This is a genomic window from Nocardia amikacinitolerans, from assembly GCF_900215415.1.
Classification (GTDB): domain Bacteria; phylum Actinomycetota; class Actinomycetes; order Mycobacteriales; family Mycobacteriaceae; genus Nocardia; species Nocardia amikacinitolerans.
Genome location: NZ_OBEG01000005.1, coordinates 403,088 through 514,254, shown reverse-complemented (window position 1 = coordinate 514,254; position 111,167 = coordinate 403,088). Strand labels below are relative to the sequence as shown.

Annotated in this window: 112 protein-coding genes, 2 pseudogenes and 1 riboswitch (2 of these 115 running past the window's edge); of the genes and pseudogenes, 52 read left to right on the top strand and 62 right to left on the bottom strand. The window is 69.0% G+C overall.

The window, feature by feature from the left end:
- Nucleotides 1-820 carry the 5' portion of a M20 family metallopeptidase gene (locus CRP45_RS23985; protein ID WP_245910372.1) on the bottom strand. Its footprint begins 383 nt before the window's first position, so the window shows 820 of its 1,203 coding nt (coding positions 1-820); its start codon is at nt 818-820; its stop codon lies off the left edge, out of view.
- Nucleotides 821-940: 120 nt separating this feature from the next.
- The gene (locus tag CRP45_RS23980; protein ID WP_067787789.1) at nt 941-1,645 is read right to left on the bottom strand and encodes an enoyl-CoA hydratase-related protein; all 705 of its coding nucleotides are present in this window, start codon (nt 1,643-1,645) and stop codon (nt 941-943) included.
- Between the two features lie 92 nt (nt 1,646-1,737).
- On the opposite strand from CRP45_RS23980, the gene CRP45_RS23975 reads away from it, so the two are divergent.
- Both CRP45_RS23975 and CRP45_RS23970 read left to right on the top strand, forming a co-directional pair.
- Entirely contained in the window at nt 1,738-2,517 is a 780-nt protein-coding gene (locus CRP45_RS23975; protein ID WP_067787790.1) for a purine-nucleoside phosphorylase, read from the top strand.
- Nucleotides 2,518-4,011: a phospho-sugar mutase gene (locus tag CRP45_RS23970; RefSeq protein ID WP_097247069.1), complete on the top strand. Its 1,494-nt coding sequence runs from the start codon at nt 2,518-2,520 to the stop codon at nt 4,009-4,011.
- Between the two features lie 8 nt (nt 4,012-4,019).
- On the opposite strand, the gene upp is transcribed toward CRP45_RS23970, so the two are convergent.
- On the bottom strand, nt 4,020-4,643 hold the full coding sequence (upp, locus tag CRP45_RS23965) for a uracil phosphoribosyltransferase (protein ID WP_067787794.1): 624 nt from the start codon (nt 4,641-4,643) through the stop codon (nt 4,020-4,022).
- A 146-nt stretch (nt 4,644-4,789) separates the two neighbouring features.
- Here upp and CRP45_RS23960 point away from each other — a divergent pair, with 146 nt between their 5' ends.
- From CRP45_RS23960 to CRP45_RS23940, 5 genes are read left to right on the top strand one after another with little or no spacing between them, the layout of a single operon-like run.
- The gene (locus CRP45_RS23960) at nt 4,790-5,107 is read left to right on the top strand and encodes a hypothetical protein (RefSeq protein WP_067787796.1); all 318 of its coding nucleotides are present in this window, start codon (nt 4,790-4,792) and stop codon (nt 5,105-5,107) included.
- A 4-nt stretch (nt 5,108-5,111) separates the two neighbouring features.
- A complete protein-coding gene (locus CRP45_RS23955) occupies nt 5,112-6,230 on the top strand; it encodes a C40 family peptidase (RefSeq protein ID WP_097247067.1) in 1,119 nt (372 codons plus the stop codon).
- Nucleotides 6,227-6,577, top strand: coding sequence for a hypothetical protein (locus tag CRP45_RS23950; RefSeq protein ID WP_067787800.1), 351 nt, complete (start codon nt 6,227-6,229; stop codon nt 6,575-6,577). The genes CRP45_RS23955 and CRP45_RS23950 overlap by 4 nt, the downstream gene beginning before the upstream one ends.
- Nucleotides 6,578-6,599: 22 nt before the next feature.
- Complete coding sequence (locus CRP45_RS23945; protein WP_067787802.1) at nt 6,600-6,947, top strand: YbaB/EbfC family nucleoid-associated protein; 348 nt, start codon at nt 6,600-6,602, stop codon at nt 6,945-6,947.
- A 26-nt stretch (nt 6,948-6,973) separates the two neighbouring features.
- Entirely contained in the window at nt 6,974-8,218 is a 1,245-nt protein-coding gene (locus CRP45_RS23940; RefSeq protein ID WP_097247065.1) for a primosomal protein, read from the top strand.
- Nucleotides 8,219-8,254: 36 nt separating this feature from the next.
- Here the strand turns inward: CRP45_RS23940 and CRP45_RS23935 are convergent, their stop codons facing one another.
- The 3 genes from CRP45_RS23935 to CRP45_RS23925 all read right to left on the bottom strand — a co-directional run bounded on the left by CRP45_RS23935 (nt 8,255) and on the right by CRP45_RS23925 (nt 11,579).
- A complete protein-coding gene (locus CRP45_RS23935; protein WP_097247063.1) occupies nt 8,255-8,911 on the bottom strand; it encodes a hypothetical protein in 657 nt (218 codons plus the stop codon).
- Nucleotides 8,912-8,969: 58 nt separating this feature from the next.
- Nucleotides 8,970-10,067 (bottom strand): adenosine deaminase, encoded by a 1,098-nt coding sequence (locus tag CRP45_RS23930; RefSeq protein WP_067787806.1) that lies wholly within the window; start codon nt 10,065-10,067, stop codon nt 8,970-8,972.
- A gap of 222 nt (nt 10,068-10,289) precedes the next feature.
- Complete coding sequence (locus tag CRP45_RS23925; RefSeq protein ID WP_067787904.1) at nt 10,290-11,579, bottom strand: thymidine phosphorylase; 1,290 nt, start codon at nt 11,577-11,579, stop codon at nt 10,290-10,292.
- Nucleotides 11,580-11,674: 95 nt separating this feature from the next.
- Here CRP45_RS23925 and CRP45_RS23920 point away from each other — a divergent pair, with 95 nt between their 5' ends.
- Nucleotides 11,675-11,923, top strand: a complete 249-nt coding sequence (locus CRP45_RS23920) for a hypothetical protein (protein WP_097247060.1) — start codon at nt 11,675-11,677, stop codon at nt 11,921-11,923.
- A 10-nt stretch (nt 11,924-11,933) separates the two neighbouring features.
- On the opposite strand, the gene CRP45_RS23915 is transcribed toward CRP45_RS23920, so the two are convergent.
- The gene (locus CRP45_RS23915; RefSeq protein ID WP_097247058.1) at nt 11,934-12,335 is read right to left on the bottom strand and encodes a cytidine deaminase; all 402 of its coding nucleotides are present in this window, start codon (nt 12,333-12,335) and stop codon (nt 11,934-11,936) included.
- A gap of 314 nt (nt 12,336-12,649) precedes the next feature.
- Here CRP45_RS23915 and sdhC point away from each other — a divergent pair, with 314 nt between their 5' ends.
- From sdhC to CRP45_RS23895, 4 genes are read left to right on the top strand one after another with little or no spacing between them, the layout of a single operon-like run.
- Nucleotides 12,650-13,048: a succinate dehydrogenase, cytochrome b556 subunit gene (gene sdhC, locus CRP45_RS23910; RefSeq protein ID WP_084483136.1), complete on the top strand. Its 399-nt coding sequence runs from the start codon at nt 12,650-12,652 to the stop codon at nt 13,046-13,048.
- 5 nt (nt 13,049-13,053) lie between these two features.
- Nucleotides 13,054-13,485: a succinate dehydrogenase hydrophobic membrane anchor subunit gene (locus tag CRP45_RS23905; protein ID WP_067787814.1), complete on the top strand. Its 432-nt coding sequence runs from the start codon at nt 13,054-13,056 to the stop codon at nt 13,483-13,485.
- A 31-nt stretch (nt 13,486-13,516) separates the two neighbouring features.
- Nucleotides 13,517-15,268, top strand: coding sequence for a succinate dehydrogenase flavoprotein subunit (gene sdhA / locus CRP45_RS23900; protein WP_179831001.1), 1,752 nt, complete (start codon nt 13,517-13,519; stop codon nt 15,266-15,268).
- Nucleotides 15,268-16,041, top strand: a complete 774-nt coding sequence (locus CRP45_RS23895) for a succinate dehydrogenase iron-sulfur subunit (RefSeq protein ID WP_067787816.1) — start codon at nt 15,268-15,270, stop codon at nt 16,039-16,041. The genes sdhA and CRP45_RS23895 overlap by 1 nt, the downstream gene beginning before the upstream one ends.
- A gap of 163 nt (nt 16,042-16,204) precedes the next feature.
- On the opposite strand, the gene CRP45_RS23890 is transcribed toward CRP45_RS23895, so the two are convergent.
- Nucleotides 16,205-17,449: an FAD-dependent oxidoreductase gene (locus CRP45_RS23890; protein ID WP_097247055.1), complete on the bottom strand. Its 1,245-nt coding sequence runs from the start codon at nt 17,447-17,449 to the stop codon at nt 16,205-16,207.
- Between the two features lie 61 nt (nt 17,450-17,510).
- Here CRP45_RS23890 and CRP45_RS23885 point away from each other — a divergent pair, with 61 nt between their 5' ends.
- Nucleotides 17,511-18,128 (top strand): TetR/AcrR family transcriptional regulator, encoded by a 618-nt coding sequence (locus CRP45_RS23885; RefSeq protein ID WP_179830988.1) that lies wholly within the window; start codon nt 17,511-17,513, stop codon nt 18,126-18,128.
- 6 nt (nt 18,129-18,134) lie between these two features.
- Here the strand turns inward: CRP45_RS23885 and CRP45_RS23880 are convergent, their stop codons facing one another.
- Entirely contained in the window at nt 18,135-18,818 is a 684-nt protein-coding gene (locus tag CRP45_RS23880; protein ID WP_097247051.1) for a JAB domain-containing protein, read from the bottom strand.
- A gap of 112 nt (nt 18,819-18,930) precedes the next feature.
- Between CRP45_RS23880 and CRP45_RS23875 the strand changes: the two genes are divergently transcribed.
- Together CRP45_RS23875 and CRP45_RS23870 are read left to right on the top strand one after the other, a co-directional pair.
- Complete coding sequence (locus tag CRP45_RS23875) at nt 18,931-20,475, top strand: alpha/beta hydrolase (RefSeq protein WP_097247050.1); 1,545 nt, start codon at nt 18,931-18,933, stop codon at nt 20,473-20,475.
- A gap of 103 nt (nt 20,476-20,578) precedes the next feature.
- Nucleotides 20,579-22,075, top strand: a complete 1,497-nt coding sequence (locus CRP45_RS23870; protein ID WP_245910370.1) for an alpha/beta hydrolase — start codon at nt 20,579-20,581, stop codon at nt 22,073-22,075.
- 54 nt (nt 22,076-22,129) lie between these two features.
- Here CRP45_RS23870 and CRP45_RS23865 read toward each other — a convergent pair whose 3' ends face one another.
- On the bottom strand, nt 22,130-22,333 hold the full coding sequence (locus CRP45_RS23865; RefSeq protein WP_097247047.1) for a type II toxin-antitoxin system VapB family antitoxin: 204 nt from the start codon (nt 22,331-22,333) through the stop codon (nt 22,130-22,132).
- 120 nt (nt 22,334-22,453) lie between these two features.
- Here CRP45_RS23865 and CRP45_RS34740 point away from each other — a divergent pair, with 120 nt between their 5' ends.
- Nucleotides 22,454-23,119, top strand: coding sequence for a DUF4396 domain-containing protein (locus CRP45_RS34740; protein ID WP_245910369.1), 666 nt, complete (start codon nt 22,454-22,456; stop codon nt 23,117-23,119).
- 127 nt (nt 23,120-23,246) lie between these two features.
- The gene (locus CRP45_RS23855) at nt 23,247-24,158 is read left to right on the top strand and encodes a phenylalanine 4-monooxygenase (RefSeq protein ID WP_097247045.1); all 912 of its coding nucleotides are present in this window, start codon (nt 23,247-23,249) and stop codon (nt 24,156-24,158) included.
- A gap of 5 nt (nt 24,159-24,163) precedes the next feature.
- Here CRP45_RS23855 and CRP45_RS23850 read toward each other — a convergent pair whose 3' ends face one another.
- On the bottom strand, nt 24,164-24,775 hold the full coding sequence (locus CRP45_RS23850) for a TetR family transcriptional regulator (RefSeq protein WP_097247043.1): 612 nt from the start codon (nt 24,773-24,775) through the stop codon (nt 24,164-24,166).
- Nucleotides 24,765-26,294, bottom strand: a complete 1,530-nt coding sequence (locus CRP45_RS23845; protein ID WP_097247042.1) for an MFS transporter — start codon at nt 26,292-26,294, stop codon at nt 24,765-24,767. The genes CRP45_RS23850 and CRP45_RS23845 overlap by 11 nt, the downstream gene beginning before the upstream one ends.
- Nucleotides 26,295-26,530: 236 nt before the next feature.
- Between CRP45_RS23845 and CRP45_RS23840 the strand changes: the two genes are divergently transcribed.
- Nucleotides 26,531-27,031 (top strand): guanyl-specific ribonuclease, encoded by a 501-nt coding sequence (locus CRP45_RS23840; RefSeq protein WP_097247040.1) that lies wholly within the window; start codon nt 26,531-26,533, stop codon nt 27,029-27,031.
- Nucleotides 27,031-27,522 (top strand): barstar family protein, encoded by a 492-nt coding sequence (locus CRP45_RS23835; protein ID WP_097247039.1) that lies wholly within the window; start codon nt 27,031-27,033, stop codon nt 27,520-27,522. Before CRP45_RS23840 ends, CRP45_RS23835 begins: the two co-directional genes overlap by 1 nt.
- A gap of 143 nt (nt 27,523-27,665) precedes the next feature.
- Here CRP45_RS23835 and CRP45_RS23830 read toward each other — a convergent pair whose 3' ends face one another.
- The gene (locus CRP45_RS23830) at nt 27,666-28,301 is read right to left on the bottom strand and encodes a TetR/AcrR family transcriptional regulator (protein ID WP_067787852.1); all 636 of its coding nucleotides are present in this window, start codon (nt 28,299-28,301) and stop codon (nt 27,666-27,668) included.
- 123 nt (nt 28,302-28,424) lie between these two features.
- Between CRP45_RS23830 and CRP45_RS23825 the strand changes: the two genes are divergently transcribed.
- From CRP45_RS23825 to yhjD, 3 genes are all read left to right on the top strand, one after another.
- The gene (locus tag CRP45_RS23825) at nt 28,425-29,429 is read left to right on the top strand and encodes an oxygenase MpaB family protein (protein WP_097247037.1); all 1,005 of its coding nucleotides are present in this window, start codon (nt 28,425-28,427) and stop codon (nt 29,427-29,429) included.
- Complete coding sequence (gene trpS, locus CRP45_RS23820; RefSeq protein WP_067787850.1) at nt 29,392-30,423, top strand: tryptophan--tRNA ligase; 1,032 nt, start codon at nt 29,392-29,394, stop codon at nt 30,421-30,423. Before CRP45_RS23825 ends, trpS begins: the two co-directional genes overlap by 38 nt.
- 103 nt (nt 30,424-30,526) lie before the next feature.
- Complete coding sequence (yhjD, locus tag CRP45_RS23815; protein ID WP_097247035.1) at nt 30,527-31,549, top strand: inner membrane protein YhjD; 1,023 nt, start codon at nt 30,527-30,529, stop codon at nt 31,547-31,549.
- 18 nt (nt 31,550-31,567) lie between these two features.
- Here the strand turns inward: yhjD and CRP45_RS23810 are convergent, their stop codons facing one another.
- From CRP45_RS23810 to CRP45_RS23795, 4 genes are all read right to left on the bottom strand, one after another.
- Entirely contained in the window at nt 31,568-32,863 is a 1,296-nt protein-coding gene (locus CRP45_RS23810) for a D-alanyl-D-alanine carboxypeptidase family protein (protein WP_097247206.1), read from the bottom strand.
- A gap of 183 nt (nt 32,864-33,046) precedes the next feature.
- A complete protein-coding gene (locus CRP45_RS23805; protein ID WP_097247034.1) occupies nt 33,047-33,895 on the bottom strand; it encodes a helix-turn-helix domain-containing protein in 849 nt (282 codons plus the stop codon).
- On the bottom strand, nt 33,892-34,413 hold the full coding sequence (locus CRP45_RS23800; protein WP_097247032.1) for a DUF6879 family protein: 522 nt from the start codon (nt 34,411-34,413) through the stop codon (nt 33,892-33,894). Before CRP45_RS23800 ends, CRP45_RS23805 begins: the two co-directional genes overlap by 4 nt.
- The gene (locus CRP45_RS23795) at nt 34,364-34,723 is read right to left on the bottom strand and encodes a hypothetical protein (RefSeq protein WP_097247031.1); all 360 of its coding nucleotides are present in this window, start codon (nt 34,721-34,723) and stop codon (nt 34,364-34,366) included. Before CRP45_RS23795 ends, CRP45_RS23800 begins: the two co-directional genes overlap by 50 nt.
- Before the next feature lie 771 nt (nt 34,724-35,494).
- On the opposite strand from CRP45_RS23795, the gene CRP45_RS33495 reads away from it, so the two are divergent.
- Together CRP45_RS33495 and CRP45_RS33985 are read left to right on the top strand one after the other, a co-directional pair.
- Nucleotides 35,495-35,965, top strand: a complete 471-nt coding sequence (locus CRP45_RS33495; RefSeq protein ID WP_143861530.1) for a hypothetical protein — start codon at nt 35,495-35,497, stop codon at nt 35,963-35,965.
- A gap of 142 nt (nt 35,966-36,107) precedes the next feature.
- Nucleotides 36,108-36,266: a hypothetical protein gene (locus CRP45_RS33985; protein ID WP_157107824.1), complete on the top strand. Its 159-nt coding sequence runs from the start codon at nt 36,108-36,110 to the stop codon at nt 36,264-36,266.
- A gap of 193 nt (nt 36,267-36,459) precedes the next feature.
- Here CRP45_RS33985 and CRP45_RS23790 read toward each other — a convergent pair whose 3' ends face one another.
- Nucleotides 36,460-36,657: a hypothetical protein gene (locus CRP45_RS23790; RefSeq protein ID WP_097247030.1), complete on the bottom strand. Its 198-nt coding sequence runs from the start codon at nt 36,655-36,657 to the stop codon at nt 36,460-36,462.
- Entirely contained in the window at nt 36,654-37,433 is a 780-nt protein-coding gene (locus CRP45_RS23785; protein WP_097247028.1) for an exodeoxyribonuclease III, read from the bottom strand. The genes CRP45_RS23790 and CRP45_RS23785 overlap by 4 nt, the downstream gene beginning before the upstream one ends.
- A 69-nt stretch (nt 37,434-37,502) precedes the next feature.
- Between CRP45_RS23785 and CRP45_RS23780 the strand changes: the two genes are divergently transcribed.
- Entirely contained in the window at nt 37,503-38,399 is an 897-nt protein-coding gene (locus tag CRP45_RS23780; RefSeq protein WP_067787918.1) for an alpha/beta fold hydrolase, read from the top strand.
- 94 nt (nt 38,400-38,493) lie between these two features.
- Nucleotides 38,494-38,625, top strand: a pseudogene (locus CRP45_RS35325) (helix-turn-helix transcriptional regulator); the annotation flags it as partial.
- A gap of 169 nt (nt 38,626-38,794) precedes the next feature.
- Here the strand turns inward: CRP45_RS35325 and CRP45_RS23770 are convergent.
- From CRP45_RS23770 to CRP45_RS23750, 5 genes are all read right to left on the bottom strand, one after another.
- Nucleotides 38,795-40,051: an acyl-CoA dehydrogenase family protein gene (locus tag CRP45_RS23770; RefSeq protein ID WP_097247026.1), complete on the bottom strand. Its 1,257-nt coding sequence runs from the start codon at nt 40,049-40,051 to the stop codon at nt 38,795-38,797.
- Between the two features lie 28 nt (nt 40,052-40,079).
- A complete protein-coding gene (locus CRP45_RS23765; protein ID WP_179830987.1) occupies nt 40,080-40,961 on the bottom strand; it encodes an SDR family oxidoreductase in 882 nt (293 codons plus the stop codon).
- A 98-nt stretch (nt 40,962-41,059) separates the two neighbouring features.
- Nucleotides 41,060-41,935: a MaoC/PaaZ C-terminal domain-containing protein gene (locus tag CRP45_RS23760; RefSeq protein ID WP_097247025.1), complete on the bottom strand. Its 876-nt coding sequence runs from the start codon at nt 41,933-41,935 to the stop codon at nt 41,060-41,062.
- Nucleotides 41,936-41,946: 11 nt separating this feature from the next.
- Nucleotides 41,947-42,381, bottom strand: a complete 435-nt coding sequence (locus CRP45_RS23755; RefSeq protein ID WP_067787868.1) for a type II toxin-antitoxin system Rv0910 family toxin — start codon at nt 42,379-42,381, stop codon at nt 41,947-41,949.
- Between the two features lie 66 nt (nt 42,382-42,447).
- Nucleotides 42,448-43,653: a lipid-transfer protein gene (locus tag CRP45_RS23750; protein ID WP_097247023.1), complete on the bottom strand. Its 1,206-nt coding sequence runs from the start codon at nt 43,651-43,653 to the stop codon at nt 42,448-42,450.
- Nucleotides 43,654-43,887: 234 nt separating this feature from the next.
- Here CRP45_RS23750 and CRP45_RS35320 point away from each other — a divergent pair.
- A pseudogene (locus CRP45_RS35320) lies at nt 43,888-44,109 on the top strand (HTH domain-containing protein); the annotation flags it as partial.
- 47 nt (nt 44,110-44,156) lie between these two features.
- On the opposite strand, the gene CRP45_RS35315 reads toward CRP45_RS35320, so the two are convergent.
- Nucleotides 44,157-44,381, bottom strand: a complete 225-nt coding sequence (locus CRP45_RS35315) for a hypothetical protein (RefSeq protein WP_372509802.1) — start codon at nt 44,379-44,381, stop codon at nt 44,157-44,159.
- A 24-nt stretch (nt 44,382-44,405) separates the two neighbouring features.
- On the opposite strand from CRP45_RS35315, the gene CRP45_RS34730 reads away from it, so the two are divergent.
- Nucleotides 44,406-44,759, top strand: coding sequence for a hypothetical protein (locus tag CRP45_RS34730; RefSeq protein WP_245910403.1), 354 nt, complete (start codon nt 44,406-44,408; stop codon nt 44,757-44,759).
- A gap of 35 nt (nt 44,760-44,794) precedes the next feature.
- Here CRP45_RS34730 and CRP45_RS23740 read toward each other — a convergent pair whose 3' ends face one another.
- From CRP45_RS23740 to CRP45_RS23730, 3 genes are all read right to left on the bottom strand, one after another.
- Entirely contained in the window at nt 44,795-45,433 is a 639-nt protein-coding gene (locus CRP45_RS23740; protein ID WP_067787925.1) for a TetR/AcrR family transcriptional regulator, read from the bottom strand.
- A gap of 131 nt (nt 45,434-45,564) precedes the next feature.
- Entirely contained in the window at nt 45,565-46,785 is a 1,221-nt protein-coding gene (locus CRP45_RS23735) for an MFS transporter (RefSeq protein ID WP_425436959.1), read from the bottom strand.
- Nucleotides 46,786-46,888: 103 nt separating this feature from the next.
- Nucleotides 46,889-47,887: a helix-turn-helix domain-containing protein gene (locus CRP45_RS23730; RefSeq protein ID WP_097247021.1), complete on the bottom strand. Its 999-nt coding sequence runs from the start codon at nt 47,885-47,887 to the stop codon at nt 46,889-46,891.
- A 40-nt stretch (nt 47,888-47,927) separates the two neighbouring features.
- Here CRP45_RS23730 and CRP45_RS23725 point away from each other — a divergent pair, with 40 nt between their 5' ends.
- Nucleotides 47,928-48,896, top strand: coding sequence for an NAD(P)-dependent oxidoreductase (locus tag CRP45_RS23725; RefSeq protein ID WP_143861529.1), 969 nt, complete (start codon nt 47,928-47,930; stop codon nt 48,894-48,896).
- Between the two features lie 164 nt (nt 48,897-49,060).
- Here CRP45_RS23725 and CRP45_RS23720 read toward each other — a convergent pair whose 3' ends face one another.
- Complete coding sequence (locus CRP45_RS23720) at nt 49,061-50,278, bottom strand: NADP-dependent isocitrate dehydrogenase (protein ID WP_097247018.1); 1,218 nt, start codon at nt 50,276-50,278, stop codon at nt 49,061-49,063.
- A gap of 351 nt (nt 50,279-50,629) precedes the next feature.
- Nucleotides 50,630-52,123, bottom strand: coding sequence for an MFS transporter (locus CRP45_RS23715; protein ID WP_097247017.1), 1,494 nt, complete (start codon nt 52,121-52,123; stop codon nt 50,630-50,632).
- Between the two features lie 137 nt (nt 52,124-52,260).
- Here CRP45_RS23715 and CRP45_RS23710 point away from each other — a divergent pair, with 137 nt between their 5' ends.
- The 3 genes from CRP45_RS23710 to metX all read left to right on the top strand — a co-directional run bounded on the left by CRP45_RS23710 (nt 52,261) and on the right by metX (nt 55,790).
- Nucleotides 52,261-53,070, top strand: a complete 810-nt coding sequence (locus tag CRP45_RS23710; protein ID WP_179830986.1) for a TetR/AcrR family transcriptional regulator — start codon at nt 52,261-52,263, stop codon at nt 53,068-53,070.
- Between the two features lie 52 nt (nt 53,071-53,122).
- A riboswitch (SAM riboswitch) is annotated at nt 53,123-53,233 on the top strand.
- Nucleotides 53,234-53,319: 86 nt separating this feature from the next.
- Nucleotides 53,320-54,648: a bifunctional o-acetylhomoserine/o-acetylserine sulfhydrylase gene (locus CRP45_RS23705; RefSeq protein WP_097247203.1), complete on the top strand. Its 1,329-nt coding sequence runs from the start codon at nt 53,320-53,322 to the stop codon at nt 54,646-54,648.
- On the top strand, nt 54,645-55,790 hold the full coding sequence (gene metX / locus CRP45_RS23700) for a homoserine O-acetyltransferase MetX (RefSeq protein ID WP_179830985.1): 1,146 nt from the start codon (nt 54,645-54,647) through the stop codon (nt 55,788-55,790). The genes CRP45_RS23705 and metX overlap by 4 nt, the downstream gene beginning before the upstream one ends.
- A 77-nt stretch (nt 55,791-55,867) precedes the next feature.
- Here metX and CRP45_RS23695 read toward each other — a convergent pair whose 3' ends face one another.
- Complete coding sequence (locus CRP45_RS23695) at nt 55,868-56,245, bottom strand: winged helix-turn-helix transcriptional regulator (RefSeq protein WP_097247013.1); 378 nt, start codon at nt 56,243-56,245, stop codon at nt 55,868-55,870.
- 69 nt (nt 56,246-56,314) lie between these two features.
- Between CRP45_RS23695 and CRP45_RS23690 the strand changes: the two genes are divergently transcribed.
- On the top strand, nt 56,315-56,956 hold the full coding sequence (locus CRP45_RS23690) for a nitroreductase family protein (protein WP_067787936.1): 642 nt from the start codon (nt 56,315-56,317) through the stop codon (nt 56,954-56,956).
- A 56-nt stretch (nt 56,957-57,012) separates the two neighbouring features.
- Here the strand turns inward: CRP45_RS23690 and CRP45_RS23685 are convergent, their stop codons facing one another.
- Complete coding sequence (locus CRP45_RS23685) at nt 57,013-57,258, bottom strand: DUF3017 domain-containing protein (protein ID WP_097247012.1); 246 nt, start codon at nt 57,256-57,258, stop codon at nt 57,013-57,015.
- Between the two features lie 238 nt (nt 57,259-57,496).
- Between CRP45_RS23685 and CRP45_RS23680 the strand changes: the two genes are divergently transcribed.
- Both CRP45_RS23680 and CRP45_RS34990 read left to right on the top strand, forming a co-directional pair.
- Nucleotides 57,497-57,961, top strand: coding sequence for a tRNA (cytidine(34)-2'-O)-methyltransferase (locus CRP45_RS23680; RefSeq protein WP_179830984.1), 465 nt, complete (start codon nt 57,497-57,499; stop codon nt 57,959-57,961).
- A 188-nt stretch (nt 57,962-58,149) separates the two neighbouring features.
- On the top strand, nt 58,150-58,281 hold the full coding sequence (locus tag CRP45_RS34990) for a hypothetical protein (RefSeq protein WP_281256213.1): 132 nt from the start codon (nt 58,150-58,152) through the stop codon (nt 58,279-58,281).
- 11 nt (nt 58,282-58,292) lie between these two features.
- Here the strand turns inward: CRP45_RS34990 and CRP45_RS23670 are convergent, their stop codons facing one another.
- The 6 genes from CRP45_RS23670 to CRP45_RS23645 all read right to left on the bottom strand — a co-directional run bounded on the left by CRP45_RS23670 (nt 58,293) and on the right by CRP45_RS23645 (nt 64,161).
- Nucleotides 58,293-58,526, bottom strand: coding sequence for a DUF167 domain-containing protein (locus tag CRP45_RS23670; RefSeq protein WP_067787942.1), 234 nt, complete (start codon nt 58,524-58,526; stop codon nt 58,293-58,295).
- Nucleotides 58,480-59,439, bottom strand: a complete 960-nt coding sequence (locus CRP45_RS23665) for a DUF4349 domain-containing protein (protein ID WP_097247010.1) — start codon at nt 59,437-59,439, stop codon at nt 58,480-58,482. The genes CRP45_RS23670 and CRP45_RS23665 overlap by 47 nt, the downstream gene beginning before the upstream one ends.
- Nucleotides 59,440-59,509: 70 nt before the next feature.
- Nucleotides 59,510-59,944 (bottom strand): type II toxin-antitoxin system VapC family toxin, encoded by a 435-nt coding sequence (locus CRP45_RS23660; protein WP_067787946.1) that lies wholly within the window; start codon nt 59,942-59,944, stop codon nt 59,510-59,512.
- On the bottom strand, nt 59,941-60,183 hold the full coding sequence (locus CRP45_RS23655) for a ribbon-helix-helix domain-containing protein (protein ID WP_067787948.1): 243 nt from the start codon (nt 60,181-60,183) through the stop codon (nt 59,941-59,943). The genes CRP45_RS23660 and CRP45_RS23655 overlap by 4 nt, the downstream gene beginning before the upstream one ends.
- A 37-nt stretch (nt 60,184-60,220) precedes the next feature.
- Nucleotides 60,221-63,577: an error-prone DNA polymerase gene (locus tag CRP45_RS23650; protein WP_097247009.1), complete on the bottom strand. Its 3,357-nt coding sequence runs from the start codon at nt 63,575-63,577 to the stop codon at nt 60,221-60,223.
- 128 nt (nt 63,578-63,705) lie between these two features.
- Entirely contained in the window at nt 63,706-64,161 is a 456-nt protein-coding gene (locus tag CRP45_RS23645; RefSeq protein ID WP_067787950.1) for a hypothetical protein, read from the bottom strand.
- 154 nt (nt 64,162-64,315) lie between these two features.
- Between CRP45_RS23645 and CRP45_RS23640 the strand changes: the two genes are divergently transcribed.
- Complete coding sequence (locus CRP45_RS23640) at nt 64,316-65,299, top strand: SDR family NAD(P)-dependent oxidoreductase (protein ID WP_097247007.1); 984 nt, start codon at nt 64,316-64,318, stop codon at nt 65,297-65,299.
- A gap of 270 nt (nt 65,300-65,569) precedes the next feature.
- Here the strand turns inward: CRP45_RS23640 and CRP45_RS23635 are convergent, their stop codons facing one another.
- From CRP45_RS23635 to CRP45_RS23625, 3 genes are all read right to left on the bottom strand, one after another.
- A complete protein-coding gene (locus CRP45_RS23635) occupies nt 65,570-66,478 on the bottom strand; it encodes a ferredoxin family protein (RefSeq protein ID WP_245910368.1) in 909 nt (302 codons plus the stop codon).
- A gap of 71 nt (nt 66,479-66,549) precedes the next feature.
- Nucleotides 66,550-67,281: an alpha/beta fold hydrolase gene (locus CRP45_RS23630; RefSeq protein WP_097247006.1), complete on the bottom strand. Its 732-nt coding sequence runs from the start codon at nt 67,279-67,281 to the stop codon at nt 66,550-66,552.
- 154 nt (nt 67,282-67,435) lie between these two features.
- Nucleotides 67,436-67,792: a winged helix-turn-helix transcriptional regulator gene (locus CRP45_RS23625; RefSeq protein ID WP_067787956.1), complete on the bottom strand. Its 357-nt coding sequence runs from the start codon at nt 67,790-67,792 to the stop codon at nt 67,436-67,438.
- Nucleotides 67,793-67,849: 57 nt separating this feature from the next.
- On the opposite strand from CRP45_RS23625, the gene CRP45_RS23620 reads away from it, so the two are divergent.
- On the top strand, nt 67,850-68,719 hold the full coding sequence (locus CRP45_RS23620) for an NmrA family NAD(P)-binding protein (RefSeq protein WP_097247004.1): 870 nt from the start codon (nt 67,850-67,852) through the stop codon (nt 68,717-68,719).
- A gap of 185 nt (nt 68,720-68,904) precedes the next feature.
- Here the strand turns inward: CRP45_RS23620 and CRP45_RS23615 are convergent, their stop codons facing one another.
- Both CRP45_RS23615 and CRP45_RS23610 read right to left on the bottom strand, forming a co-directional pair.
- Nucleotides 68,905-70,476, bottom strand: a complete 1,572-nt coding sequence (locus tag CRP45_RS23615; RefSeq protein WP_097247199.1) for a DNA polymerase Y family protein — start codon at nt 70,474-70,476, stop codon at nt 68,905-68,907.
- Nucleotides 70,477-70,492: 16 nt separating this feature from the next.
- Nucleotides 70,493-71,245 carry a hypothetical protein gene (locus CRP45_RS23610; RefSeq protein ID WP_179830983.1) on the bottom strand — a complete coding sequence of 251 codons (753 nt, stop codon included), beginning with the start codon at nt 71,243-71,245 and terminating at the stop codon, nt 70,493-70,495.
- A gap of 235 nt (nt 71,246-71,480) precedes the next feature.
- Here CRP45_RS23610 and CRP45_RS23605 point away from each other — a divergent pair, with 235 nt between their 5' ends.
- Nucleotides 71,481-72,605 carry a serine/threonine-protein kinase gene (locus CRP45_RS23605; RefSeq protein WP_067784875.1) on the top strand — a complete coding sequence of 375 codons (1,125 nt, stop codon included), beginning with the start codon at nt 71,481-71,483 and terminating at the stop codon, nt 72,603-72,605.
- An 81-nt stretch (nt 72,606-72,686) separates the two neighbouring features.
- On the opposite strand, the gene CRP45_RS23600 is transcribed toward CRP45_RS23605, so the two are convergent.
- A complete protein-coding gene (locus CRP45_RS23600; protein ID WP_067785130.1) occupies nt 72,687-73,322 on the bottom strand; it encodes a response regulator in 636 nt (211 codons plus the stop codon).
- Nucleotides 73,323-73,679: 357 nt separating this feature from the next.
- Nucleotides 73,680-74,948 (bottom strand): ATP-binding protein, encoded by a 1,269-nt coding sequence (locus CRP45_RS23595; RefSeq protein WP_245910392.1) that lies wholly within the window; start codon nt 74,946-74,948, stop codon nt 73,680-73,682.
- A gap of 645 nt (nt 74,949-75,593) precedes the next feature.
- Between CRP45_RS23595 and CRP45_RS23590 the strand changes: the two genes are divergently transcribed.
- From CRP45_RS23590 to CRP45_RS33980, 6 genes are all read left to right on the top strand, one after another.
- Nucleotides 75,594-76,250 (top strand): MspA family porin, encoded by a 657-nt coding sequence (locus CRP45_RS23590; protein WP_097246999.1) that lies wholly within the window; start codon nt 75,594-75,596, stop codon nt 76,248-76,250.
- Between the two features lie 251 nt (nt 76,251-76,501).
- On the top strand, nt 76,502-80,554 hold the full coding sequence (locus CRP45_RS23585) for an NACHT and WD repeat domain-containing protein (protein ID WP_097246998.1): 4,053 nt from the start codon (nt 76,502-76,504) through the stop codon (nt 80,552-80,554).
- Between the two features lie 129 nt (nt 80,555-80,683).
- Nucleotides 80,684-81,325, top strand: coding sequence for an MspA family porin (locus CRP45_RS23580; RefSeq protein WP_097246996.1), 642 nt, complete (start codon nt 80,684-80,686; stop codon nt 81,323-81,325).
- Nucleotides 81,326-81,443: 118 nt separating this feature from the next.
- A complete protein-coding gene (locus CRP45_RS23575) occupies nt 81,444-83,174 on the top strand; it encodes a PspC domain-containing protein (RefSeq protein ID WP_097247198.1) in 1,731 nt (576 codons plus the stop codon).
- Nucleotides 83,167-83,382 carry a hypothetical protein gene (locus tag CRP45_RS23570; RefSeq protein ID WP_067784895.1) on the top strand — a complete coding sequence of 72 codons (216 nt, stop codon included), beginning with the start codon at nt 83,167-83,169 and terminating at the stop codon, nt 83,380-83,382. Before CRP45_RS23575 ends, CRP45_RS23570 begins: the two co-directional genes overlap by 8 nt.
- A 25-nt stretch (nt 83,383-83,407) precedes the next feature.
- Nucleotides 83,408-83,578, top strand: a complete 171-nt coding sequence (locus CRP45_RS33980; RefSeq protein ID WP_179830982.1) for a hypothetical protein — start codon at nt 83,408-83,410, stop codon at nt 83,576-83,578.
- 58 nt (nt 83,579-83,636) lie between these two features.
- Here the strand turns inward: CRP45_RS33980 and guaA are convergent, their stop codons facing one another.
- Nucleotides 83,637-85,217 carry a glutamine-hydrolyzing GMP synthase gene (guaA, locus tag CRP45_RS23565; RefSeq protein WP_067784898.1) on the bottom strand — a complete coding sequence of 527 codons (1,581 nt, stop codon included), beginning with the start codon at nt 85,215-85,217 and terminating at the stop codon, nt 83,637-83,639.
- Nucleotides 85,218-85,375: 158 nt separating this feature from the next.
- Between guaA and CRP45_RS23560 the strand changes: the two genes are divergently transcribed.
- Complete coding sequence (locus CRP45_RS23560) at nt 85,376-86,176, top strand: alpha/beta fold hydrolase (protein WP_097246995.1); 801 nt, start codon at nt 85,376-85,378, stop codon at nt 86,174-86,176.
- Between the two features lie 63 nt (nt 86,177-86,239).
- Here the strand turns inward: CRP45_RS23560 and CRP45_RS23555 are convergent, their stop codons facing one another.
- Both CRP45_RS23555 and guaB read right to left on the bottom strand, forming a co-directional pair.
- Nucleotides 86,240-87,400 (bottom strand): GuaB3 family IMP dehydrogenase-related protein, encoded by a 1,161-nt coding sequence (locus CRP45_RS23555; RefSeq protein ID WP_067784903.1) that lies wholly within the window; start codon nt 87,398-87,400, stop codon nt 86,240-86,242.
- A gap of 406 nt (nt 87,401-87,806) precedes the next feature.
- Nucleotides 87,807-89,351 carry an IMP dehydrogenase gene (guaB, locus tag CRP45_RS23550; RefSeq protein ID WP_179830981.1) on the bottom strand — a complete coding sequence of 515 codons (1,545 nt, stop codon included), beginning with the start codon at nt 89,349-89,351 and terminating at the stop codon, nt 87,807-87,809.
- Between the two features lie 280 nt (nt 89,352-89,631).
- Between guaB and CRP45_RS23545 the strand changes: the two genes are divergently transcribed.
- Nucleotides 89,632-90,045, top strand: coding sequence for a DUF5319 domain-containing protein (locus tag CRP45_RS23545; RefSeq protein WP_011207424.1), 414 nt, complete (start codon nt 89,632-89,634; stop codon nt 90,043-90,045).
- Between the two features lie 209 nt (nt 90,046-90,254).
- Here CRP45_RS23545 and CRP45_RS23540 read toward each other — a convergent pair whose 3' ends face one another.
- The 3 genes from CRP45_RS23540 to CRP45_RS23530 form a co-directional block, all read right to left on the bottom strand.
- Nucleotides 90,255-91,256, bottom strand: coding sequence for an anti-sigma-D factor RsdA (locus CRP45_RS23540; protein ID WP_245910366.1), 1,002 nt, complete (start codon nt 91,254-91,256; stop codon nt 90,255-90,257).
- 91 nt (nt 91,257-91,347) lie between these two features.
- On the bottom strand, nt 91,348-91,926 hold the full coding sequence (locus CRP45_RS23535) for a sigma-70 family RNA polymerase sigma factor (protein WP_067784912.1): 579 nt from the start codon (nt 91,924-91,926) through the stop codon (nt 91,348-91,350).
- 145 nt (nt 91,927-92,071) lie between these two features.
- Nucleotides 92,072-92,884: a hypothetical protein gene (locus CRP45_RS23530; protein WP_097246992.1), complete on the bottom strand. Its 813-nt coding sequence runs from the start codon at nt 92,882-92,884 to the stop codon at nt 92,072-92,074.
- Between the two features lie 669 nt (nt 92,885-93,553).
- Here CRP45_RS23530 and CRP45_RS23525 point away from each other — a divergent pair.
- The 3 genes from CRP45_RS23525 to CRP45_RS23515 all read left to right on the top strand — a co-directional run bounded on the left by CRP45_RS23525 (nt 93,554) and on the right by CRP45_RS23515 (nt 95,139).
- Nucleotides 93,554-93,847 (top strand): WhiB family transcriptional regulator, encoded by a 294-nt coding sequence (locus tag CRP45_RS23525; protein ID WP_067784918.1) that lies wholly within the window; start codon nt 93,554-93,556, stop codon nt 93,845-93,847.
- Nucleotides 93,848-94,310: 463 nt separating this feature from the next.
- Nucleotides 94,311-94,886 (top strand): sigma-70 family RNA polymerase sigma factor, encoded by a 576-nt coding sequence (locus CRP45_RS23520; protein ID WP_067784921.1) that lies wholly within the window; start codon nt 94,311-94,313, stop codon nt 94,884-94,886.
- Between the two features lies 1 nt (nt 94,887).
- A complete protein-coding gene (locus CRP45_RS23515) occupies nt 94,888-95,139 on the top strand; it encodes an RskA family anti-sigma factor (protein WP_067784923.1) in 252 nt (83 codons plus the stop codon).
- A 216-nt stretch (nt 95,140-95,355) separates the two neighbouring features.
- On the opposite strand, the gene groL is transcribed toward CRP45_RS23515, so the two are convergent.
- Together groL and groES are read right to left on the bottom strand one after the other, a co-directional pair.
- Nucleotides 95,356-96,966, bottom strand: a complete 1,611-nt coding sequence (gene groL / locus CRP45_RS23510) for a chaperonin GroEL (protein ID WP_097246990.1) — start codon at nt 96,964-96,966, stop codon at nt 95,356-95,358.
- A 182-nt stretch (nt 96,967-97,148) separates the two neighbouring features.
- Entirely contained in the window at nt 97,149-97,451 is a 303-nt protein-coding gene (gene groES, locus CRP45_RS23505; protein WP_067784927.1) for a co-chaperone GroES, read from the bottom strand.
- A 713-nt stretch (nt 97,452-98,164) separates the two neighbouring features.
- On the opposite strand from groES, the gene CRP45_RS23500 reads away from it, so the two are divergent.
- The gene (locus CRP45_RS23500) at nt 98,165-99,826 is read left to right on the top strand and encodes a DUF7159 family protein (RefSeq protein WP_097246989.1); all 1,662 of its coding nucleotides are present in this window, start codon (nt 98,165-98,167) and stop codon (nt 99,824-99,826) included.
- A 404-nt stretch (nt 99,827-100,230) separates the two neighbouring features.
- Here the strand turns inward: CRP45_RS23500 and tsaD are convergent, their stop codons facing one another.
- The 7 genes from tsaD to CRP45_RS23460 form a co-directional block, all read right to left on the bottom strand.
- Complete coding sequence (gene tsaD / locus CRP45_RS23490) at nt 100,231-101,274, bottom strand: tRNA (adenosine(37)-N6)-threonylcarbamoyltransferase complex transferase subunit TsaD (protein WP_097246986.1); 1,044 nt, start codon at nt 101,272-101,274, stop codon at nt 100,231-100,233.
- Nucleotides 101,271-101,789, bottom strand: coding sequence for a ribosomal protein S18-alanine N-acetyltransferase (gene rimI, locus CRP45_RS23485; protein WP_097246984.1), 519 nt, complete (start codon nt 101,787-101,789; stop codon nt 101,271-101,273). The genes tsaD and rimI overlap by 4 nt, the downstream gene beginning before the upstream one ends.
- Nucleotides 101,789-102,490: a tRNA (adenosine(37)-N6)-threonylcarbamoyltransferase complex dimerization subunit type 1 TsaB gene (tsaB, locus tag CRP45_RS23480; RefSeq protein WP_097246982.1), complete on the bottom strand. Its 702-nt coding sequence runs from the start codon at nt 102,488-102,490 to the stop codon at nt 101,789-101,791. The genes rimI and tsaB overlap by 1 nt, the downstream gene beginning before the upstream one ends.
- Nucleotides 102,491-102,591: 101 nt before the next feature.
- Nucleotides 102,592-103,041, bottom strand: coding sequence for a tRNA (adenosine(37)-N6)-threonylcarbamoyltransferase complex ATPase subunit type 1 TsaE (gene tsaE, locus CRP45_RS23475; protein WP_067784936.1), 450 nt, complete (start codon nt 103,039-103,041; stop codon nt 102,592-102,594).
- Nucleotides 103,042-103,220: 179 nt separating this feature from the next.
- Complete coding sequence (locus CRP45_RS23470) at nt 103,221-104,330, bottom strand: alpha/beta fold hydrolase (protein WP_097246981.1); 1,110 nt, start codon at nt 104,328-104,330, stop codon at nt 103,221-103,223.
- Between the two features lie 54 nt (nt 104,331-104,384).
- Nucleotides 104,385-105,533 carry an alanine racemase gene (alr, locus tag CRP45_RS23465; RefSeq protein ID WP_097246979.1) on the bottom strand — a complete coding sequence of 383 codons (1,149 nt, stop codon included), beginning with the start codon at nt 105,531-105,533 and terminating at the stop codon, nt 104,385-104,387.
- Nucleotides 105,534-106,043: 510 nt separating this feature from the next.
- Nucleotides 106,044-107,483, bottom strand: a complete 1,440-nt coding sequence (locus CRP45_RS23460) for an NAD(P)H-hydrate dehydratase (RefSeq protein WP_097247197.1) — start codon at nt 107,481-107,483, stop codon at nt 106,044-106,046.
- 168 nt (nt 107,484-107,651) lie between these two features.
- Here CRP45_RS23460 and CRP45_RS23455 point away from each other — a divergent pair, with 168 nt between their 5' ends.
- Nucleotides 107,652-108,065, top strand: a complete 414-nt coding sequence (locus tag CRP45_RS23455) for a cupredoxin domain-containing protein (RefSeq protein WP_097246978.1) — start codon at nt 107,652-107,654, stop codon at nt 108,063-108,065.
- Between the two features lie 55 nt (nt 108,066-108,120).
- On the opposite strand, the gene glmS is transcribed toward CRP45_RS23455, so the two are convergent.
- Nucleotides 108,121-110,001 carry a glutamine--fructose-6-phosphate transaminase (isomerizing) gene (glmS, locus tag CRP45_RS23450; protein ID WP_097246976.1) on the bottom strand — a complete coding sequence of 627 codons (1,881 nt, stop codon included), beginning with the start codon at nt 109,999-110,001 and terminating at the stop codon, nt 108,121-108,123.
- 36 nt (nt 110,002-110,037) lie between these two features.
- Here glmS and CRP45_RS23445 point away from each other — a divergent pair, with 36 nt between their 5' ends.
- A complete protein-coding gene (locus CRP45_RS23445) occupies nt 110,038-110,895 on the top strand; it encodes an alpha/beta hydrolase (protein WP_097246974.1) in 858 nt (285 codons plus the stop codon).
- Between the two features lie 3 nt (nt 110,896-110,898).
- Here CRP45_RS23445 and CRP45_RS23440 read toward each other — a convergent pair whose 3' ends face one another.
- Nucleotides 110,899-111,167, bottom strand: partial view of a serine/threonine-protein kinase gene (locus CRP45_RS23440; protein ID WP_342747035.1) — the end only. 1,339 nt of this gene lie beyond the right edge of the window; the window shows 269 of its 1,608 coding nt (coding positions 1,340-1,608); the start codon falls outside the window, past its right edge; its stop codon occupies nt 110,899-110,901.

The window sequence follows — 111,167 nt, the reverse complement described above, 5'->3', positions numbered from 1 at the left end:
GGGTGCAGCCGGTCGCGAGGGCGCCCGCCTCGAAACAAGCCGACGCTCGTCGCATCAGATCATCGAGGGATGCGGAGTCGACTGCGCGTAGGTAGTACAGCAGTTCCGCACGTCCGGGCACGATGTTGGGGGCTACGCCACCGTCGCTGACTATACCGTGAAGTTGCTGACCGGGTAGAAGGTGCTGCCTCAGCAAACCGAGAGCAACCTGCGCGACGGTGACGGCGTCCCCCGCGTTGCGGCCGTACTCGGGGGCCGCGCTGGCGTGCGCCTCGCGCCCGCGGAAGAGCACGCCCAGGTCGGCGAGGGCGAGCGAACGGGCGCCGACGATGTCGTACGGGCCGGGATGCACCATCATCGCCATCGCGATGTCGTCGAAGACGCCGCGCTCCAGCATCAGCACCTTGCCGCCGCCGCTCTCCTCGGCGGGCGTCCCGAGCACCACGACGGTGATGCCGAGTTCATCGGCCACCTCGGCGAGGCCGAGCGCCGCGCCGACGGCCGACGCGGCGATGATGTTGTGCCCGCAGGCGTGGCCGATCTCGGGCAGCGCGTCGTATTCGGCGCAGATGCCGACCGTCAGCTCGCCGCTTCCGTAGCTCGCGCGAAAGGCCGTCGGCAGGTCGGCGACGCCTGCCTGGATCTCGAAACCGCGCTCGGCGAGCGGCGCGAGGACCTTGGCGACGCTGCGCGTCTCCTCGAAGGCCAGCTCCGGCTCGGCGTGGATGGCGTGCGACAGCTCGATCAGCCGGGTCGCCGCGGCGTCGATCGCGGCGTCGGAGGCCGCCGCGGCGCCGTCGGTGCGGACAGCGCGCGGCATGCTGCTCGTTTCCTCAGGCCCGCTGCGCGGTGATGGCATGGGACACAGTCTGGCACTGTGGCGCGAATCGGGCGCGTCCCGTGTCCGTCGACCTGCTCACATCCGGGCCCTCGCCAGGGGTTATCCGACGGCGAACGCCAGGTTCTCCGGGCTTGTGCGCACCGCGAGTCCGGCCAGTGCTTCGGCGTGCAGCGCCCGCTTGATGATCGGCAGATTCGGCTTGCGGTTGCCCGCCAGTGCCGCGGCCTGTGCGACGGCGGTCTCCAGCAACACGTCGGCTTCGGCGGCCTGGTCCACGATGCCCGCCGCGATGGCCTGATCGGCCGGGTAGCGGTGGCCGGTGGTCATGGCCTGCACGCAGACCTGGTTGCTCAGGCGGTTGGTGAGCAGGGCGTTCATGCCGACGGTGAATGGCATGCCGAGGTGCACCTCGGGCAGGCTCCAGAAGCCGCGATCGGCCCGCATGACGCGGAAGTCGTGCGAGGTGGCGAGCATGGCGCCCGCACCGAACGCGTGGCCGTTGATGGCGGCGACCGTCGGCATCGGGAAGGCCAGCAGGCGGGTGTAAAGCGAGTGCACCTTGTCCAGGTAGCCGTGCATTTCGCCGAGGTTGCCGAACAGCCAGTCGGTGTCCAGGCCGTTGCTGAAGAACTTGCCGGTCGCCGTGGTCACCAGCGCCGCCGGACCCTCCGAGGCCTCGACCTTGTCGAACAGCGCGTGCACCTGATCGATCCAGTCCGGATGGAAGCGGTTCTCGCTGTCGGTCTGTCCCTCGCTCCCGAGGTACAGCACGAACACATCTCCCTGACGCTCCAGATACGGCATGCGTGCAGCGTATCGCCCTGGGCGGACAACCCCTACTCGCGGGTAGCCCCGCGTTGTGGGCGTGGGACGGTAAAGCTCGATAGGGTTACGGCATGCTTGCCGAACAGGCCGCCGAGGCGATCGCGGAACGTACGGGAGTCGAGCGCCACCGGGTGGCCGTTGTGCTGGGGTCGGGGTGGCAGCAGGCGGCCGCGGAGGTCGGTGCGCCGTCGGCGTCGGTGTCGATGCCGGAACTGCCCGGCTTCGGCGAACCGACCGCGCAGGGCCATGTCGGCGTGGTGCATTCGGTGCCCGTCGGTGAGACGCCGGTGCTGCTGCTGATGGGCCGCCAGCATCTCTACGAGGGCTATCAGCCCGCGGACGTGGTGCACCCGGTGTCGGCCGCGGTGGCGGCGGGCGCGGAGATCGTGGTGCTGACCAACGCGGCGGGCGGCATCCGGCCCGGCTTGCAGGTCGGTGAGCCGGTCCTGATCAGCGATCACCTCAATCTCACTGCCCGGACCCCGCTGGCGGGCGCCACCTTCGTCGACCTGGTCGACGCGTGGGACCCCGAATTGCGCGCGCTGGCAAGGGAAGTCGACCCGAGCCTGACCGAGGGCGTGTACGCGGGCCTGACCGGACCGCAGTACGAGACGCCCGCCGAGATCCGCATGCTGCGCACCATCGGCGCCGACCTGGTCGGCATGTCGACGGTGCTGGAAGCCATCGCCGCCCGCGCGCTCGGCGCCCGGCTGCTCGGCATCTCGCTGGTGACCAACCTGGCCGCTGGCGTGACCGGGGAACACCTTTCGCACGCGGAGGTGCTCGCCGAGGGCAACGCGGCCGCACCGAGGCTCGGCAAACTGCTGCGCGGCGTGCTGGAGCGGCTCTAGATGCTGCGCTTCGGGACCGCCGGTCTGCGCGGGCCGCTGCGCGAGGGCCCCGACGGCATGAACGTGACGACCGTGAGCAGGGCGACGGCCGGCGTGGTGGACTGGCTGCGCGGCCGCTGCCTCGGCGGCGGTCACGTCGTGGTCGGCCGCGACGCCAGGCACGGTTCGCCCGAATTCGCCACCGCGGTCGCGGAAATCTTTGCGGCGGCGGGCTTTCCGGTCACGCTGCTGCCCGGAGCGGTGCCGACGCCGGTGGTGGCGTACGCGGTGCGCGAGCTCGGCGCGGTGGCGGGCGTGCAGATCACCGCGTCGCACAATCCGCCCGCCGACAACGGCTACAAGCTCTATCTCGACGGCGGCTCGCAGTTGATCGCGCCCGCCGACACCGAGATCGAGCGCTGCATCGAGACGGTCGGCGAACCGATCCCGCGCACGCCGGTCGCCGAATCCGACGACGCGCTCGTGCACCGCTATCTCGCGCGGGTCGCTCAGTTGCCGGACCTCGTCGGCGGGCCGGGTGCGCGCGACGACATCCGGATCGCGCTGACGCCGCTACACGGAGTCGGCGGCGATCTCGCCGTGCGGGCGCTCGCCGCGGCGGGTTTCACCGACGTGCACCTGGTGACCGAGCAGTTCGCGCCCGATCCGGACTTCCCCACCGTCGCCTTCCCGAATCCGGAGGAGCCCGGAGCCGCCGATCTGCTGCTCACGCTGGCCGAACGGGTGAACGCCGATGTGGCCATCGCGTTGGACCCCGACGCGGATCGGTGCGCGGTCGGCGTGCCGGGCCCAGACGGGTGGCGGATGCTGCGCGGCGACGAAACCGGTGTGCTGCTCGGTGCTTGCGTGCTGCGCACCGCGCCGCCGGACGCGCTGGTCGCCACCACGATCGTGTCGTCGCGGCTGCTGTCCAAGCTGGCTGCGGCGCGCGGCGCCCGTTACGCCGAGACGCTCACCGGCTTCAAATGGCTCGCCAGGGCGGGCGACGGGCTGGTGTACGCCTACGAGGAGGCCATCGGGCACTGCGTCGACCCGGCGGCCGTGCGCGACAAGGACGGCATCTCGGCGGCCGTCCTCACCGCCGACCTGGTAGCGCGGCTGAAGGCCGAAGGACGCACGCTGCTCGACGAACTCGACGGGTACGCGGTCGAATTCGGCCTGCACGCGGGCGATCAGGTCGCGTTGCGGCTGGCCGACGCCGAGGCCGCCGCCGCGGTGGTCGAGCGGCTTCGCACCGACCCGCCCGGCGAGATCGCGGGCGAACCGATGAAATACGCGGATCTGCTCCAGGCACGCGGACGGATGCGCACCGACGCGCTGATTTTCGAGGGCGCGGGCTCCCGTGTGGTGATTCGTCCGTCCGGCACCGAGCCGAAACTCAAGTGCTACCTGGAGGTCGTCGAGCCGGTGACCGACAGCGCCGGTCTCGCGCACGCGAGAAGCGTTGCGGCCGAGCGGCTCGCGGCGCTCGCCGAATTCTGTCGCGCGCTGTAGCCCCCGCGTCAGCGCGGTCCGAACTGGCGGTCGCCCGCGTCGCCGAGGCCGGGGACGATGTAGGCGTCGGAGTTCAGGCCCGAGTCGACGGTCGCGGTCACCAACCGCACCGGCAGGTCCGACTTCTCCAGTAGCGCAATGCCTTCCGGCGCCGCGACCACGCAGATCGCGGTGATGTCGGTCGCGCCGCGTGCGGCGAGCAGTTCGAGGGTGTGGCGCATGGAGCCGCCGGTCGCCACCATCGGGTCGAGCACGTACACCGGGATACCGGACAGGTCGGCGGGCAGCGATTCCATGTACGGCACCGGCTGGTGCGTGGTCTCGTCGCGGGCGATGCCGACGAAACCGACCTGGGCATTGGGGATCAGCTCGGCCGCCGCGTCGACCATGCCGAGCCCGGCGCGCAGCACCGGGACCAGCAGCGGCGGATGGGCAAGCCGCACGCCCTCGGCGAAGGCGACGGGGGTTTCGATTTCGTACCTGGTCACGGGCGCCTCGCGCAGCGCCTCGTAGACCAGGATGCCGGTGAGATCGCGCAGCGCGTTGCGGAAGACCGCGTTGGGTGTGCGCGCGTCGCGCATCGTCGTCAGCAGGGTGGCGGCGAGTGGGTGGTCCACGGTGTGCGTACGCATGAGGGAACGATAAGGTTCGAGGCGAGTTCGGCGTCGAACGTCCTCGTGAATTTTTTTCGCGAGGCGTGGAACCGAATGGCAAGGCGGCGCGTCGAACCAGTTGGATGACGTACTCTGCCTGGGAACGAACAGATGGGGGAAGCACTATGGCAAAGATGTCGGCGGACACCGAGGGCATCGCCGCCTACGGCGCCACCGCCGAGGTGATGGCCGGTGAAATGGCCGGTGTCGCAGCGGGGGCCGCGGGCGCCTCGCCCGCGTTGCTCGGGCCGATCATGGGCCTCATCGGCGGGGATTTCATGGCCGCGTACTCCGCGGCGCACGCCGGACACGTCGCGTCGATCGCGCAACTGTCAGCGGTCCTTTCCAGCATGGGCGGCGCGGCGGCCGGCGCGGCGACCGTGCTCACCGAGACCGACCTGAACAACGCGGCCGCGCTGAAGTCCGCCGACCTGGACGGATGAGCCGGTGATCGACGTCAACCTCCTGGTCAAGCCGCTGCTCGACCTGCTCGGCAGCTTCGGCACCGGCGTACTGCCCAGCGGCGGCCCGGCCGACTCGCTGGTCTCCACCTCGACGGCGCTGGATCAGCTGCATCAGTTGGGCCGCAACAGCATCAACCAGATGAACACCGCGTGGGACGGCGTCGCCGCCGACGCCGCGACCGCGAAGGCACTGCGCGTGCAGACCTCCGCCGCGAACATCTCCGACCGCGGCAACGAGATGGCGACGGTCGTCGACCAGGCCGCCACCGAGGTGGAGACCGGGCAGAAGGATCTCAACGGCATCGTCCAGTCCTTCGTGAACACCGCGACGGCGCTCGGCCCGACGATCGCGACGCCGCCGGGATTCGCGGCACTGGTCGGCACCGCCATCGATCACCTGAACCAGGGACTCGGCGTGGTCGGCCGGGTGCGCAACGAGCTGGACACGCACACCGCGACCATGACCCAGCTGACCCCGGCGCCCTCGAGCCCGTCGCTCGCGTCGCTGCCCGGCGCGATCACCAGCACCGCGGGCTCCGGCCTCCAAGGCCTGATGGGCGTGGTCGGCCAGGCCGGTTCGCTGATCACCAGCGTGGCGAGCACTTCGGCGCAGAACGTCGCCAAGACGAGTCCGGGCACGAACAACAACTCGAGCTCGAACTCCACGAAGCCCGGCGACACCACCGCCGCGCCGAGCAGCAAGGACGGCGTCAAGATCACCCTGCCCGACGGCAGTGTCGTCGAGGCGCCGAACGAGAAGGCCGCGACCGCCGTCCAGTCGGCGCTGAGCGCGGTCGGCACCCCGTACGTCTGGGGCGGCAACACCCCTGGGTCCGGCATCGATTGCAGCGGCCTCACCAAGTACGCCTACGGCGAGGCGGGCGTCGAGCTGCCGCGCCTTGCCCAGGAACAGCACATCGGACACCCCCAGGTGTCGCCCGGCGATCTGATGCCGGGTGACCTGGCCGTATGGGACGGCCATGTCGCCATGGTCGTCGGCAACGGACAGCTCGTCGAGGCCGGTGATCCGGTCTCGGTCAGTTCCATCCGAACGGAGAACATGGGTATGGAGTTCTACGGCTTCTACAGGCCGACAGCATGACCGAGCAGCAGGCCCAGCAGATCCCGAACGTCACCCTGGCCGTCAGCCAGAACCGGTCCGGCACCATCGCCGTGCGCGCGACCGACCAGGGCATGCCGGTCGAGATCAAGTTCGAGCGCAGCGAATACCGTTACGGCGCACAGGCTCTCGCCAACGAGATCCTGCGCCTGACCCAGCGCTCGGCCATCGCCGCGCGCGCCAAGCGCCGCGAGGTCCTCGCCGAGTCGGGCATGCCCGCCGACATCCTGGACCGGCTCGGACTGCCGACCAGGCAGCAGGCGGTCGACGAACTCGACCGCATCGACGACGCCGACACGGGACCGACGAGCTGGATGCGGCCGGTATGAGCGAGCGAAGCGAGGAATTGGCATGAGTGCCGAGATGGACGCGCTCGTCGCGAGCGCGACCCAGAAACTGGAAGCGCTCGAGGCCGCACTGTACGGCCTCAAGCAGGTGCGCGGCCAGTTCACCACCGAGGACGGCGCGGTCACCGTCGAGGTGAACAGCGAGGGCGCGCTGGTCGGTCTGACGCTGTCGGAGGCGGTCACGTCGATGGCGCCCGCCGACGTCTCCCAGCTGATCGTCTGGGCTTGCAGGCAGGCCTCCGAGGACGCGGGAGCGCAGCGGTCGAAGGTCGTTGCGACACTGAACGAGTCGTTCGCCCCGGCGCCCAACGGCGCGGCGGGCACAATTGGGGGCGGGCCGGATAGTGCCTGAGCCGGAAGGTCGATAGGCTTCCGCACATGGCTTCTGGAGACATCGTCCCGATCGAGCTCGGCCTGACCGACGGCGATCTCGTCACCCTGTGGGCACCGCGCTGGCGCGACGGTGACGACGAGTGGATGGCATTCCTCGGACATGAGGATTCCCTCTATGGTTTCGACACCGTCGCCGAACTGGCCGCGTTCATCCGGACCAGCTCCGACAACGATCTGGTCGACCATCCCGCGTGGAAGGTCGTCGCCGGACTCTCGGCGGTGGAACTGGAGCCGGAGGAGAATTTCACGTTCGACCTGGTCGCGGTGCCGGAGCTGGCCGCGGGCGATCCCGACGTGGACAGCATCGCCGAGCTGGAGGACACCCTCGGCATGGTCCGCAACATCGGCGAGGTGTGCGAGCTGGAGACGGTCACCAAGTTCTTCGGCTCGCACCCCGTGCTCGGCGCGCTGCCGGGCGGGGTGAGCGCGTTCGTCGGTCGGGACGGCGAGGAACTCTGGGACCAGATCGGCGCGGCCATCGCCAAGGACTGGGACTCGGTGCTCGACGCCATCGACTCGGTGGTCGCCACCCCGGACGTGGACGCCAAGGCCGTCGCGGTCGCCGAGGCCGAGTTGCTCGCGGCCGAGGAGAACGTGGTCGACGCCGACGACGCGGCCGACAGCGACGAGGACGAGGAATTCGAGGCCGTCGACCTGGACGACGAGGACGAGGAGGAAGACGACTCGTTCTGGCACGAGGTCGGCATCGACCCGGTCAAGATCGTCACCTCGGACGGCACCTACTTCACGCTGCGCTGCTACCTCGACGACGAACCGATCTTCCTCGGCAAGAACGGCTCGATCACGGTCTTCGGCTCCGAGCGCGCCCTCGCGCGCTACCTCGCCGACGAGCACGACCACGATCTGGCGCGAGTGAGCACCTACGGCGAGGTGCAGACCGCCGCCGTGGACGGCTCGCTCGAAGTCGAGGTGACCGACGAGAACGTCTATGTGCTGCCCGGCCTGGCCGACGACCTGGCCGAGGGGCCAGAGGCGGTCGACATCGAACAGCTCGACTTGGCCGTCGAATTGTTCACCGATGCCGCCGACTACGCCGAGGACGACGCCGTCGAGCAGGCGCTGGCCCAGTCCACTCCCCTGGGCTGGTACGTGTCGTACCTGCTGAACCCGGACCCGACCCGGATGGCGCCGAACCCGCCGTTCGCCGCCGAGGCGCAGAGCTGGCGCGAGCTCGAGCGTGGGTTCGAGGCTCGGCTCGCGCCGCAGTAGTCCACTGATTTGGGGCCGAATCCATTCGGCCCCAAATCATTTCAGCCTGATCCAGATGTGCTCGGCGCGACCGAGCAGCCGCTCGTCCGCGCCGTAGACCGCGGTGGCGGAATAGAGCTTGCGTCCCTGCACGCCATGGCTTTCCCCGACCACCACGCACGGCTCGCCCGCCTCGGGCAGGCCGAACACCGCGGCGGTCATCGAGCCGAGCAGGGCTGGCTGCTCCAGCATGCCGGGTACCGACCAACCGCCCGGGCAGTCCAGCGCCGCCCACAGCAGCGCTGCGTCGATCGGCAGCGTCTCGTCCGGCGTCCACGGGGCCGCGACCACGCCCTCGCGCACCGGACCCGGCTCGATGCGCAGGCCGTCCCCGCGCGCGTTTCCGCAGACGAAGCAGTGCGCGAACATGTCGTTGGTCTCGTACGAGCCAGCGGCGACTTCCGCCACCTCGCGCGGCACGGATCCCGGGACGTCACGCTCGAACGCGCCCGCCCGCGATTCCGCGATCAGGCGCTCACCGTCGAACAACTTGCCGTCGTCCAGCCGTAACGGCGTGTCCAGCGGAGCCGGGTTCCGCAGCATCACCGTCACCGCGCTCTCGTCGCGGTGTTCGGCGAGGCGTCCGGCGACATAGCCGCCGTTGCCGGAATTCGGTGGGCCGTTGAACCGACCGGGAATCTGCACAATCGTCACGAGATCCCACGATAACTGGGTCTATCGGAGGCTCTACGTGGGCGGGCGGTGCGAAACTTCAGCCGAGCAGCACCGCGTATCCGGGCTTGATGATGTCGTCGATGATGCGCAGGCGGTCCGGGAACGGGATGAAGGCCGACTTCATCGCGTTGATGGTGAACCGCTCCAGATCACTCCAGCCGTAGCCGAAGGTCTCCACCAGCTTCAGCATCTCCGCACTCATCGTCGTGTCGCTCATCAGGCGGTTGTCGGTGTTCACCGTGACGCGGAAGCGCAGCCGGGCGAGCAGATCGAACGGGTGCTTGTCCAAGGCGGGCACCGCGCCGGTCTGCACATTCGACGACGGACACAGCTCGAGCGGAATTCGCATGTCCCGCACGTAATTCGCGACCAGACCCAGTTCCGCGTCCGCCAGCGCGCCCGGCACGTGGATGTCGTCGGTGATGCGCACGCCGTGTCCGAGCCGGTCGGCGCCGCAGAACGCCAGCGCCTCGTGGATCGACGGCAGGCCGAACGCCTCGCCCGCGTGGATGGTGAAGTGCGCGCTGTTCGCCCGCATGTACTCGAACGCGTCGAGATGCCTGCTCGGCGGGAAACCCGCCTCCGCGCCCGCGATGTCGAAGCCGCCGACGCCACGGTCGCGCCAGCGCACCGTGAGCTCGGCGATCTCGCGCGAACGCGCCGCGTGCCGCATGGCCGTGAGCAGGCAGGTCACCACGATGGAATGGCCCGCCTCTGCGGCGGCCGCCTCGCCCTCGCGGAAGCCGGCCAAGGTGTGCTCGACCACCTCGTCCATGCTCAGTCCGCGCTCCAGGTGCTGCTCGGGCGCGAAGCGCACTTCCGCGTACACCACGCCGTCGGCGGCCAGGTCCTCGGCGCATTCGCGGGCCACTCGGCGCAGGCCCTCCGGTGTCTGCATCACCGCGACGGTGTGCGCGAACGTCTCCAGGTAGCGCTCCAGCGAACCGCTGTCGGCGGCGTCGCGGAACCAGGCCGCGAGGGTGGCCTCGTCGGTGGCGGGTAGATCTTCGTAACCGCAATCGGCGGCGAGCTCCAGTACCGTCGCGGGCCGCAGACCACCGTCGAGGTGATCGTGCAGCAGCGCCTTGGGAGCTTGGCGGATCGAGGCGAGGGTGAGCGGCATCGGTCCTGTCATGACCACACGTTAGCCGCGCCGCGCGGAATCGGCAGCGAAGTTCCGGCGTGGCAACCATCTCGTTGCCGGCGGGCCATGGAGTGGTCCACAGCGCGTTCGCGCGGCGTTGCCGATCACGGTCGTCCGCCGTGCCGGGCCGAGCACGGTGCGCGACTGCCGGTGCCGTCCCGGCATGCCCGCCTGCACGAGCGGCTGGACGGCTCGCGCACCGACGGCCGGCGCTCAGGAACCGATTCGGTCGAGGATGAGCGGGGCGCCCCCGGCCGGTGCGGCGGCGCCGATGGCCAGCGAATCCGCCAGTGCGGCAACGGCTCCCGGGAGCGCGTCCGGTGTGTCGGTATGCAAGGTGAGCAGCGGCTGTCCCGCGCGGACCGGATCGCCAGGCTTGGCGTGCATTTCGATACCCGCACCGAACTGCACCGGGTCGCCTTGGCGGGCGCGGCCCGCGCCGAGGCGCCACGCGGCGATGCCGACGCCCATGGCGTCCATGCGGGTCAGCACGCCGTCGCGCTCGGCGCGAATGGTCTCGGTGTGCCTGGCGCGCGGCAGCGGCGCGTCCGGGTCGCCGCCCTGGGCGCGCACCATGGCGCGCCAATGGTCCATCGCCCGTCCGTCGGCGAGCGCGTCGGCCGGATCGATGTCCAGGCCCGCCAGCGCCACCATCTCCCGCGCCAGCGCGAGGGTGAGCTCGACGACGTCGGCGGGCCCGCCGCCGGCGAGCACCTCGACCGACTCGGCCACCTCGAGCGCGTTGCCCGCGGTTCGCCCCAGCGGGGTGTCCATCGCGGTGAGCAATGCGACGGTGCGCACCCCGGCGTCCGTGCCGAGCTCGACCATCGTCGTGGCCAGTTCGCGGGCCGCGCCGTGGTCCTTCATGAACGCGCCCGACCCGACCTTCACGTCGAGCACCAGCGCGCCGGTGCCCTCGGCGATCTTCTTGCTCATGATCGAGCTGGCGATCAGCGGGATCGACTCGACCGTGCCCGTGACGTCGCGCAGGGCGTAGAGGCGCTTGTCGGCGGGCGCGAGGTCGGCCCCCGCCGCGCAGACGACCGCGCCGATCGCCGGATCGGCGAGGATCTCGCGCATCCGCGGCACGTCGACGTCGGCGCGCCAGCCGGGGATCGACTCGAGCTTGTCCAGGGTGCCGCCGGTGTGTCCCAGACCACGTCCGGACAGTTGCGGAACGGCCGCGCCGCACGCGGCGACCAGCGGCGCGAGCGGCAGCGTGATCTTGTCGCCGACCCCGCCCGTCGAGTGTTTGTCCACCGTGGGCCTCGGCAGATCCGTGAAGTCCATCCGCCGTCCCGAGGCGATCATCGCGGCCGTCCAGCGGGCCGTCTCCCTGCGCGTCATCCCGCGCCAGACGATGGCCATGGCCAGCGCCGACATCTGCTCGTCGGCCACCGCGCCGCGGGTGAAACCGTCGACCACCCAATCGATCTGCTCGTCCGACAGCTCCCCGCCATCCCGCTTGGTCGTGATGATCGAAACCGCGTCAACACCCGTCACCCGGCCAGTCTGGCACGACACCCCGCCGCGGCTGGTTCTTGTCGGAGGCCTCCGATAGCCTCGCCGCATCAATCGATCGACGAAGGGGGATTCAGATGACTTACGCCGAGCTGAACCGACGGGTTACCCGGATCGAGACGCGTGTCGCCGACCTCGAGGAGACGCTGCTGCGAGACGTTCGCGGGGTGAAGATCTTCGCGAACCGGCTCGCGGCTCAGTCGTCGACCATCGGTGAGGGTGTCGCGCTGATGATGCAACGAATGGGGCTCACTCCCATTCGCGTGCCGACTGTCGAGCCGCCTACCCAGGCCGAGATCGACGAGTCGTTCGAAGACGACTGCTGACGGACAGCGACTACTGCTGCCCGGCGTCCAGGTCGTCGGGGCCGAAGGCGTCGGGTAGCAGAGTGCTCAGCCGGACGGGGCCGGTGCGGTGGTCCACCAGGAGATCGCGGCCGCCGTGCTCGTAGAGGAGTTGGCGGCAGCGACCGCACGGCATCAGGATTTCGCCGCGGGAATCGCAGACCGAGACCGCCGCGAGACGCCCGCCGCCGCCCGCGAATAAGTTACCGACGAGTACGCATTCGGCGCAGAGGGCCAATCCATATGAGACATTTTCCACATTGCAACCGCTCACAATTCGACCGTCCGAAGTGAGAGCCGCGGCGCCGACCGGGAAACGGGAGTAGGGCGCATAGGCATTGCGCATAACTCGAATAGCATTGTCGCGCAAAACATTCCACTCGATTTCCGGCATCGCGAGCCTCCCGCCGAACCACCGCGAGGAGGGCGCACGAGAGCCCGCGCGCACCCCATTACGCATCAACAAAGGCAAACCTAACCCAGCGCAATGTAGCGCAACGCACGGCACGCCGAATTAGTTCCGCGAAACCGAGAGGATTAGAGTCCACAACAGATCGGTTCAGGTTCCCGGCGGGCCTCGCGCAAACGGAGCACCGTGCTCCAGCACACTCGGAGCACAGCGCAGCAACCTGGGCATTCGCCCCCTTCACGCGGCCGGCCCGGGACCTGAAACCGGGTCCATCAACGACGTTGGAGGCACCGCACTCTATGACCACGATCGAAGCTCCGGCCCAGCCGAAGCGGAAGACGCTGTACCGAGGCGACCCCGGAATGTGGTCCTGGGCGCTGCACCGGATCACCGGTGTCACCATCTTCTTCTTCCTCTTCGTGCACGTCTTGGATACCGCACTGGTCCGCGTCAGCCCGGAGACCTACGACGCGGCGATCGAGACCTACAAGACCCCGCTCGTCGCGCTGATGGAGATGGGCCTCGTGGTCTGCGTGCTGTTCCACGCGCTCAACGGCGTCCGCGTGATCCTCGTCGACTTCTGGTCCCAGGGCCCGCGCTACCAGCGCCAGATGCTCTGGATCGTGCTCGCCATCTGGATCCTGGTCTCGGCCGCCGGTATCGGCCGCCAGTTCTTCTACCTGTTCACGGAGCACTGATCGCCATGACTGCACCTGTTCTCGGTAAGTCTTACGACCGCCCGGCCAGCCTGGATCTGCCCCGCTCGCCGCGCGCCCGCTCCAGCAACAACTTCGAGAAGTACGCGTGGCTGTTCATGCGCTTCTCCGGCCTGCTGCTGATGGTCCTTGTGCTGGGCCACATGTTCATCATGCTGATGATCGACGGCGGCGTGCAGCGGCTGAACTTCGCCTTCGTCGCGGGCCGCTGGGCCTCCCCGTTCTGGCAGATCTGGGACCTCACCATGCTGTGGCTGGCCCAGCTGCACGGCGGCAACGGTCTGCGCACCGTGATCGACGACTACTCCCGCAAGGACTCGACCCGGTTCTGGCTCAAGACCCTGCTGGTGATCTCGATGATCCTGGTCACGGGCGTCGGCACCTACGTCATCTTCACCTTCGACCCCAACATCAGTTAGGAACAGGCCCTCGATGAGTGAATCGCGACCGATTCAGGAACACCGCTACGACGTCGTGATCGTCGGTGCCGGTGGCGCGGGCATGCGCGCGGCGATCGAGGCCGGTCCCCGGGTCCGCACCGCGGTGCTGACCAAGCTGTACCCGACCCGTAGCCACACCGGCGCGGCCCAGGGCGGTATGTGCGCCGCGCTGGCCAACGTCGAAGAGGACAACTGGGAATGGCACACCTTCGACACCGTCAAGGGTGGTGACTACCTGGTCGACCAGGACGCCGCGGAGATCATGGCCAAGGAGGCCATCGACGCGGTCATGGACCTCGAGAAGATGGGTCTGCCGTTCAACCGGACCCCCGAGGGCAAGATCGACCAGCGCCGTTTCGGTGGCCACACCCGCGATCACGGCAAGGCCCCGGTCCGCCGTGCGTGCTACGCCGCCGACCGCACCGGCCACATGATCCTGCAGACGCTGTACCAGAACTGCGTCAAGCACGACGTGGAGTTCTTCAACGAGTTCTACGTGCTCGACCTGGTGCTCACCGAGACCGACCGCGGTCCGGTCGCCACCGGTGTGGTCGCCTACGAGCTGGCCACCGGCGAGCTGCACGTCTTCCACGCCAAGTCGATCGTGTTCGCCACCGGCGGCTCGGGCCGGATGTACAAGACCACCTCGAACGCGCACACGCTGACCGGCGACGGCATGGCGATCGTGTTCCGCAAGGGTCTGCCGCTGGAGGACATGGAGTTCCACCAGTTCCACCCGACAGGTCTGGCCGGTCTCGGCATCCTGATCTCGGAAGCGGTTCGCGGTGAGGGCGGCATCCTGCGCAACGCCTCCGGCGAGCGGTTCATGGAGCGCTACGCCCCCACCATCAAGGACCTGGCACCGCGCGACATCGTCGCCCGGTCGATGGTGCTCGAGGTGCTCGAAGGCCGCGGCGCGGGTCCGAACAAGGACTACGTGCTGATCGACGTGACCCACCTCGGTGAGGACGTGCTCGAGGAGAAGCTGCCCGACATCACCGAGTTCTCCCGCACCTACCTGGGCGTCGACCCGGTGAAGGAGCCGGTGCCGGTCATGCCGACCTGCCACTACGTGATGGGCGGCATCCCGACCCGGATCCGCGGCGAGGTGCTGCGCAACAACACCGACATCGTCCCCGGCCTCTACGCGGCGGGCGAGTGCGCGTGCGTCTCGGTGCACGGCTCCAACCGCCTCGGCACCAACTCGCTGCTCGACATCAACGTGTTCGGCCGCCGCGCGGGCATCGCCGCCGCGGAGTACGCCCAGCGCACCGAGTTCGTCGACATGCCGGAGAAGCCGGCGCAGATGGTCACCGAGTGGCTGGAAATGCTGCTGTCGGAGCACGGCAACGAGCGGGTCGCCGACATCCGCACCGAGCTGCAGTACACGATGGACATGAACGCCGCCGTGTTCCGCACCGAGGACACCCTCAAGCAGGCCCTCACCGACATCCACGCGCTCAAGGAGCGGTACGCGCGGATCTCGGTGCAGGACAAGGGCAAGCGGTACAACAGCGACCTGCTGGAGGCCGTCGAGCTCGGCTTCCTGCTCGAGCTGGCCGAGGTCACCGTCGTCGGCGCGCTGAACAGGAAGGAATCGCGCGGCGGCCACGCACGCGAGGACTACCCGGACCGCGACGACGTTAACTTCATGCGGCACACGATGGCCTACAAGGAGAGCCCCGAGCTCATCGCCGACATCCGCCTCGACTTCAAGCCGGTGGTGCAGACCCGTTACGAGCCGATGGAGCGTAAGTACTGATGACTGCTGTTGCCGAAGCACCCTCTTCGCAGAAGCCCGCTCCGGTCCCCGACGGCTCGGTGATGATCACCGTCAAGGTGGCCAGGTTCAACCCGGAGGACGACAAGGGCGCGCACTGGGAGTCCTTCCAGGTGCCGGTCCTGCCGACCGACCGCTTCCTGAACGTGCTCATCTACATCAAGTCCTACCTGGACGGCACGCTCACCTTCCGTCGCTCGTGCGCGCACGGCGTGTGCGGTTCGGACGCGATGCGGATCAACGGCGTGAACCGGCTGGCCTGCAAGGTGCTGATGAAGGACATGCTGCCCAAGGGCGGCAAGTCGCTCACCGTCACCGTCGAGCCGATCCGCGGCCTGCCCGTGGAGAAGGACCTCGTCGTCGACATGGAGCCGTTCTTCGACGCGTTCCGCGCGGTGAAGCCCTACCTGATCACCACGGGTAACGAGCCAACCCGCGAGCGCATCCAGAGCCAGGCCGACCGCGCCCGGTTCGACGACACCACCAAGTGCATCCTGTGCGCCTGCTGCACCACCTCCTGCCCCGTGTACTGGAGCGACGGCAGCTACTTCGGCCCGGCCGCGATCGTGAACGCCCACCGCTTCATCTTCGACAGCCGCGACGAAGGCGCCCGCGAACGCCTCGACATCCTCAACGACGTCGAAGGCGTCTGGCGCTGCCGCACCACCTTCAACTGCACCGACGCCTGCCCCCGCGGCATCGAGGTCACCAAGGCCATCCAGGAAGTCAAGCGAGCCCTCCTCTTCACCCGCTGACCTCCGGACCACCGCCTCACAACGAAGGCCGCCACCATCCCTGAGACGGTGGCGGCCTTCGCTGAATTGCGGGGCTTCGACCACGCGCGGCGTCGCCTGCATCCGAACCGATTCACCGGCTGACACTGGGGCGCCCGCACGCGGGGATTCTGCGGCGCATAGATCAGGGGACCGGGGAACGCGTTGCGCGGCGCGCGAACGGCGGGGCGTGTTCCGGGCGGAGGCCGATACCGCCCAAGTAGGCGGTGACAGCGCGCAGCCAGGCCGACCGGCGCAGTAGCCGCAGCGGCGCGGGGAGCCTGCGCTCGTCGAGGGTGGCGTTCAGGGCGGGGCGGATGAGCATGTCGTGTTCGGCGCGCTGGGACCGCTGGACCATCGCCGCGGGGAAGGATCGGCGGCGTTGGACGCGGGCCAGATCGGTACCGCGAAGCTTGCCGCGTCGCAAGGGTTCGGCGAGGTATCGCGCGGTGGCGACGGCGTCTTGGATCGCGAGGTTGACGCCGACGCCGCCGACCGGCGACATGGTGTGCGCGGCGTCGCCGATGCACAGCACGCCGTCGGCGTACCAGCGGCGCAGCCGGTCCATCCCGGTCCGCAGCGCGGCGACATCGTCCCAGTCGCGGATGGCGGCCAGTTGCCGCTCCGAGAAACCACACAGCTCGCCGAGACGGGACCGCCACGCCGCGATGTCCTCGAGTCGCCGCTGCTCGTCGGTGCCTTTCGCGATGAGGTAGGCCACCTGCTGGTAGTCGCCGCGATCCATCGCCACCGCCACCTGACCCCCGCCGAACCAGCCGAACACCTCGCCATCGCCGATGTGGGACTTGGGTACTCGGACCTGCCACACATCCATCGGAATCTCGAACTCGCGCACCGGCAGTCCGGATTCACGGCGCACCACCGACCACCTGCCGTCGCAGCCAACCGTGAGATCCGCGGTGAGCGACCGCGCTCCGCCGTCCGCATCGGTGTAGTCGACACCGGTGACCCGGCCGTCGTCGTCGCGGCGTAATCCGGTGACGGTGCAGTCGCGACGGAGGGTGAACGTCGGCTCCTCGGAAGCGGCAGCGCACAGCAGATCGAGGAAATCGCCCTGGGGCACCATCGCGATGTGCTTGTGCCGACCGGGAATTCGGCTGAAATCCGCCATCACGACGACGGTGTCGCCGATTCGGATACGCATCTGCCGCAGGCGCCCGGCGGGAATTCTCGCGAACCGTTCGCCCAAGCCGAGTTCGTCGAGAAGGCGCAGTGTCGACGGGTGGACGGTATCGCCGCGGAAGTCCCTTCGGAAGTCGGCGTGCTTCTCGAGCACGGTCACCTCGACGCCCGCGCGAGCCAGCAACAGTCCGAGCGTCATCCCCGCTGGGCCGCCACCCACGACGACGCACCCCGTTCGTTCGATCATGCCGCCAGGCTAACAGAAATTAGACTCTGTCTAAATTTCGATGGCGTGTAAGAATCCAGGCATGGGACTGCGGGAACAGAAGAAGCGGAAGACCAAGCAGGCTCTCGTCGAGGCGGCCCTGCGATTGTTCGGCGAGAAGGGTTACGACAACACCACCGTCGCCGAGATCGCCGCCGCCGCACAGGTTTCCTATGCGACCTTCTTCAACTACTGCACCACCAAGGAAGACGTCGTCTTCGCCGACGACGACCTCTACGACGAACTTCTCGCCGAGATCTTCGCGACCCGCGTCCCATCCGAACGTCCCGCCGACCTACTCCTGCGCGCGATCGATCAGCTGAGCGCGGCGACGAGCTGGAGTTTCCCGCTCGATCACGAACTCACGCACATCCGAGCACGCCTCATCGCCGAAGTGCCCGCCCTGCGCGCTGCCGCTCTGCTGCGCAACGCCGGCCTGCGGCAGCGCCTGACCCGAGCCCTCCTCGGCGCCTACCCCGACGATCTCGACATACTGCACGCGGCAGCACTGACCGGCGCGATGGTCGGTGCGGTCGACGCCGTGCTCGACGACTCCGCCAGAGGACAGCTGACACCCACCACGATCACCGGCATCGTGCACCAAGCCGCTGAAATCGGCCTGCGCGGGCACCTGTCGGAGGGAGCACGGCATACGACCTGAGCCGACTCATTCCCGGCCGAGGGGAAGAGGAGTCGCGCAGGACCAGTGTTCGCCCGCGAGGACGACGTGGTCGAGGAAGCGGAGGCCCACGGTGCGGCAGGCTTCGATGAGGGCGGTGGTGGTGCGCCGGTCGTCGAGGCTGGGGGTGGCCGTGCCGGAGGGGTGATTGTGAACGAGGGCGAAGGCGCGACCGTCGTGGCGGAGGACGGTGTTGAGGATCTCGCGGATCGGGACGGTGACCTGATCGACCGCGCCTTCGGCGACGAACACCTTCTGCCGCAAGCGATTCTGGGTGTCGCAGACCAGCACGAGGATTCGTTCCACGCGGACGCCGTCGAACAGCGGGCGGGCGATGCGGACGACGTCGAAAGCGCTTTCCAGGTGCGGCGCGGCCTCGGGTTCGGCGCGTGCCCTGCTGCCGAGCTGGAAGGCGGCGATGATCGCGGCGGCCTTGGCCACCCCGACCCCCGCTCTGCGGAACAGTTCCTCGGGCCGGGCCGCGGCCAGACCCGGGATGCCGCCGTATTCGGCGAGGAGCTCCGCGGCCAATTCCAGCGCGCTCTCGCCCCTGCGACCCTGACCGAGCAGCAGGGCGAGCAATTCGCTGTCGCTGAGCGCGTGCGGGCCGAGCGCGAGCAGTCGCTCACGCGGGCGTTGGCCGAAGGGCAGGTTGGCGATCGGTACCGACATCTCAGACCCCCTCGAAGGCGATGGAGAATTCGGATTGTGCCAGCGGCCACCGACAGGTCGGGTGGGTGCGCGGTTCGGGCAGAATGAGGGGACGAACCGATTGGGGGGACGAATGTCTGGGTGGCGCAAGAACTCCAAGAACACGGGGGCCCACGGCCGCGACGGCGCGACGCGGACCGTCCGCGCACTGAGCGCGACCGCGCTGCTGACGCTCGCGGCCTGCGGAGGCTCCGGCACCGCGGCGAGCCCGGACCTCGACAGGTACTACGACCAGCGCGTCGCATGGGGTTCCTGCGCGGACTTCCCGCACGGCGCCGAGCTGACCGCCGGCGGCCTGGAGTGCGCGCGGGTGACCGTCCCGCTCGACTACGCCGAGCCCGACGGCGCCACGGCCTCGATCGCCATCTCCCGCCTGCCCGCTCGCGGCGAGCGGGTCGCCGCCCTGCTCACCAATCCAGGCGGCCCCGGATCGCCGGGACTCGCGATGCCGCTGATGTTCGCGAAAAGCGAGACGGCGCAACGCTTCGACGTGATCGGCGTCGACGTGCGCGGCCTCGGCGCGTCCACACCGAAGGTGGTGTGCCTGACGCCGGAGGAGTTCCAGGCGGAGCGCAACGAGCTCGACATCGACTATTCGGCGGAAGGCATCGCGCAGACCGAGCGCGAACACCGCGACTACGTCGACAAATGCGTGCGGCGCACCGGCGTCGACGTACTGGCCAACGTCGGAACCCGCGAGGTGGCACGGGATTTCGATGTGATCCGGGCGGCGCTCGGCGACGAGAAGCTGACCTACTACGGCGGCTCCTACGGCACCCGCCTCGGCTCCACCTTCGCCGAGATGTTCCCCGGTCGGGTGCGCGCCATGGTCCTCGACGGTGGCGTCGACCCGGCCACCGACATGGTCGACGCCGTGGTGTTCTCGCGCGGCTTCCAGCAGGCCTTCGACGCCTACGCCACCGACTGCGCGAAGGCGCCGGACTGCCCGCTCGGCACCGAACCGGCCCGCGCCACCGCGGCCTTCCACGCCCTCGTCCTCCCGCTGATCGACCGGCCCGCCGCCACGGCGGACCCGCGCGGCCTCGGCTACCGCGACGCGCTCAGCGCGGTAGCCAATTCGCTGTACAACCCGGCGGGCCGGCCCGGTATCACCACGGGCCTGAAAGAGCTGGCCGGTGGCCGAGGCGACGCTCTGCTGGCGTTCGCGGACATCATCGCGAGCCCGAGCATCGTCGAGCGGGATCTGCAGCAGGCGGTGTTCTGCCTCGAGGAGAAGCGCGTCACCGATCGCGCGGAGGCCGCCGAACTGGACCGCCACACCCGCTCCGCCGCACCGATTTTCGACGACGGGCGCGCAACGGGACAGGCTCCGCTCGGCGTCTGCGCCTTCTGGCCGGTGCCGACGAACTCCCAGCCGCACGTCCCCTCGATACCGAATCTGCCGAAGGTCGTTGTCGTCTCCGTCACCGGCGATCCGGCCACCCCGCACCAGGGCGGGATCAACCTGGCCCGTGCGCTCGGCGCTTCCCTGGTCACCTACGAGGGCGTGCAGCACGGCGTCTTCGGCCAGGGTGTGGCGTGCGTGGACGAGCCGGTGTTGCGCTATCTGATCGATCTCACTCCGCCGCCCGAAGGCCTGGTCTGCCGGTCGGTCTGAGCGGATCCCAGCGGGCCCGACAACCGCCGGTTCGGGCACACTGTTCGGCGAACCGGCATCCGGGGGAAGGCGAATAGTGCGAAGGCGCAGGACGATTCAGAGAGTGGCGCGGTCGTGGTTTCCACGCTCGGCGCTGGCGGCGCTGCTGCTCACCACTGCGGCGTGCGCGGACGACGAACCGCTCGTCGCACCGGCTCCGACCTTGGAACCGTTCCTCCGCCAGACCCTCACCTGGGAGTCGTGCGAGAACTATCCCGGCGGCGCAGGTCTTTCCGCAGAGGGCATCGAATGCGCGCGGGTGACGGTTCCACTGGACTACGCCGACCCCGGGGGCGAGACCGCCCGCATCGCCATCTCTCGGCTGCGGGCGCGCGGCGAGCGTGTCGCCGCGATCCTCACCAACCCGGGCGGCCCTGGCGGGCCCGGCCTCGGCATGCCGAGGATGCTGGCGAAATCGCCGCTGGCCGAACGCTTCGATGTGATCGGCATGGATGTGCGCGGCCTCGGCGCCTCGACACCGCTGGTGCGCTGCCCGTCCGCGGAGGAGACGCGGACGGAGCGGTTGCTCCTCGCGGTCGGCCATACGGTCGGCGAGGTCGACCAGCTGGAGGAGGAGGTGGAGGACTACGCGGTCTCGTGCGCCGCCGGTTCGGGAACAAAGCTGCTCTCGCACGTCGGAACCGTCGATGTGGCCAGGGATCTCGATGTGATCAGCACCGTGCTCGGCGAGCAGAAGCTGACGTACTTCGGTGGTTCCTACGGCACCCGCATCGGTTCCACTTTCGCCGAGATGTTCCCGGACCGGGTCAGGGCGATGGTGCTGGACGGTCCCCTCGATCCGGCGTCCAACATGAGTGATCCGGTGGTCGACGCCGCCGCGTTCCAACGGGCATTCGAGGCCTACGCGGCGGACTGCGCGACGGCACCCGACTGCCCGCTCGGCACCGATCCCAGGCAGGCCACCGAGGTCTACCGGAAGCTGACTCTGCCGCTGATCGAGCACCCCGCGCCCACCACGGATCAGCGCGGAGTGGACTTCGTCGATGCCGTCGAAGCGGTGATCGCCTCGATGTACAGCCCGAAACTCTGGCCGGACCTCACCGCGGCCCTCGCCGAGCTGAGCCGGGGCCGTGGCGACGCGCTCCAGGCGATCACCTCCGGCCATTCCGAGTCCGTCGGAATGGGCGTGCACCTGGCGGTGAACTGCCTCGAGGAGGTCAGGGTCACCGACCGGGCGCAAGTAACCCAGTGGGAGCGCCGAATTCGCGAGGTCGCTCCCATCTTCGACAGCGGACTTCCGGTCACCGAGTCGCCCTTGGACGTCTGCGCGTTCTGGCCGGTGCCGCCGAATTGGCAGCCGCATCCGCCGGTGATCACCGGCCTGCCGAAAGTGGTGGTCGTGGCGGCCACCGGCGATCCGGCGACGCCGTACGAGCGCGGCGTGCGGCTGGCCGAGGCCCTCGACGCGTCACTGATCACCTACGAGGCAACCCAGCACGGCGTCGCGTTCAAGGGCGTGCGCTGCGTGGACGAGCCGGTCATGAAGTACCTGATCGAACTCGTTCCACCGCCGGACACCCGCTGCGCACTACAGCGATAGACGGCGGGTCGGGCCTCCGCCTTCGCCACGCCTGGGACTGTCGACGGTAGCGCTCTAACCGTCGACGGTGACGACCTCCGGCGCGGGTACCGCGCACAGCACACCCGAGGCCAGCTTCTCGAGGTGATGGAGTTGCCGCTCGTGCACCACGATTCGGCGCAACGCCTCGTTGACGGTGGCGTTGCTGTTGGACGTGCCCATGATCGCGGCAGCGGCGGCCAACAGCTTCTGGTCGAGATCGATCCGCACGGTATGCATGCGTCCTCCTTCGTACTTTCGCCATCTTGCGCCATCAGCCCCGCTCATGTCCGGCAAATCGCGTACACGCGCCGGGATACCCTTCTTGACTTAATACCCTACGGGGGTATAGTGCGAGGTATGGAACGCCGCCACGGGGCACAGCACGGGCACTCCGGGCACGCAGGCCATTCCGCACCGGCCGCGAGTGAAACGCACGCAGCCGACCAGCACGCCGGGCACCGAACCGACAGTGCCGACACGCACCACGGCCACGGCGTCGACGCGCACCGAAGCCCGAGTGCCGCCGCACATCAAACCGTCAGCACCACCGATCACTCCGCACACACCGGGCATCACCCCGCCGCCACCTGGAAGATGGCGGCGACCGCCACCCTGCACTGTCTCACCGGCTGCGCCATCGGCGAGGTGCTCGGCCTGGTCATCGGTACCGCGCTGGGCTGGAGCACGCTGCCGACGATGGTCCTCGCCATCGTGCTGGCGTTCGGCTTCGGTTACGCGCTGACCATCCGCGGCGTGATGAAGGCGGGCGTCGCGTTCGGCGCCGCGCTGTCCGTCGCGTTCGCCGCCGATACGCTGTCGATCACGGTCATGGAGATCACCGACAACGCGGTGCTGCTCGCCGTGCCCGGCGCCATGCACGCCGGACTCACCGACGCTCTGTTCTGGGGTGCGCTCGCCTTCGCTTTCGCCGTCGCCTTCGTGGTCACCACACCGGTGAACAAGTGGCTGATCGGCCGCGGCAAGGGCCACGCCGTGGTGCACGCGTATCACGGCGGTCACTGAATCGCCGCTGTCACCGTTTCCATCCGCGAGACCGGCAATCGACGGAATCGACCCGGCCAGCTAGGCAGTGTGTACAGCTGGCCGGGCTTTCGTTGTCGGAACGGTCAGGCGGTGCTTGCATCGAGGTATGTTCACCGAGGCTCAGCTGTACTCGCCGGTCACCCGCAGCGGCGACGGCGACGTGACGGTGCATTTGAGCGATGAGCACCCCGGCGTGCACGACCCCGAGTACCGGGCGCGCCGCAACGCCATCGCCGCTCTCGCGCTGGCCTACAAGCCGGGCGAACCCGTACCCGAGATCGATTACACCGAGGAAGAACAGCAGGTCTGGCGGATCGTCTCCGCCGAACTGGCCCGCAAACACCGCACGTACGCGTGCGGGGAGGTACTGGCCGCCGCGTCCCGGCTCGGTCTACCCGGCGACCACATCCCGCAACTCGACGAGGTGACGGCGGCACTCGCCCCGCTGACCGGCTTTCGCTACGTCCCCGCCGCCGGGCTGGTGCCGTTGCGCGAGTTCTTCGGCTCCTTCGCGGACCGGGTGTTCCACTCGACGCAGTACATCCGGCATCACTCCGCCCCGCTCTACACGCCCGAGCCGGACGCCATCCACGAGATCATCGGCCACGCCAACCAGATCGCCAGCCCCCGCTTCGCCGCCATCTACGAAACCGTCGGCGCGGCGGTCGCCAGACTGACCACCCAGACGGCGCTGAAATTCCTCGCCGATGTGTTCTGGTTCTCGATGGAGTTCGGCGTCGTCCGCGAGCAAGGCGAAATCCGCTGCTACGGAGCCGGACTGCTGTCCTCCTACGGCGAGCTGGACGAGTTCCGGCGGGCCGAGCTGCGGCCGCTCGACGTGGTCGCCATGGGAACCGCCGCCTACGACATCACCCACTACCAGCCGATTCTGTACTGCGCCGAGTCGGTTTCCGAGATCGAGGACGTGATCGGCGGCTTCTTCGCCGAGATGGACGACGACACTCCCCTGCGCGCCCTACGCGACCAGAAGCGCACCTCGGTGGCCGAGGCGAGCTGAGGCGGTCAATCGACGGAAGGGTCGAGCGGCAGACCGGCGTCGAGGAAGTCCATCGCGCGCCCGAGATTGTCCGCGTTCACCGGCGCGCGCAGCGAGATGGCGAGGCCCGCTCCGGCGATAGCACCGGCCGCCACGCGGACCTCGAAATCGTCGGCGGGGCGGTCGAGGTATTCGGCGAGCAGCTCGGCGATCATCTCGATGCCGCGCTCCAGCTCGATGCCGATCGCCGCGCGCAGTTCCGGCACGTGGTAGAGCAGGGCTTGGCGCTCCTGCTCGAAGGCCAGTTCCTCGGGCGTCAGGGTGGCGAACGCCGTGTCCATCGCTTGGCGGAAGGCGAGAATCGGGGAAAGCCCACGCGGCTGGCGGCGGATCTCCTCGATCAGCACCGGATCCAGGTCGTCGGCGATGACCAGCTGCTCCTTGGTCGGAAAGTAGCGGAAGAAGGTGCTCGGGGAGACGTCGGCCGCCGCGGCGATCTGCTCGATCGTGGTCTCCCCGTAGCCCTGCTCGCGGAAGAGCCGGAACGCCTCGGTGCGAATCGTCCGGCGGGTCCGCTCCTTCTTCCGCTCTCGCAACCCCGGCACCGCGACACCCTCACCCGTTGACTCAACCGACATGCGTCGATTCTGACTCATCGCGCGCCGCCGCGGCGGCAGGTGCGTCGACCGGCTCCGGCGCGCGGCCCGGCAGCACCCACAGCGCCAGCGGCACCGACACCGCGCACAGGGCGGCGCAGACCCACAGCATCAGGCTCATCCCGCCGACGAAAGCCGACTGGACCTGGGCCAGCGCGTCCGCGCTTCCGCTCGCCTTCGCCGCGGCCGCCCCTGCGCTCACGCCGTCGTCGTAGGGAGCGACGTTCAGCGCACCGAGTTCGGCGCGATACCGGGTGACGAGCACGGTGCCGAGCAGCGCGACGCCGATGGTGCCCGCCGCCTGCCGCAGCGCCTGCATCAGCGCGGACCCGACGCCGCTGCGCGCGACGTCCAGATCGTCCATGGCGACCGACATCGCGACCGGCATGCCCATGCCCATACCGACGCCGACCAGCGTGATCCAGCACGCGGTGAACCAGTAGGCGCTGTCCACGTCCGTCAGCGCGCCCATGCGGAGGCCGATGCCGAGCAGTACGAAACCGGCCGTGATCGCCACGCGCGCACCGGCTTTCGGGAGCAGCCGGTCCCCCAGCCGCGCACCGACCACCACGCCGCCGATCATCGGAAGCAGCCGAAGTCCGCTGCCGAGCGCGTCGGCGCCGAGCACCTCCTGGTAGTACTGCGGCACGGTGAAGAACATGCCGAACATCGCGAAAGTGATCAGCACGGCGAACACCGATCCCCAGCGAAAACCCTTGGCGCGGAACAGCTCCAGGTCGATCAGCGGGTTCCGTGCGCGACGCTGCCATAGCAGGAACGCCGCAACGGCGAGCGCGCCGCAGGTGAACAGCATCCAGGCGACGGCGTCGCCCCAGCCTTCTTCGCCGAAGCGGATGAAACCGTAAGTGACACCGAGCATGCCGAGCATCGACAGCAGTACACCGGGCAGATCGATCGGATGCTGTCGCGGATTACGCGATTCCGGCACCAGCGCGGCCACCGCCGCCGCGGCGACCACCACCATCGGCACGTTGATCAGGAAGACCGAACCCCACCAGAAGTTGTCGACCAGCCAGCCGCCGAGCACCGGCCCCAGCGGCAGACCGAGCGAGGTCGCGGTGACCCAGATCGACATGGCGCGGGCCCGTTCCCGCTGCTCGGGAAACAGCACGGGAAGCACGGCCATGGACAGCGGCACCATGGCCGCCGCGGCGACGCCGAGCACCACCCGCGCCGCGATCAGCTGCCCCGAGGTATCCGCGAAGGCGCAGGCAAGCGAGGCCAGACCGAACAGGACCAGCGCCGCGAGCAGGAGCTTCTTGCGCCCGTAACGGTCGCCGAGCGCTCCCGCGGGCAGCATGAACGCCGCGAGCGCCAGCGTGTAGGCGGAGCTGAACCATTGCAGCGCACCGGTGTTCGCGTGCAGATCGACGGCGAGGGTGGGCAGCGCGACGGTCAGGACGGTCATATCGAGACCGATGGTCAGCATGGCGAGGGCCAGCGCGCCGAGCGCGAGCCACCGTCGGGTATCCGCGTTCATGATCTCTCCCCAGAAATGCGAGTTACTACTTTTTGATAGTAGCTCTCATTTCATGGTTACTGTCAATACCTGAACTCAGGCGTACCTGCGCCGTCACCGACGCCATGGCCTCCCTACGTCGTGCCGGGTGACGTAGATTCGTCAGCCATGACGGATAGTCGCGCCAGCAGGCCGTCGTGGAGCGGGCCGCCTACGCTCACCATTGGTCCGACCACACCGGTGACGGTGCAGTACCGATGAACAGCAAGGTGATTCGGGCGCTCGGAGCGCTCGGCGCCGCGGCGGTGGTGTTGCTGGTCGCGGTGCTCGCGCTGCGCGGCGGCTCCGACACCGACCGAACGGCGGGCTCGGCCACCACGACGGCGCGCGCCACCGCGACCGCCACCGACAGTCCCGCGCGCTCACCGGCCACCCCACCCGCTGCGGCGACCGAACCGGCGCCGAGCCGGGCGCAGGGCGTCCCGGAACGCGCCTACGTGACGCTGGCCGAGATCGACGCGGGCCGCTGGCCGGATTCGGCGAACGCGCCGGGCACCAAGGGCGGCGAGCGCTGGATGAATCGCGAGGGCACGCTGCCGCGCACCGACGCGGCGGGCAGGTCGATCACCTATCGGGAATGGGACGTCAACCCCAAGCAGCGCAATCGCTCCCGCGACGCCGAACGCATCGTGACCGGCAGCGACGGCACGGCCTGGTACACCGGCGACCACTACGAGACCTTCACGAGGATGCGCTGATGACCCGTCCGGTGCCGCTCTCGCGATTCCTCGCCCGCACCGCCGACGGCGCGCCCTCCGCCGTCGGCGGGTCGTCCGCGCCGGTGCTCGGCGCGCTGCCCGTCGACGCGCCGGAGCTGAGCGAGGTGCGCTATCGCGCGCCCGCGGGCTACCTGGTGCGCGAGCTGCGCGGGCCGAAGATGCGCGGCACCGCGGGCGTATTCGACGAGTGGGCCGCGGCGTTCCAGTTCCCGTACTACTTCGGCGCGAACAAGGACGCCTTCGACGAATGCCTGCGCGACCTGGACGATTTCGTCGGTAACGCGAGTGGCTACGTCGTGGTGGTGCGGGACGCGGCCGCGCTGCTCGCCGATCAACCCGACGAGCGGGACTGGTTCGAAGCGGCGATGCGCGACTGCGCCGACTACTGGGCACGGCGCGATGTCGCGTTCCGCGTGGTCTACCAGGGCCTGCCACCTTCGGGCGAGTTCGTCCCGCTGACCTTGGCTTGATCCGAGGTAGCCCTGGTCCTCGCGATCCGGCGCAGGTCCCCGGTCCCGACATGCGTCAGCCGAGGCGGTGCGCTCGGGCACGAAGTCTCGGGTTCGACCTCAGCCGAGGCGGAACGCTCGGGTGCCAAGTCTCGGGTCCGACCTCAGCCGAGGCGACGCGCCAGATCCTCACCGAGCAGGACGAACACATCCGTGGTGTGCTCGATGAGCTCCTCTTTGCTGAGCGGCAGATCGCCTTGCAACCAGGTGGTCAGCGTCTGCACCAGACCGCCGACCAGATAGGTCGCGCGGAAGAAGATGGCCGGATCCGGCTCCGGCTCGGTGATGCCGTAGAAGTCGATGCCCTCCGCCGCGACCATGCGCGCGAACACCCGGATCGTCTCGGTGGTTCGAGCCCGCAGCTCCGGCGTCGCCATGCCCGCGATCAGCGCGACCTTCGCCTTGCGCGGATCGTCGGTGAGCATGTGGATGCCCGCGGCGATGGCGGAATGCGCCTTGGCGCGCGGTTCGTCCGGCGCGTCGCGCAGGCCGTCCAGGATGGCGACGGCGAGTTCCTCGGCGATCCGGTCGGTCAGCGCGGTCAGTACGGCGTCGCGACTGTCGAAGTTCTCGTAGTAGTAGCGCTCGTTGAGCCCGGCCTGCGCGCACAGGCCGGAGACGGTCAGCTTGGCGAGGCCCTGGGTGCCGACGATCTCGAGCGCCGCGTCCAGCAGGGCGGTGCGGCGCTGTGCCCTGCGCTGGTCGGCGGAGATGCCGCCGTAGGTCCGCTGCGCTGTCACAGCACGATTCTGGCACGGCAACGATTCTGGTAGTGGCCCTTGCCACAATGTCGAATCTGGGGGATTCTATTGCCAGATGACGTGGGTCCGGCGGTAGCCGGGTCTTTCGATGAGGAGACAACGATGTCCGCACGCTCGTCCACGCCGGGATACTTCGCCGACCACTCGATGGCGCGGCGCGTCATGAGCAAGCGCGCGGTCGGTCTCACCTACGGTCAGCGTGCTCTCGTGATCGGGGCCGTGCACCCTCGGCTCTACGTCGGGACAGCCGAGAACACCGAGCACCGCGACACGCCCTACACCCGGCTGGCGCTCACCGGGAAGCTGTTCGAGGCCGTCTTCCTCGGCAGCAAGGAGGAGGCGGACCGGGCGCTGGCGTTCACCACGAAGAAGCACGCCAAGGTCGTCGGCGAGCTGCCCGAGGACGCCGGGCCACACCATGTGGCTGGCACGCCGTACTCGGCCCTCGATCCGCACCTGATGTTCATGACGATGGCGTTCACCTTCGATTCCGCCGAAGCGATGTACGACCTGCTGGTTCGCAAGCTGACCGACGGCGAGCGCGAGGGGCTGTACCAGGACTACGTGCGTTGGGGTGAGCTGTTCGGCATGCCGCGCTCGGCAGCGCCCGCCGACTACCCGGCCTTCCGCGCCTTCTTCGACGGCTACCTCGCCTCCGACGAGCTGTTCCTCACCGAGGAGGCCAGGTTGGTCGGGTCGTATCTGGCCGGTCAGCGCGTCCCCTATCCGCAGCGTGTGCCGTTGCACCAGGTCACCTCGGCGTTCTTCCTGCTGGTGCAGGGCAGTCTGCCGCCGCGCATCCGGGCGATGTACGGCATGCGCTGGGGAATGGCCGACGAACTCGCCTTCCGCGCGCTGGCCCGCGGCGTGCGCACCGCGCATATCGCGCCGCCGCTGGCCCCGAGGGTGCTGCGCGGCACGCTCGCCGGTCCGAGCGGCCCGGTCTACCGGCTGGTCTCCGAGCGGGAGCGCGCGCTGGCGCGGACCGGGCGGCCGAGCATGCCCGGCGTCGACCCACGCAACTGGGCGGCTAGAAATTCCGCTGGACCCGCATGGGAAGATCGGAGGCATGTCGAGTCCCGCATCAGCCCCGGCCGCCGAGCGTAAACAGCGTGTGCTGTCCGGGATCCAGCCGACCAGCTCCTCGTTCCACCTCGGCAACTACCTTGGGGCGCTGCAGTACTGGGTGACCTTGCAGGACGACTACGACGCGCTGTACTTCATCCCGGACATGCACGCCATCACCGTCGCGCACGACCCGAAGCAACTGCGGGCGCGGACCCGGGCCGCCGCCGCGCAGCTGCTGGCCATCGGTATCGACCCCAAGAAGTCGACGCTGTTCGTGCAGAGCCAGGTGCCCGAGCACGCCGAGCTGGCCTGGGTCCTCAGCTGCATCACCGGTTTCGGCGAGGCGAGCAGGATGACGCAGTTCAAGGACAAATCGGTCCGGCAGGGCGCGGAGAACGCGACCGTCGGCCTGTTCACCTATCCGGTGCTGATGGCCGCCGACATCCTGCTCTACCGCCCGCACCAGGTGCCGGTCGGCGAGGATCAGCGCCAGCACTTGGAGCTGACCCGAAACCTGGCGCAGCGCTTCAACACCCGCTACAAGAAGACCTTCGTGGTGCCGGAGGCGCACATCGTCAAGGGCACCGCGAAGATCTACGACCTGCAGGACCCGACCGCCAAGATGAGCAAGTCGGCCGCCACCGACGCGGGCCTGATCAACCTGCTCGACGATCCCAAGATCACCGCGAAGAAGGTCCGTTCGGCGGTCACCGACACCGAGCGCGAGATCCGCTACGACACGGACGCGAAGCCGGGCGTCAGCAATCTCCTGGTGATTCTGAGCTCGCTGACCGGAACGCCGATCGTCACGCTGGAGAAGGATTTCGAGGGCAAGGGCTACGGGGATCTGAAGTCCGACGTCGCCGACGCGCTGGTGGAATTTGTCACGCCCCTGCGTGCCAAAGTGGAAGAGTATCTGGCGGATCAAGGCGAACTCGACCGTATCCTCGCCGCGGGCGCGGAGCAGGCGCGGGAAATCGCCGGCAACACTCTCGCACAGGTCTACGACCGGGTGGGTTTCCTGGCCCGCTAGCCCGGGTACGACGCTTGCGAGGGCGTACCTCCGCCTTCGCTCCGGCCGCGCGGGGAGTCGGCGCCCGGCCGGGTTCGTCAGGAGGCGTCGAAGGGGCGAACTGGTGCAGGCGATCGACAACATCAAAGCCGCGGTCGAACGCCGCGTGCAGGCGCGGCCGTGGCTGGACCATCTGATCCGGGCCGGTGGCCGCTACCAGCGCCAGCGCGGCGACTACTTCGCCGCCGGCATCACGTATTTCACTGTGCTGTCGCTGTTTCCGTTGCTGATGGTGGCGTTCGCGGCCGCGGGCTTCGTGCTCGCGGGCAATCCGGAACTGTTCCAAGAGCTTCAGGACAAGGTCGTCGAGACCATCCCTGGCGAGCTGGGCACCCAGCTCAACGAACTCATCGACCAGGCGGTCCGATCCCGCGGCACGGTCGGCGTGCTCGGCCTGCTCGCCGGCCTCTACACCGGGCTCGGCTGGATGGCGAACCTGCGCGCGGCGCTCACCGAGCAGTGGGAACAGAAGCACGAGGACGACAACTGGATTCGCACCAAGATCTCCGATCTCGGCGCGCTGATCGGCCTCGGTCTGGCTTTCGTGGTTTCGCTCGGTCTTTCGGCGCTGGCGTCCAGCAATCTGGGCGCTCAGTTGCTGGAGCGCTACGGCCTCGCCGACCTGCCCGGCGCCCGAGTCCTGTTGACGCTGCTGTCGATCCTGTTCGCGCTGCTGGCGAGCTGGGCGGTGTTCGCGTGGATCATCGCAAGGCTGCCCCGCCAGCCCGTCACGGTGGCCAGTGCCGCGAAAGCCGCGCTGATCGCCGCGATCGCCTTCGAGATCTTCAAGTTCGTCGCCTCGATCTACCTGCAGATCGTGCTGCGCAGTCCGGCGGGGGCGGCCTTCGGTTCGATCATCGGTCTGATGGTGTTCAGCTACATCACCTATCGCATCATCCTGTTCGCGACCGCTTGGGCCGCGACCGCCTCGGAGAACGAGCCCGAAGCCGAGGTCGCCGCGCCCGCCCCGGCTGTCATCCAGCCGCGGGTGATCAACAACGCCGGGCCGTTCGGCAGCGGCGCGGCCTACTTCGGCGCGGGAGCGCTGGCCGCCCTCGGGCTGGCCACCCTGCGCAGGCGGCGTTGAACTCGGAACCGAATCGGCTCAGCGCCGTTGGCGGTTGACGCGCCGAGCTTTGAGCAGCAGGAACAGGATCAGCACGATGCCGCCGACCATCAGCAGCGTGCGGACGCCCGCGTTGTCGCGCTCGTGCGGCGGGCTGGCGAGCACGTCGCCGCCCTCCGGTCCGGGCGGAGCGGCAAGGGCGGCGGTGGATTTCGCGTCGGTCGAGTTGTGGTTCGGCAGCATGCCGACCTGGGTGCCCGCGGGCAGTGCGAAACCGTAGTCGAGCAACCGAGCCGCCTGTTCCCACGGTCGCAGCGGGCGAACCTCGGCTTGCAACAGGGTGACGGCCAGCCTGCGCCCGTCGCGCTGCGCGGCCGCGACGAAGGTCTGCCGCGCGTCGTCGGTGAAGCCGGTCTTGCCGCCGAGCGCGCCCTCGTAGTTGAACAGCAGTTGGTTGTCGTTGCCGACGGCGAAGCCAGGGTGATCGGTGTCGTCCGGGATCTTCTGATTCTTGGGATAGCCGGGGAAGTCGATCTGCTCGGTGCGGATGAACTCGGCGAACAGCGGGATGGTCATCGCCTCGCGGAACAGCAGCGACAGGTCGTAGGCCGAGGTGCTCATGCCGGGTCCGTCCAGCCCGGACGGCGTCGCCGCGCGAGTATCGAAGGCGTACAACGATTTCGCCAGCTCGTTCATCTTCGCCACGGCGGCATCGTCGCCACCTAGCTGCGCGGCGATCGCGTGCGCGGCGTCGTTGCCCGAGGCCATGATCAGCGCCTGCATGAGCTGCCGGTTGGTGTAGCGGCCGCCGGGACCGATGCCGACGCGGGTGCCGTCGACGTCCGCGTCCGCCTGAGTTCCGGTGACCACCGTGTCCAGCTGGAGAGTGCGCAGCGCGACGGTGGCGAGCAGCACCTTGATCGTGCTGGCGGGCCGGTAGCGGCCGTGCGGGTCCTTGGCCGCGAGCACCTCGCCGGTGTCCAGATCCGACACCATCCACGCGGTCGCGGAGATGTCCTTCGGCGGTGGCGGCGCACCCTTCGGCAGCACCACGCCGCACTCGCCCATCCTGGTCCCGCCCACCGGAGGCACGGGGACCGCCAACGGGCCCGGCGTCGGTTGCCCCGGCGCGGGCACCTCGGACGCGTCGATCGGCGCGGGCGGTTTCGTCTTTTGGGGGCAGTTGTCCGTGTTCGGGGTGGTGAACGGCGCGGTCGTGGTGGTCGTCGGCGCCGCGAAAGCCGGTGCGGCGAAAGCGCCGCCGAGCAGGGTCGCGGCGGCGAGCGCACCGGCGAGACAGCGCGCGGCGCGGTGGCGGGGGTGCGGGATTCTCATCGGGAGCGAGCCTAACGGGCGCAGCCGGACGGAGTCCGTCATTAGACCGCGCATGGCCGGAGCGAATGCGGAGGTACGCCTAACGGGCGAGGCCGGACTGAGTCCGTCAACAGACCGCACATCGCCGCAGCGAAGGCGCTTAGGCCAGCGTGCCGGAGCCCGAGGCTCTGTCGGTCAGCCAGGTCATTCCTGGGACTTGTCGCGCCATCGGTCCAGCGCTGCCCCGACCAGCGCGCGAGCGGCTTTGCCGGTCACGGACTGCGAGGCGAGCGTTTCGAACGCTCGGGCGTACAACGCAATCTCTCGGGGCTGGGTGATCTTCAGCTCAGCCGTGATCGCTTCAACCAACACCATGCGTTCATCGAACATGACGAAATTGGTTGCCGGGGTGAGCCATTCGGCATCCGCGGGTACGATGCCGAACAACATCCGTGGTAGCCCCATGACGGCTAGGAGCCGGTCCAACTGGCCGGTCATGACCTCGGCGTTCCCCACGGTCGTAGACAACGACTGTTCGGTGATGAGGATGTGGAACCGATGGTCTCCGTGGTAAAGGACCTTTTGCTGCTCGAGCCGTTTCGAGACACCTTCGTCCACGTCGTTGGGTATCCGGTAGAACTCCGTCACCCTGCGTAGCACCGCTTCGGCGTAGTCGGCCGTCTGGAGAATCCCAGGGATCAACACGGGTTCGTAGAACCTCATGAGCTTGGTCTGTTCGGCGAGCGTCACCGACTGCTGCTGTCGGCGCTTCGTGCCCGTGTGCAACAACCGCTTGTACTCGACATACGCCGACTCGATATTTCGCACGGTCGCTACAAGGTCGCCTAGCTGGTCCTTGGTGTCTGTGTGAGTGCAGTACGCCCGTAGGTCAGCCTCCGAGGGACTGCGGTCCCCGGTTTCGATCTTGGACACCTTGGACTCATGCCAGCCCGCGAGGGCGGCGAGCTGGCGTCCCGAGAGTCCGGCATCCTTCCTGATCTCGCGGAGGCGCTTTCCGAGCGCTTCTCGCTGCTCGTGAACCGAGTTGGTCACAGCGTCGCGTGTGCGAACTCGGCGTAGGGGGTGCCCAGCTGCCACAGTCGTTCTCTCACGCTGCGGCAGTAGGCGACTATGTGCGGGTCATCGGTCGCGGCGACACCGGCCCCTCGGCCAGCGGGATCAACGACGTTGAAAGCGACCAACGAATCGTCGTACAGCCACCAGTCATCCGAGGGCAGTTCCCCGGCGAGATGCCGGGGCACGTACCGGATGTCTTCCCCGGCACACTGATTCTCGGGAGTGATCGAGAGCAACCAACGGTGATAGTCCGGCAGTGGCACCGTCACGACTCGGACCCGTGAGACTTCTACGCCCCGGTTCGTGGCGTCCTTCATGAGGTCGAGCCACGGCTGAAACCATGCGTAATCGTCGTCTCGGTGACCTTCGAGGAACCGCGCGAGTTGCGGGTTCTCGTCGTCTACGTCGTAGGCGTCCCTGGTTTCGAGGTGGAACGCTGAGCGTTCAGCTTGCCGGAACAGGTCCCAGAACGCTTGCCCTTGCAGCAGTCGCACCGTAGAACTCCCTCTCTCGCTTCGGCACCTCGATAGCCGTCTCATCGTCGGCTAGGACGAGCTGAGTCAGCGTCTCAGCATCCGCTACCGGTCGGCCGGAGAGGATGAACGTACCCCGGCCGGTGTCCGTCATCGTCGCCCCGACGAACGTATCCGGCTCCGCGAACCCGAGTAGTAAGTGGGGGATTTCGACAGAGCCGGGTGAATCGGTTCGCCATCCCTGAACGAGGTACGACCCTTGGTCAGTGGCGTACAGCGTCGGGCACTGGCCTTGTCCTGAGCCGCCCTTGCCGAGGAACTGTAAGCGCATGATCTTGGCTCCTGTCTAGGAGTGTGACCGTGTGTGACACCCCCGTATGCCATGGTGCCCCATCCGGCCAGCACATATGGCCAGTAGAGCAAATTTTAGTCAAGTTCTGTCAAGTTGATAGCACCGCCGATTGGGTGCTCTCTAGCGTCGCTTCACAAGCACGCGGCACCGGGTGAGTTCCAGTCCCAGTTCATCGGTTCGGCGGTTTCCCGGTGCCGGGTGCTCACCAACCGCCAATCCAGGAGGGATCGTGCTCCCACAGAGGACGCCGAAAAATGAAACGACCGTCCGCGGCGCCAGCGGCCCGACCGGAGTTGCTCGAGCGCGTAGCCGATGCGCTGAGAAAGTGGGACCAGCCGAAGCGGGGTGCCGCATGAGCGAGGTAATCCGGCCGATGCTGGAAGCGTTGTCGGCACGCGCTGCGGCGCGCTGCCTGAGCATCCGCCGAGCCGCACGACCTCCGTACGGGTGGGAATTGTGCAACGGCGACAGAGTCGTGTTCTCCGGCTCTCTCGACCGCGTTGCCGAGTGGCTGGACGCTGCGGAGAACCGGCCGTGATCACGCTCGGCTGGGTCTTCGTGTTCGGGCTACCGACAGCGGTGTTCGTAGCCGCGCTGGTGTGGCCCGAGCGGATACCGAAGGACCGCACTGTGAAGGCAGATCCGCGGGCGGATCGAACACGAGGACGTCGCAACTATCGACTGAAGCCCTACGCGCCACGAAAGCACTGAGCGAGTGTAGTCGCTCAAATGTCAGGATGGGGAAAACCCGTGCAGTACAACGTTTCTCGACTTCTCGTCATTGTCGCCGCCTCGGGCGCAATGCTGCTGATCGACACAAGCAAGGTCGCAAGTGCCGGTCCGACCGAGGCCCGAAGACAGCTGTGTGACAACGGATTCATCTTCACCCGGCCCACAATCGTGCCGCCGGACCTTCATGCAGACGCATGGGCGAAATGCGACATGCCCCGCGAAGGCGACCCAGGTCTCACGCATGACTACTACCTGAGCTTGCAGAGGCTCAATAATTCGGGCCAGTGGGAATTCGTTGGTCAGCACGTACGAACCCGGCTGGTGCCATGGTCTCGTCAGACCCACACCGCGACTGCTCCGTGTGCGCCGGGAACCTGGCGTATGTACGCCCAGGTGGTCGGTACGATCCAGGGCAGGCCGTATGGCCCTATCGAGACCATTTCCGGTACGCGAGATGTTTCGGCCGAGGACTGCGAAGTAGGCGGATGACGTGAGATTGCCGAACGGACGGCGGTACGCCGACTACGACGGTCCGGTCATGATGCGCGATCGTCTTACCGGCTTGTGGAGGGCAGCGACACGGCCCCGACCCCGGCGTTGGCTGAACCCACAGCACACGGGTGCGGGTCACATGCTGAACCGGGAGCTGGGTTGGTGGACGGTGCGGCCGATGCTCGGATGGCGTTCGCGTCGTTGGGTCAGCAAACCGACCTACGCAACCCGTGCCATTCCCGGCGATGATCTCAGCGCCGCGAAGGACTGGATGCGGGCGGCACTGGAAATCGCATAGCTCCGCCGAGATGCCCGGGAATCCGGGGCATTTCTCTGCTCTGTGATCTGCCACCCGCAGGGCTGTAGCCGCACCGGGGGTCTACCCATGCGGAGGGTACCTAGCCGACGACACCCGGTGAACTGGGGTTCACCGCACGTTCGATGTGCTGGCCGGTCAGTCCGTGACCAATGAGGCAGCCCGCGCTGTTCCGTCAAGGCGCTGGGTTGGTGGCCGCCGGGGTGGCGGGCGAACCCGCGGGACCGTTCGTGGCGGTCGAGGTGGCGTGGGTCGCGGTGGCCGAAGCGGTGCGGTCTGTGTCGGAGCCGCCGCGCAGCGACAGCATCGCGACCAGCAACACCACCGCCACGGCGCCGAGCGCCCCGAGCGCCCGAATCACCTTGCTGTTCATCGGTACTGCACCGTCACCGGCGCGTGGTCGGACCAGCGCTGGTCGTAGGCGGCGGCCCGCTCGACGACGGCCTGCTTGGCGCGGCCGGGCAACTCGCCGCGGGCCAGCTGGTAATCGATGCGCCAGCCGGAGTCGTTGTCGAAGGCGCGGCCGCGGTAGGACCACCAGCTGTACGGGCCGTCGACGCCCGGATGCAGCTGACGCACCACGTCGACGTAGCCCGCGGCGATCAGCTCGTCGATCCAGGCGCGTTCCTCGGGAAGGAACCCGGCCGACTTCAGGTTGCCCTTCCAGTTCTTCAGGTCGCGTTCGGTGTGCGCGATGTTCCAGTCGCCGCTGACCACGAAGTCGCCGGTGCGGGCTTTCAGATAGGCGCCGAACTCGGCCATGAACCGGTATTTCTCGTCTTGGCGCGGGGTGCCCGCGTCGCCGGAGTGCACGTAGACGCTGGCGACGGTCAGCTCGTCGAAGTCGGCCTCGAGGTAGCGCCCGGAGGCGTCGAACTCGGCGCTGCCGAATCCGATGCGCACGGCCTTCGGCTCGCGCCTGGAGAGGATGCCGACACCGGCCCTTCCCTTGGCTCCCGGCTCGGCGTGCGCCAGCCACCATCCGTCGGCCAACGCGGGGGCGAGTGCGGCGCGGGTCTGCTCGTCGGTGGCGCGGGTCTCCTGTAGGCAGACGATGTCGGCCTCGGTGGCGGCGAGCCACTCGAGCATGCCCTTACCCGTGGCCGCTCGGACGCCGTTTACGTTGATCGTAGAGATGATGTAGGGCACCCGACGACCGTACAATGCTGGTCAGAGATATCGCCCCCGGACACCGCCGTCCAGGAAGGGGTGCTGACGATGACGTCCGACACCTCCAAGTCCCCGGCCACGCCGCGCTCCACCCGAGCGCGCACCGCACAGACGGCCGACAAACCCGGACCGATCAAGGCCTTGCACCTGGGTTCCGGCGATCCGCTGCTGCTGTTGCACGGTTTCATGCTCTCGCCGCACTGCTGGGAACGCACCGCGGAACGGTTGTCCTCGGCGTGCGAGGTGTACGCGCCCGCGCTGCCAGGGCACTGGGGCGGCCCGCCCGCCGAGGGCTGGCACACCGACGTGGCCGCGCTGGCCGACGGGATCGAGGCCCAGCTCGACGAATTGGGTTGGCGCACCTGCCATATCGCGGGCAACTCGCTCGGCGCCTGGGTGGGTGTGGAACTCGCCCGCCGCGGCCGGGCCCGCACGCTGACGCTCATCGCGCCCGCCGGCGGGTGGAACGTCCCCTCGATCACCCAGTTCCGGGTCGGCCTGAAGTTCCTCTCGCTGGTTCCGCTGGTCCGCATCGGCAGGCGGCTCGGCGATTTCGCCACCGACAACTTCATCCCCCAGCGGTTCGCGCTGTTCCTGCTGAGCAAGCAAGCCTCGGCGGTGCCGCGCCGGGAGATCGCGAACGTGTTGCGCGCCGCGCTGAACTGCTCGGCGATGCTGCCGATGATCGTCGGCGGCCTGCGCGCCCCCGCCCTCGCCGACCTGTCCGACCTGCCGACGCCGGTCCGCCTGCTGCTCGCCGAGTACGACCGCATCATCCCGAACCGCGTCTACGCCCGCCGCTACCTGAAGGAACTCCCCGACTCCGCCGACCGCATCCTCGTCAACGGCGTCGGCCACGTCCCCATGCTGGAAGCCCCCGACCGCATAGCCACCCTCATCGCCGAACACGTCTACGCCAGCCGCACCCACCTCCGCGCCGTGTGAGCGAAGTCGGCAGCCACCCGCGGACTTCGCCGCGGGCCTCCTCGCCGCGACCCGCGCCAGTGCGGAGTACCAGGCGGCTGCACGGGCCTACGCGCTGGCGCACAAACTCGGCCGCCAGATCCGTGAAGCACGTGAGGCACGTGGCTGGTCGCAAACCGAGCTGGCGACCCGTGCCGGGATGCGCCAGCACGCCGTCAGCCGCCTCGAGGCAGGGGACGTCGTGCCGACGATCACCCCACTTTGGAACGGATCGCCGCCGCCCTCGAGACCGAGCTGTCGGTCTCTCTGGCGGCGTAGAGGCGCACTCCACCCGCGCCGTCCCGCGCTCTCACACACCCTGTGCACGCCTCACATAGGCGGTGCCTATGTGAGGCGTGCGGTAGGGGTGTGGGAGCTCAGCGGCCGAGGAGGGCCTTGGCGATGTGGGTTACTTGGATTTCGTTGGAGCCCGCGTAGATCATCAGGGATTTGGCGTCGCGGGCGAGTTGTTCGACGCGGTATTCGGTCATGTAGCCGTTGCCGCCGAAGAGCTGAACGGCTTCCATCGCCACGTCCGTGGCTGCTTCGGAGCAGTAGAGCTTCATCGCGGAGGCTTCGGCGAGGGTCGGCGGTTTGCCGGCGCGGCCGCGCTCGAGCGCGTTGAACACCATGTTCTGCACGTTGATCCTGGCGATCTCCATCTTGGCCAGCTTGAGCTGGACCAGCTGGAAGCGCCCGATCTCCTGACCCCACAGCTTGCGGCTCTTGGCGTACTCGACGCAGAGCCGGTGGCATTCGTTGATGATGCCGAGCGCCATGAACGCCACGCCGATCCGCTCGGCGGTGAAGCTGGAGCGCGCGGACTCGCGGCCGTCGCCGCCCTTGTGCTCCTCGGTCTCGCCGAGCAGCCGGTCCCGGCCGAGGCGGACGTTGTCGAAGAACAGCTCGCCGGTCGGCGAGGCGTGCAGGCCCATCTTCTTGAACGGCTTGCCCTGGGTGAGCCCTTCCATGCCCTTGTCGAGGACGAAGGTCAGCACCTTGCGCTCGCGCTTATCCCCTTCACCCTCGTCCAGCTTCGCGTACACGATCATCACGTCGGCGAAGGGACCGTTGGTGATGAAGGTCTTCTGACCGTTGAGGATGTAGTCCTCGCCGTCGCGCTTGACGTAGGTCTTCATCCCGCCGAACGCGTCCGAGCCCGAGTCGGGTTCGGTGATCGCCCAGGACGCGACCTTCTTCATCGTCACGATGTCGGCGAGCCACCGCTCCTTCTGCGCCAGCGTGCCGCGCGACATGATGGTGGTCGCGCCGAGCCCGATGCTGACGCCCATCGCGGTCACCAAACCCATACAGACGCCGGACAATTCGCCGATCAGCACCGCCATCAGCGACTCCTGCCCGCTGAACGGGCTACCGCCGGAAGACTTCTTCTTCTCCGGCGCGGGCTCCCCCGCCGCGACCGCGGCCTCCTTGGCCCGCTGTTTGGCGAGCATCTTCTCGACCGCCTCGCCGCCCATCGCGTCGATTCCGAACTCGCTGAACAGCTTTCGGATGATCGGATACGGCAGCATCTCGCCGGTGTCGAGCGCGTCCAGGTGCGGGCGAATCTCCTTGTCGATGAAGGTGCGCACCGCGTCGCGGATCATCAGATCCGTCTCGGACCATTCGAACATCGTCGTTCTCCTTTCTGGCGGCCCAACCTCAGGGCAGCCGGGCGGCGATGTCGTCGATGAGCCAGGGGCCCTCGGTCTCGATCGTCTTGACGTCGTGCCAGCCGCCCAACTCGGAGATGGCGCCGCCCTGCACCGCGAACACCTTGCCGGTGATCGGGCACTTGTCCGAAGCCAAGTATGCGACCAACGGGGAGATGTTGGCGGGGCTGAAGGCATCGAATCCGCCCGCTTCCTCGACCGCCTCGGCCTCGGCCGCCATCATCTCGCCCATGCCGGGCGTGGCGAGGGTGAGCCGGGTCCGCGCGATGGGGGCGATCGCGTTCACCCGCACGCCGTAGCGGGCGAGTTCGTCGGCGGCGACCAGGGTCAGCGCGGCGATGCCCGCCTTGGCCGCGCCGTAGTTGGCCTGACCGGCGTTCGGGATCGTGGTGCCCGAGGCGGACGCGGTGTTGATCACCGCCGCGTTGGGCTGGTTGCCCGCCTTGCTCTGCTCTTTCCAGTACGCGGCCGCGTGGTGCAGCACCGCGGCGTGGCCCTTGAGGTGCACCGCGATCACGGCGTCCCACTGGGCTTCGTCCATGCCCGCGATGAACGCGTCGCGCAGGATGCCCGCGTTGTTGACAACGATGTCGAGACCGCCAAGCTCCGCGACCGCCTGCTGGACCAGGTTGCGCGCGCCCTCCCATGAGGCGATGTTGTCGGTGTTGGCGACCGCCTTGCCGCCCGCCGCGAGAATCTCCTCGACCACCTGCTGCGCTGGCCCGGAATCGGTGCCCTCGCCCGCATTGCTGCCGCCGAGGTCGTTGACGACGACGCGCGCGCCCTCGCTCGCGAACAGCAGCGCGTGCTCGCGGCCGATCCCCCGGCCCGCGCCGGTGATGACGGCGACCTTTCCTTCCAATGCGCCCATGTGCGTCTCCTGTGTGGTGCTCCCGCCCGATGGGGCGAGGGTGTGATGAATGGGGTGCGAGATCGGCCCGCGGCGAGTCGCGCCGCGGGCCGATCGGGTCAGTCGGCGATCTCGGCGAGGCCGTCGCTGAGCACGACGTCCGTTCCGCGGACCGTCTCGAAGGCGTAGGTGGTGACGCCGTCGGCGGCGCCCACCTTCCAGATCCGGGTCTCCAGGTCGTCGCCGGGGAAGACCATCTTGGCGAAGCGCACCGCGAAGCGGCGCAGCCGATGCACATCCGAGCCCGCCGCCTCGGTGAGCACCGCCCACGACGCGAAGGCCATGGTGCACAGGCCGTGCGCGATGATGCCGGGCAGTCCGGCGTCCTTGGCGACCTGCTCGTCCAGGTGCAGCGGCACCGGATCACCGGAAGCCGGTGCGTAGCGGAAGGTTTGGTCGTCGTCGACGTGCTGCGGCACGACGGCGAACGGCTCCGTTTCGCGCAGCGACTCGTCGAACTTGTGCGACGGCGCGGCCTCGCCGACGGTCTTGCCCGCATCGATATTGCGGAAGAACGCGGTCAGGTACTGCTCGTTGACCAGTTCCCCGTCCTTGTCGCGGCATTCGATGAGGATGGTGATCGTGCTGCCGTTGGACTTGCTCGCGTAGCCGACCGCTTTGGCGCGGGTGACCAGCTCGTCGCCGGGCCGGATCGCCCGGTGGAAGTGAAAGTCCTGCTCGCCGTGCACAACTCGGCCGAAGATGTCCATCGGCGCCACGTCGATCACCGGCATCATCATGGCCTCGAAGACCGGGACGATGCCGAACACCGGCGAGGCCACCTCACCGGCACGGTGCACCGCGATGGGATCGTTGGTGGCCGCGGCGTATTCGGCGATCCGCTCCGAGGTCACCTCGAAACGTTCCTCGTCACACCAGGTTTCGAGGCCGGAATCGTCGAACTCGACAAGGCGTGCGGTGGTTTCCGCTGTCATCGCGCGACGTCCTACGCTGAGGCCAGCGCGTCGAGCTGCTCGAGCGACTTGTCCAGCTGCTTGATGCCGTCCTTCTCGACCGCCTTGCCGAGCGCGCCCTTGATCAGCGCGCCTTCGAAGTCCCCGGACACCACGATGGTGCTGCCCGCGCCCTTGGGCTGGATGTCGAAGGTGAATTCGGTTTTGACACCGGCCATTCCGGTGCCGCCGAGGGTCAGCTTGTTCGGCGCTTCCACCGCCTTGATGGTCCATTCCAGCTTGTTCGCCATGCCGAGCATGACGATCTTTGCCACCAGCTTGGACCCCTCGGCCAGGACGGTGGGCGGCTCCTCCATGAAGCGCTCGTGGATGGTGAACCACTTGTCCCAGGTCTGCGGGTCGGAGACGACCGCCCACAGCGCTTCCGGGGTGGCGTTGACGTCCTTGGTCGCTTCGATGTGTCCCATGATGTTCTCCTCTTCGCCCGGCGGGCGTGCTGAATCCGTGTGGTGAATGGTGGTTTTCGAGGCCGCTCAGCGGTCGGCGCGCTGGTAGGCGGTCACGACTGCGGCGCCGCCGAGGCCGATGTTGTGCTGAAGCGCGGCGGTGACGCCCTCGACCTGGCGCTTGTCGGCCGCGCCGCGCAGCTGCCAGGTGAGTTCGGAGCACTGCGCGAGACCGGTCGCGCCGAGCGGGTGGCCCTTGGAGATCAGGCCGCCGGACGGGTTGACGACCCACTTGCCGCCGTAGGTGGTCTGGTTCTCATCGATGAGCTTGCCCGCCTCGCCGGGGCCGCACAGGCCGAGCGCCTCGTAGAGCAGCAGCTCGTTGGCGGAGAAGCAGTCGTGCAGCTCGATGACCTGGAAGTCCTCCGGCCCGAGGTTCGCCTGCCGGTAAACCTGCTGTGCGGCTTGCACATTCATGTCGTAGCCGATCAGGTTCTTCGCGGTGCCGTCGAACGTCGAGGCGAAGTCGGTGGTCATCGCCTGGCCGACGATCTCGACGGCCTGCCCGGCGAGGTCGTGCGAGTTCACGAAGTCCTCGCTCGCCAGGATCACCGCGCCGGAACCGTCCGAGGTCGGCGAGCACTGCAACTTGGTGAGCGGGTCGTAGATCATCCGCGCGCCGAGGATGTCGTCGAGGGTGTACTCGTCCTGGAACTGGGAGTACGGGTTGTTCACCGAGTGCTTGTGGTTCTTGTAGCCGATCTTGGCGAAGTGCTCGGCGGTGGTGCCGTACTCCTTCATGTGCTCGCGGCCCGCCGCGCCGAACATCCACGGCGCGACGGGGAAGAGCACCTCGGAGATCTCGGCCAGCGCCATGATGTGCTTGGCCATCGGCTGCTCGCGATCGTCCCAGGTGGAACCCAGCGAGCCCGGCTGCATCTTCTCGAAACCCAGCGCCAGCGTGCAGTCGGCGAGGCCGCCGCGGATCGCCTGCGCCGCGAGGTACAGCGCGGTGGAACCGGTCGAGCAGTTGTTGTTGACGTTGACCACCGGGATGCCGGTCATGCCCAGCTCGTAGACCGCGCGCTGGCCGGAGGTGGATTCGCCGTAGACGTAACCGACGTAGGCCTGCTGCACCTCGCGGTAATCGATGCCCGCGTCGGCGAGCGCCTTGGTGCCCGACTCTCGCGCCATGTCCGGGTAGTCCCAGTCGGTGCCGTCCTCGTTCTTGCGACGGCCCGGCTTCTCGAACTTCGTCATGCCGACGCCGACGACGTAGACCCTGTTCGCCATCGAACTCCTCACTTCGTGCCTGCCCCGCCGCGGTTGTGAGCCCGCGGCGCGGGCGGCGGACATCAGCGTCCGATCCGACCGGATCGAGCTGAAACAAACATACAAAGCTGTATGTAAGAATGCAAGAGTGTGGGCCACTCTCAAGTCGAGTACGGAGAATTACCAGTTCATACAGGCATTGACAGACATACAACTAGTTGTGTATCTGCAACCATCTGCCGGTGATATTTGCCGATGCGCCCCTCTCGCGGTCGAGCGCAACCGACGCTAGATCGCTTTCAGGACAGGTTCTGTCCTCGAACGACGGCATTATCGGAAGGGGTGAGTCACGACCTGCCCGCCCGAATCCTGCGCCTGCTGTCACTGCTGCAAATGCGCCGGGAATGGTCCGGCGCCGACCTCGCCGACCGGCTCGGTGTCACGGTGCGCACGGTACGCCGCGATATCGACCGGCTCCGCGAACTCGGCTACGCGGTCGACTCCAGCCCCGGTCACCACGGCGGCTACCGGCTCACTTCCGGCACCGACCTGCCGCCGCTGCTGCTCGACGACGACGAAGCCGTCGCCATCGCCGTCGCGCTGCGCACCGCCGCCACCGGCCTGACCGGGATCGCCGAAACAGCGCTGCGCGCGCTGGCCAACTCGAACAAGTCCTCCCTGCGCGCCTGCGCGGTCGCGTCACCGGGCAGACCGTCACAGCGCTGCACTACACCGGCGACGGCCCGCAAGCAGATCCCGCGGTACTCGCCACCGTGGCGGCGGCGTGCCGTCGCCGGGTCACACCGCGGCCGCTACCCGCCCGCGATCCGGCCGCTTACGTCGCCGACAAGATCGCCGAAGCGCCCGTGCGCTACCGCGCCGTCGCCACCGTGGCCGCCTCCGCCGAGTTCGTCGCCGCCCGCAGCTGGGGTGCACTTCCCAATCGGATCAAGCGGCTCGACGGGGATACCTGCACGCTCGATCTGTCCGGCGACTCGCTGCCCCGGATCGCCGCCCTCCTCACCGGCCTGGACATCGACTACACCCTCGACGCCGACCCCGCCGTCTTCGACCATCTGGCCACGGTCGCCGACCGCATGCACCGCGCCGAGCGACCGCCGACGTGACGCCCGAAAACCCACCCCTCGAACGCGATTCGGCGTCATTCACGCCGCGGCATGAGACTTGCCGCCGCGGCCGCGCGCAGGTTCGCGGAGGCGCGCGCCCAGCGGCGGCGGGCGCGATCGGTGTCGGGCTCGATGAAGTTCGAGATGAGGATGCCGCGCAGCGCGTCCATGGCGGTGTAGACGAAATCGCGGGCGTCCTTGCGGCGCATCTCGTCGGGGACGAAACGGGCCACCGCCATCAGCACCGCGTTGTTGACGAACGGCTCGACCTTCTCCATGGCCGAGGCGAGCACCGGGTCGGTCCGGCCCGCGACCCACAGTTCGACGGTCGCGATGAACAGCGGGCCCTGGTGCAACTCCCACAGGAAGTCCAAGGCCGCGGCGACCGGGTCGGCGCCGCTCTCGACCTTGGCCATTTCCCGCATCGCCGTCTCCGCGCGGCGCTGGGCCAGGTGACTGATCGCGGCGACGACGAGATCGTTCTTGGATCCGAAATGATGCACCTGCGCCCCGCGCGTGACGCCGGCGCGCTCGGCGACCCGCGGCGTCGTCGTCCCCGCGTAGCCGTATTCGACCAGGCAATCGATGGTGGCGTCGAGCAGCCGCACGCGCATCTCGCTGCTGCGCTGCTCCTGGGTTCGGCGCTGCGGCTTGTCGGCGGCGGTCCTGGTCATTCCGACGATTCTACACTTACATACAGATCTGTATGTTCTGCCCCGGAGTTCCCACATACCGTGTGTACGCCTCACACAGGCGGTGCCTATGTGAGGCGTACACAAGGTGTGTGGCACCCCAGGTCCCGGCGCTATGGGCGAGCCGGTGTGGTGCGTCGGGAGAGCAACACGGTGAGCGCGAAGAGCAGCGTGCCGATCACCGCGAGTCCCGCGCCGACGGCGGCGGGCGCCGTGTAGCCGAGGCCCGCCGCGATGACCAGGCCGCCGAGCCACGCGCCCGCGGCATTGGCGATGTTCAGCGCCGCGTGGTTCAAGGCTGCGGCGAGGGTTTGGGCGTCGGCGGCGACGTCCATCAGCCGGGTCTGCAGGGCGGGGGCGAGCGCCGCGCCGGTCGCGCCGACCAGGAACGCGCCCGCTGCGGCGGTGAACGGATTGTGCGCCGCGGCGACGAAACCCGCGAGCACAAGGGCCATCGCGATCATCGCGACGAACACAGCGCGGTCGACGCCGCGGTCGGCGAACACGCCGCCGACGATGTTGCCCGCCACCATGCCGAGCCCGAACAGCATCAGCACCAGCGGCACGAAGCCGATTGACATGCCCGCGACGTCGGTGAGGGTGGTCGTGATGTAGGTGTAGACGGCGAACATGCCGCCGAAGCCGACGGCGCCGACCGCCAAGGTCAGCAGCACCTGCGAGCGGCGCAGCGCGCCGAGTTCGGTCCTCGGATCGGTCGTCTTCATACCGGTGAGTTCCGGCACGAAACGGGCGAGCGCCGCGACCGTCGCGATGCCGATCAACGCGACAACCACGAAGGCGTCCCGCCACCCGAGGTGCTGGCCGAGCCAGGTGGCGGCGGGAACGCCGACGACATTGGCGGCGCTCAGCCCCAACATCACGGCGGCAACGGCTTTGGCTCGCTGCCCGGCGGGCGCGAGCGTGGCCGCCGCCAGCGAGGCGACGCCGAAGTACGCCCCGTGCGGCAGACCGGAGACGAAGCGCGCCACGACGAGGCTTTCGAAGTTCGGCGCAAGGACGGTTGCCGCGTTGCCCACGGTGAACGCGATCATCAACGCGATGAGCAGGCGTTTGCGCGGAACCCGCGCGCAGAGCGCGGCAAGCACCGGCGCACCGATCACGACACCGAGCGCGTAGGCGGACACGGCGTGTCCCGCGGTGGGCTCCGAGACGGTCATGGCCCGCGCGATGTCCGGCAGCAAACCCATGGTGACGAACTCGGTCGTGCCGATGCCGAAGCCGCCGAGCGCCAGCGCCAGCATCGCGGGGACATGCCAATCGGTCCGCGCCTTGTCGGGCGGAGCGGGCAGATGGGCGGCTACCTGACTGGTCACGCCTTCATGTAACCGGCGCGCGCGTCCGATCGCTCCCCGAGCCGACGTGAGTTCGACCACCGTCCGCCGCGGTATCGGTCCAGTTCACAAGGCATTCCGACAATCAGGACCCGACCGGCTCTCGGCGCGCGAAGGTCCGCCGGTACTCGGCGGGCGTGACCCCGACCACGGATGCGAAGTGCCTGCGCAAATTCGTCGCGGTCCCCAGTCCGGACAGTCGGCTGATCCGCTCGATATTGAAATCGGTGGTCTCCAACAGCGACTGGGCATGCGCGAGGCGCTGGTTGAGCAACCACTGCATCGGCGTTGCTCCGGTGGATCGGTGCAAGCGGCGGTGGAACGTCCGCGGGCTCATATTGGCCTTGGCCGCCAAGGTGTCGACGGTCAGCGGCTCGTCCAAGTGCTCGACGGCCCATTGCAGCACCGCGCCGAGATCGTCCGCTGGGCGCGCGGGAACGTTTCGGTCGATGTACTGCGCCTGGCCCCCGGACCGGTGCGGCGGAATCACCATGCGGCGCGCGAGCTGGTTCGCCACCTCGGCCCCGAGGTCGCGGCGGACCAGGTGCAGGCACAGGTCCACCGCAGCGGTCATGCCCGCGCTGGTCAGCACGTCGCCGTCGTCGACGTAGAGCACGGAGTCGTCGACCTCGACCTTCGGGAAACGCTTCGCCAGCATCTCGGCGTGCGCCCAGTGCGCGGTGACCCGCCTTCCGTCCAGCAGACCCGCCGCCGCCAGCGCGAAAGTGCCGTCGCACAGGGCGACCATGCGCGCGCCACGGTCGTGCGCGGCGGCCAGCGCGTCCAGCAACTCGGGTGGCAGTTCGCGTTCGGCGGTCACGCATTCGTGCGCCACCGAGGGCACGATCACGGTGTCGGCCGTCAGCAGGTCGTCCAGACCGTGCTCGGCACGGAGGAACGCGCCGAAGCCGATCGGCTGGGTCTGCTGGTCCGGCGCCACCGCGCACACCTTCAGCTCGTACCAGGGGTCGGCGAGATCGGGCTGCGGCGTGCCGAAAATCGAGGCGACGACGCCCAATTCGTAGAGATCCCATGGATGCAGCGCGCCGGGCGCGATGGCCATGGCGACGGTTCGACCGGTCATGTCTCCCAGTATGGCAGAAATCGTTCGCTAGGCGGCAGTTCTGCCACTCACGCCACGGCGGCTTCGTCGCGAAGACTGGTCGACGGGCGCCCACCCGATAGAACGACACGACGGAGGAATCATGAGCAAGACATCGGTCACCGTGCTGGGTCTCGGACGGATGGGCGCGGCGATCGCCGAGGTCTTCCTGCGCAACGGCCACCCGACCACGGTGTGGAATCGCACGCCGGGCAAGGCGATTCACCTGGACGAGCTCGGCGCACGGCGCGCGGACGACGTCGCCGAGGCGGTCGCCGCGAGCGAGCTGATCGTCACCGTGCTCGCCGACACGGCAGCCGCCGGAGACCAGCTCCTCCCGCTCGGCGCGGCACTACACGGGCGGACGGTGCTCAACGTCGCGACCGGCCGCCCCGACACCGCGCGCGAGCTGGCCGACCGGCTCGCCGAGCACGGTGCGCGCTTCCTGGACGGCGGCGTCTTCGGCGTCCCGCAGACGGTGGGCACGCCCGACGCGCTGCTCGTCTACAGCGGCGAGACCGGCGCGCAGGCCGAATTCGCCGAGGTGATAGCGGAATTCGGTGCGACGAAGTACGTCGGCGCGGACGCGGGTCTCGCGGCGCTGCACGACATGGCGGTGCTCGGCGGGATGTACGGGCTGTTCGGCGGCTTCTTCCAGGCGACGGCCATGGTGCACACCGAGCGGGTCGCCGCGGTCGATTTCACCGACACGTTCCTGGTGCCCTGGCTGCGCGCGCTGCTCGACATGCTGCCGACGCTGGCCGCCGAGATCGACTCGCGGGAGTTCCCGGTGAACTTCTCCGATCTCGCGGTCAACGCGGCCGGCCTCGCCGACATCCGCACCACCAGCCGAAACCAAGGCGTGGCAACGGATCTGCTCGATCCGCTGCAGCGGCTGTTCGACGCCGAGGTCGAGCGCGGGCACGGGACGGCCAGTTTCACCAGGGCGTTCGCCGGATTGCTCGACGCACCGGTGCCTTCCGCGAACTGACGGCGCGCGAACAGACTGCGGCGCAAGGGCACTCGCGGTGAGCCCCGAATACACATCGGGCACCCGTTCCACCGCGAGGTGGGCGGGTGCCCGGTTCAACCCCGGCGCTGGGAAATCCCAGCGCCGGTCGGGTCGGACGAATCACGTCCGGCCCCGGTGCCGACTCAGCGCAGCGCGCGAGCCAGGTTCGCGTCGAGCGCGCCGAGGAACTCCTCGGTGGTCAGGTAACCCTGGTCGCCGCCGACGAGCAGCGCGAGGTCCTTGGTCATCTGGCCGCCCTCGACGGTCTTGATGACGACGTCCTCGAGAGTCTGCGCGAAGCCGATCACCTCGGGGGTGTTGTCCAGCTTGCCGCGGTGCTCGAGGCCACGGGTCCAGGCGAAGATCGACGCGATCGGGTTGGTCGAGGTCGGCTTGCCCTGCTGGTGCTGGCGGTAGTGCCGGGTGACGGTGCCGTGCGCGGCCTCGGCCTCGCAGGTCTTGCCGTCCGGGGTCAGCAGCACCGAGGTCATCAGGCCGAGCGAACCGAAGCCCTGGGCAACGGTGTCGGACTGCACGTCTCCGTCGTAGTTCTTGCAGGCCCAGACGTAGCCGCCCTCCCACTTCATGGAGGAGGCGACCATGTCGTCGATGAGGCGGTGCTCGTAGGTCAGGCCCGCCGCGTCGAACTGGCTCTTGAACTCGGCGTCGAAGATCTCCTGGAAGGTGTCCTTGAACATGCCGTCGTAGGCCTTCAGGATGGTGTTCTTCGTCGACATGTAGACGGGGTAGTTCTGCTGCAGGCCGTAGTTGAACGACGCGCGCGCGAAGTCCTCGATGGACTTCTTGAAGTTGTACATGCCCATGATGACGCCGCCCTCGTCCGGCATCTTCACGACCTCGTGCACGATCGGCTCGCTGCCGTCCTCGGGGGTGAAGGTCAGGGTGACGGTGCCCGACTGGAAGACCTTGAAGTCGGTGGCGCGGTACTGGTCGCCGAAGGCGTGGCGGCCGATGATGATCGGCTTGGTCCAGCCGGGAACCAGTCGCGGAACGTTGGAGATGATGATCGGCGCGCGGAAGATGGTGCCGCCGAGGATGTTGCGGATGGTGCCGTTGGGCGAGCGCCACATCTTCTTGAGGCCGAACTCCTCGACGCGGGCCTCATCGGGGGTGATGGTGGCACACTTCACGCCGACGCCGTGCTGCTTGATGGCGTTGGCCGCGTCGATGGTGACCTGGTCGTCCGTCTTGTCGCGATACTCGATGCCGAGGTCGTAGTACTCGAGGTTCACGTCGAGGTACGGGTGGATCAGCTTGTCCTTGATGAACTGCCAGATGATCCGGGTCATCTCATCACCGTCGAGTTCGACGACGGTGCCTTCAACCTTGATCTTGGACATGGATCTTCGTGTCCTCCTAGGATGGTGCCCTTATTGCACGGCCAGGCGAACACGCTTGTGAGCGGACCCCAGCTGTTCAACAGACAACGTATATGTACCGCGTTGTTTGCGGGACGTGTGGTGCAAGCAAGACAAGCGTACTGCTGCCGACGACCTCACCGCGCGGGGAGGGCCCACTGTGCGGACTTCCAGACGGTTACCCACGAGTAGCCCCACGAGTGATCCCAACCACCTTCTCCATCATGTCATCCCGGGCAAGTCAGGCGCTCCGACCTGGGCGGAAGCCCAACGGCGGCCGGACGCGCGAGACGGCCCGCGCACCACATATGCACGGGCCGTCCCCGGTGTCGCTCAGACCGCGAGCGGGACGCGAACGCCCTCCTCCGCGTCCTCGGCGAAGTCCGCAGGCCCGGCCTTGATCATCAGCGCGATCACCGGAATCGCGGCGAGGAAGAAGCCGGCGCCGACGTAGAACGCGACGTCGTAGCTGTGGATGGCGGCGCGAGCGGCCAGGTCGTCGACGGTCGGGTTGTCGGCGAGGTAGTCCTTCGCCGCCTGCACCGAGATGGTGGTGAGCAGCGCGGTGCCGACCGCGCCGCCGACCTGCTGGGCGGCGTTGAGCAACGCGCTGGCGACACCGGCGTCGGCCTCGTCCACCCGGTGCAGCGCGACCGCCTGCATGCCGACGAACAGCGGCCCCATGCCGAGCGCGATCAGCAACTGGGCGGGCAGCACACCGGCGGCATAGCTGTCGCCGTAGCTCAGCTGCGCCAGCCAGAGCAGCCCGACAACACCGAGCGCGGCGCCCGCGACCATCAGCGGACGCGGTCCGAGCTTGGGCAGCAGTGCGCTGGTGACGCCCGCCGACACCGCGATGCCCACCGGGAACGGCAGGAACGCGACGCCCGCCTTCAGCGGCGAGTAGCCGAGCGTGACCTGGAAGTAGAAGGAGAGGAACAGGAACATCGCGAACATCGCGATGGGGATCAGCAGCGCGGCGAGCAGCGCGCCACCTCGGTTGCTCTCCCCCGGAATGCGCAGGGGCAACAGCGGATTCGACGAACGACGCTCGATGACGACGAACGCGACGAGCAGCGCGAGCCCGGCGACGAGCAGCGCGAGGGTTCCGCCCGAGGTCCAGCCGTGATCGGCGGCGCGGCTGAAGCCGTACACGATGGCGATCAGACCCGCCGTCACGGTGACGGCACCGGGCACGTCGTAGCCGCCGGTCCGCGGCGCGGGCACGTCCTTGATGACGAACGCGAGCGCGCCGACGAACGCGAGAATCGCGATGGGGGTGTTGACCAGCAGGGTCCACCGCCATGACGCGTACTCGGTGAGCGCGCCGCCCGCGATCAGGCCGATCGCGGCGCCGCCCGCGGAGATGCCCGCGAACACCGCGAAGGCGCGGGCCCGCTCCTTCGCCTCGGTGAACGTCACCGAGACCAGCGCGAGCGCGGCGGGTGCGAGCAGCGCGGCGAACGCGCCCTGCAGGCCGCGGCCCGCGAAGAGCTGGGCGCCGTTCTGCGCTAGACCCGCGAGCGCCGAGGCGGCCGCGAAGCCGATCAGGCCGACCAGGAAGATCCGGCGGCGGCCGAGGTAGTCGGCGAGGCGGCCGCCGAGCAGCAGCAGGCCGCCGAAGATCAGCGTGTACGCCGTGAGGGCCCACTGCTTGTCGCCCTCGCTGATGCCGAGGTCACGCTGCGCGAACGGCAGCGCGATCGTCACGATGGTCGCGTCGAGGACCACCATCAGCTGGGCAAGGCCGATCACGCCGAGCGCCAGCCAGCGGGCCGAGTCGCGCCGGTCGTCCGGCGCGTGCACCGCTGTCGATATCTCGCTCACTTTGTCTCCTCGTCGTCGGAAGTGCGCGTTAGGGCAATCCTGTCACTGTCCGACATTTGGCGTCAATAGAAAAATGTCGCAGTCAGACATTTGCCATGTTGCGACAGTTGAGCGAGTGTCTGAGTTACAGTGGGGAGATGCTCGACTCATCGACGCCGGCGGGCACGAACGCGGCCGAGAACGCCGCCGCGACCGGGAACAGCACCGGCCGCGCGGCCTCGGGGAGCGTCGCGTCCGCCAACCAGGAAAACCCGGTGTCCTCGACGCGAGAAGGCGCCGTGACCTCGAGGCGAGAAGACGCGGCACCTCTGGGCCTACGCGAGCGCAAGAAGCAGCAGACGAGGCAGCGCATCATGAACATCGCGCTCGAGCTGTGCGACAAGCAGGGCTTCGACGCGACGACGGTCGAGCAGATCGCGAACGCGGCCGACGTCTCGCCGCGCACCGTCAACCGGTATTTCGAGACGAAAGAGGACATCGTCCTCGCGCCCATCCTCGACTTCGGCCAAATGGTTGCCGAGAAGTTGCGAGAAGAGCCGCTCGGCGGCAACGAACTGCGCGCGCTGTGCAACGCCTATCTCCGGGTGATCGATGACGCGGCGAGCGAGAACTCGGCCGTATCGTTCTGCAGGTTCCAGCAGATGCAGCGAGTCGCGCGTGACAGCCCTTCGGTCAACAGCCGCGCGCTGGAGTTCGCCGACAGCAAGTCCGATGCCATCACCGCGGTGCTCGCCGAACGTCTCGGCACCACGCAAGGGGCGCTGAGCGTGCGATTGCTCGTCTCCACCTGGCAGATGCTGTGTCATCTCGCGATGGACGTGCACGGCGAGCTGATCATGGACGGCGATCCGGAGACCGCGGTGCACGCGGCGCGGGCGACGCTGCTCGACGCGTACGCGGAGTTCATGCGGGTCTGCGCGGAACCGGTGACCGAATCGGCGGAGTGAGATCGGCTACGAATTTCGGCCATTGGCCGCCCGCCAGCTACCATGTCCGTCAGGTCATGAGTGCCAGCGCCAAGCCCCGGCTCGCTGGACGGCAACCCTCCAGCAGCGGTGGGGTGCTCCGGGTGATGACCGGGCCCTCGAAGGTCGAGGGCAAGCGCGCTGTCAGGAGGTTCCCGGAAATGTGTTGTCCTGGATAGACCGCATCACCGATCTCGTTAGTTCCGGCGAACAACTCTTGTGGAGCATGACATGACCGACCCCGTAGCGGCCGAGTTCGATCCTGCCCGTTGGTCCTTCGAGACCAAGCAGGTGCATGCGGGCCAAGCCCCCGATCCGAGCACCGGCGCCCGCGCCCTGCCGATCTACCAGACCACCTCCTACGCCTTCCGCGACACCGACCACGCGGCGGCGCTGTTCGGTCTCGCCGAGCCGGGCAACATCTACACCCGCATCATGAACCCGACCCAGGATGTGGTCGAGCAGCGCATCGCCGCCCTGGAAGGCGGTGTCGCCGCGCTGCTGCTGGCCTCCGGGCAGGCCGCGGAGACTTTCGCGATTCTCAATCTCGCCGAGGCTGGCGACCACATCGTGTCCAGCCCGCACCTGTACGGCGGCACCTACAACCTCTTCCACTACTCGCTGCCCAAGCTCGGCATCGAGGTCTCGTTCGTCGAGGACCCGGACGATCTCGAGCAGTGGCGCGCGGCGATCCGGCCCAACACCAAGGCGTTCTTCGGCGAGACAATCGCCAATCCCAGCAGCGCCGTGTTCGACATCCCCGGCATCGCCGAGGTCGCGCACGCCGCGGGAATCCCGCTGATCGTGGACAACACCGTCGCGACCCCGTACCTGATCCAGCCGCTGGCGCACGGCGCCGACATCGTGGTGCACTCCGCCACCAAGTACCTGGGCGGGCACGGCGCGGCCGTCGCCGGTGCGATCGTCGACGGCGGAAAGTTCGACTGGACCGTCCGCGACGACAAGGGTGAGCCGCGCTTCCCCGGCTTCACCACCCCGGACCCGAGCTACAACGGCGTGGTCTTCGCCGACCTCGGCGCGCCCGCCTACGCGCTGAAGGCCCGCGTGCAGCTGCTGCGCGACCTGGGCGCGGCGGTCTCGCCGTTCAACGCGTTCCTGATCGCGCAGGGCATCGAGACGCTGAGCCTGCGCGTCGAGCGCCACGTCGCCAACGCGCAGGCGGTCGCGGAATTCCTGACGCAGCATCCGGCCGTCGAAGCGGTCCATTACGCGGGACTGCCCGGCTCGCCTTGGCACGAGCGGGCCAAGCGGCTCGCGCCGAGGGGGACCGGCGCGATCGTCTCGTTCGAGCTGCGCGGCGGCGTCGACGCGGGCAAGAAGTTCGTGGACGCGTTAGTCCTGCACAGCCACGTCGCTAACATCGGGGACGTGCGTTCTCTGGTGATCCATCCGGCCTCCACGACGCACTCCCAACTGACACCCGAGCAACAGCTCGCCTCCGGCGTCACCCCGGGACTGGTCCGCCTCGCCGTGGGCATCGAGGGAATCGACGACATTCTGGCCGATCTGCGCGCCGGATTCACGGCGGCGACGACGTGACCGTGAGCACCGAGCAGAGCATCGAGTCCGGCGTCGGCCTGCTGCCGCCGCCGGACGGTCGGCCCGGCGTCATCGCGATCGGGGACGTGCGGCTGGAAAGCGGCGCGGTGATTCCGGACGTGCACCTCGCCGTGCAGCGGTGGGGCGAGCTCTCCCCCGCCCTGGACAATGTGGTGCTCGTCGAGCACGCTCTGACCGGTGATTCGCACGTCGTCGGCACGCCCGACGACATCCACTCCCAGCCCGGCTGGTGGGAGGGCATGGTCGGCCCGGGCGCGCCGGTGGACACCGACGAATGGTGTGTGATCGCGACCAACGTGCTCGGCGGCTGTAAGGGCAGCACCGGGCCGTCGTCGCTCGCGCCGGACGGCAAGCCGTGGGGTTCGCGTTTCCCGGAGATCTCCATCCGCGATCAGGTGAGCGCCGAGGCCGCGCTGCTGGATCTGCTCGGCATCGAGCGGCTCGCCGCTGTGGTCGGCGGATCGATGGGCGGCATGCGGGTGCTGGAGTGGATGATCGGCGCGCCCGAACGGGTGGCCGCGGCGCTGGTGCTGGCCGTCGGCGCGCGCGCCACCGCCGACCAGATCGGCACCCAGACCACCCAGATCGCCGCCATCAAGGCCGACCCGGACTGGCAGGGCGGCGACTATCACGACACCGATCGCGCGCCGATGACCGGCATGGGTATCGCGCGCCGCATCGCACACCTCACCTACCGCACCGAGGGCGAACTCGACCACCGCTTCGAGAACCACGCGCAGGGTTCCGAGGATCCGTGGAACGGCGGCCGCTACGCGGTGCAGAGCTACCTGGATCACCAAGCCGAAAAGCTGTGCAAGCGTTTCGATCCCGCCACCTACGTGCTGCTGACCGAGGCGATGAACCGGCACGACGTCGGGCGCGGACGCGGCGGTATCCAGGCCGCGCTCGCCGCGACGCCGGTGCCCTGCGTGGTCGGCGGCGTGGACTCCGACCGGCTCTATCCGCTGCGCACGCAGCAGGAACTGGCCGACGCGCTACCCGGCTGCGCACGACTGGAAGTGGTGCATTCGCGCGACGGGCACGACGGGTTCCTGACCGAGGCGGCGGCGGTTTCCAAGTTGCTCATCGAGACCATGCGGTTGGCGCGCGAGAACCGCTGACGCGTCCGCCGCTGTCGACCTGACATCCTCGCTGCGCGTCCGCCGCGGCGGCGATGGAACCACCGGTGCGCGCCTCGTCAAGCGCCCGTGCTGCGGCGGGCATCCTCGATGCGATTGATATTGGTCTCGATCCAGTCGCGCAAGGCCGCGATGGGGACGCGCAGGCTGTGGCCCAGCTCGGTGAGCGTGTAGTCGACACGCGGTGGGATGGTGGGATGCACTGTGCGCGTGACGAATCCATCGGCCTCCAGCTGACGCAGAGTCTGCGTCAGCATCTTCTGGGAGATTCCCTCGATGCGGCGTCGCAGGTCGGTATAGCGCAATGTGCCCTCGGCGAGCGCGTCGACGATCAGCACCGTCCATTTGCCCGCGACATGGTCGAGCACCTGCCGTGTGGGGCACTTCGCGGAGTAGACATCGGCGGGCAGACCACTAGCCTCGTGAATCGTACGCACCCATCCGAGTGTAACGAACCCAAAAGTGCCTTCTTCCTAATAGTGCGTCGCTCTCCGATAGTAAGAATTATGAACGCACAGGCACTTTCGGTTCCCGACGCCATCCGAACCCGTCGCACAGTCCGCCACTATCGGCCGAACCCGGTCGCCCCGGAACTCCTCGACGAACTGCTCGATCTCGCGGTGCAAGCCCCGAGCGCCTGGAACATGCAGGACCGGTCGATCGTGGTGGTGACCAGCGATACCGGTCGAAAAGCACTGTCCGAGGCAGCTTTCGGGCAGCCGCAACCGCTGGAGGCGCCGGTGACGCTGGTCTTCGTCGCCGACCCGGCTGCCTGGCGGGCGGGCAACGGCGACATCGCGGACTTGGCCGGGCGCAACGGCGCGTGGAACGCGGAATTCATGGCCTTGTTCGAGTCCCGAGCCGAATTCCACGCACTGGAGCAGCGCGGACTGCTCAGGGAGAACGCCGTGAAGAACGCGATGATCGCCGCGACGTACGTGATGCTCGCGGCGGCCAGCCTCGGGCTGGCCTCGGCGCCCATGAACGGCTGGGACCCCGCCCTCGTCAAGCGGGCCATCGGCATCGACGATCGGGACGATCTGGCCATCGCGGTTATGGTGGCCGTCGGCTACCCCGCGTCGGCGGTGCCGCATCCGGGCCGCCGCGAACGCGACCGGACCGTCTTCAGCGAACGTTATCCGGGCTGAGCGGAGGGCGTCGCGCACCCGGCCCGGTACAAAGTCCGGTGCGCGATGCCTCGGCCTCAGCCGACGCCGAGGGTGTTGATGGTGGCGGCGAGGAAGACGATGGCGGAGCCGAGCAAACTCAACGCGCCAACGTCGAATGGCTTGCTGCGCACCGCGAGCAGCCCAACCCGCGCGGTCGGCAGGCACAACCGGAAGGCCGCCGCCAACAACGTCGCCCCACCGAAGAACAGCGCACCGCGCCGCCACCGATCCTGTGCGACGAAGACCACCGCGACCACAACGACGAGCACGACGACCACCATCGGCAGATGACACTTCACAAACTGCGCTGCCCGGCCGCCTGCGTGTCGTCCAGCGGACGCGTCGAGATCGGTCACGCCCCCGATTCTTGCAGACGCACCCTCGCCGCCGACGCCCCCACCACCCGCTCCCGTCGACGTCGGGCTCGATGTCCTCCGGCATTTCGCCGACCCGAGCACGGGCAGCTTCGGCTGGTAGACCCGGCGGCGCGGTAATGGCGGCGCCTGGTTGACTTGACGCGTGTTCCGCCTGATGTTTCACGAGCCGTGCATTCCGCCGAACACCGGAAACGCGATCCGTCTGGTCGCCGGGACCGGCTGTGAGCTGCACCTGATCGAGCCGCTGGGGTTCGACCTCTCGGAGTCCAAGCTGCGCAGGGCCGGGTTGGACTACCACGATCTCGCCTCGGTCACCGTGCACGAGAGCCTGCCCGCCGCCTGGGAAGCGCTGCGGCCGGAGCGCGTCTACGCCTTCACCACCAAGTCGACGACCCGCTACACCGACATCGCCTACCAGCCAGGCGACGTCCTGCTCTTCGGCACCGAACCCACCGGCCTGCCCGACCACGTCCTCGACGACCCCCACGTGACCGCCCACCTGCGCATCCCCATGCTCCCCGGCCGCCGCTCGATGAACCTCTCCAACGCCGCCGCCGTCACCGTCTACGAAGCCTGGCGCCAGCTGGGCTTTCCCGGCGGCGTCTGAGAGCGGCGCGGCTACCATTTACACATGCCAGGGCCGCACTGCGAGCAGCCGAATCTTCCCACCCACCTGACATGGGAAGAACTGGAGAAGCTACCCGCCGAGATCGCCGCGCAGATCGAGCTGTGGAACGGGCGGGTGGTCTGGCTGCGCCGTGGCCCGGGCGAACATCAGATATTCACCGGCCGAATGTGGACAGCGCTCGAACGCTGCGGCCCTCCAACTATCTGCTCACCGGGGAATGGACCCGCGACGCTCCGAACGGTATCGAGTTCGATTTCCCGTTCCCGATCAGCATTCCGTGGACCGAACTCGAGTTCTGAGGTAGCCGCCCTCAGTCCTCGATCTCGAAACGCTTGTGGCGGGAGGTAGCGCCCGCGGTGAGGCGGACGGCGGTCTTGGGGACGTTGTAGTGGGTGGCGAGGAGTTCGATCGCGGCCTTGTTGGCCTTGCCCTCGACGGCGGGGGCGCGGACGTAGAGCTGGAGGGTGCCGTCCGGAAGTGGTTCGACGAGTGGGCCTTTACGGCTGTTGGGTTTGATGATCGCCCTGACCACCGTCGGCGGCATCGGGGGCTCCTGTTCGGGTGGCGGCGGGAACCGCTGTGCTGGAAGGGCTTTCGTCCGGACGGCGCCTGCGGCGCACCAAGCGGACGACAGCGAACACGAGGGCGCCGACGATCGCGAGGAAGCCGAGCCAGGGAATCGCCTTGCCGGTGAACACGACCGCGTCCTTCAGCCAGTCGACCAGCGAGTTCCAGCCCGCGACGATGCCGTCCCAGAAGTTGCTTGGTCCAGCGTCGGAGTCCTTGTCGGTCGTGGTGATCTCGATGGTGAGGGTGGACAGCGCGACCTGATCGTCGAGGCGGCGCTTCTGGGCGGTGAGGCTGTCGAGTTCGCCCTGGCGGCTGGCCAGCGCCTGCTCGGCGGCGATGAGATCGGCGGTGGTCGCGGCGCCGGTGATCAGCGCGCGCAGCCGGTCGACCGAGGCCTGCAACGCCTTGATCCTGGCGTCCAGGTCCTCCCACTGCATGGTGACGTCGTCGCGGTTGGTGCTCACCCTGGTGAGGGTGCCGATCGCGCCGAGGCCGTTCACGAACGCGTCGGTCTTGTCGGCGGGCACCCGCACGGTCAACGACGCGCTTGGCTCGGTGTCGTCGGTGCCGGGCTGCTCGGTGCGGCTGTCCACCCGGCCGCCCGCCTCGCGCACCCGGTCGGAGACCTGCGCCGCGGCCGCGATCGGATCGCCTGCGGTGATGTCGATGCTGCCGGTGACGACCTCCTTGCGGTCGACGGTGTCGGTGTCCTGCCCGCTGCTGTCGCCTGGCGTGGGCGCCTGCTCACGGAACCCTGGCGGCGACACCGGCGCGGAGGCGCCCGTCTTGGCCTGCGAGCCACCGGAGTCGGCCCGATCGTCGTCGCCGCAGCCGACGAGCAGCGCCAAGCCGAGCAGAGCGACGCACACCACAACAAGCTTCCGCATGCTCGCAGCGTAACCGCCGCACCGCGCGCGGTCACCGAACTCGTTCGCCAGCAGACGTCGGCACGCGGCGTCACAGGTCCGCGGGCAGTATCCGGAAGGCAGCGACGCCTGGCGTCAGCGGTTCGATAGCTCGAAAGTCGCGCTGATCCAACGTGAATATGCAATCGGTCCGGTACTTGTCGGCGAGTGCGACTCCGACGGCATCCGCCAAATCCAGCCGGAGGCCCTCGTACTTGGAGCGAATCGACTGCGCCGACGCGAGATCGACATGCTTGAGCTCCGCCAGCTTGTAACGCCCTTCGATCAAACGGCCCATCAGGGCGTCGGTGACCTGCATCGCGGCTTCGAATCCGAGGTCACGGTGCACCAGGTGGTCCAGTTCGGTCAGGACCAACGGTGAAATCACCAACGTCTCGGTTTCCATGACCTGGAGCGCTTGCTCATGCTCCGCTTGGTCTTGATCGAAGGCCGCGAAGAGGGCGGAGGTATCGGCGACGATGATCACCGCCGCGCCGCCCGCGACTTGATGTGGTCGTAGACCGCATCGTCCATCTCTTCCGCGGTGCGCGATCGACCACTGCGAAAGACCGGCAGCGGTTTATCGGCCTTCGGCCTGTCCGATGAGTCGAGCAGCATGGTGATCCCCCGTCGAATGAGTTCCGCCTTGCTCACCCCCGTCGCGGCGGCTTCGGCGTCGAGCCGGACCTCCAATTCCTCGGGGAGATACACGGTCGTCTTGATCATGCCATATAGGGTACCACCCACGGAAGGAGCGGTCGGCTCAACGGAAGTCGCGCGACTTGCCGTCGATTCGCAGGTGCAGTCGCTGGAGGTGTTCCGCGACGACGCTGACGGCGCCCTCCGCGTTCTGCACCCGTCCGCGGATGAGCAGGGCGGTGGCGCTCTGGGCGAGGCGGCGGTAGCGGGCCCAGAGACCGACGGAGCAGACGACGTTCACCATGCCGGTCTCGTCCTCCAGGTTGAGGAAGGTGACGCCCTCGGCGGTGGCGGGGCGCTGGCGGTGGGTGACCGCGCCGCCGACCAGCACACGGGAACCGTCGGGGACGGCGAGCAAGCCCGAGGCGGGGATGGCGCCGAGCGCGTCGAGTTGCGGGCGCAGGAATTCGGTCGGATAGCTGCCCGGTGAGATTCCGGTGGCCCACACGTCGGCGGCCGCGAGTTCCAGTTCGCTCATACCGGGCAGGGCGGGGGCGGTGGTCGCGGCGCCGGTGCCGGGCAGCCGATCCACTCGCTCCCCCGCCGCCGCGCCCGCCGCCCACAGCGCCTCACGCCTGCTGATGCCGAGGCTGCCGAGCGCGCCCGCGGTGGCCAGCGATTCGGCTTGCGCGACAGAGAGTTCCACCCGTCCGGTGAGGTCGAGGAACGAGGTGTACGGTCCGCGTTCGCGCCGGGCGGCGACGATCCGCTCGGCAAGTTCCGCGCCGAGGTGGCGGACGGCGGCCAGCCCGAGCCGGATCTCGGTGCCCGCCGCCTCCAGTGTCGCCTCGGCCAAGCTGGCGTTGATGTCGGGGCCGTGCACCGCGATCCCGTGCCTGCGCGCGTCGGCGACCAGGGATTGCGGGGAGTAGAAGCCCATCGGCTGGGCGCGCAGCAATCCGGCCGTGAACGCGGCGTGATGGTGCAGCTTGAACCACGCCGAATAGAACACCAGCGCGGCGAAGCTCTGCGAATGACTTTCCGGGAAGCCGAAATTCGCGAAGGCGTAGAGCTTCTCGTAGATGCGGTCGGCGATCTCGCCGGTGATGCCGTGCAGGTCGCGCATGCCCTGGTAGAGGCGAGCCTTGATGCGCTCCATGCGTTCCGGTGAGCGCTTGGACCCCATCGCGCGGCGCAGCTGATCGGCCTCGGCGGCGGTGAAACCGGCGACGTCGACGGCCATCTGCATCAGCTGCTCCTGGAACAGCGGAACGCCGAGGGTGCGGCCGAGCGAATTCTCCAGCGCCGGATGGTCGTAGTCCCATTTCTCGCGCTCGTTGCGGCGACGGATGTAGGGGTGCACCGAGCCGCCCTGGATCGGCCCGGGGCGAATCAGCGCGACCTGCACCACCAGGTCGTAGAAATCACGCGGCTTCAGCCTGGGCAGGGTGGCCATCTGGGCCCGCGACTCCACCTGGAAGACACCGACCGAGTCCGCGCGCGAAAGCATGTCGTAGACGGCGGTCTCTTTCAGGTCGAGCTTGTGCAACTCCACCTCGATGCCCTTGTGCTCGCGCACCATATCGATCATGTAGTGCAGCGCGGAAAGCATGCCGAGCCCGAGCATGTCGAACTTCACCAACCCGACCGCGGCGCAATCGTCCTTGTCCCACTGCAATACGCTGCGGCCAGGCATGCGCGCCCACTCCACCGGGCACACGTCGGCGATGGGACGGTCGCAGATCACCATGCCGCCGGAATGGATGCCCAAATGCCTTGGCAGCCCTTCGATGTCGGCGGCCAAGTGCAGCACCTCGTCGGGAATGTCGGTGCCGGTCTCGGCCGCGACGCCGGTCCAGCGGCTCACCTGTTTGCTCCACGCATCCTGCTGTCCCGGCGAAAAGCCAAGCGCGCGTGCGGCATCGCGCACCGCCGACTTGCCGCGGTAGGTGATCACATTGGCTACCTGGGCGGCGTACTCGCGACCGTATTTGGCGTAGACGTGCTGGATCGCCTCCTCCCGGCGATCGGATTCGATGTCCACGTCGATATCGGGCGGTCCGTCGCGTTCCGGCGAGAGGAAGCGTTCGAACAGCAGCGAGTTGGCCACCGGATCGACGTTGGTGATGCCAATGGCGTAGCAGACCGCGGAGTTGGCCGCCGAACCCCTGCCCTGGCACAGGATGTCGTTGTCCGCGCAGAAGCTGACGATGTCGTGCACCACCAGGAAGTAACCGGGGAAGCCGAGCTGCTCGATCACCGCGAGCTCGTGTTCGATCTGCCGGTAGGCCGCCGGGTTCTCCGCGCGCGAGCCGTAGCGGCGAGCCGCGCCGCGCAGGGCGAGTTCGCGCAGCCAGGAGTTCTCGTCGTGGCCGTCCGGCACGTCGAAGGGCGGCAGCTGGGGCGCGATGAGGCGCAGGTCGAAGGCGCATTCGCGGGCCAGCGCCGCGGCATTGGCCACCGCGTCGGGGCAGGACGCGAACAGCAGCGCCATCTCCGCACCCGAGCGCAGGTGCGCGCCGCCGGTGGGCGCCAACCAGCCCGCGATGTCGTCCAGGCTCTGCCTGGCCCGGATGGCGGCCAGCGCCATGGCCCGGCGCCGTTGCGCGGGTGCGGCGAAATGCGCTCCGGTGGTTGCTATTACGGGCAGGCCGAGCCGGTCGGCGAGGTCGATGAGGTGGGCGTTGCGCTCGTCGTCCTCCGGGACGCCGTGGTGGGTGAGTTCCACACCGACCCGTTCGACGCCGAAACGCTCGGTGAGTTCGCGCAACGCGGCCTCGGCACGCGCCAGGTGGGCGTCGCCAACGCGCAGGTCCTCGTCGAGCGCGCGGCGCAGGTGCCCTTTGCGGCAGCCGGTCAGGATGTGCCAGTGCCCGCCCGCCGCCTCGGTGAGGACGTCGAGGTCGTAGCGGAGGATGCCCTTCTCCCCCGCGGCCAAGTGCGCGGCGGCGATCTCACGGGACAGCCGCCGATAGCCCTCTTGGCCGCGGGCCAGCACGAGCAGGTGTTGTCCGGCCGGATCCGGCGCGCCCGTGCGCGGCGCGGAGTCCGGCGCGTCGGCGTGCGTTTTCGGCGCGCGCAGGCGCACGTCCTGCGGGCCCAGCGACAGTTCCGCGCCGAAGACGGTCGCCATTCCCAGCTCCTTGGCCGCCTCCGCGAAGCGGACGGTGCCGTAGAAACCGTCGTGGTCGGTGAGCGCGATCGCCTCCAGCCCCAGCCGCACGGCCTCCTCCACCAGCTCTTCGGGCTGGCTGGCGCCGTCGAGGAAGCTGTAGGCCGAATGCGCGTGCAGTTCCGCGTACGGCACGGTCGGGCCGTCGTGGTGCATCGGCTCGGCCGAGTAAGGCTCGCGCTTGCGCGACCAGGCCGGGCTGTCGCCGCCGTCGCCCGGGTACATGGCGTCCGGGTTGGTCCGGCCGGGACGACCGGACAGCACCCGCTCCAATTCGGCCCAGGTCGGCGGGCCGTTGCTCCAACCCATGACACGTCACCTCCTCATCTCGAACATACATTCGATAGATGTGGAGGTGCGCGGGGGTCCGCCCAACGGATACCGAGTCGCAACCAGCGGGCGGCGGGCCCCTCATCGACCCGCCGCCCGCCCGCCGATCAGCCCTCTCGAACCCGCTCGGTGGAGCCGGCGGCCACCGCGGCGTCCACCCGGTCCAGCCCGTCGCGGATCATCTCGCCGTACGCGTCGTCGGCCAGAATCCGCAGGTGACCGCGCGCGATCGCCAATTGCATTCGGGCGCCGTCGAAATCGCCGAGCCTGCGGTGACTGTCGGCCAGGTTCAGATACAGCGAAGGCAGGAAACAGCGCAGTCCCTCGTCCAGCGGGATTCCGGGACCGAACACCGCGGCGAGCGCGCGCTGATCCCAATGCAGCGCGTCCTCGTCCTTCTCCTGAAGGACGGCGAGGTGATGCGCGATCACACAGCGCTGCAAGGGATCACCGGACGGATCTAGTTCCTCCCACAGCGCACCGAGCGCGCGGCGCGCCGCTTCCGGATTCCCGCTGCCGAGCCGCACCGCGGCAAAGATGTCCGCCATCCGATCGTCCGCCATGCGCACGAGTATCGCACATATGTTCGAAGGATTCGAGAGCTCTTCGAACGCGTCTCCGGGCGTGACGAGCGCCACTTGGCGAGTAAACTTACTTCAGAGTAAGTTCTTGCCCATTCCAGGCCGTCACCGTTGACGCGACAAAGGAGCGATCCCGATGAACCGAGCTTCCGCCGACGACGCCGGTGTGCGCGGGCAGATCCGACGCAACCGCCGCAGCCGGGATCTGACCGGCAGGCACGTCCTCATCACCGGCGCCTCCTCCGGCATCGGCAGGGCCGCCGCGGTGGCCGTGGCCGACAAGGGCGCCACGGTGTTCCTGCTGGCCCGCCGCGGCGACGAACTCGCGTCCGTGGTCGAGGAGATTCGCGCCGCGGGCGGCTCGGCGTACGGATACCAGTGCGACGTCACCGATTCCGATTCCGTCGACCACACCGTCAAGACCATCCTCGACGAGCACGGCCACGTCGACATGCTGGTGAACAACGCGGGCCGCTCGATCCGCCGCGCCATCCACCGCTCCACCGACCGCCTGCACGACTTCGAGCGGACCATGGCGGTGAACTACTTCGGCGCGCTGCGCATGACGCTGGCCCTGCTGCCGCAGATGCGCGAGCGCAAGTTCGGCCACATCGTCCAGATCAGCAGCGCGGGTGTGCAAGTCGCGACTCCCCGGTTCTCCGCCTACCTGGCGAGCAAGGCGGCGCTGGACAAGTTCACCGAGGTCGCGGCCGTGGAGACCATGGCAGACGGCGTCACCTTCACCACCATCCACATGCCGCTGGTGCGCACACCGATGATCACCCCGAGCGGCGCCCAAGGGCCGTCGGAATCACCCGAGTGGGCGGCGGCCACGATCGTGCGCGCACTCACCGAGCGCCCCAAGCGGATCGACGTCCCGATCGGCACCATCGCCGAATACGGCGCGCTGCTCACGCCCAAGTTCCGCGACCGCGTCCTGCACCGCTACTACCGCGCGCTGCCGGACTCCCCCGCCGCCAAGGGCGAAACCACCGACACCGAGGAAGACGCGGAACCCGTTGCCCCGCAACCGGAACCACGGGAGCCCTCGACCGCACGCCGGGTCACCGGCACCGTGCTGCGCCGCGCCGCCCGCTGGGTCCCCGGCACCCACTGGTGACCGGACCGCTACCCCCTGCGCGCTTGCCGTTCCGGATCGCGCCGGTGTCGACTCCCCGCGCACGGCGCAACACCGACGTCCCACACATCTTTCGCACGGTTCACATAGGCACCGACCGTGTGAAGCGTGTGGAGAGTATGTGGGACTTGGCAAGCGGTAGGCGGCGGCACAACCGGAGGTGGCTGGTCGGGTGCAGCGCAAGGGATTTGGCTGCGAACGGCGTCAGTGTCGGTGGACGACGACAGCGGACGGTGCCGACGCGGCGCGCGATCAGGGCAGCGGCTGGATGGGGTCGGCGAGGAGGGCGGTGACCGGTTTCGGGCCCGCGCCGCAGCTGGCTTGGCGCGGGGGGTAGGCGATCGTCCGCGCGGTGACGCGCCAGCGTCTGCCGTCTCGGTGGGTGACGATCGCACTGCCCGCGTACGTGGGATCGGTTGCGGTAGCGTCTTTTTCGGATTCGACGGTGAGTTCGTCGAGGCCCGCGGTGATCTCAGCGCGCACCGCGAGTTCGGCGACCTGCTCGACGGGCCGATGCCCGCTGCGCCCACGCAAACCGGTGAGCGCGACCTCACCGCGGTGGGCGGCCGCCACGGCGGCGGTCGCGGTGGCGGTGTCGACGCGGCCGTAGGTGAGTCCCGAGGGCAGCAGCACCATGGCGGGCGCGAAGCGGTGGCCGCCGGTGTGCGAGCATTCCCAGACCCGGTCGGGGTTGGCGGTCGCGAGGGCCGCGGCGATGGGGCGGCCGAGCACGGCGCAGCACTGATCGCGCTTGCCGTGCGCGCAGACCAGGACCAGCGGGTCGGTCACCGGCTCGCCGATGCCGGGCGGCGGTCCGTCGAGCAGGTGCAGGTCGATTTCGAGCAACTGCTTCAGGTCGGTGATCTCGAGCCGCTCGCACCAGCCGCCCTCGGCGCGCGAGTTGACCAGCAGAACCGTTCGGGCACCGGTGAATTCGCTGCGGCCGGGGCGACGGATCAGGGTCGGGCGGGCACGCGCGGCGGTGGTGCGCGCGGCGAGTTCCGCGCTGATCTCGGGTCCGAGCACTTCGTCGCCGATCACGTCACGACCCCACGCGCCGGGGTGTTCGACGCAGAGCCAGCTGCTCACCTTCGTCGCGGTGCCGGGCAACGGAACGTCGGCCGACGCCGCCGAGCACAGCATGCCGTCGAACGCGTTCATCGCGCGCTCACGCGGACGGACCTGTCGGTAATGAACACCGTTTCACTCTAGATTCCGCGCGCCGTGCTCTCTCACGGCACGGCGAGGAACGGCAGCACCGTGGCCTCGAACTCGCGGTACCGGTCGCGGTGGATGCTGTGGCCGCACGCGAACGGGGTGACGGTGCAGTCGGCGACCAAGCCGAGCAACACCTCGAGCTTCGCGAGATCGACCATGCCGCCAGGTCCGCCGCGCAGCACCAGCGTGGGGGCGGTGATGTCGCCCAGCCGGTCCCACCATTCCGGGTTCGGCTTGCGGAACTGTTCCAGCGCCGTGCGGGTCATCGAGCGATCGAAGGCGAGGACGGCGCGCGGGTGCCGGATGAGGCTGGTCGTCGCGTGCCAGAGTTCCGGCAGGGTCGGGAACCGGCGGGTCAGCCGGAGTTCCTCGTCGCCGGAGCGCAGCGGCAGCGGGCATTCCTCGATGACCAGCCTGCGCACCAGCTCGGGCCGCTCCTGCGCGACGCAGGACACCGCGTAGCCGCCCAGCGAGTGCCCGACCAGATCCACCTGGCTCAGTTCGAGGTGCTCGCACAGGCGCAGCACGTCGGCGCCGAACTCGTCGAAGCGGTAGGAATCGGTGTGCGAGCTGTGACCGTGCCCGCGCAGGTCGGGAATGATCACCCGCCGCCCCGCCTGCGCCAACCGGCGCGCGAAGCGATCCCAGGTGTGCCCGTCCCCGCCCATGCCGTGCACCAGCACGACGGGCGTCTCGTCGACCGCTCCCGAATCGCGATAGGCGATCTCCATCCCACCGAACGCCATCCGGGCAGCCGTCAGATTCACGATGTTCGAGAGTACCGACCCCCACCCGACCCCCGCCCGGTGTTTGTCGGCAGCATCACAGCGGCTGAGCACGGTTGGCGAGGTCTCGGCTGCGTTGTTCGCAGCGCGCCCGATATGCGGCCGACCTCGGGCGTCAGCTGCCGATGAGGGGGTGTTCCTCGCCCCACTTGAGCATCGCGTACAGGATGTCGCTGAGGCTCTCGCCGTCTTCGGTGAGTTGGTAGACGACGCGGGGCGGTACTTCGGCGTAGACGGTGCGGGTGAGGATGCGCTGGTGTTCGAGGGCGCGCAGGCGGTCGGTGAGGGTCTTGGCGCTCGGCGAACCGAGGGCGGTGCGCAGGTCGCCGAAGCGCTTGGGGCCGGAGAGCAGTTCGCGGACGATCAGCGTCGTCCATTTTCCGTCGAGAACCTTCAGCGTGCGCTCCACACCGCACCCCGAGCACTCGGTGTCTTGCAGTTGTTTCAGCTGCTCAGAGCCAATGGTTCCCATCAGGAAATAATATCACTTCCTGGGTATTGCTTTACTGCCGAAACTAGCATCGCGGACATGAACACATCAACCGTGATCGTCCACGGCGCGACCGGAATCCAGGGCGTCGCTATCGTCCGCGGCCTGCTGTCCGCGGGGCACCGCGTCCGAGGGATCGTCCGCACTTCTCCCGCCGCGCTGCACCCGGACGCCGAACCGGTCCACGCCGACCTGCTCGACCCCGAGTCGCTGGCCGCCGCGTACGCGGGCGCCGACGCCGTGATCGTGCAACTGCCGCTCGTCTTCACCGACCTCGCCGTCCGGCAGTCCGAGGCGGTGCTGGCCGGACTTCGGAAGGCGGGCGTCGAACGGGTCGTCTTCAATACCGGCACGGTGCTGCCGCCCGCGCCCATCGGGGTGCCGTTCGTGGACGCCCGCGTGCTGCTGTCCGCCGAACTGACCCGCGGCGCCGAGGCGGCGACGGTGGTCGCGCCCGCTCGGCAGTACATGGAGAACCTCGTCGCCCCTTGGTCCGCCCCGCTCGTGCGCGCCGGGCAGCTCGCCTATCCGCTGCCGCGGGAGTTGCCCGTCCCGTGGGTCGCACTCGATGATCTCGGCTCGACCGTCGCCGACCTGATCACCGCGGCCGCTCCGCCCCCGCTGCGGATCGTTGCGGGTCCGCAGGCGCTGACAGGCGACGAGGTCGCCGCCGAGCTCGGCACGGTCCTCGGACACCCGGTGCGATGGAATTCCATATCTCCCGAGGCTTATCGGGAGATGCTCGCCCCGCACCTCGGCGCCGAGGCCGCCGCAGGGGTCGCCGGGGTATACACACCGCCGCCCCCGGGAGCGCCCACACCGCCGGAACCCGATCCGTCGGTGCTCGTGACCGGAGCCACCACCCTGCGGGACTGGGCGACGCGCCAGGACTGGCAGACAACCGCGTAGATTCAGCCACTTGTTGAGGTGGGGGTACGCGCCAAGCGGTCGCCGTGCCACGGTCAGCCACCACCGCAGTTCATGATGAATGCCGACGCACTACACGCCTGCGGGCGGCCGCGCCGGTGGCGGTCGGCACCCACCGGCACGTGCTCGTCGATCACCTGACCGCGCCGAGGGCGAGCTAGGCGCTATTAGTCGTAAAGCCCTTCGGCGCGCCATGATTCACCGCTGTAGACGAGGAGCAACACTCGGACGTCGCCCGCGTCGCCGCCCAACTGGACTTGGGCGCGCGCCGCGGCGGCGGAGTCCGGGACCCACCAGTGTTCGTCCACCGGCCATGGCCCGGCCCAGCCCGCCAGCGGCCAGCTGCGGCTGCCCCAGTGCAGCCGGGCCGGGTCGGCGGTGAACAGGCCGCGCTCGGTGACTCGCACCGGAGTTCCGTCGGCCGCTTCCACGCGCACCACTGGGCGGTTCATCAGCAGCACAGCGGGGGCAGGTTCCGGTAGCCGACCGGGCCAGGGCAATTCGGGGTCGGCGGCGGGGACCCGCTCGTCGCCGAGCACGACCATGGTGACGCGTTCGGCGGGACCGCGGCCGCCGCTGAGCACGCCCATCTGGACCGCCTCCCCGCCGAGCAATCCTTGGACCCGGACCAGCGCGCGCCGGGCTCGCTCGTCCTCCTCGCCGACGCCGCCCCACAGGCCGAGTTGCAACGCGCCCGCCCGCACGACCTCCACTGGCTCCAGCCGCAACAGCGTGACCGGGGCGGTTGGTCGGTCGCGGCGGGTCAGCCAGCCGTCGAGTTGCCAGCGCACCCGATCGGCGGTGTCCTCGGGGGTGAGCGGCTCGGCGCACCGCCAGATCCGCGAGAGTTGTTCGCCCGCTTCGGTTTCGGCGAACACGGCGAGCCTGGTGCAGGCCAGCGCGGCGTCGGCGAGCTTGGCGTGCAGGCGGGTGGCGAGCATGCGTCCCGCGAAGGCGGCCGCGTCGACCCGGTCGATCGGCGGGTCGCAGCGCTGTTCCACGGCGAGATCGGGCGGCGGCCGGCGCGCGGCGGGCGGGCGTTCCGGAACGGCGCGCGCGCTGCGGTGCGCGAGCACGGCGTCCGCGCCGAAGCGGGAGGCGACCTCGGCGGGACCGAGCGCCGCGAAATCTCCGATCCGGCGTAAACCCAAGCGGTGCAACAGATCCACCAGCTCGGCACGCTCCGGCACGGCCAGGCTCGGCTCCAGCGCGAGCTCGGACACCGCGAGCGGCGCGAGGAATCCCGCACCCTCGCCCCGTGGCACGATCGCACCGCGCCGCGCCGCGATCACCGCCGTGGACAACTCGTCGGCGATGCCGATCTGCGCCTCCACCCCGACCGCCGCCACCGCGTCGACCAGTCGTTCGGCGGCCGCCTCCTCGGAGCCGAAGAACCGGGCGGCCCCGCGCGCACCCAGCACGAGCAACCCGGCCCGCAACACCTCCACACCAGGGACCGTGGCGTCGACGGCCGCGACCACCGGCTCGAACAATCGCGCGTCGCGATCCGGATCCGCCTGCGCAAGAAACAGTTCCGGGCACCGCGCCTGCGCCTCCCTGCGCCGCAGCCCGCGCCGTACCCCCTCCGCCCGCGCCACGGCCGAGCACGCCACCACCCGGTTGGCGGACAACACCGCCACCGGCCGCGTCGGCGGCAGCTCGGCCACGGCCGCCGCCGCGACCGCGGGCCAGTCCTGGCACCACACCGCGAGCACCCGCGCCCGACTCGGCCGAATCACGGTGCGGCCCCGCCACTCACGACGCCGCACCCCGCGCGATCGGCAATTCGGTAGGGGCAGGCGAGGTTTCCTGGGCGAACCACTCGACGCGCCCACCGCTGGGGCGCAGCTCGACACGTCCGCGCCGCGGCATGCCCGCACGGTGCCGGGCCTCGACTTCGAGGCTGAGCGAGCGGAGGCGGCCGTGGCCGGTGCCGAGACCGACGTATCCGGCGATGCGGGCGTCCAGGCGCAAGGTGGGGTTGGGCCAGTCGCCGTCGGTGACCACCAGGGTGGCGCCCTTGTTGCGGGCGCGGGCGGCGAGCACGCGGGTGCGGGCGGGCGGCACGGCGACGCCGTCGAGGCCGAGGACGACCAGGTCGAGACCGTCCAGCAGCACCGCGGCCACCTCGATCGGATCGGGTCCTGGATCGGCGATCACGGCCAGCCGCGCGAGTTCGGCGCCCATCTCCGCGGCGGCGAGCAGACCGAACCTCGGCACCCCGACGACCGCGGCGTGCCCGCCGTGCTCGGTCACCGCGGCGAGCAGACCGGCGAGCAGCGAGCGCGCACCAGAGTAGGCGACCACGGAACCCTTGCCCAAACCACCCTCCGGCAACAATTCCGCAAGGGCATCGGGCACCGGGAGCGGTTCGCGGCGCATGTCCTCGGCGAGCGGCGCCCGCGCGGCCGCCGACTCCCCGCGTCCAGGGATGGCGGCCATCCGACGGCGCAGTTCGGCCAGCTTCTGTTGTCTCTCCGTCTCCCCCACCCGCACGTCCGAACCCATCACAACCACCTACTTCCCACGATGGACTCCGAGGCGAAGCGAGCGGACCGACCCCACCTCCACACGGAGGAACGGAAGCCAGCACCGATCCAGCTATCGATCCCTTATCGAATATACGTTCGATACGCCTCCAGTAGAAACCCACCCCCGGAATCCCGTCAAGAGCACTCGCGGGCCACCACTTGTCGGCGCAAGAATCGCGGCGACGCAGGGATATTCGGATACCCTGCACACCATGATCGATCGCCCACGTCCCATCGTCGGCCCCGACTATTTGGTCGCAGGCCGCTACCGCCTCCAGTCCAAGCTGGGCGGCGGTGGTATGGGCGCGGTGTGGCTGGCCCACGACCGACTGCTCGACCGGGACGTCGCCATCAAGCAGGTCCTCTCCACCGCCGGGCTGCCCGAGGCCGAGGCCACCGAGGTGCGCAACCGGATCATGCACGAGGGCCGGGTCGCGGCGAAGCTCTCGCACGAGCACGCCATCGCCGTCTACGACGTGGTGCTGGAGGCGGGCGAGCCCTGGCTGGTGATGGAGCATCTACCCTCGCGCAACGTGGCGCGCGCGCTGGCGCTGGTCGAAACGCTGCCGGTGATCGAGGTCGCGCAGATCGGCGCCCAGGTCGCCGACGCGCTGGCCGCCGCGCACGCCGCCGGCATCATCCACCGCGACATCAAGCCGGGCAACATCCTCGTCGCCGATCGCGGCCCCGGCGTCGGCATGGCCAAGCTCAGCGACTTCGGCATCTCCCGCGGCGCGGGCGAGACCGACGAACCGGACGGGATCATCACCGGCACCCCCGCCTACCTCCCGCCGGAGGTGGCGCGCGGCATGCAGCCGACCGAGGCCAGCGACGTGTTCTCGCTCGGCGCCACGCTGTACACCGCGATCGAGGGCCAGCCGCCGTTCGGCCTGCACGAGGACAGCGACGTCCTGGTGGAGCGCGCCGCGATGGCCCAGATCATTCCGCCCTCGCGCAGCGGCATCCTGACCAACGCCCTGCTGCACATGATGGAGCCCGCGCCGCAGCGCAGGCCGACGATGGCCGAGGCGCGGGACGAAATCCTCACCGCCGCTTTCGGTCCCGGCACCGGCCCCTACATTCTCGGCGCCCCCGTGCGCACCGAGGACGGCACCATTCCGGCTTGGGCGGCCCGCAACTCGGCCTCCGGCCTGCGCAGCCCGCACTCGGCCCCGCTTCCGCGCCCGCACCGCAGCGCGCCCAGCGGGGGCGTTGCCGCGACGGCCATGCCGCAACGTGCGGCCAAGCCCCAGCCGAACAACGCCCCGTTGGCCATCGCCATCGGTCTCTTCATCGGCCTGCTCATCATCATCGGCATCATCGTCATCGCGATGTAAGGCGCACCAGACCTCGCAGCGGGTTCACACGCTTCGCAAGCGCTACAACCTCTGCGAAGCGTGTGGATGGCCTGCGAGGACCTAGTCGATGCGGCGACGGTGTGCCCAGCGAGTGAGGGCGTTGCGGTTGGACTGCTGGGTTTTGCGCAGCACGTTGGAGGCGTGCGTCTCCACGGTCTTCACCGAGATGAAGAGGTTCTCGGCGATCTCGCGATAGGTGTAGCCGCGGGCGAGCAGGCGCAGCACTTCGAGTTCGCGGGGAGTCAGCGAGTCCAGTTCCGGGTCGAGCGGAGGTTCGGGAACCGGGGAACGGCCGGTGAACGAGTCGAGCACGAATCCGGCGAGCCGCGGGCTGAAGACGGCGTCACCGCCTGCGACCCTGCGGATGCCGTCGGCGAGCTCGGCGCCGGAGATGGTCTTGGTGACGTAGCCGCGCGCGCCCGCCCGGATCACCGCGATCACGTCCTCGGCGGCGTCGGACACGCTCAGCGCCAAGCAGACCGGGCCGTCCTCGATACCGGACAGCACCGCGACGCCGCCGCCGTCGGGCATGTGCACGTCGAGCAGCACCACGTCCGGGCGGGTGGACTTGATCCCAGCGATGGCCTCGGCAACGCCGCCCGCCTCGCCGACCACCTCCATATCGGCCTCCCGGCTCAGCTCCGCGCGCACACCCGAACGGAACACGGCGTGATCGTCGACGAGAAAGACCCGCACGCTCACCTGCTTCTCCTCACCTTTCGGTGGAACGACCCACCCTGACTGCGCCGACCGCCCGCGGCCGTCCGCATCTCATCGGTACCACAAGCGGGCCGGCGACGACGTGTCCGCCGCGGAACTCCGACTCGGACCCGCCTCACCGCCATCGAGCCGAGCGGATGGCTTGCCGATTCGCCCTGGCGGCTTGTCCGCTCGGCATCGTCGGTGTTCCCTGCATACTCGTCGAGGCGCGTCCGGTCGGCACAGCGCTGGGAGCCGCGGCACGGCCGCACACCGGACAGCACCTGCGCGACCGCCGCCGCACGGCACGCACCGGGGCGGTGGTTACTGCGCGCGAACCATTCCGCACCGCGCCTACTTCCCCGATCGCACCGATTGCCGGTTGCGCTCGGTCGGCGGGTCACCGGCCGTACCTGCGTCGGAATCGGGGCTCTCGGGCACACCGGAATCGCTGCGCGGCATGAAGATCCGCACCTCGGTACCGCGCCCCGGCGTGGACAGGATCTCCACCTGGCCGCCGCGGCGTTCGATCCGGCCGCGGATGGATTTGGCGAGACCCTGCCGGTCCTGCGGCACCGAGGCGACGTCGAATCCCGCGCCGCGGTCGCGCACGAAGACGCTCACCTGGTGCGGTTCCACCTCGGCGAACAGGTCGATGGTCGGCACGCCCGCGTGCTTGGCGGCGTTCACCATCGCCTCCCTGCTCGCGCCGAGCAGCGCGGTGAAATGTTCCTTGGGTAGACCGTTTCCGGAGTCGTCGAGATCCATCGAGACGTCGCCGACCGTCACGGGGGTCACCTTGACGCCGTGCTGGTCCTCCACCTCGCCCGCGATGGTGCGCAGCGCCGCGGCCAGGCTCGACTGCGCGGGACCGGAGTCCTCGAACAGCCACTTGCGCAGCTCCCGCTCCTGGCTGCGCGCCAGCCGCGCCACCTCCTGCGGGTCGTCCGCTTGGCGCTGGATGAGGGCCAGCGTCTGTAGGACGGAATCGTGCAGGTGCGAGGCGATCTCCTCGCGTTCTTCGTTGCGGATGCGGGCCGCGCGCTCGGTATTCAGCGCGCGCATCATGCGCAACCACAGCGGGACGGTGAGCAGACCGGCGCCGATCAGGGTGACCGCCACCGCGATCAGCGCGGAACCGAGGGCGCTCAAGTCGATCCTGGCCAGCACCACGACGCCGAGCCCGAGCACCACCATGGTGGCACCCGCGACGACGCGCGCCCAGGTGACCACCGAGGGGTGTGCGGGCAGGCCGAGCAGCGAGCGCGGGCCGTCGGTGTCGTACTCGCGCCAGACCAGCGCGGCGCCAACCGCGACGACGACGATCGGCACGATCACCTTCGCCGCGACGGTGCCGTTCATCAGCCAGGAGACCGCCACCGAGAGACCGAGCCCGAGCAGCGCGAGACCGATCGCTTGGCGTCGCTCGGTGCCGCTCGGCTTGGCCGAGTCGCCGCCGCTCGGAGTGAAGATCCACAGCAGGCCGTAGGCGATGATGCCCGCCCCCGCCAACGCGGAGAGCAGCACGAACGCCATCCGCACCTTGAACACGTCGAGCCCTAGGTGATCGGCGAGACCACCCGCCACACCGCCGACGATCCGTCCACCCGACCGTCGCACCATCCGCAGCTGCGGATGCCTGCCGAGATCGAGCACCGGGACGGGCCGCGCCCCGTAGCCGCGGGAGGCGTCGAACCCGGGCGCGGCCCCGAAGCCCGGCGCGGAGGCGCCGCGGGCAGCGTCGAACGCGGGACCGGTGGGGTGCATGCCTTCGATACTGGCACGCTCCCCCGACACCGGCCATCAGGAATCACCCTGATCTTGCCCTCATCCCCTGGGCCACCAGTTTCGGACCCACCATCCCGTTGATCTGCGCAAACACAGTCCCACCGATTCGCCCGCCTGCCGACCGATCCCGATTCGCGCGATCGCACCGCAACGAACCGGCCTTACCGAAGCACGATCCGGCAGGGCAATGCTGTCCGGTCCGGACAAAGGACCCCGCTGAGCTGCGCAGACGCACACGTCCGCCACGCCGTTCCGACAGTTCGGAAGCGGTAGGCGGCACCGGCCACCGCGCCGGACCGGAAAACCCGCCCCAACGCCGCGACCAGGGCTTTCCCGCCCACCACCAGCTCGCGGCGCTCGGCCAGGACATCCGCCGCCCCATACCTTTCCGTTGGGTCGCCGAAGACCCGGTCTCCACCGGAATCACCCGGTTCGATCCCCCGCATCGCCGCGGGAAAGCAATCTCTTGGGGAGGAACACATGAGGTACGTATCGGTACTCGCGTCGCTGTTCTCGGCCGCCGTCCTGGTGGTCTGCATGGTCCTTACGGGGAGCCCGTTCGCCGGGGCGGCAGCGATGGCGCCGCACGAGAAGACGGTCGAAGGGCCGAACGGATTCCGGTTCACCGTCGGACACTCCGGTCAGGCCTTTCATCCGGTCGCTCCGCTGAACGGCATGCCGACCAATCGGGAGGTGTTCCTCGACGACACGTTCTACGGCCGGGTCGAAGCAGGCGGGACCGGCACCTTGAAGGCCGGTTACCTGGTTGCCTGCGCGGTCGACCTGACCGTCGGCATCGACCTCGGCGCCGCGATCGGCTTCGACGGGGGTTTCCGGGTCGGCGGCTCCAGCAGCAGTGATTCGGCCTCGTCGGGCGTGGACGCGAGCCTCGGCCCCGACCTGAGCATCGGCGCGAGCATCGATCTGTCGATCACGCCGGGCAAGGTCCAGCCCTTCGAAGTCGGTACCAAGGAGCTGCCGACCGGCAGCACCGGCTACTTCGTCAGCCGCGATTTCCACGTCTCGGTGCAGGATTGCGGCGGTCCGCTGACCATCCGCTCGTACACGATCGTCGAGGCGCAATCGCCGGAGGTCAGCGGGCGCGAAGCGGTCTACGGGGACCCGATCTTCCTGTGAGAGCGAGGTGGAAGGCGGTGCGCGACGCGGCGCACCGCCACTGTCGTCGGGGAGATGAATCGCGGCCCGGCCGGGTAGATTGTTCCTATGTTTGTGCCGCCCAGACATTTCCGTGGGCACGCGTGACAGGGGACGCAGCACGGGGGGAAATCAGTTCGCCACGAGCGGTTTTCGCCGAACGATTCGCCGACCTGTATGCCGCCGCGGGAAATCCGACACTGCGCAGGGTCGCCGCCCAAGCGGAGAACCGCATGCGGGCCACCGGGGCGGCGACCCCCGCGTCCGCCCAGCGGATCAGTGACTGGAAGGCGGGCCGAAACGTGCCCGCCCGCTTCGAATCCCTGCTGCCGGTGGTGCTGACACTCATCGATCTCGCCAAGAAGCGCGGCGGCACGCTGCCCGCGAAGCTCGCGGACCCGCAGGAATGGAAGCGGCTGTGGACCGCGTCGAACTCGTGGACGCCCGACGACGCCGACGACATCGCGTGCCCGTACCTCGGCCTGCAGTCCTATCGAAACACCGACAGCGACATCTTCTTCGGGCGCAAGCGGGCGACCGAGGAGCTCACCGAGCTGGTGAGGAACACCGTGCGCGACGGTGGCGGGATCGTCACGCTCATCGGCGCGTCGGGAGCCGGTAAGTCTTCGTTACTCGCGGCGGGGCTGACATCCGAACTCGCACGGGGACAAGATAAGTGGCGCATCGTCACAGTGACACCCGGCGCAAATCCCATGGCCGCCCTGATGAAGCCCCTTGGCGCGCAGGTCAAGAACGCAGAGACCGATCCGGCGAAGCCCGCCGACGCGCGGAACGAAGGCTCTGCGGACACCGACTCGGCTCAGCCCACTGGCGCTCAGGGCAAGGACTCCCCCGATACCGACTCGGCGAAGACCTCTGGCGCGCGGACCAAGGACTCCGCGCGCACCGATTCCGCGAAGCCCGCTGGCCCGCAGGAAAAGAGCCCAGCGGGCACCGAGTCGCCGACGACTCCAGTACCGCACGGTACCGACGCGCCCTCGACGACTTGGCCGACCGACGGGCCGCGCCTCCTGATCATCGACCAATTCGAAGAGCTGTTCACCGTCTGCGCCGACGAACAGGAGCGCGACGAGTTCCTGGCGCTCCTCGATCAGCACGCCAGGCAGACCGACCCCATCGCCGTCCTGCTCGCCCTGCGCGCCGACTTCTACGCCCGCTGCCTCGACTACCCGGTCTTGCAGGAGTCCCTGGAAAAGCGCAGCTACCTGCTAGGCCCGATGCGCGTCGACGAGCTGACCGAGGCCATCACCGGCCCCGCCGAACGCGCAGGACTGAAACTCGAAGCAGGACTCGACGAACTCGTCATCACCGAACTCTGCGGCCTCGGCGACCATCGAACTCGTCAGAGCTACGACCCCGGAGCCCTGCCGCTGCTCTCCCACGTCATGGCCGCCACCTGGCAGCACCGTGAGGGACGCAAGCTGACCATCGCGGGCTACCGCGCGGCGGGCGGCGTCGTCGGCTCCGTCGCCGCCACCGCGGAACAGGCGTGGAGCGAACTGTCCGATCCGCAGCAGTCGGCCGCGAAGGACGTGCTGCTCGGACTCGTCACCGTGGCGCGCGACTCCCGCGACACCCGGCGCATCGCGGTGCGCCCCACGCTCCAACAGCGCAGCGCCGATCCGCTCTCGGCCGCCGCCGCGCTCGAACTGCTGGCGCGCACCCGGCTGGTGACGCTGGACGCCGACTCGGTCTTCCTCACCCACGAGATCGTGCTCGACGCCTGGCCACGGTTGCGCGCCTGGATCGACGAGAACCGGGTCGGCTATCTGGTGCGGCAACGGGTGGAAGCGGATGCGGTCGAATGGGATTCGATGAATCGGGATCCGGCGCTGCTGTATCGGGGTTCCCGGCTAGAGTCCGCACTCGAGCACGCGGCGGCATCGGACGGGGTCGTGCGCGATTTCCTGCACGCCTCGCGCGCATCACGCGGCCGGTTCCGTCGCCGCACCACACTCACCAGAATCGGCTTGGCGCTGGCGGGAGTGGTGCTGTTGGTGTTCGGCCTGACCGCCTACACCCAAACGCAATTCGGGCAGCGGCAGCGCGAGGAGAAGAATTTCGCGGCGGTCATGAGGGAGGCGGAGCGGCTGCGCAGTGTCGACCCTTCCCTTTCTGCCCAGCTCTACCTCGTCGCAGAGCGCATGCGGCCCGGCGACGAGACGGTGCGGACCCACCTGCTCGACACGCAGGATCAGTCGCTGGCGACCACCGTCCCGGCACACGGCAACGGTTACGTCGAGGCGTCTCAACAGCCAGGGGGTGCTCTGCTGGCATCCGCCGACGACGAGGGCATCGCGTACCTGTGGGACAACAGCGATGCTGGTAATCCCAGCAAGCTGGTGCAGCTCCCCGGCGGGGTCTCGAAGGCTGTCTTCAGCGCGAATCGCCGCGTCATGGCCACCAGCGGCAGCGGGGGTGCACGGTTGTGGGACATCGCCGAGCCCGACGCTCCGCGAGTGCTGGCCGAATTGCCGAGGGCCGGTACTGGAACGCACGTAGCCATGAGCTTCAGCGCGGACGGCACTATTCTCGCCACGTTGAACGCCGACACCGTCACGTTGTGGAATGTCGTCGATCCCGGCCGACCTCGAGCCGGCGCGAAGCTACCCGCCGGGCAAGACGTCAACGCCGAAGTGCGGTTCAGCCCCACCGACCCGGTGCTGGCCGTGCCGACGAACAATCAGGTGTTGAGCACACAGCCCCCGGCGCGGATTCAGCTGTGGAAAGTCGACGGTCCCGAGCGCGTCACCCCCTTGGGACCGCCGATCGAGGCCACGACGGCGGTCCTGACCGATATGGATTTCAGCCCAGACGGCCGAATTCTGGCCGTTGGCGGCGGTGACGGGTCACTACGGAACGACGGGCACGCGAACCGGGGGACGCTACAGCTGTGGCGAATCGATCGAGACAGCCCGCCGACGCCGCTCGGCGCACCGGTTGCGGTCAGCGAATCCGCCTTGTGGTCAGTGACTTTCAGTCCCGACGGCCTGATGCTCGCGGTCGCCACCTCCGAGGACGCCGCGCTGTGGAACATGGCGGATCCGGCCCAGCCCAAGCTCATCGACGAGCCGCTGACCAAGAGCCCTACGACCTGCCGGTTCTCGAAAGGCATCGCGATGCCTTGCCGGAGCGGCCCTACCAGCCTCGCCTTCGGTCCAGACGGACGAACCCTCACTGCGGGCGGGTGGGACGGCAACCTACGAGTCTGGAGTCTTCCGCCCGCATTGGTGTCCGGCCCGTCGGAGAAGGCGTCGTTCCCCCGATTCGACGCGGCAGGACGCCGCGCGGTCGTCGCCTCGGGAGGGGACACCATCGAGATCTGGGACACCCGAGATCAACTGCGGTGGCGGCTGCTCGGCCGCTTCACTCATCGCGCCGGTGACTATCTGTACGAAGTGAGCCCGGATGGAGCGACCCTGGTGACCGCTTCGTACGAGCATCAGTTCACTGTGTACGACATAACCGATCCAGCGAACGTGCGTCTTCGAGGCGACTGGGCGAGCCTGAGCGGCGCCGAGCACTTGGCCATCCGGCCGGACTGGCGGATCGCGGTGACGTCGCACGATGACTCGCTGCGGGTGTGGAGCCTCGAGGATCTCGGACATCCCGCGCCACTCGGCGACAAAATACCCCTGACAGATCCCATGGACACCGAATTCAGCAGCGATGGCGAAATCCTCGCGGTCCGCACATTCCTGTCGGATGGCGACATCGTCCGGCAACCCCTCACGTTGTGGAACTTCGCAGACCCCCTTCGTCCTGCCCCTCTCGGTGATCAACTGCCCGAGATAGCCGGCAGCATCAGCACTGTCGAGTTCGCCCCCGATGGGCGCACCATGATCTTGGTCAACAACCCGATGATGCAGGTGTGGGACGTCGGTGACCGCGCCCGAATCCGACCGATCAGCGCGCCGATCGTCGCCGACAGCCTCTCCGTGGGCAGGATCTCCTTCTCGCCGGATTCCCGCCGGGCCGTCATTACCGGCGAGGATCGGCGGATCACGTTGTGGAACATGACGGATCGAGCGGTTCCACAACAGATCGGCGACCCACTGACACCGCCGCGCGAAAACGACGACTGGACCGCTCAGTTCCTCCCGTACGGCAACCACCTCGTCATCTCTGGCGGATCACCGCGAGTCTGGAACCTCGATGTCTCCTCCGCCATCGATCGAATCTGCGACACCACGGGAAACCTACTGACCGAGGACGTTTGGCAACGCCACCTCCCCCTACTCCCCTACCAACCCCCTTGCTCCTGAAACACGCTCTCTTACAGGGACTTTCCAAGCATTCCTTCAGCACCCCTGACCATCCTGAAAGCGACCACGGGGCAGTCCGTGGTCGCCTCCGGGTAGGGAGCCCGGGCGTGAACCGAGGGGGATACCCGAATGAATGGGAAGTCTGGGCTGGCCGCTGTCGCGATCGCTATGGGTTGTCTCGCGGGGTTCGCACCGCAGGCCGCGGCGGTCGATCTCGCGCCGCACGAGAAGACGTACTCCGCCCCCGGCGGGCTGGAGTTCACGGTGGGCCACAGCGAACACGCGGCACGGCCGGTGGGTTCGCTGAACGGGATGCCGACCAATCGGGATGTGTTCCTGGACAACACCTTCTACGGACAAGTCTCGGACGGAACGGGTCGCTTGAAGACCGGGTACTTCGTGGCCTGCGCCGTCGACCTGAAGGCGAAACTCGACCTCGGCGCGGAGGTCGGCATCGACGCGGACGCGAGCGCGCACCTGGGTCTGTCGCCGGAGTCGCTGCTGCCCGGCGTGGACGTGAGCGTCGGGCCGTACCTGAGCGCGGGGATCGGCGTCGATCTCTCGATCACTCCCGGCAAGGTGGTCGACGTACCGCTCGGCGAGAAAGAGCTGCTGCCGGGCAGCACGGGATACGTGTTCAGCCGGGACCGGCGCGTCCACGTCGAGGACTGCGCCGGCCCGCTGACGGTGCAGGCGTACGCGATCATCACCGCGGAGACGCCGGAGGTGACCGCGGAAGGCGCGGTGTTCGGGGATCCGTTCACCATGTAACCGCCGGAAACACCGACCACAGGAGCACCATCCGACCGCCCGGTCCACCAGGATCAGGATGGTTTTTCAGGGTTCACCCCGATGCGCCGCGCCGCTGGTCAGCCGCACCATGGGAAGCATGACGAGAACAACCTTCGGCGATCAGCTGCAGCAGATGTGGCAGACGCGGCCCGTCCGGTTGCCGCGCCAGGGCCCGGTCGCGGGCGTCGCGGCCGGGTTCGGGCAGCGCTACAACGTCGATCCGGTGCTGGTGCGGGTCGCGTTCGTGGTGTCCACCCTGTTCGGCGGCGCGGGCATCGTGCTGTACCTGCTCGCCTGGCTGCTGCTGAACGAGTCCGGGGACCAGTCCTCGGCCGCCGAATCGCTGTTCGGCAAGGGGCACAGCTCCCAGTCGCACACGAAGACCGTGGTGCTGGTCGTCGCACTGGCCATCGCGGTCACCACGGTCGGTCCGATCGGCGTCGGACTGGCCGGTTCCGGGATGATCAGCCTGGCACTGATGCTGGCGGGCTGGTGGATGCTGTTCATGCGCTGCCCGCAGCCGCCGCCGGGCACCAGCATGGTCGACGGTGGTTTCGCCGACGGCCTCTTCGCGACCGGCTATCCCGGGGCGGCCTTCCCCACCGGTCCGCTGCGTGCGCCCGGTTACCCGATTCCGGACGTCGGGCCGGTGTACAGCCCGTACACCAAGCTGCCGGACGCGTACGTTCCCGACACGCCGCGCGAGACGGCGGCGGAAACCGTGCCGGACAAGGACATCGACCAGCCCACCGAGGTGATCGACGCGAAAACCGAAGTGCTCGAAGCGCGGACCTCGTCACCGCAGCCGAGCACCGAGGACGAGACACCGATCTCGCTCGAGAAAGCCGCCACCGGCCCGAACACCGTCGCCGAGCCGAAGTCCCTCGCCGAACCGAAGCTCCTCGCCGAGCCGAAGACCCCTGGCGAGTCGGCGTCTCTCGCCGAGCCAAAGACCCTCGCCGAACCGAAGACCTCTGGCGAGCCAAAGACCCTCGCCGAACCGAAGTCCCCCGGCGAACCGAAGACCCTCGCCGAGCCAAAGACCCCCGGCGAACCAGCAACCCCGGGCGAACCGAAGCTCCCCGCCGGCTCGAAGACATCCGCCGATCTACCGACCCGCACACCGTCCCACCCAACCCCCGCCGCCTTCCCGGGCGTCACCCCACCCTCCTGGGACCCCCTCGGCGTAGCACCTCTGGCCTGGGACCTGCCCGAACCGACACCCGCCCGCGCTGTCGTCGCCCCGCCGCCGAAGCGTCCCCGGTCCCGGCTCACCCCGGTCGTGCTCGGCCTGTCCATCCTGGCCGCCGCGGGTGCTGGCGCGATCGCCGCCGCGGGCGCCGAGTGGATGACGCCCGGCCGGATCGCCGCCGTCGCCCTCGCGGTGATCGGCCTCGGCTTGGTTCTCGGCGCGTTCCTGCGGCGCGGCTACGGCCTGCTTGTCGTCACCGCTCCGCTCGCCGGTTTCGTCCTGCTCGCCTCGATGATCGGCCCGATCGAATTCGACAGGGGCGCCATGGGCGACCACGTCTGGACCCCGGCGACAATGGCCGACCTGCAACCGGACTACCGGATCTCGATGGGTGCGGGCACCCTCGACCTGCGGTCGCTGAACCTGACCGAGAACCGAGCCGTGAACGTCGACGTGCAGATGGGCGAGGTCCGCATCCTGGTTCCCGAGGGCATGACCCTCCGCACCGACTGCACCGTCAACATGGGCGACAACCGGTGCCCGGAGGGCGTCACCGGACCGAACACCCCGGGCGCCCCGGTGCTCGACCTGAACGTGGACATCCAGATGGGCAGCGTGGAGGTGCAACGTGGCTGAGCAGACCCAACCCAACGGCACGACCGAGGGACGCGGACCGTCGGCCTCCCTGCTGATCGTCGGCCTGCTCGCCCTGGCGGTGAGCGTCTGGGGCTTCATCGGCCCCGCCGCGACGGCCAGCGGCGCAATCTCCTTCGGGTGGATCGTCGTCATCGCCGCCATCGTCGTCGGCGTCCTGCTCGTGATCTCCCCACGCAAGCGCCGCTAGCGCGATGGCCCGACAGGAGAACCCCATGACGCGAGACCAATTCGAGAACGACGCGACCGACCCGGCGCCGCCGAATCAGGGCACGCCCGTCGCGCGGGTAGTGCCGATCTCGCCGGCCAGAAGCTACGTCGGGGGTGGCTCGCTACTCGGCCACGTCGTCCTCGGCCACGGCTGGAGCCGCGCCGGCACGGACTGAACCCCTGAAAAACGACGGGCCCCGCACATCGTGTGCGGGGCCCGTCGACGTTTCGGGATCACTCCCATTCGATGGTGCCCGGCGGCTTGCTGGTGACGTCGAGGACGACGCGGTTGACCTCGGCGACCTCGTTGGTGATGCGGGTCGAGATGCGCTCGAGCACCTCGTAGGGCAGGCGGGTCCAGTCGGCCGTCATGGCGTCCTCGCTGGAGACCGGGCGCAGCACGATCGGGTGACCGTAGGTGCGGCCGTCGCCCTGCACGCCGACGCTGCGAACATCCGCGAGCAGCACCACCGGGCACTGCCAGATCTGGCGGTCCAGCCCGGCGGCGGTGAGCTCCTCGCGGGCGATGGCGTCGGCCTGCCGCAGGGTGTCGAGGCGATCGCCGGTGACCTCGCCGACGATGCGAATGGCGAGACCCGGACCCGGGAACGGTTGGCGGGCAACGATTTCCTCGGGCAGCCCGAGCTCGCGACCGACCGCGCGGACCTCGTCCTTGAACAGCAGCCGCAGCGGCTCGACCAGCTCGAACTCGAGGTCTTCCGGCAGGCCGCCGACGTTGTGGTGCGACTTGATGTTCGCCGTGCCGCTGCCGCCGCCCGACTCCACCACGTCGGGGTACAGGGTGCCCTGCACCAGGAACTCGACCTTGGGCGTCTGGCCGTCCTCGGCGCCGTGCTCGGCGACGACCTCGCTCACCGCGTCTTCGAAGGAGCGGATGAACTCGCGGCCGATGATCTTGCGCTTCTCCTCGGGGTCGGTGACGCCCTTCAGCTCGCCGAGGAACTTGTCCACCGCGTCGACGGTCACCAGCTTGGCGCCGGTCGCGGCGACGAAATCCTGCTGCACCTGCTCGCGTTCGCCGGAGCGCAGCAGGCCGTGATCGACGAACACACAGGTCAGCCGGTCACCGATGGCGCGCTGCACGAGCGCGGCCGCGACCGCGCTGTCCACACCGCCGGACAGACCGCAGATCGCGTGCCCGTCACCGACCTGCTCGCGGACCTGCGCGATCAGCGCGTCGGCGATGTTGGCGGGCGTCCAAGCGGCCGGAATGCCCGCGAGTTCGTGCAGGAAGCGGCTGAGCACCTGCTGGCCGTGCGGCGAGTGCAGCACCTCGGGGTGGTACTGCACGCCCGCCAAGCGACGGACCCGGTCCTCGAACGCGGCGACCGGAGCGCCCGCGGTGGTGCCGGTGACCTCGAAACCCTCCGGCGCGTCGGTGACCGCGTCACCGTGGCTCATCCACACCGGCTGGATGGTGGGCAGACCGCCGTGCAGCAGACCGCCGTCGATGTTCAGCTCGGTGCGGCCGTACTCGCGGGTGCCGGTGTGCGCGACCGTGCCGCCCAGCGCCTGGGCCATCGCCTGAAAGCCGTAGCAGATACCGAAGACCGGCAGCTCCAGATCGAACAGCCGGGGATCCAGCTGCGGAGCGCCCTCGGCGTACACACTCGCCGGACCGCCGGACAGAATCACCGCGAGCGGGTTCTTGTCCGCGATCTCCTCGACGGTGGTGGTATGCGGAATCACCTCGGAGTACACACTCGCCTCGCGCACCCGCCGGGCGATCAGCTGAGCGTATTGGGCGCCGAAGTCGACAACGAGGACCGGTCTCTGGGATTCTGCCACGGCCACAGTCTAGTGAGCCGGGTGCGCGCCCGAACCAACGGGCACGCCCCTGTGCAGGCACGTTGTGTCCGCGGACACCGGGCGGTCTCGTCGTCCTCCAGCTGTCTCCGAGCGGGCGGCCCGAATCCCGCGTCGACCCCGCCGCGGCTCGTTATCCTCTTGCGGTGCCCTTCGCCCGTGCGATAGACGCCGACATCCACTACGAGGACAGCGGCGGGGACGGTCCGGTGGTGTTGCTAGCGCACGAATTCCTCATGGACCGAACCATGTTCGCTTCCCAGGTGGCCGCGCTCGCGCCGGAATTCCGGATCGTGTCCTGGGATGCCCGCGGCCACGGACGCACGAGGGATCAGGGCCTACCCTTCACGTACTGGACCGCGGCGCGCGACGCGCTGACCGTGCTCGACCAGATCGGCGCCGAACGGGCGGTGGTCGGCGGCACCGCGCAGGGCGGCTTCACGGCGCTGCGCGCCGCGCTGATCGCGCCCGAGCGGATCGCGGGACTCATCCTCATCAGCACCGAGGCGCACGGACCGACACCCGAGCAGTCCACGGCCACCCAGCGTTTCCTCGACGAGTGGTACGACGACGACAGCAGGGAGCACGCGGTCGATCGGCTCGCCACCTGGCTGATCGGCGACGACGACTGGTACCGGGCGATCTGGACCAAACGCTGGCTCGGCCGGGAACGGCACGACATCGAGGTCGCCGCGGGCTGCCTGCTCGCCAGGGAGTCGGTCCTCGACCGCCTGCCCGAAATCACTTGTCCCGCATTGGTCATCCACGCCACCGACAGCGGCATCACACACGACCGCGCCAAACAGTTGGCCGAGGGTCTGGCGGCGGCGACCTTCGTGGAGATCGCGGGCGCCCGGCTCGCGGTCACGATGACGCACCCGGAACCGGTGAACCACACGATCCGCCAGTTCCTCCGCGATCAGGTCATGCCGACGGGCGTGTATTGACGCCGACATACAAAGGAAGAGCCCGCGCCCCGCGGTGCGGGCGCGGGCTCGAGGAACGAAACGTCAAGCGCGAACGCTGAGTCCGACCTTCTGGAACTCCTTGAGGTCGGAGTACCCGGCCTTCGCCATCGAGCGGCGCAGACCGCCGACCAGGTTCAGCGAGCCGAACGGGTCGTCGGACGGTCCGAACAGCACACGCTCCAGGCTCGGGCGCACCTGCTCGGTGGACTCGCCACCCAGGTCCCACGGATCGTCCACGTGCAGCAGCGAACCGCGCGGCACCGACGGGTGCGCGGCGGCCGACGGCCAGTACCAGCCGCGGCCGGGCGCCTCCGCGGCCAGCGCCAGCGGCACCCCGAGCATGGCGGCGTCGGCGCCACAGGCGATCGCCTTGGCCAGCTGACCGGAGGTCGCGATGTCGCCGTCGGCGATGACGTGCACGTAGCGGCCGCCGGTCTCGTCCAGGTAGTCGCGGCGCGCGGCCGCGGCGTCGGCGATGGCGGTGGCCATCGGCACACCGATGCCGAGCACCTCGCCGGTGGTGGTCGCGCCCGGGTAGGAGCCGTAGCCGACGATCACGCCCGCGGCGCCGGTGCGCATCAGGTGCAGCGCGGTGCGGTGGTCGCTGACACCGCCGGCGACCACGGGCACGTCCAGCTCGGCGATGAAGGTCTTCATGTTCAGCGGCTCGCCGTCACCGACGTGCTCGGCGGAAATGATGGTGCCGTGCACGACGAGCAGGTCGATGCCCGCCTGCAACAGGGCGGGCGTCAGCGTGCGTGCGTTCTGCGGGCTGACCCGCACGGCGACGGTCACGCCGGCCGCGCGCACCTCGGCCACCGCGGCCGCCAGCAGATCCGGCTGCATCGGCGCGGCGTGCAACTCCTGCAACATGGCGACGGCGCGCTCGTAGCCACCCTTGCCGACCAGCTCCAGCAGCTGATCGATCTTCGCCTCGACATCGGCGTGCCTGGCCCACAGGCCCTCGCCGTTGATCACGCCGAGCCCGCCGAGACGGCCGAGCTCGATGGCGAACTTCGGCGACACCAGGGCGTCGGTCGGATGTGCGAGGAACGGAATCTCGAACCGGTAGGCGTCGAGCTGCCAAGCCAGCGACACCTGCTTCGACGAGCGGGTACGCCGCGAGGGAACGATGTCGACATCGTCCAGTTCGTAGGTACGCCGGGCCGTCCGGCCCATGCCGATCTCGACCATGTCGCGCACTTGTCTGTCCTTTCGGTGTTTATTGCGCGCTGGCGCGCGCGTGTTCGCGGCCTTTATGTGTCGCTTCCGAGCGGTCGAGACTCGCGACTTCGTCGCATGCGCTTCGACCGCTCGGAAGCGAGACGGCCGCGAACGGGCTCGTAAGACTCGCCCTCGGGGTGGTCAGGAGGGAGCGACGGGTCCAGGTCGCTACGACTCGCGAACAGGTTAATCATGCACGGTTCGTCCGGAGTGATCGCAATCGCGTCCGGCGCCGCGCACGGAAATCGGAGTCGGCACCGCGCTCGACCGGCGACCACCCGCGCCGCGCTCAGCTATCGGACCCCTGGGCCGCAGGAAATTCTCCGGCGACGAGTCACCAGTGGCGGCCGGACCAACGCTCTGGATCCGGCCGCGCCCGGCTACGTCAGCTGCGACCGGTGTAGTTCGGCGCCTCGACCGTCATCGTGATGTCGTGCGGATGGCTTTCCTTCAGGCCTGCCGCGGTGATCTGCACGAACTGCGCTTCCTGCAGCTCGGCGATGGACTGCGCGCCGGTGTAGCCCATGCCCGCCCGCAGACCGCCGACGAGCTGGTGGATCACCTGGTTGACCGGACCGCGGAAGGGCACCCGGCCCTCGATGCCCTCGGGCACCAGCTTGTCCTCGGCGAGCACGTCGTCCTGGAAGTAGCGGTCCTTGGAGAAGGACTTCGCCTGGCCGCGGCCCTGCATGGCGCCCAGCGAGCCCATGCCGCGGTAGCTCTTGAACTGCTTGCCGCCCACCAGGATCAACTCACCTGGCGACTCGGCGGTGCCCGCGAGCAGCGAGCCGAGCATCACAGTGGACGCGCCCGCGGCGATGGCCTTGGCGATGTCGCCGGAGAACTGGATGCCGCCGTCGGCGATGACCGGAACGCCGTGCGGCTTGCACGCGGCGACGGCCTCGAGGATCGCGGTGATCTGCGGCGCGCCGACACCGGCGACCACGCGGGTGGTGCAGATCGAGCCGGGCCCGACGCCCACCTTGACCGCGTCCGCGCCCGCCTCGACCAGCGCGGCCGCGCCTGCACGGGTGGCGACGTTGCCGCCGACCACCTGGATGCGGTCGCCGACCTCGGCCTTGACCTTGGCGACCATTTGCAGCACCTGCACCTGATGGCCGTGCGCGGTGTCGACGACGAGCACGTCGACGCCGGCGTCGGCCAGGGTCATGGCGCGCGACCAGGCGTCCTCGCCGACACCCACCGCGGCGCCGACGAGCAGGCGGCCGTCGCGATCCTTGGTGGCGTTCGGGTACTGGTCGGTCTTGACGAAGTCCTTGACGGTGATCAGACCGCGCAGGCGGCCGTTGCCGTCCACGATCGGCAGCTTCTCCACCTTGTGGCGGCGCAGCAGACCGAGCGCGGCCTCCGCGGTGACGCCCTCCTGGGCTGTGATCAGCGGGGCCTTGGTCATCACGTCGGCGACGCGACGGTTCTGATCGACCTCGAAACGCATGTCGCGGTTGGTGATGATGCCGACGAGCGCGCCGGTCTCGTCCACCACAGGAAGACCGGAGATGCGGAAACGGGCGCACATCGCGTCGACCTCGGCCAGCGTGTCGGTCGGGCGACAGGTCACCGGATCGGTCACCATGCCCGCCTCGGAACGCTTGACCGTCTCCACTTGCGCGGCCTGATCGGCGGCCGAGAGATTGCGGTGCAGCACGCCCATGCCACCCGCGCGCGCCATCGCGATGGCCATCCGCGCCTCGGTGACGGTGTCCATGGCCGAGCTCACGAGCGGGGTGCGCAGCCGGATCTCCCTGGTGAGCTGACTCGAGGTCTCCACCGAGCTGGGAATCAGATCCGATGCGGCGGGCAGCAGCAGCACGTCATCGAACGTGAGGCCGAGCATGGCGATCTTGTTCGGGTCGTCGCCACCCGTAGGGGGGCGGACCGCGAGCCGTTCGCCCGGTACGGGATTACTCATTCGGATCGACCCCTCCTGGACGTCGAAAGCGAGAGACGCCGGGTGGACCGGCGTCGCGCACAACTGATGGGATGGACGGTGGCGGCGAGGTCAGCGTGTCGAGAACTGCCCGGCGCCTGACACCCATGGTATCTGTCCCGCAAACTCGTCGATGAACTGCCCGATGGCGACGCCGAAGCAAGTGCGTCCACCGACCGCACGGCCGCGGGTACGCCGCGACGGCGAAACTGGCACCCTACATAGCTGGCGCAGACCACCCTGTTCTGCGTACCGTGGGTGTGTGCGTGACCATCTACCACCTGGCTTGCCGCCGGATCCGTTCGCCGGAGACCCCTCCGACCCGTCCGCCGCGCTCGACGCCATCGAGCCCGGCGAACCGCTGGATCCCCACGAGCGCCTTGCGGTCGAGGAGGATCTCGCCGACCTCGCGGTCTACGAAGCGCTACTGGCGCACCGCGGAATCCGCGGGCTGGTCGTCAGCTGCGAGGACTGCCGACAGGACCATTACCACGACTGGGACATGTTGCGCGCCAACCTGCTTCAGTTGCTGGTCGACGGCACGGTGCGGCCGCACGAGCCGGCCTACGATCCGACGCCGGAGGCGTACGTCACCTGGGATTACTGCCGGGGCTACGCGGACGCGTCGATGAACGAAGCCTTCCACGGCGACGGGTTCGACGGCTTCGACAGCTGATCCCGCGGTTCCCACACCCGAAAACGACGAAAAGCCGACCCGCCGGTCGGCAATCGGTCGACGCGCGAATACTCGCGTGATACCAACGCGACACGCCCGAACGTGCGCGCGATTCTTCCAGGGTGTCGTCCGACACCTCGATCACGAGGGGATGTCTACCAGCGATGCGGTCGGCCGCCGCTCGATGGTGAACTCGCTTACGCCCGAACTCAGTTGGTCGGGATCGAGCCGCCGGGCAGGCTCGGAACGATGACCGTGCCCGGCCCGTCCTCCACCACCGGCGACCGCGTCGCGGGCTGAGTCGGCGGTTCCGCGGAATCGGCGCTTGGCACGACCACCGTCGTCGGCAGCTGCGTCGCGGGCGGCGACTGCGTCGGCGGCTCCTCGACGGGCGCCGTGTTGTTCGGCACGGTGGTCACCGGCGGCTGCGTCGTCGGCCTTGTGGGTTGCGTCGGCGGCAGGCTCGGCTCCACGGCCACGGTGGTCGGCGGCGTCGTCGCCGACACCGGCGGCACCATCTGGTTCGTGTTGGTGGTCTCCTGCGCCGGCTGCGTCGTCGTCGGAGGAGTGGTACCGGTGGTGCCGCTCGGCCGTGGCTGAGTCGACGTGACCGCCTCCTCGAGCGCGGCCGCCGCCTCCGGAGAGATGCCGCGGAGCTGCGTCAGCAGCCGTTGCCACTCGGACTGCAGATCCTGCTTCTTGCCGGAGTCGCTGACCTGGTCGACGTTCACCGACGCCCGCTCCAGCAGTGCTTTCGCCTGCGCCGGGTTGTTCTGGGCCAGTGCGCGTTCGGCCTGGTCCAGCTCGTTGCCCGCGCGCTGCACCACGGTGGTCTGCGCCTGCTCGCTGAACACGACCTCCTTGACCCGCCAGAGCGGATCGCCGGGCTCGGCGCTGTAGGAGAACGCCGTCACACCGCCGAAGACGAGTGCCAATGCGGCCGCGGTACCCGCGATCGGACCGACAAGCCGAAGACGGCCTCGGTTGACTGCGCCGACTCGAACCTTGCGCGCGCCGATCTCCTGGTTGACCGCGGCTACGACCGCGTCCAGATCCGGATCTCCCGGTAGCGGCGGCGTAATCAGTTCCGCGCGCCAATCCGCGAGTAGGGCGGCGAGCTGAAACTCCTCCGCACTATCGGTCTGTACCGGTCCATCGCTGGCGATGGCGTCGATCAGAGCATCGTCGCGGCGTACCGCTGCGATGTCCACCGGTCCGGTGTCACCAGTCCCCCCGGCGTAGGGACCGCTGTTTCGCGATCCACGTCGCGCCTTCCAGTCACCCCGACCGCGCTCGCCATCCCTAGCCATACATTTCACCTGCCCTCGCCACTTGTGACTTCAGTTTCGCGAGTGCCCTGTGTTGGGCCACCCGTATCGCGCCCGCCGTACTGCCCACGGCAACCGCGGTTTCTTCCGCTGACAAACCCATGACCAATCGCAGGATCAGGATCTCTCGATGCTTTTCGGGAAGCGTCGCAAGCAAACGGTTCATCTGCCTGCTGGTTTCCGATTCGAGAGCGCGCTGCTCCGGTCCTTGGTCGGTGGATATGACATCTGGTACTTCGGCCATCGCCTCCGCCTTGTTACGGGCGGCGTTGCGGTGTGCGTCGGCGACCTTGTGCGAAGCGATTCCGTATACGAAGGCCATGAAGGGCCTGCCCTGGTCTTGATACCTGGGCAAGGCTGTCATCACGGCCAGACATACCTCCTGCGCAACGTCGTCCGCGGAGAGCTGTCCACGCTCCGCCGCGCCGATACGCGCGCGGCAGTACCGGACAACCAGCGGGCGGATCAGCTCTAGTACCTGAGCTAAAGCGGATCTGTCGCCCTGCGCTGCGGCAGCGACGGCGAGGTCCAACTCTTCGCCCGTGTGCGTCATCGTCAGAGATATTCCTGGCGTTACAAGTGGCACTGGCCCGATGACCTGTGCTTCCGCCGAAGCGGCGGAACGGATCTAACAATAGCGATAGACAGCGCGGAACCGAGCAACATGGTCACTTGTCTCGCTGACGCGGCGTCGGCGGCTACGGCGCGCCCGGTGGCCGAAAACGCCCGCCACGACGGGCTATTCCGGCCGCGCACCGTTCGGCCTCGCCCGCGGCGTCCGGATCCGAGAGCCCGGAACGCAGCATCGCGCACGCCCAGCGCAGCGGGAGCAGATCGTGCTCGCGACACTCGGTCGCGACCGTGTCGGCAAGCGCGCGGGAGTGTTCCAAGTCACCCGAAGCGGCCGTCGCGGCGGCGACGAGGAGGCGGGACTTGACGCGGTGCCGCACCGAGGGCGCGGCCTCGGCGAGTGCCAAGGCTTCGCGCGCGTGCGGCAGCGCCTCGCCCGCCGCGCCGGACGCCAACGCCGTCTCGGCGCTGACCCAGTGCCAGCGGATCCAGGCCCGCCATCGCAACCCGTCCGGATCGAGGGCGGCGCGGCTCCGGTCGAGCAGCCGGCGCGCCAGCGCGAGGCGGCCCGCCCCGAGCGCGTCGGCGGCCAAACCGGTGAGCGCATCGCAGACCGCGTCCGTTCGGTCCGGCGCGAAACCGGTCGGCGGGATGGGTTGGTGCGCGCCGCCGGGCAACGCCAGCGCGGCGGCTCTGCCGTCCGGGCCCGAAGCCGCGACATGCCAGCCGAGTTGGCGCAGCAGCGAGCCTTCGGTGCTCGCGGCGAGCGAGAGCAAGACCGGATCGGTCGTCCGCCGACGCACCGCGGCCAATTCCGCGCGGGCCGCGGCGTAGCGGCCCTGCCCGCCGAGAATCACCGCCCGGTGCCACGAACTCAGGGCGTCCGGCGCATCCGGCAACTCGGCAGCGGCGAGGCCCGGACGAGCACCGAAGGCTCCCATAGCGAGGACTTCATATCGGACATCCACCGTCGGAACTGGCGCGAACACGGGCGAACTCTATACCGAGCGCGAGCGACGACGACGCGTAGTAAGAGCGCGTCCGCGCCCCTGGCAACTTGTCAGCATTTCTGGTACGACGCCCATGTTTCCATCAGGTAAATCTCGTGTCGGCATTGCGAGATCATCCGCGCCACAAATTCACGCGCGTTTCGCGCAATTAACCTCTGCGCCCCGTTTCCGCCATCTGGAAGGCCCTCGCGGACGGCCCGCACGATGGCCACCGTCACGGCGGTTATCTGTCCCCCATGGGACCAGTAACCTGTGAGCTCTCCCAAAAAAGTCGGTCTACCTGCGGAAACAGACACATACCTCGGACAGCGCCGGTCCAGCCACGTACTGGCCAACCGAACAGTATCACCGGAACCCACGTTAAAAGTAAACAGCGGGCAGGTTAAATCTCGCCATTGGAGATTTGGAAAACCGGTGCGTCGAACTATTGACGGAATTTCGCGGCTGCCCCTAACGTAACTCATCGCCACGGACGGCGCCGCGCGAAATTGCAGCGACCGGAAGGGCGACCGCGGGACGCCGCCGATCGCATGCGTCCCGCAACTGTTGCAGACAAACTGCTCGACAACGCCGACGAGCTCGCATTACGAGGAGTTCACCATGCCCATGCCGACCCACCTCCCCGGACCGAACGCCGACGTCTGGGACTGGCAGATGCGAGGTTCCTGCCGAGGCGTGGACTCCGCCGTGTTCTTCCATCCCGACGGCGAGCGCGGGCGCGCCCGCACCGCACGCGAGATGCGGGCCAAGGAGATCTGCCGCGCCTGCCCGGTGCTCATGCAGTGCCGCAGCCACGCACTGAAAGTCAGCGAGCCCTACGGCATCTGGGGCGGCATGTCGGAGACCGAGCGCGAGATGCACGCGCGGCGCAACCGCCGCCGCATGGCCGTCTGAGCAGCGACCACCCGGCGCCCGGGTGCCGAAAACGCGAATCCGCGACCCATCCGCATCGCGCGGCGCGCCGAATGCCTAGCAAATAACCGGCCACTGAAACACCAGATGCACGATCACCGGCCGAACCGTGTCGGCACACCGCTGTCGCAGTTCGGAACCGACGCTGACGCGCGGCATCAGGCGGTCACCACCGCTGTATTCCGCGGTCGCGGCGAGCAGAAGCCGCACGGTTGTCGGCCCGGTGGCGAGCGGTAGCTGTTGGCGTGTCACATCTGAATTCGCCCGGCGTTTGGGAGTTCACCGCAAAGTAGCTGAGCTGCTTGCGGTTTGCTGGCACCCCACTGGAAGGAGGCGATAGCGGCACGCTACGGTAGTGACCGATGACACAGAATGGAGCGTTGTGACAACGCGGCCGCCAGCCGCAGAGGGCGACTCGTTCCGAAGAGAAGCCTTCCCACCGAGTGTGGATTCTGCGGTGTCGGCACGCGCAGCCGAAAGCATCGAACTAGCCGCTCTCCTGCACCGTTGCGGCCAGTCCGATCAGGAAGCTTTCGCCGAACTGTACGACCGGACGTGCGCGCGCGTGTTCGGTCTGGTGCTCCGGGTGCTGCACGATCCGGGGTACGCGGAGGAGACCACGCAAGAGGTGTATCTCCAGCTCTGGCGTACCGCAGCCAGCTTCGACCCCGCGAAGGGGTCGGCGGTGACGTGGTTGATGACGCTCGCCCATCGGCGCGCGGTCGACCGGGTCCGCGCCGAGCAAGCCCATACCCAACGGGAAGTCGCCTACGGGATAAGGGTTCTCGGCAACGAGTTCGACGAGGTGACCGAAGAGGTCGAGCGCAGGCTCGAACAACAGGCGGTCCTCGAAGGACTCACCGGCCTCACGGAAACCCAGCGAGAAGCCATCTCGCTGGCCTACTACGGCGGCCGGACCTATGCGGAGGTGGCCACCTACCTCGGCGTAGGGTTACCGACCGTTAAGTCCCGGATTCGGGATGGATTGACACGACTGAAGAAAAGTTTGGGGGTGACGTGAGATGAACGAAGCCCAGATCGATCTCGCGCACACCGTCGCGCTCGGATCGATCGACGACGAAGACCATCACGCGGTTCAGGAATTGCTCGACGGCGAGGACCCGGTGCTACGCGCCGAGTTCCTCGTAGAGGTGCAACAGGCCAAGGACGCTTTGACCGCGCTCGCGGCGGTGACGGCCACCGCGCCGCCCGCCGCGCTCCGGGCTCGGTTGCTCGCGGCCATCGCCGCCGAGCAACCCCCGGTCGCCTCCTGAGCGACGATTACCCGCCGCGTCCGGCGCGCGTCGACGCGCGGCCCGGTTCTCGCTTCGGCGACCTCGCGCGCTCCCGCGCCGCGCTCCTCTCCTCGAGGCAGCGGCGCCGTTGAGCCCTCGCCGATCTCCGCCGAGCTGATCACTCGCCCAAGCCCTCGAATACCCAAAGGCCCCCGAATGCGGATGCATCCGGGGGCCTTTCGCATGCTCGTCGCGTCAGTGGGCGTGACCGTGGTGACCGTGGTCGTGCGCCTCCTCGGCGGGCTTGTCGACCACGGCGCTCTCGGTGGTGAGCACCATGCGCGCGACCGACGCCGCGTTGACGACCGCGGAACGGGTCACCTTCACCGGGTCGACGACACCGTCGGTGAGCAGATCACCGTAGGTGAGGGTGGCGGCGTTGAAGCCCTCCTTGCCCTCGGCGACCTTGCTGACCACCACGGCGCCGTCAAGGCCCGCGTTGGTGGCGATCCAGTACAGCGGCGCCTGCAGCGCCTTGCGCACCACCTCGACACCGATGGCCTCGTCGCCGGACAGCGAGTCGCGCAGCTCGACGAGCTTGGCGCCCGCCTGAACCAGCGCGGTGCCGCCGCCGGGCACGATGCCCTCCTCGACCGCGGCCTTGGCCGCGCTCACCGCGTCCTCGACGCGGTACTTGCGCTCCTTGAGCGCGGTCTCGGTGGCCGCGCCGACCTTGATCACCGCGACGCCGCCCGCCAGCTTGGCCAGGCGCTCCTCGAGCTTCTCGCGGTCCCAGTCGGAGTCGGTGGCCTCGATCTCGCGGCGCAGCTGCGCGCTGCGGGCCGCGATGTCCTCCGCGGTGCCCGCGCCGTCGATGATCGTGGTGTCGTCCTTGGTGACGACCACGCGCCGGGCCTTGCCGAGCAGCTCGAGGCCCGCCTCGCGCAGGGTGACGCCCAGGTCCGGGTTGATGACGGTGCCCGCGGTGACCACGGCCAAGTCGTCCAGGAACGCCTTGCGACGGTCACCGAAGAACGGCGCCTTCACCGCGACGGCCTTGAGGGTCTTGCGGATGGAGTTGACCACCAGGGTGGACAGCGCCTCGCCCTCGACGTCCTCGGCGATGATCAGCACGGCCTTGCCGCTCTCTGCGATCTTCTCCAGCAGCGGAAGGAAGTCCGGCAGCGAGCTGATCTTCTCGCGGTGCAGCAGCACCAGCGCGTCCTCCAGGACGGCCTGCTGGGTGTCGGTGTCGGTGACGAAGTAGGGCGAGAGGTAGCCCTTGTCGAACTGCACGCCCTCGGTGACGACGAGCTCGGTCTCCATCGTCGAGGACTCCTCGACGGTGACCACGCCGTCCTTGCCGACGGTGGTGAGCGCCTTGCCGACCATCTCGCCGAGCTGCTCGTCGCGCGAGGACACGGTGGCGACCTGCGCGATGGCCTTCTCGCCGGAGACCGGGGTCGCCGCGGCGAGCAGCGCCTCGGAGACGGCGTCGGCGGCCTTGGCGATGCCCGCGCCGACGGCGATCGGGTTGGCGCCCGCCGCGACGTTCTTCAGGCCGCCGCGCACCAGCGCCTGTGCCAGCACGGTGGCGGTGGTCGTGCCGTCGCCCGCCACGTCGTTGGTCTTGGTCGCGACGCTCTTGACCAGCTGCGCGCCCAGGTTCTCGAACGGATCCTCGAGGTCGATGTCGCGCGCGATGGTGACGCCGTCGTTGGTGACGGTCGGGCCACCGAAGGCCTTCGCGAGCACCACGTGGCGACCGCGCGGACCGAGGGTGACCTTCACCGCGTCGGCGAGCTTGTCGACGCCGCGTTCCAGAGCCCGGCGAGCCTTCTCGTCGAACTCGATCTGCTTTGCCATAAGTCCTTTTCCTTGGATGCCTGGGCGACGGGCTCGGTCCGGTGGGCCGTGCGGATGCCGCCCGGTGGGCTGAAACGACGTTGCCCCGGCCCCGCTGGGAGGGGTACCGGGGCAACGTCGTTACGACTCGATCCCGGGCGTGGCCGGGAAGCGCGGTCCGGTCCGGACCACGCCGAGCGCGGTCACTTGCTGACGACAGCCAGCACGTCGCGCGCGGACAGGATCAGGTACTCCTCACCCTGGTACTTGATCTCCGTGCCGCCGTACTTGCTGTAGATGACGACGTCGCCCTCCTGGACATCCAGCGGGATGCGCTTCTCGCCCTCGTCGTCCCAGCGGCCGGGGCCGACGGCGACGACGGTGCCTTCCTGCGGCTTCTCCTTCGCCGTGTCCGGGATGACCAGGCCGGAGGCCGTCGTCGTCTCGGCCTCGTTGGCCTGGACGAGGATCTTGTCCTCGAGCGGCTTGATGTTCACGCTCGCCACGTTGAGCCCTCCACTTTCAGGGGATTTACGGTCGTCCGGAACTGTTGTCCCGGACCATCGGTTCGGTCACGGTGCTGACCCTGCGCATAGCCCCGTCGTCGCGGGTGCCGGGACCCCTGCTCAGTAGTCACAACTGCTGACATCCGGCGAACGCGTAGCGTGGACGGTTGCCCGGCCGACCGTGTTCACCAGTGCCACTAGCACTCTATACATGAGAGTGCCAGCGCTCAAGGGCGGGCGGTGCCAATCCGCGTCGATGTCCTCCGACACGCCCGGCCGTTCCGGCTTCCGCCGACCAAGGTTCGCCGCCCCACGGCCTCGGGGCTTTCCATTGGTTCGCGAAATCTGTAACGTTCGGATAACGGATTGTGACAGTATTAGCGACGGTCGTTCCTCGGTCCGCCATGTTCATCACGAACCGGCGTCCGCGGGAGGCATCGAGCGTCACGAAAGAACCAGCACATCGTCACAGGTAGTACTGCGTCACAGGTAGCACAGCTGCACCGGTTGCACATCGTCACAGATTCCGTTGCGCCACAAAGCTTCACCCAGAGGGCAAGTCCACACGTGATCCAAGGCCGGTTCCCGCGACCCACCCGGACGGCGGTCCGGCCGGATCCCGAGTCCGGATCGCTCGCCGACAAGGCGACGGTGCGGAAGTCCATTCGAGATGGTCGGCGACACGATGACCATCCGCTCGAAGGGAGGTGAACATGCGAACGTCCCTCGGCATCTCCGCCGGGAACGAGGTCGTGTGCTCGGCGCTGGTCGCCACGGCGTCGAACGGCGCCCAAAGTTTCGACTACCGAGTCGTTTCCGCCGACGCGGCCCATTCCGATCTCGGTGATCTCGTCGCGTCCTCGATCGACCTGATGACCACCCAGTTGCCGACTCAGCAAGTGCCGCACGACATCGCGTGGCCCACGCAGCCGGTCGGCGTCCGCCTCGCCGGTGCGACGGGTATGGAAGCGGCGGCGGGCAAACCGCCGACCAGCGTCGCCGTCGCCTACCGCGGCAAGGAACAGGAGCAGGTGATCCGTTCGGCCACCGGCAAACAGCGCGAGCTGAAGCTGGTGCCGGAAGGCACCGCCGCGCTGACCTTCCTGCGCCACACCGGTCTGCTGGACCGCTACGAGACGGTGGCCATCGTCGACCTCGGCGCGACCGGTCTGAGCGTCACCGTCGCCGACCAGGCCGACGGCAACATCCTTCGCTCCGAACGCATTCACGCGATCAGCGGCAACGCGATCGACGACCTGATCTACCACCACCTGCTCGACGTGCACTACGCCCGGCGCGGCACCAGGCCGAACCGCGGCATGCTGACCAACCGCGGACGCGCCGCGAAGGAACATCTTTCGGTGGCGCCCGCCGTCACCATCGACCACGTCGCCGGCCGCCCGCTCAAGCTCACCAGGGCCGATTTCGAGGAGCTGATCGGAGATCTGCTGCGCGACATCGCCCTGTTCACCGCGGCGGTGTTCGCGCGAGCGCCGAAGGAACCGCAGGCGGTGGCGGTGATCGGCGGCGGTGCGAACATTCCCGCGGTCCTACAGACCCTCGAACGCGAGCTGGACGTGCCGGTGCTCACCGTCGACGATCCGGAGGCGGTGATCGCCAAGGGCGCCGCGCTGGTGGCCGATGCCGCACAGCCTTCCGGTTTCCCGGTGGCCGCGCTCGGCGGCGACGCGCCCGCGGGCACCTTCACCAAGGTCGTCGGCACGCTCGCCGGAGCCATCGTGGTGGTCGGCCTCGTAATCGGCTACGGCTTCAAGACTTTCGCGCCGACCTCGGACGAGGAGGTCTCCCCCGCGGGCACGACGAGCAGCGCCCTGGTGCCCACCGCGCCCGTCACGGTGGCGCCGCAGACCGGCACGGGAACCGACACCTCCGGCGGTCGCGAGACGGTCAACCGGACGACCGGCGTGACGCCGTCGGTCACCGAGGACGCCGGTCCGTCGTCGACCCGCCCCGGTGCCGTGTCCACGCCGTCGCCGACGCCAACGCCGACGGCGGCGCCGATCCCGTCGGTCCAGCCGACGCTGCGCCCCGACCCGAACCTGCCGCCCATCCCGTTCCCGGAACTGCTGGGCCCGCTGCTGAATCCGCCCGGCGGTTCCTCTGCGCCCTCGCAGCAGCAGAACCGCGAGGAATACGGGCCGTCGACCAGTCCAGCGCCGCCCCCGGGGGTCCCGCCGCAGACGCCCGCGCAGACCCGAATCCCCTTCCCACCGCCTCCGGCGAGCGCGCCGCCTCAGGCACCCGCACAGACGCGTATCCCTTATCCGATGCCCCGCTCCAATTCGGGCTCCGCCCGGCAGGGCACGGTGCACGCACTGCCGCTGCTCGAACTCGAGTTCGCTCCGCACGACTGATCCGGGTAGGACATCAGAATGAATCGCTCCGGCAAGGACTGGGGCCGAGCGATTCACATCGGCCACAGGACCGACTCGCGCTGACAGACAGCTGATTCCGAGTCGAGCGACCCACTGCCGACGGACCGAACCCGCCGAACGAATCGTCCTGGCGCGAATGGATGTCCAGGGCAAAGGATTCGAACCGGTCCGCGGGTACACCGCTCGGCAGGCCGCGCACGGCTGGTCAGCGCGGCTCGCTACCGACCGAATGGACGCCCAGACAAGCGATTCGAGCGAACGCGCAGGCACAGCGCTCGCGGCGGCTCGGTCGGAAGGCGACGGCGCACTCGGCGCGGGTGCTCGGGCGGGCGCCGACCTCGGCGCGGGCGTGGATGACGCGATCGAGGCGGGCGCGACCGCCCTCAGGCGATCTGGCTGACCGAGACCGGCAGGCCCGGGTCGGTGGCGACCGTGAGCGGCGAGGGTTTCGCCCCACCCGCGATGACGTGCGCGCCGAGTGCGGCGATCATCACACCGTTGTCGGTGCACAGCCGCGGTTTCGGCACCCGCAGCGTCAGACCCGCCGCGGCGCAGCGCTCTTCGGCCAGCGAGCGGATTCGCGAGTTGGCGGTGGCGCCGCCGCCGAGCACCAGGGTGCCGACGCCGACGTCCTCGGCCGCGCGGATGGCCTTCATGGTCAGCACGTCGGCGACCGCCTCCTGGAAGGACGCGGCGATATCCGGAATCGGCAGGTTCTCGGTCGCGACGCCGGCGCGCTGCGCGGACTCCACGTGGCGGGCGACAGCGGTCTTGAGGCCGGAGAAGGAGAAGTCGTAGCGCGGGTCGCGTGGTCCGGTCATGCCGCGCGGGAACGCGATCGCCTTCGGATCGCCGCTCGCCGCGGCCGCGTCCAACGCGGGTCCACCGGGGAAGCCGAGACCGAGCAGGCGGGCCACCTTGTCGAAGGCCTCCCCCGCCGCGTCGTCGACCGTGCTGCCGAGTTCGACGATCGGCTCGGCCAGGTCGGTGACGTGCAGCAGGTGGGTGTGTCCGCCGGACACCAGCAGCGCGACGCAAGGCGGCATCGGCCCGTGCTCCAGCGTGTCCACCGCGACATGACCGCCGAGGTGATTCAGCGCGTAGAACGGCACATCCCAGGCCGCCGCATAGGCTTTCGCGGCCGCGACACCGACCAGCAGCGCGCCGGCCAGCCCGGGTCCGATGGTGACCGCGATCGCGTCGGGCTTGGCGATACCCGCCGCCGAAAGCGCCCGGCGCATGGCGGGCACGATCGCCTCGAGGTGCGCGCGGGAGGCGATCTCCGGCACCACGCCGCCGAAACGCGCGTGCTGGTCGACGCTGGAGGCGACCTCGTCGGCGAGCAGCTCACAGCTGCCGTCGGGGTGGCGGCGGACGATGCCGACTCCCGTTTCGTCGCAGGAGGACTCGATGCCCATGACGATCACGACAACACCTCGTCGGGAAGCGGGAGCGCGGTCAGTTCCGGCCTGCGCATGGTGTAGGCGTCGGCGCCGCTGGGGTGGTAGTAGTTCTTGCGCAGGCCGATGATGTGGAAGCCGTGCTTGGCGTAGAGCGCGATGGCGGGCGCGTTGTCCGTGCGCACCTCCAGGAAGACCGGTCCACCGCGCTTGCCCGCCTCCGCGAGCAGCGCCTCCAGCAGCAGCGTGCCGATGCCCGCCCGGTGATAGTTCGGGTCGACACCGATGGTGTGCACTTCGGCCTCGGGGTGTTCGGCATCACCGAGCAGCGCCACGCCCGCGTAGCCGACCATCCGGCCGTCCTCGGCGCGGGCGGTGATGTAGCGGTTGTGCGACCCGGCCAGTTCCGAGCGGAAGGCGACCGCGTGCCACGGATCGTCCTCCGGGAACAGCAGCTGCTCGAGTTCGACACAGCGCTCGATGTCGTCCGCGTTCATCGGCTCGATGTGGAAGGTGTGGGTGCGTACGTCGTCGTCCACCATCACGCTCCCGTCCGATCGAGGGTGCGGTACGCGTTCTCGACCGCATCCGGCCTGCGCAGGTAGAGCGGCACCAGCGGCTCCGGCACGGCGCGCGCGAGCAGTTCGGCGGCGGCGACGCGCACCAAGCCCGCGGGTGAGGGCGTCTCCACCGGAAGCACCGGCAGGTCGAACAAATCCACGTGCGAGGCGGAGCCCGCGATCGCGGTGGCGGAGCCGTGGTCGAGCGCGGCGGGCTTGACCACATCCGGTCCCGCGACCCGGACGCCGGCGCGGTAGCGCGCCCAGTACACCTCGCGCCTGCGCGCGTCGGTCACCACGAGCAGCTCGCCGTCGGCAGCGAAGTCGCCCTGGGCGAATGCGTCCGAGGCGATCGCGTCCAGACTGCACACGCCGTACACCGGGATGCCGAGCGCGTCACCGAAGGCGGCCGCGGTAGCCATGCCGACCCGTAAGCCGGTGAACGGTCCGGGTCCGATACCGGCGACGACCGCGGCGATATCGGTCCTGGAACGGCCTGCCTCGGAGAGGCATTCGAGGATCTGCGGGGTCAGCACCTCGGCGTGGGCGCGGGCATCGACCCGGACCCGCGAGGCGACGGTGCGCAGCTCGGCCGCGGTGACCGCATCGGACGCGGCCTGCTCCAGTTCCACCAATCCCGCTGTAACGGCGGGTGTCGCGGTGTCGACAGCTAGTACAAGCATGATTGGCCCAACGATACCGGGTGGTACCTCGCCGCGGCGCGGAGCTACCGAGTAGCTAAATCCGCAGGCCGATCCGGCGGCCGCACCACTGTGACCTGCGTCTACTCGACCCACTCCCAGACCGCGGTTCGCACATCGGATTCCGGTTCTCTGGTCAGTAGGACGCGCAGATGCCGCTCGGCGAGGTGCTCGACGACCCCGAGTCCCCACTCCACGACGACCACCGCCTCGTGCAGGTCGGTGTCGAGGTCCAGCGCGTCGAGTTCGTCGAGATCGCCGCCGAGCCGATAGGCGTCCACGTGCACCATCGGCACCGGCGCCGCGCCTTCGCGCCTGCCCGCCCGGTGCTGCCTTGCGATGATGAACGTGGGCGAGCTCACTCGGCCCTGCACGCCGAGGCCCTCGGCGATGCCGCGCGTCAAAGCGGTCTTGCCCGCGCCGAGCGGACCGTCGAGCACCACGAGATCGCCCGCGCCGAGTTCGGCGGCCAGCTCGCGGCCGAGCGCCTCGGTGTCTTCCACGGTCGGCAGCGTTCGTCGTTGCTGCGTCACCGCCGACCTCCTTCGCACCCTGCCGCTGATCGGGGTCGAGCGTACCGGCGCGGTCGAGGTCGGCCGCGAGCAGCTTCGCGGACCGGATAGAACCCGACCCACCGCGGCTCACCTCGCCAAAGCCTCGGGGGCCTAGTTGGCGCGGACGAACCCGGCGCGAGCAGCTTCCCGACTGCTGCTCATCCGACCGCCTCGTCGCCCTCTTCCGCACGGAAGAACCCGGCGCGCACCAGCAGCCGGTGCAGCGCGTCGTTGACGATGTCGGGGAATTGCAGGTGCGGCATGTGGGCGGCCTCGGTGAGCCGGATCAGTTCGCTGTTCGGCAGTTCGCGGGCGAGGGCGCGCGAGTTGCGGAACGGGATCACCAGGTCGTGCACGCCGCCGAGCACCAGAACGGGAAGTCCGGCCAGCGTGGGCAGGGCGGCCGACTCGTCGTGCAGTTCAATCGCTTTCAGGAATTTGACGATCGTCTCGACGGGGGTGTCGTCGATCATCAGCGTGGTGAATCTGGACAGCGTCGGGCTGACCGGCCCGTGGAACGAACTCACATGCAGGATCGGCGTGATCAGATGCCGCACCGTCGACCTACCGGCCTGCACCAGCGCGGGCGCGGTGTGCACGGCGAGCCGGAAGCCATCGATCGCCGGATTACGCAGCAGCTGGGTGATGCCCGCCGCGGTGACCTCGGCCGCGGCGGTGGAGAGCAGTGCGATCGCGATCACCCGGCGCGCGAACAGCTCGGGGAACTGGGCCGCCGCCGCGAGCACGGCCATGCCGCCGAGCGAATGCCCGACGAGCGCGACCGGTCCGGTGGGAGCGGTCGCCTCGATGACCGCGGCGACGTCGCGACCGAGTTGCGCCACGGTGCAGCTCGCGGTGGTCGGCGTGCCGGAGCGTCCGTGCCCGCGCAGGTCGAAGAACACGAGCCGAACCGCTGCGCCCCAGCGCTTTTCCAGGTCACGACGCTGGAAATGGAAGGACTCCATGCTGTTGCAGAAGCCGTGCACGAAGACGACGGTCAGTGGCGCGTCGACCGGACCGCACTCGCGCGTGGCGAGCCGGACGCCGTCTTCGGTGACGACCGCGCCCGCACGGTCCTCGGCCATGAGCGCGAAGTTCTCGTCGCGGTATTCGTCGCGGCGCGCGGGCCAGAGCACCCTGGCGCCCGCCCTGCGCAGCGCGTGCGCACCGGCGAGCGCGCCGACCATGCCCGCTGTCGCCATTCCGCCGCGCCAGATGTTCGTGCGATTGTTGTTGCCCCGCAGTATTTTCGGTCGTCGCGCTCGCATCGAGAACCCCTCATCTGTCGGCGGAACGCACGCCGACGAGTCCAGCACACGACATCAGCGCGGGCAAGCTCCGACGTGTCGCCGCGCGACCCGTCCGCGCGGCGAGCAGACAACTTCGTAGTGGATCGTGCCGAGCGCGTCGGCCCAGTCCTGGGCGATGGGCTGGTCCGGGCCCGCGCCGAACATGATCGCGGTGTCGCCCTCCGACACGCCCGCGGCGTTGTCGCCCAGGTCGACGACGAACTGATCCATGCACACGCGCCCGACGTTGGGGCGGCGCGCGCCGCCGAGCCACACGTCGAAGCGGCCGCTCAGCGGACGGAACACGCCGTCGGCGTATCCGGCGGGGATGAGGGCGACGGTGGTTTCGTGCGGTGCGATCCACTGGTGTCCGTACGAGACGCCCTCGCCCGCGGCCACCCGTTTCACCAGGGCGACCGGGGCCTGGAACGTCATCGCCGGGCGCAGGCCGAAATCGCCCATCTCCGGAACCGGGCTCAGGCCGTACACCGCGATGCCGGGGCGCACCATGTCGAAGGCCAGGTCGGGGCGGGTGACCGCGGCGGCGGAGTTGGCCAGGTGCGCGACCTCGGGCGGCAGGCCGTGGCGCTCGGCAGCGGCGATGGCCTCGACGAACCGGTCGCGCTGCACGTCGAGGAACGGGTGGTCGGGCTCGTCGGCGTGCGCCAGGTGCGAGAAGATCGCGCGGAAGCGCACGACACCCTCTGCGACCAGGTCCCGCAGGGCAGCGAGCACCTTCGGGTATTCGTCCGGGGCGATGCCGTTGCGGTTCAACCCGGTGTCGACCTTGAGGGTTACCGTCGCGGCTTGGCCGACCCGCCGCGCCGCCGCCTCCACCGAATGCAGATTCGCGAGCGAGGAGACGCCGATCTCGATGTCGGCGGCGATCGCCGCCGCGTAGTCGGAGCCGGCGTTGTGGAGCCAGCACAGAATCGGCGCGTCGATCCCGGCCGCACGCAAGGCCAGCGCCTCCGGGATCGTGGTCGTCCCGAGCTCCCGAGCCCCCGCCGCCAACGCGGCCCGCGCGACCTCCACCGCGCCGTGGTTGTAGCCGTCGGCCTTCACCACCACCATCACCGCCGCGCTCCCCGCATACTCCCGCAGGACCCGCACATTGTGGGCAATGGCATCGAGGTCGACGACTGTCTCCACTTGCGCACTCACAAGAGCCGATCCTGCCATTTCGAGGACGGGCGCTGTCAGGGAGTACCGATTCCGCAGGTCATCGGGGTATACCGCGGGGCGACCGGCGAGAACCGGACGTGGGTTCGGCGAGCGTCGGGGCGGGGTGGATGTGGTTCTGGAAGTGAAACGATGACGTCCATCAGGGTGTGGTCGACCGTTGTCAACCCGGCTAACGCGCCCAGCCACTCCCCGGCAATCGCCGATCGGTTCCGAGTTCTTGTGAACCGGAGAATTCGGCCCCGCCCGCCCAGGTACTCCTCGAAGAGTGCTGGGCACTATGGGTGCCGTACCCGGGTCGCCTCCCGCAGTCAGGTGGTTCGACGCGAGGCCCGGTTCACGGACAGGGAGTTGCGGCCAGGCACGTCCAACACGCAGCCTCCGTCACCACCCAAGGCACACCAGCTAACCGAGCTCACTCACCAGCGAAGCGGCGCTGCCGAAAACCCGCGGCAGCGGCGGGACGGCGCTGCCCGACCGGGTACGGCGGCAGGTGCCGCCAGAAACGACTCAGGCGCTCAACGAACGCAGGGTGCGAATGGCGGCGCGAATGTGGGCGAGGAGCGGGCTCGCCGAGGTCGGGGCGGCGGTGGGGTGGTTCTCGTGAGCGGCCAGGTTGGCGGCCAAAGCGTGGGCGCGAGCGGCGGCAGCGGCGGACCAGGCGGGGTCGCGACCCGCGGCGAGCAGCGCGCCGATGACGCCGGAGAGGACGTCGCCCGCGCCCGCGGTGGCGGCCCAGGAACCACCCGCCTCGTTGACGAGCACCGGGCTGCCCGGCGCGGCAACCAGGGTGGCTCGGCCCTTGAGGAGCACGGTCACCTGCCATTTCTCGGCGAGATCGCGCACCGCGCCGACCCGATCCGCGCCCACCTCCTGCCCGGTCAGCCGGGCGAATTCCCCGGCGTGCGGCGTCAGCACCGTCGGGGCGGTCCGGCCGCGCACGAGGTCGGGTGCGGCGGCGAGCAGGGTCAGTCCGTCGGCGTCCACCACGGTCGGCAGGTCGGTGGCGAGGATCTGCTCGAGCCGTGCGCGGGCGTCCGCATCCGTGCCCGCACCCGGTCCGAACACCCAGGACTGCACCCGGCCGGTCTCGGAAACATTCTGCGCCGCAATAACTTCCGGGAAATGTGCGAGCACTTGCGACGCGCCGGTACCCGCGTAGCGCACCATGCCCGAAGTGGCCGCCACCGCACCGCCCGTGCACAACACGGCCGCACCGGGATAGGTCGCGCTGCCCGCGCAGATACCGGTGACACCCTGGGTGTACTTGTCGTCGGTCGCACCCGGCACCGGCCACCGCGCACCGATCTCGGCAGGCTCGAGCGCGGCGAGTTCAGGTTCGGGGAGCTCTAAACCGATGGGCACCAACTCGATTCGCCCGCACCACGGCGCGGCCAACGCGTGCACCGGCTTGTACGCACCGAACGCGACCGTCACCGCCGCCCGCACCGCGGGGCCCGACACCGCCCCGGTATCCGGATCGACGCCGCTCGGCAGGTCCGCCGCCACGATCGGCACACGCACCCCCGCAACGAGTTCCGCGGCACGCGGCCGCAGCGGACCGCGTCCGGAGATACCGACGATGCCGTCGATCACCAGATCGGGCGCGCCGACCTCCTCACGAACCCGCCCACCCGACGCACGAAGCGCGGCAAGACCTTTCGCGTGCGCCCGCGCCGGATCGAGCAGCACCGCCGTCACTTCCACGCCTCGTCGGCGCAATTTCGCGCCCGCCCACAGGGCATCGCCGCCGTTGTCGCCGGAACCGACCAGCAGCGTCACCGCCCGGCCCGCGATGCCGCCGGTTCGCGCGCGCAGCTCGCCCGCGACGATCGTCGCCAGGCCGTGCGCCGCCCGCTGCATGGGCATCCCCTCGGGCACCCTGGTGAACAGTTCGGCCTCGGCCGCGCGCACTTCGTCGGCGGTGAAATAGCCGCGTTGAACGGACATCGGCGCCTCCACTGGTCGCTTCGGGCTGGCCACCCGTCCGGACACTACCTGCTCGCGCGCCGAAATCGGCCATGCCGCAACCGCGGTTCCGCGCTCTCCACGGCCCGGCTTCCCGCACCGCTCCGGTCGTGCGCACGGCTTCCCGCTGTGCCACTAAGCTCGAACATCATGCCGATGGTTAGCCGCTCCAAGTCCGTTCCGATCGTCACAGCGTTCGCCGTGGCGGCGACGCTGTCGCTGGTCGGCTGCGGCTCCGACGAGCCCGCTCCCGAGCGGAACGCCACCGCCACGTCGACGTCCGCGACACCGACCGGTGAGCGCAAGGCCGCCAGTATCACCGTCGACGTGGACGACATGAAGTTCTCGCCCGAGAACGTCACGGTCGGCGTCGGCGACACCGTCCGGTGGAAGTTCTCCGACAAGGCGCCGCACTCGGTGCAGGGCATCGGCGACAAGGCCATGGGCATCAACAGCCCGATCTTCGACAACGGCGAGTGGAGCTACACCTTCACCCAGCCGGGCACCTACCGGTATCTGTGCACCCTGCACCCGGAGATGCGCGGCACGGTCACGGTGCAGTAAGTGCGGTCACACCGGCCGGTTCTCCCGCACACCGCGCCGCACGTGTTCAACAGATCTACTCGACCGTCACCGATTTCGCCAGGTTCCGCGGCTTGTCGACGTCGTAACCGCGCGCCTGCGCGACCTCGGCGGCGAAGATCTGCAACGGAACCGTCGACAGCAGCGGCTGGAAAAGCGTTGGGGCCGAGGGGATCTCGATGAGATCGTCGGCGAACGGGCGCACCGTGTCGTCGCCCTCCTCCGCGATCACGATGGTCCGCGCGCCGCGCGCCTGGATCTCGCGAATGTTGCTGAGCAGCTTGGAGTGCAGCACCGCACGGCCCTTCGGCGAGGGCATCACCACGATCACCGGCAGTCCGTCCTCGATCAGCGCGATGGGGCCGTGCTTGAGCTCGCCCGCGGCGAAGCCCTCGGCGTGCATGTACGCGAGTTCCTTCAGCTTGAGCGCGCCCTCCAGCGCCACCGGGTAGCCCACGTGGCGGCCGAGGAACAGCACGGTCGGCACGTGCGCCAGCTCACGGGCGATCGCCCGCACCTGCGGCGCGGTGTCCAGCACCCGCTCGACCAGCTTCGGCATGGCCTCCAGCTCGCGGAACTCGCGCGCCACCTCGTCGGGGTACTTGGTGCCGCGGGCCTGCGCCAGCGCCAGACCCACCAGGTAGTTCGCGGCCACCTGGGCCAGGAACGCCTTGGTGGAGGCGACGCCGATCTCCGGGCCGGTGCGGGTGTAGAGCACCGCGTCGGACTCACGCGGGATCTGCGCGCCGTTGGTGTTGCAGATCGCGAGCACGCGCGCCTTCTGCTCCTTGGCGTGCCGCACCGCCTCCAGCGTGTCGGCGGTCTCACCGGACTGCGAGATCGCCACGACCAGCGTCGACCGGTCAAGGACCGGGTCGCGGTAGCGGAACTCGCTGGCCAGCTCGACCTCGACGGGCAGGCGCGTCCAATGCTCGATCGCGTACTTGGCCAGCAGACCCGCGTGATACGAGCTGCCGCACGCGACCACGAAGACCTTGTCGAACTCGCGCAACTCCTGATCGGCGAGGCGCTGCTCGTCGAGCACGATCCGGCCGCCGGACTCGTCGGTGGTGAAGTGCCCGATCAAGGTGTCGGCGACCGCGGTCGGCTGCTCCTCGATCTCCTTGAGCATGAAGTAATCATGGCCGCCCTTCTCGGCGGCCGCCAGATCCCAGTCGATGGTGAACGGACGGGTGCGCACGCCGTCCTCGGCGCCGGAGAAGTCGGTGACCTTGTAGCTGTCCGAGGTGATCACCACGGCCTGGTCCTGACCGAGCTCGACCGCCTCGCGGGTGTGCTCGATGAACGCGGTGACGTCCGAGGCGATGAACATCTCGCCCTTGCCGACGCCGACGACCAGCGGGGTGCTTCGACGCGCCGCGACGATCACGTCCGGGTGGTCGGCGTGGGTGAAGACCAGCGTGAACGCGCCCTCCAAGCGGCGCAGCACGGCCAGCGCGCTGGCCGGAAAGTCACCGGCGGTCGGCCCTTCGGCGTAGGCGCGGGCCACCAGGTGCACCGCGACCTCGGTGTCGGTGTCGCTGAGCAGCTCGACGCCCGCGTCCTCGAGCTCGCGCCGCAACGGGGCGAAGTTCTCGATGATGCCGTTGTGCACCACGGCGACCTTGCCGGAGATGTCGCGGTGCGGGTGCGCGTTGCGGTCGGTCGGCGCGCCGTGCGTCGCCCACCGGGTGTGTCCCATACCGGTGGTGCCAGCGAAACCGGCGACCCCGGTTTCGGCCAGCTCGGCCTCCAGATTGGCCAGCCTGCCCGCTTTGCGCTCGACCGCGAGAGCGCCCGCTCCGTCCAAGATTGCGACGCCCGCGGAGTCGTACCCGCGATATTCCATGCGGCGCAATGCGTCAACGACGACGCCGAGCGCGTCCCGGTACCCGACGTAGCCAACGATTCCGCACATGGCTCACCAGAGTACTTATCGGATAACGTTCACGTCGTGTCGGCGTCTGTGAAATCGCTACTGAGCACCCTGACCAGCCGCGGCCCGCACCGGGTGTTGCGGGGGAACCTGGCCATCGCGGGCCAGCCGGGGGTGGTCTATACGCCCGAGAACGGGCGCAACCTGCCCGCCGTCGCCTTCGGACACGGCTGGCTCACCGGCGTCGCCAACTACCGTGAACTGCTCCAACACCTCGCGTCCTGGGGTTTCGTCGTCGCCGCCCCCGACACCGAGCGCGGACCGATTCCGTCACATCTCGGCCTGGCGACCGACTTGCTCACCACGCTCGACATCTGCACCGGCGTGCGCCTCGGCGACGGCGAGATCAGCGTGCACCCCGACAAGCTCGCCCTGGTCGGGCACGGCATGGGTGCTGGCGCTGCCGTCATCGCCGCCGCGCAACGCAAGGTCGCCGCGCTCGCCGCCCTCTATCCCGCGCCGACCGCCCCCTCCGCGGAGACCCTCGCCCCCGACCTCGAGATCCCCGCGCTCGTCGTCGCGGGCGCCACCGACGTCTCCTCCGTCAGCTCCAACGCCCTCCCCCTCGCCGCGGCCTGGGGCGGCGAAGCGCTCCTGCGCACCGTCGACGGCGCCTCCCACAACGGCATCATCGAGGGCCGCCGCGCCCTCGCCGCCCTCGGCGCGGGCAAGCACGAAGCCAAGACCTCCCGCACCACCCGCGCCCTCCTCGTCGGCTACCTCAACTACCACGTCCTCGGCGACAAGACCTACAAGCCGTTCGCCGACACGGAAGCCACCATCCCCCACACCCAACTCGTCGACCCGCACGCGCCGCAGGAAGAGGAAAAGCCGAAGCTCTCCGTCGGCACCCTCGCCCAACTCCTGCGGAAGTAGGCGTCACCCGCAGATCGGCGCGTCCGCCCACCAGTGGTCGATGAGCTGCTGTTCGTTGTAGCCCTGCCGATCGATACCGATCAGGTATCGGGAGAGCCGTGGGTCGTCCGGGAAGGTCGTGAACACGTCGCCCTCGGTGATCGGCGACATTGCCCCCGGCGGCGGTAGGAAAATCAAAGGATCCGACGCGCACCCCGCATGCGGCTTCCGTGACCATTGGGCAGCCGCGGGTCCCTCACCTTCGGCCGCGAACGAATCGAGCTTCTCGCGCA

Coding starts and splice junctions, on each gene's coding strand:
- CRP45_RS23915 (WP_097247058.1), bottom strand. CDS start 12,335: ATGCCGGAAATCGAGTGGAATGTTTTGCGCGACAATGCTATTCGAGTT.
- CRP45_RS33985 (WP_157107824.1), top strand. CDS start 36,108: ATGCTGAACCGGGAGCTGGGTTGGTGGACGGTGCGGCCGATGCTCGGA.
- CRP45_RS23895 (WP_067787816.1), top strand. CDS start 15,268: ATGACTGCTGTTGCCGAAGCACCCTCTTCGCAGAAGCCCGCTCCGGTC.
- CRP45_RS23720 (WP_097247018.1), bottom strand. CDS start 50,278: ATGTCCAAGATCAAGGTTGAAGGCACCGTCGTCGAACTCGACGGTGAT.
- CRP45_RS23795 (WP_097247031.1), bottom strand. CDS start 34,723: ATGCGCTTACAGTTCCTCGGCAAGGGCGGCTCAGGACAAGGCCAGTGC.
- glmS (WP_097246976.1), bottom strand. CDS start 110,001: ATGTGCGGAATCGTTGGCTACGTCGGGTACCGGGACGCGCTCGGCGTC.
- CRP45_RS23710 (WP_179830986.1), top strand. CDS start 52,261: ATGCTCGACTCATCGACGCCGGCGGGCACGAACGCGGCCGAGAACGCC.
- CRP45_RS23625 (WP_067787956.1), bottom strand. CDS start 67,792: ATGGGAACCATTGGCTCTGAGCAGCTGAAACAACTGCAAGACACCGAG.
- CRP45_RS23765 (WP_179830987.1), bottom strand. CDS start 40,961: ATGGGCGCATTGGAAGGAAAGGTCGCCGTCATCACCGGCGCGGGCCGG.
- CRP45_RS23455 (WP_097246978.1), top strand. CDS start 107,652: ATGCCGATGGTTAGCCGCTCCAAGTCCGTTCCGATCGTCACAGCGTTC.
- CRP45_RS23750 (WP_097247023.1), bottom strand. CDS start 43,653: ATGGCGAACAGGGTCTACGTCGTCGGCGTCGGCATGACGAAGTTCGAG.
- CRP45_RS23855 (WP_097247045.1), top strand. CDS start 23,247: ATGTTCACCGAGGCTCAGCTGTACTCGCCGGTCACCCGCAGCGGCGAC.
- CRP45_RS23890 (WP_097247055.1), bottom strand. CDS start 17,449: ATGATCGAACGAACGGGGTGCGTCGTCGTGGGTGGCGGCCCAGCGGGG.
- CRP45_RS23970 (WP_097247069.1), top strand. CDS start 2,518: ATGCTGCGCTTCGGGACCGCCGGTCTGCGCGGGCCGCTGCGCGAGGGC.
- CRP45_RS23460 (WP_097247197.1), bottom strand. CDS start 107,483: ATGTCCGTTCAACGCGGCTATTTCACCGCCGACGAAGTGCGCGCGGCC.
- CRP45_RS23880 (WP_097247051.1), bottom strand. CDS start 18,818: ATGTCGGTACCGATCGCCAACCTGCCCTTCGGCCAACGCCCGCGTGAG.
- sdhC (WP_084483136.1), top strand. CDS start 12,650: ATGACCACGATCGAAGCTCCGGCCCAGCCGAAGCGGAAGACGCTGTAC.
- CRP45_RS23875 (WP_097247050.1), top strand. CDS start 18,931: ATGTCTGGGTGGCGCAAGAACTCCAAGAACACGGGGGCCCACGGCCGC.
- CRP45_RS23655 (WP_067787948.1), bottom strand. CDS start 60,183: ATGATCAAGACGACCGTGTATCTCCCCGAGGAATTGGAGGTCCGGCTC.
- CRP45_RS23945 (WP_067787802.1), top strand. CDS start 6,600: ATGAGTGCCGAGATGGACGCGCTCGTCGCGAGCGCGACCCAGAAACTG.
- CRP45_RS23940 (WP_097247065.1), top strand. CDS start 6,974: ATGGCTTCTGGAGACATCGTCCCGATCGAGCTCGGCCTGACCGACGGC.
- CRP45_RS23760 (WP_097247025.1), bottom strand. CDS start 41,935: ATGACAGCGGAAACCACCGCACGCCTTGTCGAGTTCGACGATTCCGGC.
- CRP45_RS23905 (WP_067787814.1), top strand. CDS start 13,054: ATGACTGCACCTGTTCTCGGTAAGTCTTACGACCGCCCGGCCAGCCTG.
- CRP45_RS23610 (WP_179830983.1), bottom strand. CDS start 71,245: ATGGGTTCGGACGTGCGGGTGGGGGAGACGGAGAGACAACAGAAGCTG.
- CRP45_RS23690 (WP_067787936.1), top strand. CDS start 56,315: ATGAACGCACAGGCACTTTCGGTTCCCGACGCCATCCGAACCCGTCGC.
- CRP45_RS23635 (WP_245910368.1), bottom strand. CDS start 66,478: ATGAACGCGTTCGACGGCATGCTGTGCTCGGCGGCGTCGGCCGACGTT.
- CRP45_RS23470 (WP_097246981.1), bottom strand. CDS start 104,330: ATGCGAGCGCGACGACCGAAAATACTGCGGGGCAACAACAATCGCACG.
- CRP45_RS23585 (WP_097246998.1), top strand. CDS start 76,502: ATGCGGGCCACCGGGGCGGCGACCCCCGCGTCCGCCCAGCGGATCAGT.
- CRP45_RS23535 (WP_067784912.1), bottom strand. CDS start 91,926: ATGACGCACACGGGCGAAGAGTTGGACCTCGCCGTCGCTGCCGCAGCG.
- CRP45_RS23530 (WP_097246992.1), bottom strand. CDS start 92,884: ATGGGAGCCTTCGGTGCTCGTCCGGGCCTCGCCGCTGCCGAGTTGCCG.
- CRP45_RS23840 (WP_097247040.1), top strand. CDS start 26,531: ATGAACAGCAAGGTGATTCGGGCGCTCGGAGCGCTCGGCGCCGCGGCG.
- CRP45_RS23620 (WP_097247004.1), top strand. CDS start 67,850: ATGAACACATCAACCGTGATCGTCCACGGCGCGACCGGAATCCAGGGC.
- CRP45_RS23590 (WP_097246999.1), top strand. CDS start 75,594: ATGAGGTACGTATCGGTACTCGCGTCGCTGTTCTCGGCCGCCGTCCTG.
- CRP45_RS23685 (WP_097247012.1), bottom strand. CDS start 57,258: ATGGTGGTCGTCGTGCTCGTCGTTGTGGTCGCGGTGGTCTTCGTCGCA.
- CRP45_RS23645 (WP_067787950.1), bottom strand. CDS start 64,161: ATGGCGGACGATCGGATGGCGGACATCTTTGCCGCGGTGCGGCTCGGC.
- CRP45_RS23770 (WP_097247026.1), bottom strand. CDS start 40,051: ATGTTCGAATGGTCCGAGACGGATCTGATGATCCGCGACGCGGTGCGC.
- rimI (WP_097246984.1), bottom strand. CDS start 101,789: ATGGTGGACGACGACGTACGCACCCACACCTTCCACATCGAGCCGATG.
- CRP45_RS23605 (WP_067784875.1), top strand. CDS start 71,481: ATGATCGATCGCCCACGTCCCATCGTCGGCCCCGACTATTTGGTCGCA.
- CRP45_RS23730 (WP_097247021.1), bottom strand. CDS start 47,887: ATGACCGGTCGAACCGTCGCCATGGCCATCGCGCCCGGCGCGCTGCAT.
- CRP45_RS23885 (WP_179830988.1), top strand. CDS start 17,511: ATGGGACTGCGGGAACAGAAGAAGCGGAAGACCAAGCAGGCTCTCGTC.
- CRP45_RS23705 (WP_097247203.1), top strand. CDS start 53,320: ATGACCGACCCCGTAGCGGCCGAGTTCGATCCTGCCCGTTGGTCCTTC.
- CRP45_RS23975 (WP_067787790.1), top strand. CDS start 1,738: ATGCTTGCCGAACAGGCCGCCGAGGCGATCGCGGAACGTACGGGAGTC.
- trpS (WP_067787850.1), top strand. CDS start 29,392: ATGTCGAGTCCCGCATCAGCCCCGGCCGCCGAGCGTAAACAGCGTGTG.
- CRP45_RS23595 (WP_245910392.1), bottom strand. CDS start 74,948: ATGGTGCGACGGTCGGGTGGACGGATCGTCGGCGGTGTGGCGGGTGGT.
- CRP45_RS23670 (WP_067787942.1), bottom strand. CDS start 58,526: ATGCCGCCGACGGTGGTCAGGGCGATCATCAAACCCAACAGCCGTAAA.
- CRP45_RS23810 (WP_097247206.1), bottom strand. CDS start 32,863: ATGAGAATCCCGCACCCCCGCCACCGCGCCGCGCGCTGTCTCGCCGGT.
- CRP45_RS23960 (WP_067787796.1), top strand. CDS start 4,790: ATGGCAAAGATGTCGGCGGACACCGAGGGCATCGCCGCCTACGGCGCC.
- CRP45_RS23575 (WP_097247198.1), top strand. CDS start 81,444: ATGACGAGAACAACCTTCGGCGATCAGCTGCAGCAGATGTGGCAGACG.
- CRP45_RS23950 (WP_067787800.1), top strand. CDS start 6,227: ATGACCGAGCAGCAGGCCCAGCAGATCCCGAACGTCACCCTGGCCGTC.
- CRP45_RS23665 (WP_097247010.1), bottom strand. CDS start 59,439: ATGCGGAAGCTTGTTGTGGTGTGCGTCGCTCTGCTCGGCTTGGCGCTG.
- alr (WP_097246979.1), bottom strand. CDS start 105,533: ATGGCAGGATCGGCTCTTGTGAGTGCGCAAGTGGAGACAGTCGTCGAC.
- CRP45_RS23930 (WP_067787806.1), bottom strand. CDS start 10,067: ATGACAGGACCGATGCCGCTCACCCTCGCCTCGATCCGCCAAGCTCCC.
- CRP45_RS23515 (WP_067784923.1), top strand. CDS start 94,888: ATGAACGAAGCCCAGATCGATCTCGCGCACACCGTCGCGCTCGGATCG.
- CRP45_RS23640 (WP_097247007.1), top strand. CDS start 64,316: ATGAACCGAGCTTCCGCCGACGACGCCGGTGTGCGCGGGCAGATCCGA.
- CRP45_RS23865 (WP_097247047.1), bottom strand. CDS start 22,333: ATGCATACCGTGCGGATCGATCTCGACCAGAAGCTGTTGGCCGCCGCT.
- CRP45_RS23630 (WP_097247006.1), bottom strand. CDS start 67,281: ATGGCGTTCGGTGGGATGGAGATCGCCTATCGCGATTCGGGAGCGGTC.
- tsaB (WP_097246982.1), bottom strand. CDS start 102,490: ATGCTTGTACTAGCTGTCGACACCGCGACACCCGCCGTTACAGCGGGA.
- CRP45_RS23920 (WP_097247060.1), top strand. CDS start 11,675: ATGACTTACGCCGAGCTGAACCGACGGGTTACCCGGATCGAGACGCGT.
- guaB (WP_179830981.1), bottom strand. CDS start 89,351: ATGAGTAATCCCGTACCGGGCGAACGGCTCGCGGTCCGCCCCCCTACG.
- CRP45_RS23740 (WP_067787925.1), bottom strand. CDS start 45,433: ATGACCAGGACCGCCGCCGACAAGCCGCAGCGCCGAACCCAGGAGCAG.
- CRP45_RS23845 (WP_097247042.1), bottom strand. CDS start 26,294: ATGAACGCGGATACCCGACGGTGGCTCGCGCTCGGCGCGCTGGCCCTC.
- CRP45_RS23580 (WP_097246996.1), top strand. CDS start 80,684: ATGAATGGGAAGTCTGGGCTGGCCGCTGTCGCGATCGCTATGGGTTGT.
- CRP45_RS23835 (WP_097247039.1), top strand. CDS start 27,031: ATGACCCGTCCGGTGCCGCTCTCGCGATTCCTCGCCCGCACCGCCGAC.
- CRP45_RS23500 (WP_097246989.1), top strand. CDS start 98,165: ATGCGAACGTCCCTCGGCATCTCCGCCGGGAACGAGGTCGTGTGCTCG.
- CRP45_RS23980 (WP_067787789.1), bottom strand. CDS start 1,645: ATGCCGTATCTGGAGCGTCAGGGAGATGTGTTCGTGCTGTACCTCGGG.
- CRP45_RS23525 (WP_067784918.1), top strand. CDS start 93,554: ATGCCCATGCCGACCCACCTCCCCGGACCGAACGCCGACGTCTGGGAC.
- CRP45_RS23780 (WP_067787918.1), top strand. CDS start 37,503: ATGACGTCCGACACCTCCAAGTCCCCGGCCACGCCGCGCTCCACCCGA.
- CRP45_RS23650 (WP_097247009.1), bottom strand. CDS start 63,577: ATGGGTTGGAGCAACGGCCCGCCGACCTGGGCCGAATTGGAGCGGGTG.
- CRP45_RS23790 (WP_097247030.1), bottom strand. CDS start 36,657: ATGAACAGCAAGGTGATTCGGGCGCTCGGGGCGCTCGGCGCCGTGGCG.
- CRP45_RS23825 (WP_097247037.1), top strand. CDS start 28,425: ATGTCCGCACGCTCGTCCACGCCGGGATACTTCGCCGACCACTCGATG.
- CRP45_RS34740 (WP_245910369.1), top strand. CDS start 22,454: ATGGAACGCCGCCACGGGGCACAGCACGGGCACTCCGGGCACGCAGGC.
- groL (WP_097246990.1), bottom strand. CDS start 96,966: ATGGCAAAGCAGATCGAGTTCGACGAGAAGGCTCGCCGGGCTCTGGAA.
- CRP45_RS33980 (WP_179830982.1), top strand. CDS start 83,408: ATGACGCGAGACCAATTCGAGAACGACGCGACCGACCCGGCGCCGCCG.
- CRP45_RS23755 (WP_067787868.1), bottom strand. CDS start 42,381: ATGGGACACATCGAAGCGACCAAGGACGTCAACGCCACCCCGGAAGCG.
- CRP45_RS23850 (WP_097247043.1), bottom strand. CDS start 24,775: ATGTCGGTTGAGTCAACGGGTGAGGGTGTCGCGGTGCCGGGGTTGCGA.
- upp (WP_067787794.1), bottom strand. CDS start 4,643: ATGCGTACGCACACCGTGGACCACCCACTCGCCGCCACCCTGCTGACG.